This window comes from Sphingomonas sp. SP3 (assembly GCF_058514305.1).
The window spans coordinates 1659911-1769399 of record NZ_JBZSOE010000001.1; the positions used below are offsets into that span (position 1 = coordinate 1659911).

The window sequence follows — 109489 nt, forward strand, 5'->3', positions numbered from 1 at the left end:
GTTGTCACCAATGCCATCGTCAAGGATCCGCAAATCCTTACTGGGAGCACCACCTTGTGGCTGCCGGTGGCGAGCAAGATCGACGTCGCGGCCAAAGGCGACGGTGAAGCTGCGTCGGAGAAGCTGGTCAGCGAGTTCAATCAAAAGCACGCGCTTAGGCGCACGTTCAACAGCGACTTCCTCGAAGCGTCGGACGCCACCGATCCTTCAGCCGTCGGGGTTTGGGGCGCGCTCAAAGGCAGCTTCCTGACGATCATCGTCACCATTCTGTTGGCATTCCCGATCGGCGTGCTTGCCGCGGTCTACCTGGAGGAATTCGCGGCGAAGAACCGCTGGACCGACTTTCTCGAGGTGTCGATCAACAACCTAGCGGCAGTCCCGTCGATCATCTTCGGCCTGCTCGGCCTGGCGGTGTTCCTCGACTTCATGAATCTGCCGCGCTCGGCGCCCTTGGTTGGTGGCCTGACCCTTGCCCTGATGACCTTCCCGGTGATCGTCATTGCCGGCCGCAATGCGATCAAGACCGTGCCGCCGTCGATCCGTGACGCCGCGCTCGGGGTCGGTGCGTCGAAGATGCAGGTGACGTTCCATCACGTACTTCCGCTAGCCCTTCCGGGCATTCTCACCGGCACGATCATCGGCGTTGCCCGCGCGCTGGGTGAGACCGCGCCGCTACTGATGATCGGCATGCGCGCGTTCGTAGCGGCGCCTCCCGGTGGCATCACCGATCCCGCGACCGTGCTTCCGGTGCAGATCTTCCTCTGGTCCGACGAAGTTGACCGTGGCTTCGTTGAGAAGACGAGCGCGGCGATCATCGTGCTATTGCTGTTCATGCTCGTGATGAACGGCCTCGCAATTTATCTTCGCAACCGATTTGAGCGCCGCTGGTGATGGATATGAAAGAAAAGCAGCCGATCACTCCGACGACGCCCGTGCCGACGACCTCGTCGGCTATCGCAGCTGAGGCCAAGGCCAAGGGTCCGTCGACGGCGGAGCAAGGAGAATCACAAATGAGAGACGGAGTTGCCGCGCATTCCGCAGCGGAACAAGCGGCGCCGCTCGTCGATGTCTCGAAGCTCGAGAATGTCCAGGACGCGTCAGACGAGCAAATCAAGACGAACCGCGAGCCCAAGATGAGCGCCGATCGGGTCGGCGTCTTCTATGGCGACAAGCAAGCGTTGAAGGACGTCTCGATCAAGATCTACGACGACCTTGTCACTGCGTTCATCGGCCCGTCGGGCTGCGGCAAATCGACGTTCCTGCGCTGTCTCAACCGGATGAATGACACGATCCCGTCAGCGCGGGTGACGGGCCGGATCGAGCTCGACGGAGACGACATCACCAGCTCGAGCATGGACGTGGTCCAGCTTCGCGCTCGCGTCGGCATGGTATTCCAGAAGCCCAATCCGTTTCCGAAGTCGATCTACGAGAACGTCGCTTACGGCCCGCGCATCCATGGCCTGTCCAAGTCCAAGACCGAACTCGATGGGATCGTAGAAACGTCGCTGAAACGGGCGGGTTTGTGGGACGAGGTCAAGGATCGGCTGCAGGAGAGCGGGACAGCCCTTTCCGGCGGCCAGCAGCAGCGCTTGTGCATCGCTCGCGCTATTGCGGTGAATCCCGAAGTGATCCTGATGGATGAACCCTGCTCGGCGCTCGACCCGATCGCCACCGCTAAGATCGAGGAACTGATCCACGAGCTTCGCGGCCGCTATGCGATCGCCATCGTTACGCACAATATGCAGCAGGCGGCGCGCGTGTCGCAGCGCACGGCATTCTTCCACCTCGGCGAGCTGGTCGAATATGGAAAGACGTCGGAGATTTTCACCAATCCGCGCCAACAGCGCACCCAGGATTATATCACCGGCCGCTACGGCTGATCGGAGCATATTATGCAGCAGGCTAGCGGACATACGATCAAGGCGTTCGACGAGGATATCGAACGGCTCCGCGCGCTCATCAGCCAGATGGGCGGGCTCGCCGAACATTCGATCGGGGAAGCGATGCGCTGCCTGGTCGAGCGCGACGTCAAAGGCGCCGAGCAGGTTGTCGCCGACGACAAGAAGCTCGACGGGCTGGAGGTCGAGGCCGAGCGGCGTGCGGTCCAGCTGATCGCGCTTCGTGCGCCGATGGCCGGCGACCTGCGCGACGTGGTCGCGGCGCTGAAGATCTCGGGCGTCGTGGAGCGCATCGGCGATTATGCCAAGAATATAGCCAAGCGTGTGCCGCTCCTCGAAAACGCCGGCAAGATCGAGGCCTTGTCACTGCTTCCGGAAATGGCCCGCATCGCAACGGGGATGGTTCACGATGTCATTGACGCTTTCATCGCGCGCGACGCAGACGCGGCAATCCGGGTTTGCCAGCGCGACGACGCGGTCGACGATTTCTACGACTCGATCTTCCGCACCTTGCTGACCCACATGATGGAAAACCCGCAGAACATTGGGCAGGCGACGCAGTTGCTGTTCGTTGCCAAGAATCTCGAACGGGCAGGCGATCACGCGACCAACATCGCCGAGATGGTCTATTATGCGGCGACCGGCGAGCACATGGCCGACCGGCCCGGAAAATCGCCGAGGTAGTTATGTCGAATGCGCGCCTGCTCCTGGTCGAAGACGATCGAGCACTGGCCGATCTCGTCACCTTCCATTTCGAGCGCTCCGGTTACGAAGTCACTCGGACCGGGGATGGCGAGGAAGCGCTCATCCTCGTTGACGAGCTGAAACCCGACGTGATCGTCCTCGATTGGATGATCGAGGGGATCAGCGGGATCGAGGTCTGCCGGCGCCTTCGGCGGCGGGCGAGCACCGCCAATGTTCCGATCATGATGCTCACCGCCCGCGGTGAAGAAAGCGACCGCATCCGCGGGTTTGAGACCGGCGCCGACGACTATGTGACCAAGCCGTTCAGCCCGCGCGAGTTGGTCGCCAGGGTCGGCGCGGTGCTTCGCCGGGTCCGCCCCGCGCTTGCCGGTGAGCAGCTGGCTTACGCCGATGTCGAAATGGACGTTGCCGCCCATCGCGTGCGTCGCGGGGGCGAGCAGATCGCGCTCGGACCGACGGAATTCCGCCTGCTCAAGCATTTCCTGGAGCACCCCGGCCGGGTCTTTTCGCGGGAGCGGTTGCTCGACGCGGTCTGGAGCCACGACCCTGACATCGACGCGCGCACCGTCGACGTGCATGTGCGCCGGCTTCGCCAGGCCCTGAATTCGTCGGACCGCAGTGACTTGATCCGCACCGTTCGGTCGGCCGGTTATTCGCTCGACGCCGAAAATTGAGTCACCGGAAAACTACGTCACGGAACTGAAACAAAACCGTCAAACAGCCGTCTCGGCTCAGGCCTAGCACCCGACTCAGCGGACGAATTAACGGTCCGTCAATCGGGGTATCGAACATGGTTCTGAAATCACTGGGCCTCGCCGCAACCGCGGTGATGGCGCTCTTCATTTCCACGACGGCTGACGCCCGCACGCAGATGCGCGCGGTTGGTTCGTCGACCGTCTATCCGTTTGCCAAGATCGTCGCGGAGCGCATTTCTCGCGCCAACCCGCGCCTTGGCACGCCAATCATCGAATCGACCGGTACGGGCGCAGGCATGAAGCTGTTTTGCGCCGGTGTCGGCGAGCGCTTCCCGGATGTCGAAAATGCATCGCGCCGGATGAAGGGTTCCGAGGCCAAGCAGTGCGCCGCTAACGGCGTGACCGCGATCACCGAGATCCAGGTTGGGCTCGACGGGGTGACCTTCGCGACCGCGAAGAACAGCCCGCTTCGCAATGTCAGCCAGCGGGACATCTATTTGGCGCTCGCCAAAACGCCGTTCGGGAAACCGAACCGCGCCAAGACGTGGAAGGATGTCAACGGCAGCCTCCCGGCGATTCCGATCAGGGTCTACGGTCCGCCGCCGACGTCGGGCACACGCGACGCTCTGGCCGAACTGATCCTCACCCCGCCGTGCGAAGCCAATGCATCGATGGCGGCGCTCAAGAAGAGCGATGAGAACAAGTTCAAGGCGATCTGCACCGGCGTTCGCGAAGACGGCGCCTACATCCAGGCCGGCGAAAACGACAACCTGATCGTTCAGAAGATTGAGGCCAACGCCGGCACGATCGGCATCTTCGGCTTCTCTTACCTCGAAGAGAATATGGACAAGCTGAAGGGCATTCCGGTCAACGGTGTTACGCCGACGTACGACTCGATCAGCGCGTTCAAATATCCGGGTGCTCGCCCGCTCTACATCTACATCAAGAACGCCCACGCCGGCGCCATTCCGGCGGTCCGTGCTTATGCCGCGGAATTCACCAAGGAGAGCGCGTTCGGTCCGAACGGCTACCTGCGTCGCGATGGGGGAATGATCGCGGCGCCGAACAATGTTCGTGCGCGCAGCCAGCAGGCTGCTCGCTCGCTCTCGCCGCTCAACCTGGCGAGCCTCAAATAGTCAGCGTCGAAGATGCACTCCGGCTTCAGCGCCGGAGCGCGAGTGGCGGGCGTTGCGACGGGACCGAAAGCCCCTCGCAATTCCGCCGACCCACGGGGGGAAGGATTTAGGATCATGAAGTACAAGTTTGTTGCAGCGCTGCTCGCTGGTAGCGCGATGAGCTTCGCGGGCCCGGCTTTTGCCGCGCAGGACCCTACGCCAGTGACGGAACAGGCCGAACCGGACACGTCGGATGCGACGGCGGATGCCGCTATTGCCAACGCGCAGGCCGTTGACGACGCTCAGGCCAAGATTGAATTGCTACAGGCCCAGGTCGAAGCGCTTCAGGCGTCGATCGAGCAGGTCAAGGCAGGCATGGCGAAAGCCACGCCGTCCTGGAAGGGCGCGCCCGTTTGGGAAGACAAGGATGCGGGCTTCAGCTTCAAGCCGAAGGGACTCATCCAGTTCGACGCCGGCTACACCGGCTTTCCAAAGGGCAATGAGCTCCGCGGCACCGTCGGCGGTCTGAACTTCGGCAACCTTGGCTGGAACAGCCGCGCTCGCCGCCTGACCATCGGTGCCGACGGCACCCTCCCCGGCGGCTTCCGGTACAGCGCCGAGTTCAACCTCGCGCAGGGCAGCGTCGACTATGAAGACATCTGGCTGGCCTACGACGTCAAGAACTCGCCGGTGACCGTGCAGATGGGATATTTTTATCCCTTCTCGAGCCTCGAGACGATGACCAGCTCTAAGTTCACTTCGTTCATGGAGCGCGCTTCGCTTCACGACGCCTTCGCCTACAACCGGCGTCTCGGCGTCGGCATCCTGGCCAACGACAAGAAGGCCGACAGTTGGACGTTCCAGGCCGGCATCTTCAACGAGCCGATCAACAACGGTAACTTCACGCACACGGGTTGGCAGGCATCGGTCCGCGGCGTTTATTCGCCGATGCTCGGTTCGACGCGGCTCCACCTCGGCGCCAACTTCCAGCACCGGGAGAACACTCGCGAAGCGCTGGGCGCGACTTACCGCTCGCGGCCGCTGACTCAGCTTACGGGTGAAAGCTTCATCAACACCGCCGTCGCCGCCAAGAGCGATAACATCGCGGGTGTCGAAGTGGCGGCGATCATGAAGAGTTTCCACTTCGCGGGCGAGGCACAGAAGGTGTGGGTCAACGCCTACACGCCTGCAGAAATCGCCGCGATCAATGCCGAGACGGACAGCAACGATATTCCGACTGGCACCGGTTATAACGGCAACCCGAGCTTCTGGTCGGCCTATGGTGAAATCGGTTACTACTTCACCGGCGAAACCCGCGGCTACAAGGGCGGGAAGTTCGATCGCACCAAGGTTCTGCACCCGTTCAACGAGGGCGGCTGGGGCGCACTCCAGCTCAACGCACGTGTTGATTATGTTGAGCTACGCGATCGCGTGGACAGCAGCTCAAGCTCGGTCGCCGCTCCGTTCTATGTCAACGGCGGCAAGCAGATCGCCTATCAGGGCAGCTTGATCTGGAACCCGACCGACTATGTTCGCTTCATGGCGCAGTACGGCCGTCTCGATATCACGGGCGGGCCGCGTGCCAGCGTTGCGACCTTGGGTCCGCCGCCGACGCTCGGGATCTTCCCGGTCGGCACGACCACTCCGGCCGACAAGCGCAAATATGGCGTCGATACCTTCGCCGTTCGTGCCCAAGTCGATTTCTAGGGTGTGACCGAACGCACAGCCTTTCGGTCCTCCTCTCCCCTTCGGCTCGAAAGGCAGCCCCCTCGCCCCAGCGGCGAGGGGGTTTCTGCGTCTCCGGAAGTGGCTCGAGCCAATCAATCGGCTACAGTCGAGGCAATGGCTGCCGCGACCTTTGATGAACGCATGTTGGTGGACGCGCTCGACGAGCCCGCGCTAGTCGTCGAGGGTGGCGTGGTTCGCCTGGCCAACGAACCGGCCCGAAAGCTCCTGGGGGACTTCATCGAGGGACGCGATTTGCGTTTGGCTATTCGTCACCCGCAGGCACTCGAGCGCATCCTGTCGCTGTCGACCGGCGAACTGGACGTGACCGGCATCGCCGAGCCGGGACGCTCCTGGCGTTTGGTCATGCGCCATCTTGGCGGCAATGCGATGTTTCTCCGCATGATCGATCGGTCGGACTCGGTTTCGGCCGAGAAGATGCGCGTCGACTTTGTTGCGAACGCCAGCCATGAGCTCCGAACCCCCCTGTCGACGGTGATTGGCTATGCCGAAACGCTGGCGGAAGAAGACGATCTTCCGGCGGATACGCGCTCCTGTTTCGGCCGCACCATCCGCGACGAGGCGCGCCGCATGCTGCGCATCATTGAGGATTTGATGAGCCTGTCGCGGATCGAGGCCGACCGGTTCGTCGCGCCTGGGGAAACGGTCGCGCTAGCGGACATCGTCAACACCGCGATCGCCAATGCGCGCCATTTGCGCGGCGCCGACCAGTGCGAGTTCGATCTCCGCCTACCGGACGATCTTCCGCCGGTTCGCGGCGATCGGGCTCAGCTGCTCCAGGTGCTCGACAATCTCATCGGTAATGCGGTCCGATACGGTTGCGACAAGCCAAATTCGAGCATCGTCGTTGAAGCCTCGCGGGCGGGTCGGTCAGTTGCGCTCACCATATCCGACCACGGGCCGGGTATCCCCCGCGAGCATCTCCCACGCCTGACTGAGCGCTTCTATCGTGTCGACCCCGCGCGGAGCCGGGAATCGGGTGGAACCGGGCTCGGGCTCGCGATCGTAAAACACATCGTCGAACGCCATAAGGGCGTCCTCGATGTGAAAAGCACGGTTGGCGTTGGAACGACGGTGAGCGTCCGGCTTCCGGCGGCTTAGCTTATTCGTCGAACAAGCCCGACATCGCCTCTTCGACCTGCGCTACCGTGTAAGGCTTCTGAAGGCGGGGGCGGTCTTGCCATTTCTCCGGCATGGTCCAATCGGCGTAGCCGCTGGTGAGGACGAACGGGATCCTCTTTGCAGCCAGCAGCTCGCACAGCGGGAACACCACATCGCCGCGGATGTGAATATCCATTAGCGCCGCGTCGAAGCCCGCGGCTTCGACCATTTCCCGCGCGCTTGCCATGTTGGGCGCGGGTCCGATGACCTCGCAGCCGAGCTCCGCAAGAACGTCGACCGTAAACGGCGCAACGACCGGAGAATCCTCGATGACGAGGACCCGGCGACCTTCGAGGGATTCGCTCATCCCGGGGCCCCTGGCTGGATCAGTGGACGAACCGCGCGACGACATCGCGGTACGAGCGTGACACCTTCACCTGTGCTCCGGAATCGAGCACCAGGAAACATTCGCCGTTGGTGTGCGGCTTCACTTGCCGGACGAGGTCGAGATTGACGATGGTCGAGCGGTGGACGCGCTGGAAGCGCCGCGGGTCGAGCCGCTTTTCCAGGTCCTTCATCGTCTCGCGCAGGATCAATGTGTTGTCGCCGGTCTGGATGCACATGTAGTCCCCGGCAGCATCGATCCGCTCTATCGTGTCGACATCTACCCTGAAGATCTGGCCTTGGTCCTTGATGTTGATCATCTTCTCGTAGCGGTTGGCGGCATGCCCTTCCGGCGCTGCGTCGGCCATCTCCTCGGCAGCTTCGGGGGCGTGTTCGGTTAGCGCTTCCTTCAACCGCCCCGCCTCCTCGACGCTGCGCTTCTCTGCCAGCCGCTGGCGAACGCGGTCCATGGTCGACGACAGTCGATCCTCGTCGACCGGTTTCATCAGGTAATCGACCGCCTGGGCGTCGAACGCGCGAAGCGCATGCTCATCGAACGCGGTGACGAACACGAACAGCGGTGGCTCGACGTCCATCAGGCCCTGAATGACCGAGAATCCGTCGAAACCCGGCATCTGGATGTCGAGGAAGACGAGGTCGGGCTTGTGCGTCTTGATCTGGCGGATCGCCTCGCGTCCGTTGGCGGCGGTCGCCACCACCTCGACATCATCGAAGGCCTGCAATCTCAGCTGCAGGCCCTGCGTTGCGAGGGGTTCGTCGTCGACCAAAATGGTCCGGATGGTCATCAGGCCTTGTCTCCGGTTTCGTAAGGAATTTCGAGGATAACGCTAAAGCCCCCCTTGTCGTTCTGTTTGGTATCGAAACGATGTGCCGCGCCATAGGCCTGCGATAGGCGGTCGCGAATGTTCGCCAGTCCGACGCCCGTCGAGGGGCTTGCCGCCAATTCACCGCCCGAACCGTCGCCATTGTCGGCAACTTCGATCCGTACAGCCTGGCCCTCGCGCGTTGCGCTGATCCAGATGTCGGCGCCGTTCTCGGCCGGCGTCACGGCATATTTGATCGCATTTTCGATCAGCGGCTGGAGCAGCAGCGAGGGCAGTCGCGCGCCGATCGTGTCGGATTCGATCCGGAAATGGGGACGAAGCCGGTCCTCAAACCGCATCTTCTCGATCTCGAGGTAAAGTTTCAGGGTCTCGACCTCCTGCGCCAAGGTCACTTTGGCGGTGGGTTCGTTGGCGAGAGTGTAGCGAAGGAAGGACGAGAGCCGCGCAAGCATCGCGTTGGCGCGCTCGGTTTGCTTCAGCAGCACCAGGGTGGAGATCGAATTAAGCGTGTTGAACAGGAAATGCGGGTTGAGCTGGTAGCGAAGCATCGCCAACTGGGCGCTCGACGCTTGGTTTTCGAGCCGCTCGCGATGGTTGATCTGCTCTTCGAGGAGCAGGAAATAATTGATCCCGTAATAGAGCGCTGCCCAGGCGGCCAGCAGCGAGAAGTTGAGCAGGATCGCGCCGAGATATTCCACGCCCACGGGCCGGAAATTGGGCTTGAGGAAGGTTGAAACGCTCCATGTCTCGATGACGGAGAAGGCGGTCGAGGCGACCATCACGAACAACAGCGACAGCACGAGCGTCCACACTGGCTTGATCCGGATCAGGCGGCGAAACAACGACGCCATCAGCAGGGTCAGCGAATAGCCGGTCAGGGTGAGCAGGATCGTGTGGACTAGGTACATCCAGCCCATGCTGTTGGCGAAGCCGGACAGCGAGCGGAGGAAGAAGTAGCCGCTCCAGCCGATCGATTGGAGGATCCAGAAGGCGCGGTTTTTGTCATCGAAGAACGGCCGGTCGAGCCCGATGCCACGCGCAATGGGGTCAGCCGGGTTCTGGATCTTGGGAACGTCCGAGACGCGTCGAGGGGATGCTGCCCGCCGGTTGAGGGTCGCGCTTTCGGTGGCCATCGACCCCGATATAGATGGGGTTCCCGCGCTTTGCGAGCCGCGCCACCTTGCGAAGCGGCCACTACTGGCTTTAGCGGGGCCGAACGTCGCCATTAGGCGTTAACCGCCAAACCGTTCGAAAGTCCCCGTCGATGAAGTTGCTCACCAGCGCCCTGATGCTTGCCGCTCTCGCCCTCGGTGCTTGTCGCGCCACGCCGGATTCGGCCCCGTCGGGCCCCGCGGCGGAGGCAACGGTCGCTCCGATCCTCACCACTGAGGACGCGCTGGATAAGCATAGCTATGCGAAGCCGCTTGAAGCGCGGGTCACCCATGTCGCGCTCGATCTCACGATCGATTTCAACGCCAAGCGGATCGGCGGCGCAGCCAGCCTCGACATCGACCGCAAGCCCGACGCCAAGCAGATCATCCTCGACGACAAAGGCCTCGACATCAAATCGGTGACGGACGGGGCGGGTCAGAAGCTCGAGTGGACCGTCGGCGCAATGAACAAGGACATCGGCGCGCCCTTGTCGATCGCGCTTCGCCCCTCCACGCGCAAGGTTGTAATCAACTATCTGTCCGCGCCCAACGCGAGCGCGCTTCTGTGGCTCACGCCCGAACAGACCGCGGGCAAGAAATACCCGTTCGTCTTCAGCCAGGGCGAGGCGATCGAGAACCGCACCTGGATCCCGACGCAGGATTCACCGGCGATCCGCCAGACGTGGGAAGCGAAAGTCCGCGTCGACAAGCCGCTGACCGTCGTTATGTCGGCGCTCCGGTCCGATCCGCAGGACGCGGGCAATCAGCGCGTCTTCTCATTCAAGATGGACCATAGCGTCGCGCCTTACATGATCGCGATCGCGGCGGGAGACCTTGCCTTCAAATCGCTTGGCTCGCGCACCGGTGTCTGGGCCGAACCCGCGACCTTGCCGGCAGCAGCGAACGAGCTCTCCGACACCGAGAAAATGGTTGCAGCGGCCGAGAAACTTTATGGGCCTTATCGCTGGGGCCGTTATGACGTGCTCGTCCTGCCGCCGTCCTACCCGATCGGGGGCATGGAAAATCCGACCCTCACTTTCGCCACGCCGACGTTCATCGCCGGCGACAAGAGCCTGGTCAGTCTCATTGCACATGAGCTTTCGCACAGCTGGTCGGGCAATCTCGCGACCAACTCCACCTGGAACGATTTCTGGCTCAACGAGGGCATGACGACTTATGCCGAGCGGCGCATCGTCGAGGAGCTCTACGGCAAGAATGCCGCGGACGAGGAAATTGCTCTTGGCGTCGACGCCCTTCACAAGGCCGTCGCCGAGAACGGCGGCCCCAACGGCCCCGACACGCGCCTGCACCTCGACCTCACGGGGCGCTTCCCGGACGATGTGCTGAGTGACATCGCCTACGAAAAGGGTGCGGCATTCCTTCGCACAATCGAAGCGAATGTCGGCCGCGAGCGCTTCGACGCGTGGCTCAAAGGCTGGTTCGACCGCCATGCCTTCCGGCCGGTGACCTCAGCTCTGTTCCTCGCCGACATTCGCCAGAACCTCGTGAAGGGCGACAAGGCGCTCGAAGATAAGCTGATGCTCGACCAATGGGTCTATCAGCCGGGGATTCCGTCGAACATGACGCTCCCGCCGGCCGATACGTTCGCGGAACAGGACAAGGCGTCCGCCGCCTTTGCCGCCGGCTCGTCCGCCCCGGCAGCTTGGTCATTGTGGAGTACGTCCGAACGGCTTCGGTTCCTCAACCGCCTTCCGCGCAAGCTCGGCAAGGACCGGCTCGACGCGCTCCAGGCGGCCTACGACCTCAACGGCGCGACCAACATGGAATTGCGCTTCGCCTGGCTCGATCTCGCGGTCGGCAACCATTACGACCCTGCCGTCCCCTCGCTCGGGCAGTTCCTGCTCAGCAACGGCCGCGGCAAGTTCGTGAAGCCGCTGATCAAGGCGCTTGCGGCGGACCAGCAGTGGGGCCGTCCGATCGCAATCAGGATCTACGCGAAGGCGCGGCCGCTTTATCACCCGACAGTGACCCGCGATCTCGATCCGCTGCACCTGACATAGGTTAAGGATGTTTCGAGACGGGCTTAACCCGCCTTAAACGCTCTTTGGCTATCCCCCGTCGCTAACAACAAAGCGGCGGGCGGATGTACGAAGCTCCAGATCGTTATAAGCGCTTGATTTCAGCGCGACTTCCAGGCGGGGAGTCGGCCGGCCTGGCAGCGAGCCAGTCCGATGATGAAAGCTCGCCCCTAAGGGACGTTCAGCTCATTTCCCGGGCCCAGCTCGCTCCGTTCTTCGCGGCGGCCAATGTCGTCGCTGCGTTCATGATGGTTGCGAACCTGTGGGGCCCGGTTTCGCCGACCCTGCTGCTTCCTTGGGTAGGCGCGGTCGCAGTGGTGAATTTCGCGGCCATGCAGCTCGCTCGAACGCAGTCGATCAGCTGTGTCGGTCGGTCCGGCCGCCGAGTGCCCAAATCGCTGATGATCGGCGACGTTCTGGTTCGCGCCGCGGTCTGGCTCAGCATTCCACTTTACGCTTATCCAACGCTTGATCCCGGGACCCAGGTCATTGCCGCCTCGGTAATCGCCGGCCTTGGCATCGGCGCGCTCGGCTTGGTCGTCGTGCCACCCTGCGCAACCGCGTGGTTGGTCGCCTTCACCGGTGGCGTCGTTGCGGCGCTGCTCCTCGGCCGGCACACGGTGCCGTTCCATCACATGCTGTCGATCATCTTCACCATGGGTGTGGCGGTCTTCGGCGTCCTGACGGTGGCGCGCTGGGCCTTCCACCAGCTCAAGATGAACGCGGATGTCGGCAGCCAGAGCGAAAGCGCGAGCCTGCTGCTGCAGGAATATGAGCAGCGCGGCGTGGGCTGGCTCTGGTCAGTCGATAGCGAGAACCGCGTGACTTACATCAGCTCGCGCATGAGCGCCTTGCTTGGCCGCCCCGGAGCCCATTTGCTCGGCCACTCCTTGCCTGCCCTGCTTGGCGGCCATGCAGAGCTCGGCCGGGTGCTGCTCGACAAACAGCCGTTCAACTCGCTCGAAATGGAGCTGAAGACTCCGCGCGGACCGCGGTGGATCTCGATCGCGGGCGACCCCATTCTTGATACAGCGGGGCGCTTCGAAGGATTCCGCGGCGTGGGTTCGGACGTCACCGAAATCCGCCAGACTCAGGAGCGGCTGACTCATCTCGCGAACGTGGACGTGCTCTCTGGCCTTCCCAATCGCGGGCGCGTCCGCCAGCTGCTCGGCGATTCGCTGCGCACGGCGACGGCCGGCAATTGCCCATGCGCGATCATGTTTCTCGACCTCGACGGGTTCAAGCCAGTCAACGACACGTTCGGCCACCCGAAGGGCGACGCCGTGCTGCGCGCGGTTGCCAAGCGCCTCGTCGACGAAGTTGCGTCGGACGGTCACGTCGGCCGGATGGGCGGCGACGAGTTCGCCATCGTCATTTCCGATGGGCAAAGCCGCAAGAAGGTCGAGCAGCTCGCTGACCGGATCATCGCGGCGATCAAAGAGCCTTACCTTATTGATCAGACGGAGATTCGCATCGGCGTGTCGATCGGCTGCGCATTCGGACCGATCGACGGCGCTACTGTCGACGACCTGATTCTGAAGGCCGACCTCGCGCTCTATCAGGCGAAGGATGCCGGTCGCGGCTGCGCTCGCTATTTCTCGTCGGAGCTGCAGTCGGAGCAAGACGACCGTGTCCGGCTCGAATCGGACCTTCGCTCTGCTGTCGCGTCGGGCCAGTTCCACTTGGCTTATCAGCCGCTGATCAATGCCAAGACCCAGAAACTGGTCGGCTTTGAAGCCTTGATTCGCTGGAACCATCCGCAACGCGGACTGGTACCGCCGGCCGTATTCATCCCGGTCGCCGAGGAAAGCGGGCTGATGCCGACGATTGGCGAGTGGGTGATCTATGAGGCGTGTAAAGCAGCGGCGAGCTGGCCGGAGCCGATCACGGTGGCGCTTAACATAAGTCCCAAGCAGATTTCGTCGCCGGCCTTGCCAAACATCGTCAGTGATGCGCTGGCGCGCTTCAAGCTCCCGGGCAACCGGATCGAGCTCGAGGTCACCGAAGGCGTCTTCCTCGGCGACAATGGATCGACCCTCGACGTGCTGAAACGACTTCGCGCGCTGGGCGTCGGCATTGCGCTCGATGACTTCGGCACCGGCTATTCTTCGATCGGCTATCTGAACAAGGCCGTTTTCCACAAGCTCAAGATCGACGGCAGTTTCGTTCGCGAAGCCGGCTCGCGACCCGAAAATGTGGCGATCATTCAGTCGATCGTGCAACTCGCAAAAAGCTTCCGCATGAACGTGACGGCCGAAGGCGTGGAAACGGCCGAAGACTTCGAGCGCATGCGTGACCTCGGTTGCGATACGATCCAGGGATATCTGTTCGGGAAGCCGCTCGCCTACGAGCGCGCGAACGACATGGTCGTCGGCTTGGGAGCCAAGCGACTGGCGGGCTAATTTGGCGCTTCCTTCGCTTGCCACTACAGTCGCTGGCAAGACGAGGGGGCAGCTCACTGGATTTCGACGCCGCCAAGAACCTGTTCAAATATCAGAGCGGACGAGTCATCGCGCTTGGCAGGGTCATGCTCGCCGCGATGTTCCTGGTCGCGATCTGGCTCGACCGGAGCCAGCCGGCGCAATCGGCTCCGCAGACCTACGCCTTCCTGTTCCTGTACCTATGCTTTGCGCTCGCTGCGGCGGCCGCGACCTGGCGCAATTGGTGGCTCGACGCACGCCTCGCGGTGCCCTCGCACATCATCGACATGGCGGTATTCGCGGTCATCGTCTTCTCGACCAACGGGTACACCAGCCCATTCTTCCTCGTGTTCATCCTGCCGTTGCTCTCAGCGGCGATCCGCTGGGGATGGCGGGAAACGGCGCTCACCGCGCTCGCGCTAGTCGTCTTGTTCTTCAGCGGGGGAATCTTGGTCGCCGGCTCGGTCAGTTTCGAACTTCAGCGCTTCATTGTCCGCACCGCCCACCTCATCATCCTGTCGGCGATCCTGATCTGGTTCGGCATCCATCAGCGTTTCACCAGCCTGTTCGTCCGCCTCGATGACTTTGATTCGCTGATCGGCAAGACCGAGCCCACGGCGCTTGCGCTCCGTGTGGCGATGGAAGCGGCGGGCGCCAACCAGGGCACGCTGCTTGCTCGCTGGGAAGGCGACTCCTCCTTCTCCGGTTTGCGAATTGTCGATGGATCCGTGGAAACCATCGATCGCGCCGACGGCTTGGTGAATGACGCCGCGTTCGGCGGCGCATTCCTGTTCGATGTCGGCAAGAACCGGGCGCTGACCAAAACTGCCCGGTCCTGGTCGCGATTTGGCAAGCTCCTGACCATCATTGACCCGGCTGAATTAAACCGGCTGGGATTGAGCGAGGGGCTGGTCGCACAGTTGCGATCGGGCACGGCCGAGGGTTGGCTGATCCTCGAGGGCATCCCTGAGCTCTCGATCGATTACGTCGAGCTCGGGCGAGAGCTTGGGCGCGCCGCCGGATCGGTCATCGACCGTTCGGCGCTGGTATCGGCAATCGAGGAGAGCGTCGCAGCGCAGACTCGCTGGTCGCTGGCGCGCGACGTCCACGACAGCATCGTGCAATTCCTTGCTGGCGCGTCGTTTCGGGTCGAAGCGATCGCCCGGGCCGCGCGCTCGGGGAAGAAAGTCGACGCGGACTTGGCCGAGCTCAAGCGGCTGCTGGTTGAAGAGCAAACTGAAATCCGGAGCTTCGTCGACGCGCTTCGGCGCGATCGCGCGATTGAGATTGCGGTCGTGGTCGAAGATTTGCGCGCGCTCGCCATCCGCCTCAGCCAGCAATGGTCGATCCACTGCAAGGTATCGGTCGAGGCGAAGGATGCGGCGATTCCGATCCGCGTCCATCTCGATATCCAGCAATTGCTGCGGGAGGCCGTCGCGAACGCCGTTCGTCACGGGGAAGCCGATCAGGTCGTCGTCGAGCTCGCCGTCGAGGGCGATTCGCTAAGGCTCGATGTGACCGACAATGGCAAAGGCTTCGGCGAGTCCAACGGCTCGCTGGTCGAGCCGTGGTCACTGAAAGAGCGGGTTGACCGCGCTCACGGTTCACTCATGTTGGTATCAAAGCCGGGGCGGACCGACGTCTCGATCAGCCTTCCTCTGTCGGGAGCGACTTAATGACGCGTGTACTTCTTGCCGACGACCACCCGATGATTGCTTCGGCGCTCGAAATGCTGCTCCGCGGCACCGACTATCAACTGGTCGGGCGCGCGCGCAGCGGAAAGGAGGCGCTGGCACAGATCGATCAGGTAACGCCGGATCTCGTGCTCCTCGACGTAAACATGCCCGACGGCTCCGGGATTGATGTCCTGCGGAAGCTTCGTAAGGCCGGTGAGGAACGGCCGATCGTGCTGCTGACCGCCGGGCTCGACGACCCGCAATTGATCGCAGCCGACGATCTCGAACCCGATGGGGTGGTGCTGAAGACATCTGATCCGGCGTTGCTGCTCGAATGCATGGACCAGGTTTTGAAGGGCAAGAACTGGGTCGATCCGGAAATCGTCGATCGGACCAAGGCCGCTCGCCAGCGCCTGTCATCACTGCCTGCGCTGACTCCGCGCGAGCGCGAGTTGGTTGAGCTGGTCGGCCAAGGCCTCCGCAACCGCGATATCGCTGCCCGGCTCGGCGTCACTGAAGGGACGGTGAAGGTCTATTTGCACTCGATCTTCGACAAGGTCGGGGTCGGCACCCGCACCGAGCTCGCCCTCCGCGCGTCGGCGCTGATCGGGTCGTGAAACCGCTGCTTACTGCGGCGGGGTGAGGCTGTTCAGCAGCGGCTCGCGCGGTCCGTCGACTTGCGACAATTGCAGCTCGAACGTGAAATCGCCTTCGACATTGTTAATTGCGGCAACCAGTCCGTCGCCATCGGCAGCGGTGAAGAACAGGTCGCGGCCGCCGCCGCCCGTCACCACTGCAATCGGATAGGTCTCCGCATTGATTCGATCGATCTCGACGAGCAGCTTGCTTTCCCATTCGTCCATCGACGCACTCGAAATCGGCATCCCGTTCGGATCGACCTGGTCGCGCGGAAGTACGCAGCGCGCCCGCGCCATGAAATTCGTCTCGGCGAATTCGCGGACCGCGGGGTCGCCGATCCGCGACCGGATGACCACTGGCCGCCCGTCGACCATCTGGCTCGGAAACTCATTCCACTCGGCCGCATCGCCACCGTTCGAAATCATAATGGCCCTATTTCGTTGAATTGGTTTTTCGCTTTGCCGGGGCCTTCTTCTCGGTCCCGTATAATTGCAAGAACGCATCGGCAGCTGCGGTGGCAGCCGCTTTCACCTCTTTCGGGTCGGGACCCGAGATAACGCCCAGCAGCCGCCTCTCAAAGAAATCCCAATCCGACAGCCCCTTCCAGTGGAGCGTCACGAGCCTCGGGTCGGCCTGCTTGAGTTTACCTTCGTCCATCAGTTGCTTGAAGCACATGGCGAGCTTCGCGAAGGCCGGCACTATTGTGCTTTCGTAAAACTCGCGGCCCATCGTCGATCCGGGCGGCTGGTTAGTCACGATCCTGATGTTGTTGATGGGAAGGGCGGACATGCGCTCCGTCAGGTATCCGGTCGAAAGCTTGATAAGGCTCGATCGGAGGTCGTCGGGGTCGGCCGGGAACTCCCTGATCATCATCGCCGCGTGGCTGGTCACCTTATGGCTGATCACCGCACGGAGCAGATCGTCCTTCGAAGGGAAGTAACCGTAGAGCGTCGCTTTCGACCCGCCGACGCGCTCCGAAATCGTGGCCATCGATGTGCCTTCGAAGCCGAGCTCCTCGAACACCTGCGCGGCGATTCGCACAATTTCTTCACGCTTCTGCTCAGTCCGGACACGGGCCAACGTGGCTAACTCCCTGAAATTTATAACTGTACATGGCAGTTCAGCTGCGGCGAAGGCCCGCCTCGACCAGGCTCGCCTTGAATCTTGAGCGCACCGTTATTCGCGCGCCGATCGACGGAGTCGTCACCAACCGCCAGGTGCAGGTTGGGCAGCGCATTGCAGCAGGTTCGGCCGTGATGACCATCGTTCCGGTCGGAAGTGTCTATGTCGACGCCAACTTCAAGGAAGGGCAGCTTGCCAAGGTCCGCCCCGGCCAGCCGGTCGAGCTGAAGTCAGATCTCTACGGGAGCAAGGTCGTCTATCACGGCAAGGTTGCGGGATTCTCCGGCGGAACAGGCTCGGCGTTTGCGTTGATCCCCGCGCAGAATGCCACCGGCAACTGGATCAAGGTAGTCCAGCGCTTGCCCGTACGTGTCCAGCTGGATCCCCGCGAGCTCGCTGCTCACCCACTTCGCGTCGGGCTTTCGATGGAAGCCAAGATCGACGTGTCGGACGCCGACTAATGTCCGCCGCGGCCGCTCCTCAGCCGATGATGGGTAAGACGGCGCTGATCCTCAGCTGCCTCGTGCTCGCCTTCACCAACTTCATGGTCGTGCTCGACACGACCATCGCAAACGTGTCCGTTGCGCACATTGCCGGCGGGCTCGGCATCTCGTCGAGCGAAGGAACGTGGGTGATCACGTCCTACGCCGTCGCAGAAGCGATCTGCGTACCGCTGACGGGATGGCTCACCAAGCGCTTCGGCACGGTGCGCGTATTCACGGCCGGCATGGCCGGGTTCGGCATCTTCTCGATGCTCTGCGGCATGTCGTGGAGCCTCGGCTCGCTCGTTCTTTTCCGCATCGGCCAGGGCCTGTGCGGTGGTCCGTTGATGCCGATCAGCCAGACGTTGCTGCTCAGCATCTTCCCCAAAGAGAAGCATGCGCAGGCCACCGGCATTTGGGCGATGACGACCATCGTCGCCCCTATTCTCGGGCCCATCCTTGGCGGCACGATTAGCGACAATTGGGGCTGGCACTGGATCTTCTTCATCAACATCCCGATCGCCGCGATTTGTTCGGCGGCGGCATTCGTCCTGCTGCGCGGCGCCGAGACGAAGATCGAAAAGGCCCGAATCGATACGGTCGGCCTAATCCTGCTCGTGCTGTTCGTCGGTGCGTTACAGCTGATGCTCGACCTTGGGCGCGAACACGACTGGTTCGGGTCGTCGCTCATCGTGGCGCTCGCGCTGATTGCCGCGGCAGGCTTCAGCTTTTTCGTCGCCTGGGAGCTGCTTGAGGACAAGCCCGTCGTCGACCTGAAGGTGTTTCGTCACCGCGGCTTCACCGTCAGCGTGACTGCGCTCGTCTTCGCTTACGGCACCTTCTTCGCCAGCCTCGTGGTGATCCCGCAATGGCTGCAAAGCTCCTTGGGCTACACCGCGACCTGGGCCGGCTATGCGACGGCATTCAACGGCGTCGCCGCCGTGATGATGGCCCCGGTCGTCGCCAAGCTCTCGACCAGGGTCGATGAGCGCTTGCTGGTTTCGTTTGGAATCCTGTGGCTCGGCGTGACCTCGCTGATTCGCGTTTTCTGGTGGACCAGCGGCGCCGATTTCTGGACGCTTGCCATGCCGCAGCTGATCCAGGGCGCGGGCATGCCCTTCTTCTTCATCCCGCTGACCACGCTCGCATTGGGCGCGGTCAGGGAAGAGGAAGTCGCGTCCGCCGCCGGCGTCATGAACTTCCTGCGCACCATGTCCGGCGCAATCGGCACCGCCATCGTCACCACCATGTGGTACGACGGAGCGCAGTCGAAGCGGGCCGAACTATCGGGCCTGCTGAACGGCGCCCAATCATCGATGGCGACCCTCCAGGCGCATGGCTTCACACCAGACCAGTCGCGCCAGTTCGTCAGCAATTTGGTCGACGGCCAGTCGACCGCACTCGCCACCGGATCCGTCTTTGTAACGGCCGCGATCACCTTCGCGGCCGCAGCGTCCATCGTCTGGCTCGCACCACGGCCGAAGCACGCCGTTGCGGCGGGTCATGCCCATTAATGGAGAATGACATGACCGTGATGTTGATTGCGCTGATGTTCAGCGACGCCGCGCTTACTGCGAGCGAGGTGAGTGACTATCGAATCCTCGAAGACAGCCGCGCGAGGCCACAGGAACCGCGCGTTCAAGCGACCGCGCGCACCCGCAACTGGACTCCGGGCTTCGAAAGCTGGACCCTTGAAAAGAAGGACTGTCCCGCATTCTTCAGTCGGAATCTGGCTGGCTTCGGTGCGCTGCGCGTTGGGCCAAGCTGCACCGCCGAAGAAATTCCATACGCTCTCTGATCGCCAAGGAAACGGACATGAGAAGAGAACAGAAAATAGTCGCAGCCGGCGCTTCGTCGGGCATTGCCGCAATGGCCGCCGCGCTCGTCTTGTTACCGCGCGTCTTGCCCGCCTTGCCTGCGGGGGCCGACGCCGGCGAAGCGTTAGCCTTTGCTGCGAAGTGGATCGCGCTAGCGGCGATGCCGCTGTTCTTCGCGATCATCGCCGTCGGGAATGCGCGCTTCGCCAGCGACGCGATCGATCCGATGGCGCATAAGGAAAGCCCGGACATGGTCGTCGACGGCCGCGTGGTCGATAACACGCTGCAGCAGTTCGTGCTGTTTTCGGCGGCGTCGCTGGCAGTCGCGGCGGTATCGCGCGGCGACCAGCTCGGTCTGATCGCCGCCGCAGCGATCATCTTTGTTGTGTCGCGCTTCGCGTTCTGGATCGGCTATCGAATCCATCCGCTCTATCGTGCGTTCGGTTTCGCCTCGACGGCCTATCTCAACATCGCTCTGTTCGGCGTCGCAATATGGCGCGCCCGGTTCTGATCGGAGAGCGATGATGAAAGGCGTTGCGACCCTTTATCGCTGGTCGGTTTCAACGGACGAGCGATCCCACTTCGTTCGGGAGTGGCGCGAGGCAGCACGTCAGCTGCGGCGCTCCGGCGCGCTTGGCTGTCACCTGCTTCGCGCGGGCAAAGACGAATTCATCGGCCTTGTGCGTTGGCCGAGCGAATATGCGCGAAGCCGAGTCCGTATCGGCCCGGCGGCAAGCGGTCCCGGCATTCGAGCCCTCGCCACGACCGATCTCTGCGTTGAGGACGATACCCCCGGCCTTCTCTCTGGGATGGGACGATGAGCGGCACCGACCTTATCTTCCAGTTGTTCGCGCTGCTGCTTGGCCTGTCGGTCACTGAATTGCTTGCGGGCTTGGCACGCAGCTGGAGGATCCGCGTTGGCGCGACCCGCGCGGGTGAAGCGCAGATACGGATCGGCTCGCTGGTGCCCTTGCTCGCCCTGCTGGTGCTTTGCGACCAGACGCACTTTTGGCTGACCGCTTACGAGCTGCGGGGCAAGGTCGCGTTCGATTATGCGACCTTGCTGGGCGTCCTCGCGATGATCGGCGGATATTATGTCGTGTCGACGTTCGTGTTCCCCGACGATCCGGAGCATTGGCCGGACCTGGACCATTATTACGCTCGCACCAATCGCACCGTGATTGCCGGGATGGTCGCGATCAACCTTGCGACCATCGCTTACGCAGCTGCCGCGTCCTGGGGCCTGCCGCTCGCGACTTTGCCCGTCATGCAGAGCTGGATCAGCCTCACTGCGGCGCTCCTATTCCTGCCCGGGCTTGCCGCGCTTTGGTTCGTGACGTCCAAGCGTGCGAATGCCGTTCTCTTGATGCTGCTGAACGCGACCCTGCTGGTGGGCGCGATCGGGCCCAAGATACTCGCCTAGGCCGCGACCGGTTTCGGGAGCTTCACCCAGTTGGGCAGGAACTCGTACGGGTCCAGGATCCTGTCGTTCATCGGGATTCCCGCAGCCTTCAGGATCCGATGCAATTCACCCGTTTCCGCGGCGGCCAGCACGTCCATGCAGCCGCCGAGATGGGTCCCGCCCGCATAAACCTGCGGGATCGTGGGCGCGCCTGCGACCTCGTTCAGCGCCGCGCGGATCTTGGGCACGTCGTTGGCGGCGCGGAACTCCGACGTGTCGATATCGATCGACACGAACGGCACGCCGAGCGCGGTCAGCAGCTTGCGCACCGTCCAGCAGAATTCGCACCAGCTCATCGCGAACATCACGACCTTGCCGTGGTTGTTGGCGATCGCGTCGGCGACGAACTTTCGTGCCGTCTCGTCGGTGATCGGCGCGGCCGGCGGCTCCGCGGGCGCGGGTGCCGGCTGCACCGCGATCGCTGGCATCGCCGCATCGAGCAGCCCTTTCTCAGCCTCGTCCATCTCAACTGAAATGTCGCCGAACAACGGCGTCGTCAGGTAGCGCTCGCCCGTGTCGGCGAGCATCGCCAGGATGCGCGACCCAGGCGGCATGTCGCCCGCCGCTTTGATCGCTGCGGCAACGGTCGCGCCGCTGCTGATCCCACAGAAGATGCCTTCGCGCCGCGCCAGCTGGACCGCCGTGTCGATCGCTTCCGCACCGCTCACCCCGATGGTCGCGTCGACCATCTTCTCCGCGACCGCGTCACGGGTCAGCTTGGAAATAAAATCGGGCGTGACGCCCTGGATCGGGTGGGGATGGAAGGCGGGATGGCTTTTCGTTGGCTCGCCGCTTGCAGCGGCATCCTGCGTGATACCGCTTCCAACCAGCGCTGCATTCTCCGGTTCGACGACGATGACCCGGGTCGCCGGGCTCTGCTCGCGGAGGACGCGCGCGACGCCCTTCAACGTGCCGCCGCTACCGAATCCGGTAACCCAGGCGTTGAGGCCGTTGCGGCCGAAGTCGCGAATGATCTCGACTGCAGTCGTGCGGCTGTGAATGTCGGGACCGGCTTCATTCTCGAACTGGCGCGCCAAGAACCAGCCATTGTCCTCGGCCAGCTTCTTGGCGATCGCGATCATGCCGGTGCCCTTCGCCCAGGGAGGCGACAGCACGACCTTGGCGCCGAGGAAGCGTAGCATCTTCCTGCGCTCCAGGCTGAAGTTCTCGGCCATCACGATGACCAGCGGGTAGCCCTTGGCTGCGCACACCATGGCGAGGCCGAGGCCGGTGTTGCCGCTGGTCGCCTCGACCACCGTCTGCCCGGGCTTGAGCTCGCCGCTCTTTTCCGCGGCTTCGATGATGCCGAGCGCCAGCCGGTCCTTGACCGAGCCCAGCGGATTGCGCGCCTCGAGCTTCACGAACAGCTCGACGCCCTCGGGCGCGAGGTGCTGCAGGCGGACAACGGGCGTGTTGCCGATGACGCCGAGAATATCGTTGTGGATGGTCATTGTTGGCTTCCCTGATCTCAAAATCGGGATCGCCAATAATCACGGATCAGCGCGTTCAGAATGACCGTTTCGTCGGAATGCTTGACCCAAACGCCGGAGAAGCGGTGTCAGTAGCGGGCGAGAATGAATTCGCGTGCGGCGCGATACTCGGCCGTCGTGACCCTTCCGTCGCCGTCGGCATCGGCGATCTTTCGAAACTCGGTCGCGGCCGCTTCGGCTTCGGCGGGCTCAAGGAAAATGTCGCGATCCTTGTCGTAGAATTTGAGCGCCCAGTTCATCAACACCCAGTCGCGTTCGAAGATATTGAGTGCTGCGGGCGTCGGTTTCAGCGCCTGCGGCGCCGGTTGCGCCGCGACCGCGGTGCAACTCAGCGTCAGGCCGATCAAGGCAGCAAAACGAACCATCGCCCGCGTAAACGCGCGGACGGCGGTTGCGTTCACAGCCCCTGGATGCGCGTCAGGCGTTGCGGCCTGCGGTCACGCCGCCGTCGACGGGCAGGATGACGCCGGTGATCCACCCAGACTGCGCCTCGTCGGCGAGGAACAGAAAGGCCGCTGTGATATCGGCGGGCTGGCCATTGCGGCCAAGCGGATGGAAAGCGTTGAAGCCGGCCATCTCTTCGGCGGAAGCAACGCCGTCGAACAAGGGCGTTTCGACCACCGCCGGCGCGATCACGTTGACCCGGATATTTTCGGGCGCCAGCTCGATGGCGAGGGATCGGCTCAAGGCGTGGATGCCGCCCTTGGCCATCGCCGGCACGCTCGACGGTGTCGCCGCCACGCCCTGCATCGCCCAAATCGACCCGATATTGATGATCGATCCGCCGCCGCGCTTGCGCATCTCGTTCGCGGCGAGCTGGGTGACCGTGAAATAACCCGCCATCAGGTTGAAGTAATCGCCAAGGTCGCCGTGCGTGACATCGGCCAGCCGCTTGATCCCGAAGATTCCGGCATTGTTGTAGACGACGTCAACGCCGCCGAATTTGGCTGTCGCGGTCTGGATGAGCCGCTCGGCGGTGTCGGGATCCCCGACATCGCCCGCGACCAATGCGACATGCTCGCCGCCGGGATCGATCTCGTTCGCAACGGCAGCCAGCTTGTCCTTGCTGCGTCCGTTAAGGATGAGGTTGGCGCCCGCCGCGCGCGCTGCCCGCGCCGCATCGGCGCCCAGGCCGGACCCGCCACCCGTGATGACAATCGTCTTGTTCTTGAGGCTCATCGAAACAACTCCAATTCGATATCCAGCGGCGGCCAGATAGGTGCGGGCGTGGGCGGCGATCCGGTACGGAATCCGGACTGTCAGCGCAGCCTGAAGAGGCGTAAGCTTGGGCCGTGTCCGGTTACGGCCAATTCTGCTCGATCGCGCGCGCCCATGAGGTTCTTGGCGGCCGCTGGACCTTGCTGATCGTCCGCGAATTGTTGTGCGGAAGCACGCGCTTCAACGATATCCGCCGCGCCATTCCCCGCATTTCGCGTACGATGTTGTCCGAGCGTTTGCAGGAGCTGGTCTATGTTGGCGCAGTCCTTCGGACCGACGGCGCTCACGGCCCCGAATACCGACTGACGCGGTCGGGCAGGGAGCTTGCCTCGGTGGTCCAGGCTTTTGGTATCTGGGGACAGCGCTGGCTGTCGCGGCATGCGGTCGATGAGGACAATGATGTCGAGCCGGTGCTGATCGATATGAAGCGCCGCGTTCGCGTCGGGGCGTTGCCCGCCGAGCCGGTCGTCGTCCGGTTCGAGATCGAGCGCAGCCGCCTGTTCATGCTGCTGCGGCCAACCGAAATCTCGATTTGCGGAAAGAATCTCGGCTTTCCGGAGATCAGCGTGCGCGGTCCGCTCCCCGCTTTGGTGTCGTGGTGGCGCGGCGATTCGTCGCTGTTCCAGGCGCGCCGCATGGGTCTCCAGATAAGCGGCGACCCGCCGCTTGTGCGTGCCTTTCCCGACTGGTTCGAGCGCTACCAGCTGGCCGATATCGAGCCGATGGCGCGACGGGCCGCCCGCTGACTTGCGGTCCAGATTTTGTACCCACCGGCCAACTTTTCCGTCCCTACATGACCGCTCGTCGTTCAACACAATGACGAGAGGAAATGAACATGACTGCCCATTTGCTGGTAATGTATCCCCACCCCAAAGACCCGGCGGAATTCGATCGGGCGTACAAGGAAGAACATCTCCCGTTCGCGGGTCCGAAGCTCAAAGGCGCGACCAGCGTCGTGACCAAGCGCGTGGTCGGGCCATCCTTTGCGCCGCCGCCTTATTATCTCATCTCCGACGTTAGCTATCCGACGATCGAGAAGCTCAAGGAGTGCGCGGCATCGACCGGCATGGAAGCGCTCGACCACGCGGCTTCGATCAGCACCGGTGGTCCGCCCACCGTCGTTGTGGTCACCAACGACCAGTGACCTAAATGCGCCGGGGCCGAGGGTCCCGGCGCCCCCTCGAACAGCGCTCATTTTCGCCACTTCGCCACCCCGGCGAGCAAGCGGCCACCTTGGTCGAACTACGGTTCAGTCCTGCCCGAATTGCTGGCAGGGGCCGGCAATGATCGTGGTCAGGAAACTGTTCGCGTTTGCCGTTGCGGCGTCCGTTGCGATGCCGGCATGGGCGCAGCGCGCCGGCGAAAATGCGGTGACGTCCGCTGACGATGCTTTCGGGACCAGCGTCGGCAACGAAAGCATCGGCCTTTACAGCACGGATGAGGTGCGCGGGTTCAGCCCCGGCGCGGCGGGCAACTTTCGCCTCGACGGGCTCTTTCTTGGCGGCCTGTTCATCGGCAATCCAAGGCTGCTTGCAGGCACGTCGGTGAAAGTCGGGCTGACTGCCCAGGGTTATCCGTTCCCGGCGCCGACCGGCATCGTCGACATTTCGCTTCGGCCAGCCGGCTCGAAGCCGCTGCTCTCGGCGGTCGTGCACGGAGGCATCCAGACCGGCGTCGAGATCGATGGACAGCTGCCGCTGTCGGACACGTTCAGCGTCGCTGGCGGCGTCGGCTACAGCCACTTTCTCGACAATCCCGGCGGCGACTACGGCAATTACTGGTCGGTCGGCATCGCTCCCGCCTGGCGCCCGGACAAGGATACCGAAGTGCGTGCCTTCTACGCACTCGAGGTCGGGCCAAGAGACGTGAGTAGCCCCTATTTCTTCGTCGACGGGCCGCATCTGCCGCCGCGCGTTCCGCACCGCTTCCAGGGCCAGCATTGGGCCGCATGGAAGAACCGGACCGACACGATGGGCCTGTTCGGCCACACTGCGCTCGGCGGCGGCTGGCTCCTAAAGGCCGGGCTGTTCCACCAGAGGTTCGAAAGCAAGAAAAGCTTCAACACCCTGTTCCTCGATACAGCCGAGGACGGGGCGTCGGATTTCGTTGTCGCCATCCATCCGGTCCGGACCACGAATCAGACCGCCGGTGAGGCGAGGCTGACCAGGCAATTCGACGAGGGCCCGCGCCGCCACGAGCTCCACCTTTCCGTCAAAGGGCGTACGCGCACCGGCGATTTCGGCGGTGAGCAGGTGGTCGATTTCGGCCCGGTGACCGTCGGCGAGATCCCGCCGAAATTCCCCGAGCCTGATGTCACCTTCGGCCCGGAAACGAGCGACAAGACGCGCCAGCTGACCGCGGGCGTCGCCTACCACGGCATCTGGCCAGGGGTCGGAGAACTCGGGGTCGGCTTACAGCGGACCGACTATCGCAAGACGATCAGCCCGCCCGACGCGCCGGACATCGTCACGCGCGCCCACCCTTGGCTGTGGAACGCGACGCTCGCGGTGAACCTCGTGCACGGCCTCGTCGCTTACGGCGGCTACACCAAGGGGCTGGAGGACAGCGGCGTCGCGCCCGAGATCGCGATCAACCGGAGCGAAGCGCCGCCCGCCCTGCTGACGTCGCAGCGCGATTTCGGATTGCGCTATGCGATCGGGCCCCTGCGTCTGGTGGTCGGCGGGTTCGACGTTCGCAAACCCTATTTCAACGTCGACCCCAACCTCATCTTTCGCGACCTTGGCACCGTTCGTCATCGCGGGATCGAAATCTCGCTCGCCGGCGAACCGGTGGCGGGGCTGAACCTGGTCGCGGGGGCGGTGCTGATGAAGCCGCGCGTCACAGGCCCCGCGGTCGATCTCGGCCGGATCGGTCGAAAGCCGGTGAGCCAGGCGGAGACTATGATCACCAGCTACGCCGACTACCGGCTTCCGTTCGCGCCGGTCTTTTCGGTCAACCTCGGCGTCAATTATCTCGGCAAGCGCCCGGGCAGCGCCGACAATTTGCTCACCGTGCCCGCGCGCACGATCGTCGATCTTGGCGGCCGCTATCGCTTCCAGCTTGCCAAGTCGCCGGCAACGCTCCGGCTGCAGCTATCCAATCTGACTAATCAATATGCGTGGGACGTGACCGACTTTGGTGGCTTCCGCCGTAATCGCCCGCGCAGCATCCAAGCCGACTTATCGGTCGATTTCTAACGCCTTCTTCCTCTCGCCGAATTGTCACGCCCCTTGCCGGATGTCGCGCATTCGCTAGGCTTGCGATGCTCAGATGGAGGCTAAGTGGCCCCTCATGATTGGGACAGGCCGTAAGTGAAGGCCGAAGTTCTGCGGTTTGGTGACACGCAGACCCCCGTCGTTGTGATCGACGATTTCAGCAGCGCGCTCGAACATATTCTCGACATCGCGGATGAGCTTGCGCCCTACCCCCGCCACACAAATTACTACCCGGGGCTGAGGCGCATCTTCACGGCGGCCGACACGGCCGCCAACGCCTATGTCGAAGAGACTTGCGAGCGCGCCGCGCCGTTCATCGCCGACGCCTTCGACTTCGACGGCTTCGATCTCGTCGAAGCCAGCTTTTCGATGGTGACTTTGCAACCGACGGAGCTGACGCCGCCCCAGCGCGCGCCGCATTTTGACACGACCGACCAGAAGGATCTCGCCTTGCTGCATTTCCTCCGCGCGCCGGGCGATACGGGTACGGCTTTCTTCCGCCAGCGCGCGACAGGAATCGAGCGCGTGACCGAGTACAATGTCTCGGTCTACGTCCCGGTCGCGGAAGCGCAGATCCCGCAGCTGCCCGCGGGTTCGGGTTATTTCCACGGCTCGGACGAATTTTACGAGCAGATCGGCGCGGTCGACGCGGTCCCCGATCGGATGATCATCTTTCAGGGAAGCCTGCTCCATTCGGGAATTGTCCCGCCCGACATGCCGCTGACTGGCGACCCTCGCCAGGGCCGGCTCACTTCGAACATCTTCATTCGCGGCCGTTGAAGACATTCGGGTTACGGGTCACTGCGTGCCCTCAGGAAGCCAGCGCTCCTCGAACCGCTTTGTGCAGCGCGTCGGCACGGAACGGCTTGGTCAGCAGCATTGCCTCGGGCGCAGCCTGCTTGACCGCTTCGGTCTCGCTATAGCCTGACACGAAGAGTATCGACTGGTCGGGCGTATCGGCCAGGATCCGCCCTGCGACTTCTGCGCCGGACAGCCCGGGCATGATGAAATCGAGGATGACGAGATCGGGTCTGCTCCGTTCGAGCAGGGCAAGGCCCTCGCGCCCGTCGCTGGCCTCACGCACCTGGTAGCCCTGTTCCTCAAGTGTCTCGACGATGAAGCCGCGGACGTCGGGATCGTCGTCGATCACGACCACTGACCTGACCGTCGCTGAGGCTGGCACCGCCGTTTCCTCCGACGGCGCTTCGGCCTCGGGCGAGGCGGCGACATCGGCCTTGCGGAACAATAGCCTCACCGCTGTCCCTTCGCCTTCGTGGCTCTCGATCCGCGCCGCGCCGCCCGACTGGCGGGCCATGCCGTAAACCATCGAGAGGCCAAGGCCGGTGCCCTTCCCGACCTCCTTGGTGGTGAAGAAAGGCTCGAACGCGCGCTCGGCGACTTCGGGCGGCATGCCGGCGCCGGTGTCGGCGATGGTCAGCTCGATATAGTCGCCGTCGGCGAGGTCAGGGTCGCCGCGGACGCTGAGCTTGCGGCTCGAAAAACTCAGGATGCCTCCATCGGGCATGGCGTCGCGGGCATTGATCGCGAGGTTGAGGACCGCGACCTCGACCTGAGTCGGGTCCGCCATCACTGGCATCATCGCGTTATCGAGATCGAAGCGTTTTTCGATCCCGGGTCCGAGGACGTTGCGCAGCAACGGGCGCATATTCTCGATCAGCGGCGCGATATGAGTCGTCCGGACCTCGAGCCGCTGGACTCGGCTGAATGCGAGGAGCTGGCCGGTCAGCCTTGCGCCGCGCTCGGCCGCCGCGAGGGCATTGTCGGCGTAGCGCTTCAGTTTTGCGTCCTCCGCGCGCTTGGTGATAATGTCGAGCCCGCCGACGACCACGGTCAGCAAATTGTTAAAGTCGTGCGCGATACCGCCCGTCAGCTGGCCCAGAGCTTCCATCTTCTGGCTCTGCCGAAGCTGCTCCTGCGCGGCCTTCAGTTCCGTGATGTCGCGAGCTTCGAACAGCAGGTAGATGATCTTGTCTGTGCCATCGCGGACCGGCTGGACCGATACGTCCAGATAGGCGGTGGGCACGCCCGGGCGCTCCATCTTAACCTCGGTCGTGAACACCTTGCCCTTGGCCGCGGTCGCTATGCCCTTCTTCATCGTCGCGACATGCTGCGGATAGGCGGTGAGCGTTGGCGCGTCCCACAGCTTGGAACCGAGCGCTTCCTCGGGATTCGGGTGGCGCCAGACTTCGCGCCGGTTATTGACCGCCAGTACCGTGCCATCGGGCTTGAGCAGCACCATCACCTCGAGCGCGGCCTCGAACACCGCGCGGAACTGCGCCTCCGATGCCGCCAGCTGGCTGGTGCGCTCCTCGACCTCGCGGCGAAGCTCGAGCTCGGCCTCCTTGGCGACGGTGATGTCGCTCGCGACGCCGATGAACCCGATCAGCTCTCCATCGCCTGAAAAGCGCGGCTGCGACACGCTGCGAAGCCAACGCCACTCGCCGTCCCAGCGCTTGTAGCGGCCCTCGAGCGGGAAAGCCTTCAGCGTTGCTTCGCCCGCCACCGCGTCGGCGACGATCCGCTCAACGTCGTCGGGATGGATGCGCGTCCGCCAGTCGAGCTTTCGCGCTTCCTCGCGCGTTCCCTTCGGCCCGCACACGAAGTCGACATAATGGTCGTTGACGAAGTCGCGCACGCGGTCGAGCCGCGTCACCCACATCATCGCCGGCGCGGAGTTGGCGATCCGCTTGAACCGATCCTCGCTCTCGCGCAGCGCCTGCTCAGTCGCATATTGTTCGCTGATGTCGGTGATGACGATGACGACGCCGTCGATCGCGCCCGTCTCCGGGTTGACCCAGGGGACGTAGTCGCTCTGCGCCGCGACGCTCCCCCGCTCGGGATGCTGCCACGTGCCCGAGAAGAACTGCCGCTCGCCACCAAGCGCCGCCTCGAGCGCCCCGCGCCGCTCCTCGAACGCCGCCTCGCCGATGACCTCGCGCATATGCCTGCCGATCATCTCGCGCCGCGGCTTCCCCAGCCATTCGGCAATCGGCTTGTTCATGAAGCGGTAGACGAAGGAGCGGTCGACAAAGGCGGTCATCACCGGCAGCAGGTCGGCGAGCGTCATCAGCCCCGGGGGCGTGAACATTGCGCCGGGAAGGCCGGCGGGCTTACTCGTCTTACTCGGCTGGTCGGCCATGACGGCACCGATACGCGCTTTTTCTGCCGCCGCAATTAACCAGCGGCGATTTCGGCCGCCCGCGTAACGACCACCGCCCGCCGCCACTCAACTAGCGGCTCATCGTTCCACCCCAGCAATCTCAGGCACTTGAGGGAAGCCGGGCGGTTGGTGCGGGGAGGCGATTTTTCGCCCGCCCCGCCTTGCCCCGAGCGCGGGGCCTTAAGCACAAGGAGTGTACCCCATGCGTAACCTCATCATCACGACCGCGATCGCCGCCGCTGCCGCCGCGATCGCCGCCGCGCCTGCCACGGCCCAGACCGTCACCTCGCCCGACGGCACGATCCTGACCAACACGCCCGAAATGGCCGCCGGTTATTCGAACAAGGGCCAGTGCCAGTCGACCTTCCGCCAGCTGCGCAACGACCAGCGCAAGAGCACCGACCGCGGCGGCGAGCCGTACGACAGCATGACCAACAGCGAATATAACGCCGCCAGCAACATGACGACGCGCTGCGAAAAGCTCGACGACGGCCGCTGGTACGTCGTGTTCAACGCCGACGGCTTCTAAGCCCGGCGCTTATTGTTTGCGTGCAAGGAGGCGGGTCCGACAGGGCCCGCCTTCTTTGTGTGGGGAGGAAGGAGCCGTCACGAAGTAAATTCGTGACGTCGATCGGGCTCGCTCCGCGACCCGTCGGCCGGCTCTCGCGCTCTCTTCGACATAAGCTGCGCTCGCTTCACTCCGCTCCGCTTATGCTCGGGCGCTCACAAATAGCTGTCCTATTTGGATTTCGCCTGCTCCACGCTGGTCGATGAGCGAGTCATCAACGGCCGCCGCAGCCGAAAGCGGCAACCCCATCCCCACCTTCGAAAAGCTGTCCGCCGATCCTGAGATCGCGGCCCTGCTCGCGTTCGAGCCGGTCCCGCGCAAGACCGGCGCGACGGGCGCCTGGACGCCCCGCCTGCAGCGCGAATTCATCGCCCGGCTCGCGGTCACTGGCGCCAACAGCAAGGCGTGCGAACAGATGGGCAAGGACCGCACCGGGATCATGAAGCTCTATCGCTCGCCGTTCGGCAAAAGCTTCCGCGCGGCATGGGACAATGCGGTCGCGCTGGCGGAGAAAAGGCGGGCGGAGGCGGTCCGCGCCGCGCCGGTCGCGGCGGGCACAGTGCCACCGTCGATCGACCACCGCTTCAAGGCGCGCGGGCGCGACGCGCTTCCCGAACCGCTGCCCGAGCCGAGCGAGGAGCAGAAGTGGGAGCTGATGCGCACGCTGGGCGTCAAGTTCATGCGCAAGGTCGCGGCCGAGCGCGAGGCGCGCCTCGCCGGCGAAATCGTCGCCGCCGATTTCACCCTTCGCCAGATCACCTTCATGGAAGTGATGTTCGACCTGTTGTCGTGCGAATGGGGCTGGGAACCGCAGGCCGTGCTCCAGGACCTCCGGCGCGGCGACGCCGGCCTGCACGACATCGTTTCGACCTGGCTCAGCGACTGGATGGACCGCTCGCGCCGCATGTGGTGGCAGCAGGAGGGCGAGCCCGACCGGCCGGCCTGGCCCGACACCAGCTTCCTCGATCGCCGCTCGCACCGCGACGGCGATTATGCGGTCGCGGTCGACATGTACGCGTGCAGCGGCTCGCGCCCGCCGCCGGGCATCGAGCAGGATGCGTGGGACGCGATGAGCAAGTGGGACCAGAACCTCGCCATTCAGCGGGTCCACGACGAGATGGCAGAGGAGCAACGGGCTTGGGAAGCGCGAGCACACGCCGACTGGATCGCGCGGCAGGTGACCGAATGAGGTGGCGGGACGACCAGCCGGCGCGCCTGCCGTGGATCAACCGGCAGCCGCTCGGCGTGCCCGGCGTGCAGCGGCGCGAGCACGATGTCGAGAAAGAGGAGCGGGACGCTGCAGCAGAGTGGCTGCGGCATGTCGAGGCCGGGAGGATTGGTTAGGCGGTTGGGGTCTTACGCAACAGGTTCTTGAGGGAGGCGCGGATGCTCGGCCCGGACAGATGGGCATCGACGTTCGCGTGCCGCTCGCGGCGCAGCGCGGCGCGGACTTCGTCGATCGTGCTGCATTCGGGGGCGAGCTCATAGGCCCGCTCGATCACGCCTTTTTCCATGAGAGAGGGGGTAGCAGAGTCTTTGCGATAGCGAAATGATTGACATGCGGAGCCGTTCGGCCGACGGGTCGCGAAGCGAGCCCGATCGACGTCACGTCGGATTTAATCCGCGTGACGGATTCGGTTAGAGATTTTTCGTCACCCTCCGTTGCTTGTTGACGATGCTCTTCCCTCGTCTAGCCTCTCCGAATGAAAGCTTGGACGGCATTCAAGAAACTGAGCTTCAATCAGAAGCTTACTTCGTTTTTGACGGGTGTAGCGGGCATCACTGGATTCGCTACACTCATCATTTCCGGCCTCGCGTACTCTTTAGCGGCTTCGGACAAAGACACAGAAAACGCTGTTCAAGAGTTGTCGAAACTTGCCGCTCAAGGGCAGCAGCAGGCTGATAACCTAGCCCAACAAACGGGCCTCATGCGCGAGGAGGTTCGCGAGCAAGGAAAGCAGGCGGCATCGCTGAACCAACAAGCCAAGCTCGCCGAGCAGCAGGTCCGCAATCTCACGCAGGACCTACAGATCAGCCAGGCCGCGTTAGGTGTTCAGCTAAAAATTCAAGATTCCCAAAGAAAGCAACTGGAGTTGTACCGAAACTCTCAGATCCAGCTCTATCGAAACATCGCAACGGGCGTTGTTTATCTGGAAACACCGATGGTCCCGCACGTGGATTTGAGAGCTGTCGTAGCGATAGCTAACTTGGGAACGGCCCCAGCTCGCATCTTAAGCATAGATGTTGATTATGAAATGACCAACGAAGATCCTCAGGTATTTGCATCCAAGAATTTTCGTAACGTTGGAGAATACCGCGGGACATACGACGTCGATTTGGCTCCGGGAACAATGGTGCAACAGGAGGCGCCTATCCAGGTAAGCGATGTGACCGAACAAATGGTGAAAGACTTTCACGCTGGAATTGGCAAGACGGTTTTAATGGGCCGAATCGTTTATCTAGACCCCCTCGCAAACAAGCATTTTCATTACTTTTGTTACTTCGAGACCGTCCAGAGGGCGGCCCAAGTTTGCGCAAGCCCAGTGTCGCGCTAATCTATCGCACCCTCGCCCGGCGCTATCCCGCCGCCTTCGCTCGTGGTTCAGTGCGGAACATTTCCTCGGCCCTTGTCTGATTGTTGCAGGACGTCCCGGATGTGACAAACCGAGCCGGGCCCCGCGATTGCCCTCAGTGTTGCGGACGCCGCAGGTCATTGGAACTCGCTGCCAGCGATAATCTCCTGCTGGTCGGCGGCCATTTGGCCGCGCGGCCAATGTGCGCGAACGTACGCGAAGGGGGGCACTCTTTTCCTGCGAACCCAACAGCCGGGGCGCCTGGCGCACGGACGAGCACGTGAGCACCGGAGCACGCGAGTACCCGATCACGGGATCACCCGGGAGCACCGCTTTTGCAATATAAACTATTGAAATTTAAAATATATTGATTCTGATCGTTGCAAACTGAACTAACGAGTTTGCTCCGAGTAAGTCAAACTCCACGGATGGAGGTTGTCGCGCTCCGGCCTCTCATAGTGCTCGGATACGCGAACTTAACAGTCGACCTTGCATATTAGAATCGGCTACTGTTGCTTTATCGCGGTTGGGGTGGGTCGGCAGCTGGATTCCAAGCCAGTTTGCGGACCCACCCGCCCTCGCAGGGACAATCGTGCAGGGCTGAAGCTCCAAACTTCAGCCCGTGATCTCTCAATAGGTGACAAATGGTGATTCTAACAACCAGACAACAATCAGGCGCCAAAAAGCGCAAAGTCGAACTTCGAGAGAAGTTTTGGCCTGGGGTAACTGAAAAACATCTTTGGGATCGTCAGCATCGCGACGGATTCGCCACGGTTCCGAGGGCGATGCCGCAGATGCTGTCAATTATGAATGATCTTGCTGACAAGGGGCAGCCAATAGGACCCACTTATCTGGAACTTTGGTGTCGGCTGGGAGACGAAGGCTACCTAAACTTGAATCGCCCGCACGAAATGGCGGCTGCAGCTGGCTTTGGTGGGCAGAGAGCAATTTATACGTGGCGAGACAGGTTGTCGAAGCTACGCGAGCTTGGGTTCATCGATTTCAAGGACGGGCCGGCCGGCGAATTCTCATACGCGCTGTTCTGGAATCCATATCACGTAATTCGCCGTCACTATGAAAAGGGAAGCGTCAGCGATGCCAAGTGGCAAGCGCTCGTCTTTCGCGCGCATGAAATTGGCGCCAACGATCTGGATGAAGACCTGCCTGATGAGCCTCAGCCGAAACCAAAGCCGAAGTCGAAACCAAAGAAGTGACTGTTAGAATCTAGAGAGCCGAACAAATGCACTTTGTTTACATCGACGACTCAGGCGACGATGCAATTGCCTGTTTTTCGGCGCTGATCATTCCTGCTGACCAGTGGCGCGCCGCGCTCGATCACCTGCTTTCAGCACGCCAGCAAATGAACGAATCCGACGGCATCTACATGAAGGCCGAGATGCACGCGACGGATTGGAATGGGGCAAAGGGCGCATTGCTAGGCATCCGGTTCAAAAGATCCGACGTGCGGAGCTCTTTGATTTCTTCCTTTCCAGCGTTGCGTCCATGCCGAGCGCCCAATTGATCAATGCAGCTGTCCCGAGATCCGAAAAGGATCGTGCATTTGAGTGGCTGCTCATGCGCATTCAAAACAACATGCGGATCGCGGGAAGTCGCTGCGTGATTTTCTGTGACGAGGGGAAAAGTTATGACGCAATCCGTCGACGGATGGGCGTCTTTAACTACATCCCCAGCAAATACGGTGAATGGGGGGAAGGCGGGCCGGCAAAAAACATTCCGGCGGATCGGATCCTGGAAGACCTCGTCTACCGCAAATCCGAGCGCTCGATATTCGTTCAGGCCGCGGATGCATGCGCATATGCGTTGCTCAGAAGAGAACGGCCGCTGGCAAGCAAGAACGCACTTGGCCTCGACCAGTCGTTCTTTATTTTGGAACGCATAATGGTGAAGCAGGCATTCGGTAAGGACGAGTACGGAATCATAAGATAAAGGCTCCGGCAGCAGAGCTACCAGAGCCTTTGGGCTGCCGCGCCGGTGGTCGCCTTCGCAACTCCTAGCGCAGCAATAGTTATATAGTTGAAAGTGTTAGATTTTTCAAGTTCTTAAATCGACTCAAAATCAATCACTTAGCCTTCATCTCCCATCCTCAGCGCCGCGATAAACGCCTCCTGTGGAATGCTCACATTCCCATACTCCCGCATCCGCGCTTTCCCCTTCTTCTGCTTCTCCAAAAGCTTGCGTTTGCGCGTCGCGTCGCCGCCATAGCATTTGGCGGTGACGTCCTTGCGCATCGCGCTGATCGTCTCGCGCGCGATGACCTTGCCGCCGATCGCGGCCTGGATCGGGATCTTGAACAGGTGGCGCGGGATCAGCTCCTTCAAGCGCTCGCACATGCCGCGGCCGCGCGCCTCCGCAGTGCCGCGGTGAGTGATCATCGAGAGCGCGTCGACCGGCTCTTCGTTGACGAGGATGCTCATCTTGACGAGGTCGCCCTCGCGGTGGCCGAGCTGCTCATAATCGAACGAGGCATAGCCGCGGCTGATCGATTTCAGGCGGTCGTAAAAGTCGAACACGACTTCGTTCAAGGGCAGCTCGTAGGTCAGCTGGGCGCGCTGATGGGCGCCGGTGCCGACATAGGTCAGTCCTTTCTGGATGCCGCGCCGGTCCTGGCACAGTTTGAGGATCGCGCCGACATATTCGTCGGGCGTGTAGATGGTCGCGCGGATCCACGGCTCCTCGATGCTCTCGATGCGGTTGGGATCGGGCATGTCGGCCGGGTTGTGGAGCTCGATCACCTGCGCGGGCTCGGTCTTCGAATGCGTCAGGTGCATCTTGTAGACGACCGAGGGCGCGGTGGTGATGAGGTCGAGATCATATTCGCGGGTCAGCCGCTCCTGGATGATCTCGAGGTGCAAAAGGCCGAGGAAGCCGCAGCGGAAGCCGAAGCCAAGCGCCGCGCTGCTCTCCATCTCGAAGCTGAACGAGGCGTCGTTGAGGCGGAGCTTGTAGAGGCTCTCGCGGAGCTTCTCGAACTCCGCGGCGTCGACCGGGAACAGGCCGCAGAAGACGACCGGCTGGACTGTTTTAAAGCCAGGGAGCGGCGCGGCCGCGGGGCGCTTGGCATCGGTGATCGTGTCGCCGACGCGGGTCTCGGCGACTTCCTTGATCTGCGCGGTGATGAAGCCGATCTCGCCCGGGCCGAGCTCTGACAGTTGCTCGATCTTGGGGCGGAAGCAGCCGACGCGGTCGACCAGGTGGGTGGTGCCGGCCTGCATGAACTTGACCTGCTGGCCGCGCTTGAGGACGCCGTCGATGACGCGGACCAGGATGACCACGCCGAGGTAGGGGTCGTACCAGCTGTCGACGAGCATCGCCTGGAGCGGGGCGGCGGCGTCGCCCTTGGGCGGCGGGATGCGCTCGACGATCGCGTCCAGCACCTCGGTGATGCCGATGCCGGTCTTGGCCGAAGCGAGGACTGCTCCGCTTGCGTCGAGGCCGATGATCTCCTCGATCTCCTGCCGCACGCCCTCCGGGTCCGCGGCGGGCAGGTCGACCTTGTTGATGACGGGCACGATCTCATGGTCGTGCTCGATCGACTGGTAGACGTTGGCGAGGGTCTGCGCCTCGACCCCCTGCGCCGCGTCGACGACGAGCAGCGCGCCCTCGCACGCGGCGAGGCTGCGCGAGACTTCGTAGGCGAAGTCGACGTGGCCGGGCGTGTCCATGAGGTTCAGCTCATGACCCTTCCATTCGAGGCGCACGGTCTGCGCCTTGATGGTGATCCCGCGCTCGCGCTCGATATCCATATTGTCGAGCACCTGGGCGTTGCCGACCATCTCGCGGTCGGTCAGCCCGCCGGTCGCCTGGATCAGCCGGTCGGCGAGCGTCGACTTGCCGTGGTCGATGTGCGCGATGATCGAAAAGTTTCGGATTTTGCTGATGTCGGTCATTTAAGCGCGCGCTATAGTGGCTCGGCAAAAGGGGGCAATCGAGATGAAGCGAGTGAGCGTGCTGGCGGCTGTTGCCGCAGTGAGCATTGGAGCGGCACCGGCCAAGGATCCGCCGCCGATCGCGAATTACTGGATGGACGTCGCGACGCAGAGCGGGATGGGCGCGGGCATGACGCCCGGAGCGCGGCCGAACATGGGCCAGATCATGAGCATGATGAACGGCGGCGGCGGCAGCGTCGTCCACACGCTCGACCTTCGCCTGGCGTCCAAGGACAAAGCGCCGGCCGCGCCGCAGGCCGACCACCTGATCCCGCCGACCCTGCAGATGGGCGCGAGCCTGCCGCTCATCACGCCAGTGCGGGTGGTCGAGACGCCGAGCACGCTGCCGTTTAAGCAGCCCAAGGGCCGCATGCTGATCTACTGGGGCTGCGGCGAGCATGTCTCGGCCGGCCAGCCGACGGTCATCGACTTTTCCAAGATCCAGCCGGGCAAGGTGCCGCCGGGCATGGCGGCGATGGCCAGCATGGCGCATGTCGTCAGCGGACCGACCAGCGCGCCGGGCTTCGGCCGCTGGCCCAACGACAAGGACAGCCGCCAGGTGCCGGCGACCGGATCGCTCCTCGGCGCGCACAGCGTGCAGGCCAATTATTCGCCGACGATCGGCTTCAACCTCGCGGCGGGCCAGGACTTCATGCCGGGCCTCGCCCTGCGCGAAGCGGGCACGATGCCGTCGGGCGCGGACCGCCTGATGTGGACTCCGGCGGCCCAGGCAACGGGCTATGCGCTGGCGATGTTCGGCTCGAACCAGGCCGGCGACGTGATCATGTGGAGCTCGGCCAGGTCAGCGTCGATGGCGGCGCTCGATTATCTGAGCCCAAGCGAAGTGAAGCGGCTGATCACGACGGGCGCGGTGCTTCCCCCGACGACCAGCGAGTGCATGCTGCCGGCCGAAGTCGCGGCCGCCGTTCCGATGGGGATGGTGATGGCCATCGGCTACGGCCCCGAGGTGAATTTCGCCGAAAAGCCCAAGGCGCCCAAATGGACCACGAAAGTTCGCTACAAGACCACGGCGTCGCTGATGCGCGGCATGCGCGGAATGATGGGCGGCTACGACGGCGAAGGCGGCCAGCAGCAGGCGCAGCAACCCGAACAGCCGAAGAAAAAAAAGCGCGGGTTTGGCCTCGGCGACCTGATCGGCGCGGTGCCGCACTAAGTCCTTTGATCGAGTCACTAGATGGGTGACTACGAGGATTGATTTGACCGACTCGGATTGATCGGCGCAGGGCGGCCCTAAAGGGGCCGCCAGTAGGCGTTCTGCATTCTCCACGGCCGAGTGAGCGTTGAACTCAACACGAGCGGGAGAAAAAGCATGCACGGATTCCATCCGGTGATCGGTCGCCGTCACTTCCTTGCCAGCGCTGCAATCGGCTCGATTGGCGCCTTCCTTCCGCTTAGCGCAGCGCATGCTTCAACGACACCCGCACCGCCGGGCGCCGAAACGCTCGCACCGACACCGGCCACACCCGCTGCTCCGGCCGCGGTTGGCGACAGCTCGATCATCGGCGCCGCTGCAGCGAGCTTCGCGCCCGGCGACGATCCGTCGATCCGCCCGTTCCATTACCATGCAACCGACGCCGAGCTCACCGACCTCAAGCGACGGATAAAGGCGACGCGATGGCCGACCCGGGAGCTAGTTACCGACGACACCCAAGGCGTTCAGCTGGCGACGATGCAGAAACTCGCCGATTACTGGGCCAACCACTACGACTGGCGGAAGATCGAAGCGAAGATCAACGGCTATCCCAACTTCGTCACCAACATCGACGGGCTCGACATCCACTTCATCCACGTGAAGTCAAAGCATCCAAACGCACTTCCGATTATCGTTACGCACGGTTGGCCGGGCTCAATCGTCGAGCAGCTGAAGATCATTGATCCGCTGGTCGATCCGACGGCGCACGGCGGCAAGGCCGAGGACGCTTTCGACGTCGTGATCCCGTCCCTTCCGGGCTACGGCTTTTCCGGCAAGCCAACCGAGCTCGGATGGGAGCCAGTGCGGATCGCGAAAGCCTGGACGACGCTGATGGGTCGCCTTGGCTACAAGACGTTCGTCGCGTCTGGCGGCGACTGGGGCGATCCGGTCACCGAGCAGTTGGCAGTCAACCATTCCGACCATGTTCGCGGCATCCATCTCAACATGCCGTCGGCCGTGCCCTCGGAAATCTTCGCCGCAGTCAATGGCGGCCCGACGCCGCCGAACCTCTCTCCGGACGAAACGCAGGCGCTCGACCAGCTGAAGTTCTTCTTCGGCAAGGGGCTTGGTTATGCTCAGGAAATGACGCTTCGGCCGCAGACCCTCTATGCGCTCGAAGATTCACCGACCGGGCTGGCCGCGTGGATCCTCGATCACGACGCGCTGAGTTATCAGATGATCGCGCGCGTCTTCGACGGCGTGCCGGAAGGGCTTACCCGCGACGACGTGCTCGACAACATCACCCTTTATTGGCTGACCGCGACCGCGGTGTCGTCCGCTCGGCTATATTGGGAAAACAAGCTGGCCTTCTTCAAGCCGCAGGGAGTGACGATCCCGGTCGTCATCAGCTCCAACCCGACAGAGCTGTACCAAGTCCCGGAGAGCTGGGCGAAGGCGGCCTTCCCGAACATGATCTATTATCAGCGGCACCCGAAGGGGGGCCACTTCATGGCGTGGGAACAGCCCGGCTACTACGTCGACGACGTTCGTAACGGTTTCCGGTCGCTCCGATGATCAGCATTGCAATGGTGGCGGCGGCGGCCAGTGCCGCCGCTGTTCCGACCCCGTCGCCACTCGGCACCGCGCGAACCGACCTGCAGCGCCACGACCTGAGCGTGGCGGGGTGGGAAACCTTGCAAGCCAGAGTCGATTTCCCGCATGGCGTCACCGCGCCACGACACCGCCATCCCGGCGAGGAGATCATCTACGTCCTCAAAGGTACGCTCGAGTATCGGCTCGACGGCCAGGCGCCGGTGATCCTCAGGCCCGGCGGCGTGCTGTTCGTGCCCTACGGGGTGGTCCATTCGGCGAAGAACGTCGGCGACGGGGAGGCGTCCGAACTTGCGACCTACGTCGTCGAAAAGGGCAAACCGCTGCTCGAACTGGCAAAATGAGTGTCGATCGCCGCACTTTTTGCGGCGCGGCGTTCGCCGCTGCGGCGGCATCGCAGCTTGGACACTTGAGCGTGGCGGAAGCGGCGACGCCTAATCTGAAGAGAATCAAGGCCGGCGTCCTCGATGTGGCGTATGCGGAAGCGGGACCGGCAGGCGGGCCGCCCATGCTGCTGCTTCACGGCTGGCCTTACGACATTCATGCGTTCGACAAAGTGGCGCCGATTCTCGCCGCACATGGTCATCGCGTGATCGCCCCTTTCCTTCGTGGCTTTGGCGAAACTCGCTTCATCAGCGCCGACACCGTGCGCAACGGCCAGCCGGCAGCGCTGGCCCAAGATGCGATCGACCTGATGGACGCATTGAAGATCGATCGTGCAGTGATCGGCGGATTCGACTGGGGCGGACGGACAGCGGACATCTTGGCTGCATTATGGCCCGAGCGGGTGAAAGGACTGGTCGCGGTAAGCGGTTACCTGATCGGGAGCCAGGCGGCGGGCAAGCAGCCTCTCCCGCCCGAAGCCGAATACCAATGGTGGTACCAATTCTACTTCTCCACGCCGCGCGGGGCGCTCGGCTACGCGAAGAATACCCACGCCTTCGCCAAGCTGATCTGGAAGCTGGCGTCGCCGCAATGGAAGTTCGACGACGCGACGTTCGAGCGATCGGCCGCTGCGCTCGACAATCCCGACCATGTCGCGATCACCATCCACAATTATCGCTGGCGCCAGGGACTGGCCGAAGGGGAAGCGAAATACGATTCGATCGAGCAGAAACTCGCCTTGGGACCCATGATCGGCGTTCCAGCAATCACCATGGAAGGCGACGCTAATGGCGCGCCGCATCCCCCGCCCGAAAGCTATCGCGCCAAGTTCACCGCCAAATACGAGCATCGCAGCCTAACCGGCGGGATCGGCCACAATCTGCCGCAGGAAGCGCCGAAGGAATTCGCCCAGGCGATGCTTGATATCGCGGGGGGATAACTTTCCAGCGACCGCCATGCCGCACTAAGCCGCCTCAGGCAGCCTAAGGCGTGACGAGGCGGTAGCCGACCGCGGGCTCGTTGAGGATGATCTCTGGCTCGGCGGGGTTGCGCTCGAGCTTCTGGCGAAGCGCGCGGACCGCGACGCGCAGATATTCGGTCTGGCTTTCCTGCGCCGGCCCCCAGGCGGTGCGCAGCAGATGGGCATGGGTCAGCACGCGCCCGGGATACTTGGCGAGCTCAGCCAGCACGGCATATTCCTTGGGCGTCAGGTGCACCTCGCGCCCCTCCCTCGACACCGCGCGCTGGAACAGGTCGATGGTGATCGGGCCGGCCTCGACCGGCTTTTCGTCGGACACCGGGCCGAGCTCGACCAGGTTCGAGATGTAGCGGTCGAGCTTGTTCGTGTCCGTGCCAATGGTCGAGAGTAGCGCCTTGTCGCCCGCGCCCGCACGCTTCAGCGCGCGGACCGCAACGCCGATGGAATCGAGCAGCGGGCGGAGGTCCTGGCCGATCGACGACAGCAGGGTTGCGCGGACGCGGTCGCGCTCGCGCACCGCGACGAACTCCCGCGACTGGCGGTCGAGCCGGGCGCGCTCGAGGGCCAGCGCCAGCTGGTCGAGGAGGTTGGTGAGAAGCAGCAGGTCGTGCTCGTTGACCGGGGCGGCGCCGTCGTCGCGCGCGAGGCCTGCGGCGGCGAGGATCGAGTCGGCCGACCGAACTGCGTGGAACTGCCACTCGGCGGGCTGGCTGCGCGAGGTCGCGCGGCCCGCGGGCTCGCCGGTTTCGAGCGTAAGCGCGGCGGCCGCAATGTCGCTCGGCGTCAGCCGGTTGCCTTCCGGCGTGGCGGCCAGCACGTGCGGCGTCGGTTGGCCGACAACGATCATCGCGTTGCAGTCGAACAGCCGGTTGAGCTCGGCGCAGGCGGACCGCGCGATCTCCTCCTCGCTGCTGCAGGACAGGAGATGGTGGGCGAAACCGGCGATGGTCGCGTTGCGCGCGGCGTGGGCGGCGGCAAGCCGCGCCTGGTCGCGGATGGCGGCGGCGAGCTTGCTGGTGACCAGCGCGACGCTCAGCAGGACGATCACCGTCACGATGTCGTCGACCCGGTTCATTCGGAAGGTGTGGACTGGCTCGGTGAAGAAGAAATTGTAGGCAAGCGCCGCGCCGACGCCGGACAGCAAGGCGGGGCCCAGCCCCCACAAGGCGGCCGTCGCGAGGACCGCGGGGAGGTAGATCATGTCGACCGCGTCGTTGCCCCAGCGCGGCGCAATCCACAGGCCGGCGAGCGTCGACACGGCAACCAGCGCGATTGCGCCGGCATAAGCCTGGATACGCATCACGATCGGCGTCGCGGGCGGACGGACGAGAGCTTCAGCCATGGCCGCTAAGTGCGCGCGCCCACGCCAAGCGCCAAGACCTGACCTGCCGATTTAACACTGCTGTCATCTTGGCGCTGATCAGAAACCACATAGAATCTTTATGCAGTCGAGGCCCACATCGGGACCCATCATGAGCAACACGGCAATCGCAGCCGGCGCGACTCAGTATGAGCCCGCGGCCGAGCACGGTCACTCGCTCCCGGCATTGATGCTGGGGGCGATCGGCGTCGTTTACGGCGATATCGGTACCTCGCCCCTATACACGATGAAGGAAAGCTTCCTCGGGCCGCACCCGATGGCGGTCGACCGGCTTCACATCTTCGGCGTGATCAGCCTGATCTTCTGGTCGCTGATGCTGGTCGTCACCGTCAAATATGTGTTCGTCGCGATGCGCGCCGACAACAAGGGCGAGGGCGGGTCGTTCGCCCTGCTGTCGCTGATCTCGCGCAACCTCGGCCACAAGAAATGGGCGCCCGCGCTCGTCCTGCTCGGCGTGCTCGCGACGTGCCTGTTCTACGGCGACGCGATGATCACGCCCGCGATCTCGGTCCTGTCGGCGGTCGAGGGACTGACGATCGCGGAAGCCGGGCTGCAGCCGCTGGTCATCCCGATCTCGATCGGAATCCTGATCGCCTTGTTCCTGGTCCAGTCGCGCGGGACAGCGAAGGTTGGAGCGTTGTTCGGGCCGGTGATCGTCATCTACCTCGCGGTGCTTGCCGCGCTCGGCGTTGCCAACATTCTCGCCGAGCCCGGGATCATCGGCGCGCTCAGCCCGAGCTGGGCGCTCCGGTTCTTCGCCTACAATCCGAAGCTCGCCTTCCTCGCGCTCGGCTCAGTGTTCCTCGCGGTCACCGGCGCCGAGACGCTCTATGCCGACATGGGGCATTTCGGGCGCAAGGCGATCGGCTGGTCGTGGCTCACGCTCGTCTACCCATGCCTGATGCTCAATTACATGGGGCAGGGCGCGCTCATGCTTGGGCATCCGGCAGCAGCGGTAAATCCGTTCTTCCTGATGGCCCCGGACTGGGCGCGGCTGCCTTTGGTGTTCATCGCCACGGCGGCGACGATCATCGCCAGCCAGGCGGTGATCAGCGGAGCGTTTTCGGTAACGCACCAGGCGGTGCAGCTGGGCTTCCTGCCGCGCCTCAAGACCCTTCATACCAGTGAGAAGGCGCTCGGCCAGATCTACATTCCGGCGGTCAATTGGGGGCTGTTGGCGATGGTCATCGTCCTCGTCGTCGGCTTCCGCGAGTCCGGACGCCTCGCCTCGGCCTACGGAATCGCGGTGACGGGGACGATGCTGATCACGACGATGATGCTCGCCGTGCTGGTGTTCCAGGTGTGGAAGTGGAACCGGTTGCTGGCGAGCGCGACCATCGGCACGTTCCTGGTCGTCGACGGCACCTTCTTTGCGTCGAACATCACCAAGATCCCCGACGGCGGCTGGTTTCCGCTGCTGGTCGCAGGCATCAGCTTCACCGTGCTGACGACCTGGGCCAAGGGCCGCGCGCTGATGCGGGCGCGGCTGCAGGAATCGGCGCTTCCGCTGAAGGTGTTCATCAAGTCGACCAGTGCGACCGTCCACCGCGTGCGCGGGACATCGGTGTTCCTCTCGACATCCGCCGACAGCGTGCCGGCCGCGCTGCTGCACAATCTCAAGCACAACCAGGTGCTCCACGAGCGCGTGTTGATCCTGACCGTGAAGGTCGAGGAGGTGCCGCACGTCGCGCAAGCCAGGAGGGTCGAGATGGAGAGCGCCGGCGAGGGCTTCTACCGCGTCGTCCTGCATTACGGTTTCATGGAGGAGGTCGACATTCCCCGCGACCTCGCCGGCATCCGCACCTGCGGCGAGCCGTTCAACATGATGAGCACCAGCTTCTTCCTCGGCCGCCAGAAGCTGATCGCGTCCAAGACGAATGCGGGAATGGCCTTGTGGCGGGAAAAACTGTTCGCCTGGATGCTCAAGAGCAGCGAAAGCGCGATGGAGTTCTTCAAGCTCCCGACCAACCGCGTGGTCGAGCTTGGCAGCCAGCTCCAGATCTGATCGCCGCCCTTATGGAAGACGCTTCGATTTTTATCGAAATGTCTTTGACTTGCCCGGGCGAGGTGTCATTTCGAGTTCATTCGAAAGGACATCATCATGCGCCGATTGCTCCAACTGCTGATTGCGATCCTGACCGAGCAGCCGCAGGTTGCTTGCTGCAACGCGGACATCCACTGGGCTAACTTCCGCTGATGAAGCCGGAAGGGGCGGTGGAGGCGCTCGGCGCGCTTGCGCAGGAGCATCGCCTTGCCCTGTTCCGGCTGCTCGTCGGCGCGGGCGACAAGGGCATGGCCGCAGGCGCCATTGCCAAGCACCTCGGCGTGCCCAACAGCTCGCTCTCGTTCCATCTCGCGCAGCTGCGCAATGCCGGGCTGATCGTGCAGGAGCGGCAGCACCGCTCGCTGATCTACCGGGCCAACTATCCCGCGATGAACGAGCTTGTTGATTATTTGACCGAGAATTGCTGCGCTTCCGGCGAGTGCTAACGCAGCGGCGATGCAGATCCGCGCTGCCACGCCTGACGACGCCGAGGCGATTACCGCCATCTACGCGCACCATGTGCTGAACGGCGCCGCGAGCTTCGATGAGGTCCCGCCGAGCGTTGAATTCTGGCGGGAAAAGATCGGCGCGATTCTGGCGAAAGGCTGGCCGTTCCTGGTGGCGACCGAGGATGGGCAAGTCGTCGGCTATTGCTACGCGACGCAGTTCCGCGACCGCCCGGCCTATGCCTTCACCTGCGAGAACAGCATCTACGTCCACCCCGAGCGATTGGGGCGGGGAGTCGGCCGCGCCATGCTCGAGGCGCTGATCAAGGCCGCGAAGGCCGCGAACTTCCGCGAGATGATCGCGGTGATTGGCGGCGCGGAGCCGGCATCGGTCGCGCTCCATCGCGCGTGCGGGTTCGTTGAAACGGGGCGGATGAAATCGGTCGGGTATAAGTTCGGGCGGTGGCTGGACTCTCTCTACATGCAGCTCCGCCTGCGCGGCTGACCTTCCCATTTCCCGCGCGCCGCTAAAGCGGTAGGTCGTTTCGGAAACGAATCGAGGGGGGACATGATGGTTCGATTTGCGAAGCCTGCCCGCGCGATGGTGGCGATGAGCGCAATCGCATGGGCGATGCCGGCGCAGGCCCAGCTGGCCAAGCCATCGAATACGCAGCGCACGCAGCAGGCGATGATGAACGACGTGCCGCATTGCGTCCGCAAGCTCGGCACCGTGTCGGTGATGGATGGCGACGATCCGTCGGGCTGGACGCAGTTCCAGCTGGCCGGCCCGCAGAAGCTCTTGAAGGTGCTGATCCAGCGCTCGGGCTGCTTCAACCTGGTCGATCGCGGATCGGGCCTCAGCGCCGCGCAACGCGAGCGCGACGTCGCTGGCGGGCTCGGCATGCAGCGCGGGTCGAACGTCGGGCAGGGGCAGATCAGGGCCGCCGATTATGTCCTCGTCGCCGAAGTCCAGGCGGCCGACCGGGATTCGGGCGGGAGCGCGATTGGCGCCGGTATCGGCGGGATGGTCGGCGGCAGCTTCGGCGCGGCGCTCGGCGGGATCAGCACGCGCAAGATGGAAGCCAATACCGTCCTGTCGCTGACCAATGTCCGCACCACCGAGACGATCGCGGTGCAGGACGGCTATGCGGCAAAGAACAGCCTGAGCTTCGGCGGCGGCGGCTTTTTCGCGGTCGGCGGAATCGTCGGCGGCGGCTATGACAGCACCGACATCGGGCGGATCGTGACCCTGGCGTTCATCCAGGCCTATTCGAAGATGGTCACCGACCTCGGGTTATTGCAGCCGGGCAGCGCGGGCACCGCCGAAGCGACCCCGTCAAAGACGTTCATCGCCCAGGCTTTGGTGTCGCTGCGCACCGCGGCGGCGGCGAGCGCCAAGGTGATCCGCACGCTCCCCGCCGGATCGATCGTCTATCCGACCGGGCAGAAGAAGGGCCTGTGGTGGGAGGTCGCCGACGAGAATGACAATGTCGGCTGGGTGCTGAACACGAAGCTCACGCCGGCAAATTAGACGTCTGCGGCGAGGCCGCTCAGGAATTTCGCGATCGCAGTCTCGTCGCGCTTGTAGAAAGTCCACTTCTTGATCCGCTTGGGGATCAGGAAGCCGGCGTCGACCAGCGCTTTCAGATGCTGGGCGGTGGTCGGCTGGGCGAGACCGAGCTTCTCCTCGATGCGGCCGGCGCACACGCCGTCGATCTCCAGGTCGCCGTCGACCTGCGGGCGGAAGTTTTTGGTCGGCGCCTTCAACAGTTCCATGATCTGGAGCCGGTGACCGTTGGCCAGCGCTTTCAATTGTTTCTCGCGGATCTTTTTCATATCGTCCTATTGCAATATGACAATAGCCGATCTAGATCCGCGCCGTCAAAGGGGATCGCTGGGCTGGGGAGCTAAGCGAAGGAAACACCAATGCCGCTTTCCACCATCCGTTCGGAGCAACTGCCCCCGCCCGTCGGCCCATTTTCGCCCGCGGTACGCTCGGGCGGGTTCATCTTCTTCAGCGGCCAGGTCGGGGCCGATCCCAACAGCGGCAAGCTAGTCGAGGGCGGAGTCGAGGCCGAGGCGAAGCAGCTGTTCGCCAACCTGAACACTTTGCTCGAGGCGGCCGGCAAGTCGTTCGCCGATGTGGTGAAGGCGAACGTGTTCCTGACGAACATCGCGGACTTCGCCGCGGTCAACGCCATTTACGCGGAAGCGTTCGAGGCGCCCTTCCCGGCGCGGACGACGGTCGCCGTGGCGGCGCTGCCGCTCGGCGCGAGTATCGAAATCGAACTGCTGATCAAGGAATAGGCCGATGCGCTACGACTTCATGATTGTCGACGTGTTCACCGACACGGCGTTCGGCGGAAACCAGCTCGCGGTGCTGACCGATGCGCGCGGCCTGACAGCTGAGGGGATGCAGATCATCACCCGCGAGTTCAACTTCGCCGAGACGACCTTCGTCCTTCCGCCCGACGACCCGAACCATGCCGCCCACGTGCGCATCTTCACGCCGGGGCGCGAGCTTCCGTTCGCTGGGCATCCGACGGTCGGCACGGCCTGTGTGCTGGCAATGTCGGGTGCTCGGGAAGCCGGGGCGCTCGTGCTCGAAGAAGGCGTTGGCCCGGTGCCGGTCGTGGTCGAGCAAAAGGGCGATTCCTATTCCGCGCGGCTTCGCCTCGATCGTGGACCTGACATGTCGGACAGCGTTCCATCGAAAGAAGAAGCGGCGGAGCTGCTGTCGCTCCACCCCCGCGACATCGCGGACGTGTTCGCCGCGAGCCTTGGGGTCAATTTCACCTTCGTCCAGCTCAAGGACCAGGGAACCGTCGACCGGGCCAAGCTCGACATGGATGCCTGGACCCGACTGCTCGAAACAGCCTGGGGTCCCGCAATCTATCTGTTCGCGGGCGACCTCAGCGACGGTAGCGAAGTCTATGCGCGCATGTTCGCCCCCAGCTTCGGCATCGCCGAAGACCCCGCCACCGGTGCGGCGGCCGCGGCCCTGATCGGCGCGGCGGGCGTGCGCAGCGGGATCGCCGACGGTGAGATCCGAATCGATATCAACCAGGGCGTGCAAATGGGTCGGCCGAGCCTGATCCGCGCGTCCGTCACGCTGGAAGGCGGTGCGGTCGGCTCTATCTACGTCGGCGGCGGCACTGCCTTTGTCGCCCAGGGGCAGATCGAGGTGCCCGACCGGTTCGTCGAGCGCGGATAAGATCAGGTAAGCGCGGGGGCCTGGCCGAGGACCCGGCGGACGGTGGCGGCGAGCTCGCGCTCGTTCACCGGCTTCTGGATGACCGTCGCATTGGGAGCGCGCTCCTCCAGCTCTTCCTTGTAGCCGGTGATGAAGATGACCGGGATGTCGCGGCTGGCGCAAATTTCCTCGACCGCCTTGAGCCCGTCCCCCGGAAGCAGGCGGACGTCGGCCGTGATCAGGTCGATCTTTTGCGCGTGGGCGCCCATCACCGCGGTGTCTTCGGACCGCGCAAAGCTGAACGATGTAAAGCCGAGCGACTCCAGCACGTCCTGGAGCGACCGGCCGATGAGGTATTCGTCCTCGATTATGAAGGCGTGCATTTGTCTGTCCCGCTGGAGGAGGCGGTGCTCGACTCGCCCTTAATCACCCACAACGCCTGATTGGGGCGTTCGTTGCCTGCTAGCGCTTCAGGCCGGCGATCAGGATGTCGACCATGCGCCGAGCGGCAGCGTCCCAATTGGGACCAGGCGTCGTGGTCGCGACCCCGTAAAGCGCGCGAAGCAGGTCGAGCGGCTCGATCCCCGGATCGGCGATGTCGCCGCGTGCGATCGGCTGCGCGACCAGAATGTCGAGCGCGGTCATCAGCTGCGCGGTCGCATCGGCCTTGGCATCGCCGGCGGACGCCTTGACCGCTTCCCCGAGCGCGATTTTGTCCTGGAGGTGATCGACGAACAGGATCAACCATGCGCGCAAGGCCTCAAGCGGCGGTTTGGACCCGGCGAGCGCTTCGGCCTCCTGGCACAGGCGGGCGATCTCGCTTCGGTAGACTTCGAGCAGCAGCTCATCGCGGTTGGGAAAGTGACGATAGAGCGTGCCGATCCCGACCCCGGCCTGGCGCGCAACCTCCTCCATGCTGACCGAAGCGCCATGCGCCCCGAAAGCGGCGCGGGCAGCATCGAGCAGCTTCGCGCGGTTGCGCTCGGCGTCTGCCCGGGGCTTTCTGAGAGGGGTGGAATCGGGGCTCAAAAATATCTCTTGCAAAACGGAGGGTGCCTCCATATTTAAGCGGAGGCGTCCTCCAGTTCTAGTGATTCGCGCATCGTTCCGCAACCCCCAGCTGGAGCAGCGAACCCGAGGCCGCTGATAATTTCAGCCTTTGGAGACCCCCATGATCACCCCATTCGACCAGTTCGACACCGCCCAAGACAATTTCGGCCAGGACCATGACGTGACCTTCCCCGGAACGTCGTCCGACGACGTCATCGTGCTTAGCCAGGATTCGCCGGCGTTCGGCTATCACTCCACCACCGACCAGGTCCTTGCCGGCATCGATCTCAGCGGCAAGCGCGTGCTGGTGACCGGCGTTTCGGCCGGGCTTGGCGTGGAAACCGCGCGTGCCCTTTCGGCGCACGGCGCGAACGTCGTCGGCACTGCGCGCGACCTCGCCAAGGCGGAGCGGGCGCTCAAGGAAGCCGGCGCGAAGAATATCGAGTTGGTCCAGATCGATCTCGCGGACCTAAAAAGCGTTCGCGCGGGCGCCGACCAGCTGATCGCCGATGGGCGGCCATTCGACCTCATCATCGCGAATGCCGGGGTCATGGCGACGCCGTTCGGCCATACCGCCGACGGGTTTGAGACCCAGTTCGGCACCAACCACCTCGGGCACTTCGTGCTGATCAACCGGACAGAGCCCCTGATTCGCGACGGTGGCCGCGTCGTCAGCCTCGCCTCGTCTGGCCACCGCTTTTCCGACGTCGATCTCGACGACCCCAATTTCGAGCGCACCGCCTATGAACCCTATGTCGCCTACGGCCGCTCGAAGACCGCCAACATCCTGTTCGCCGTCGAGTTCGATCGCCGGCACAAGGATCGCGGCGTGACGGCGACCGCAGTCCACCCGGGCGGAATCGCAACCGAGCTCGGCCGTCATCAGACGGAAGAGCAGATCAACGAACTGCTGAGCGCCGCGGGCCTCGATATGTCGACCTTCGAGTGGAAGACGATTCCGGAAGGCGCAGCCACATCAGTCTGGGCGGGCGTGGTTGCCGATCCCGAAGAGATCGGCGGCCGCTATTGCGAAAATTGCCACGTCACAACCAACGTCACTGACGGTCAAATCAGTGCGGTTGCGGAAGGCGTCCGGCCCTACGCACTCGACCCGGAACGCGCCAAGGCGCTGTGGGCGAAGAGCGAAGAGATGGTCGGCGAGCGCTTCTAAGTCCGGCCTCAGTTGCGGCGCGCGTTCGGCTCTCCCCTGGCCGGGCGCGCGCCGTTTGCCATGGCGGCTGCGGCGAGTGACGCTTGCGCTCGGCGAAAAGCCTGTCATGGAACTGACACATCCGCGTCAGGGCGGGGTTGATGGGGACGCCTATGTTCGCCTGGTTTCAGCGCCTGCTTCCACGCACCGGCGATTTCTTCGGCATGTTTGAAGCCCATGCGGCGACGGTGGTGGGCGCGGCCAACGCGCTCAACAAGCTCGTCGACGGGGGCAAAGCGCAGACCGAGCATATCAGCGAGATCCACCGTTTCGAGCACCAGGCGGACGATGTCATTCGCGAGGTGCTTCGGACCGTTCGCAAGACCTTCCTAACCCCGTTCGACCGCGGCGCGATCACCTCGCTGATCGGCGCGATGGACGATGCGATCGACGAGATCCAGGACACCGCCCGGGCGATCGACCTTTACGAACTCAAGACCTTCACCCCCGAGATGAAGCAGATGGTAGCGCTGATCGACCAGTCGGCGGGGATCGTGGCCGAAGCCATCCCGCTGCTCCGCGACATCAGCCGCAACGGCCCCCGCATCCATGAGCTGACCGAAAAACTGGTCCGGATGGAAAGCGAGGCCGACGTGATCCACGCCGCGGGGCTCAAGAAAGCATTCCAGGACAACAAGCCCGAGCCGATGCAGTTCATGGTCGCGCGCGAGACCTACAAGCATCTCGAGCGAATCGCCGACGCGTTCGAGGATGTCGCCAACGAGATCGACGGGATCGTCATCGATCATGCCTGAACGGCGCGGGATCTGACGACCCATGCATGAGCTTGCGCTGCCGCTGCTCGTCGGGCTGATCGCCGTCGCGCTGGCGTTCGACTTCCTGAACGGCCTGCACGACGCAGCGAACTCGATCGCAACAGTGGTTGGCACGCGGTTGCTGAAGCCGGTCTGGGCGGTCGGCTTCGCCGCCTTCTTCAACTTCGCGGCTTACTTCCTCGCGCTGAAATGGCCCGAGCTGCACAAGGTCGCCGACACGATCGGCAAGGGACTGATCGACAAGGATCTGATCACGCCAGCGGTAGTGTTCGGCGCGCTCGTGGGCGCGATGTTCTGGAACGTCGTCACCTGGGTGAAGGGCATTCCGTCCTCGTCGAGCCACGCGCTAGTGGGCGGGATCGTCGGAGCCGGCGTTGCCCATGCAAGCATCGCCGGGATCCAGTGGGCGGGACTCAACAAGACGCTGATCGCGATCGTGCTGTCGCCGCTCCTCGGTCTGGTCCTCACCATGACCATCATGCTGGGAACGAGCTGGCTGGGCGTGCGCGCAAGCTCGCGCGGGGCCGAGAAGACGTTCCGCGGGCTGCACCTGGTTTCCGCCGGTGCTTATTCGCTGGGCCACGGCCTCAACGATGCCCAGAAGACGATGGGCATCATTACGGTGCTGCTCTACTCGACCGGTTATCTGCACGGCGAATTCCACGTTCCGCACTGGGTCGCGCTCAGCTGCTACGTCGCGATCGGTCTCGGCACCTTGAGCGGTGGCTGGAAGATCATCGAGACAATGGGCACGCGCATCACCAAGCTCGACCAGCATCAGGGCTTCTCGGCTTCGGCCGGAGGCTCGATCATGCTGTTCGCCGCCTCCTATCTCGGCATCCCGGTGTCGACGACACACACAATCACCGGGTGCGTGATCGGCGCGGGCGCAGCGCGCCGCGCATCGGCGGTGCGGTGGGGGATCGCGCGCAATGTGATGATCGCGTGGATCATCACCATCCCGGCATCGGCCACGGTCGCGGCCTTATTCTACTGGCTGATCAGCGGCTATGCGGCGCGGGCGTTGCTCGCGACCGCCGTCCTGGCGCTGGTCGGCTTCGCGATTTTCGCAATGCGTGAGTTCAAGGCCGCGACGACCGCTCGTGGAAGGTTGGCCGGCGCGCTTGCGGCGTTGGGCTTCATCGTCGCGGCGATACTCGTCGCCTACGGAGCGGTCAGCTAGCTTTTATTCGGCCGCGGCGCGCTGTGGCTCCGGCTCGACAACCTGGGCGACTACTGGCGCCGCCGCGAGATATTTGTGGATCGCGGCAACGACCTGCGCGCCATCGCCGACCGAGGCGGCGACGCGCTTGACCGAAGTCGAGCGGACATCGCCGACGGCGAAGATGCCGCGCCGGCTGGTTTCCAGCGGCAGCCGGTCCGACCCGGCCTCGTCGCCAGTGAGCACAAAGCCGCGTTCGTCGAGCTTGATGCCCGAGCTCTGCACCCAGTCGGTGTTGGGCTCCGCGCCGATGAACGAGAAGAGGAAGCGAGCCGGATAGCGAGTCTCGGTACCCGACGAGCGCTCGCGGATCGTGATCGCTTCGAGCGCGCCGGGCTCGCCTTCAAGCGCCCCGACCTCGCAGCCGATCACCACGTCGACGTTGGGCTGGCTGGTGATCCGCTCAATCAGATATTGCGACATGGTCTGCTCGAGCGGGCGCCGCGCGACGAGCGTGACGTGGCGCGCGCGGCTGGCGAGGAAGACTGTCGCCTGGCCTGCTGAATTGCCGCCGCCGACGAGCACGACGTCCTGCCCAGCGGCAAGGTCGGCTTCGAGCGGGGAGGCCCAATAATGGACCGAGGAGCCTTCAAATTCCTCGAGCCGGTCGACCTCCAGGCGGCGGTAGCGGGCGCCGGTGGCGAGCACGACCGAACGCGCCTGAACCTTCTCGCCGGTGGCGAGCACGAGGTGGCACGGGTCATTGCCGCATTCGAGCTTCACCGCTTCGTCGGGAATGGCGATGTCGACACCGAACTTCTGCGCCTGGCTGAACGCCCGGCCCATCAGGGCCATGCCGGTAATGCCGGTCGGGAAGCCGAGGTAATTTTCGATCCGCGCCGACGCGCCCGCCTGGCCGCCGAACGAGCGGCAGTCGATGGCCATCACCGACAGGCCTTCCGAGCCTGCATAGACCGCGGTGGCGAGCCCCGCCGGCCCGGCACCGATGATCACGACATCATAGAGGCGGTCGGCGTCGATCGGGCCGAGCAGGCCGGTGCAGCGCGCGAGCTGGTCCTCGCTTGGATTGCGGAGCAATTGCCCGGTCGGGCAAAGGACGATCGGCAGTTCCTCATCGGAGACCTGGAACCGCTCGACCAGGGTCCGCGCGCACGCGTCGTTGGCAGGATCCAAATTCTGGTACGGATGGCCATTGCGACGCAGGAAATTGACCAGCCGAAGGACGTCTGCGTTGCTGTCCGACCCCACGATGATCGGTCCGGCGCCGGTTTCGATGAGGCCCATGCGGCGGAGGATCAGCGCACGCATGATGCGCTCGCCCAACCCCGCTTCGGCGATCAGCAGAGCCCGAACCCGGTCGGCGGGAATGGCGACTGCTTCGACGTCGGTCAGCGCTTGTTCGTTGACCAGGAACGGGCGGCCGGAGAGCTGCGCGAGCTCGCCGATGAAATTGCCGCGCTCATGAGTAACGATATGGGTCGCCTGGCCATGCTCGGGCGAGGTGACCTCGATTTTGCCGGATAGGACGAGCATCATTCCCGGGCCGACTTCCCCAAGCCGCGCGACCATGTCACCGGCCTTGAAATCCCGGCGTTCGCCGAAGCGGGCGATCCGCTCGATTTCCTCGTCGGTGAAGCGCGGGAACATCTGGTCCCCGCGGGTGGCATAAGTCGGTCCCCGGTCGTCGGTCACTTGGCTGCCTCGCCCTTTCGGATGAAGGCCTCGATCGCGTCCATCACTTGCTTGGGCTGCTCTTCCATCAACCAGTGGCCGGAATCGGCGACGCTGAGCGCGGTGACGTTGTCCGCCGCGAACTGGATCTCGTTGGCAAAGCCAATGCCGAAGCTTTTCTCGCCGCCGATCGCGAGGACGGGCATCGCCAGCTTCCCGTCGGCCACGAACTTCTGGTTGTCGACCGCGTCCTGGCGGAACGCCTCGAATTGCGAGAAGGCGCCGTGCATTGCCTTGGGCCGCGAATAGAGCGCGGCATAATGGGCGCGGGTGTCTTCGTCGATATGCTTCGGGTCGGCGGACAGCTCATTATAGAAACGATCGAGATAGAGCCGCTCGCGCCCCGCGATGAGCTTTTCCTCGTCCGGTCCCCAAAAATCGAAATGCCAGGTGCGATGGTCGAGCAAGGTGTCCGTCCAGTGGCCGAGGCCGGGCAACGGCGCATCCATCACGACCCAGCGCTTCACCCGCCCACGGTTCTCCGCCGCGAAGGCGTAGCCGACCATGTTGCCGATATCGTGGGTGACCATGTCGACGGGGCCGTCGACCCTGAGCGCGGCGAGCAGGGTCGCCATGTCGACCCCCTGGTTCTTCTTGTCATAGCCCGATTCGGGGTGACCAGAGAGGCCCATGCCGCGAAGGTCCGGGACGATGACCCGATGATCCCTCGCGAGCCGCGCGGCGAGCGGCGCCCACATGTCGCCGGTATCGCCGAAGCCGTGGATGAGCAGCACCGCCGGGCCCTGGCCGCCGCTGCGGACATGGATCGTCGTGCCGTTGGTCTCGACGTCCTGCGCGTGGAAGCTGGCCGGAAATGGCGTGACCGCCGCGACCCCCGTACCCGGGATGGTCGCGGCGGCCAGCGCCAACGCAACGACAACAGATTTCATCATTTCGCCGGGATCGGCTCGGCGATCAGCGCAGGCGCGTCCTCGCGTTTGAGGCCGACCTGTTCGCCGCGGGCGAAGGCAAGGATGTCCGCGTTGATCAGGTCGGGGTGCGTCGCGTGGCAGCCGTGCGGCAGGTCCTTGTAGGTCTTGAGGCTGCCGTTCGGGAGCAATTGCGCAGAAAGCGGGCCCGCATCCGCATAAGGCACGATCTGATCGTCCTCGCTATGGATCACCAGCACCGGCACCTGGATCGACTTCAAATCTTCGGTGAAGTCGGTTTCCGAAAAGGCCTTGATGCACTCGTAGCCGGCCTTGGCGCTGCCCATCATGCCTTGCCGCCACCAATTGCGGATCAGGCCCTCGATCGGAGTCACGCCGACGCGGTTGAAGTTGTAGAAAGGCCCGCTCGCAATATCGAGATAGAATTGGGCGCGGTTGTCGGCGAGCGCCTTGCGGAAGCCGTCGAACACCTCGATCGGCGTGCCGCCTGGGTTCGACTCCTTCTTGACCATCACCGGTGGGACGGCGTCCAGCAGCACCGCTTTCGCAACCCGGCCCGGCTCGGCGCGCGCGACATAATGGGCAACTTCGCCGCCGCCGGTCGAATGGCCGACGTGGATCGCGTTGCGAAGGTCGAGCGCGTTGACGAGGTCTTCGACGTCGGACGCGTAGGTGTCCATCTCATTGCCGCTGTCGGTTTGCTCGGAGCGGCCGTGGCCGCGGCGGTCGTGAGCGACGACGCGATAGCCCTCGTTGAGGAAGAAGATCATCTGCGCGTCCCAGTCGTCGGCGCTCAGCGGCCAGCCGTGATGGAAGTGAATCGGCTGAGCGCTCTTCGGACCCCAATCTTTGTAGAAGATCTGCGCGCCGTCTTTGGCAGTGATGAATGGCATGGATAGTCCTCCGCTCCTTCATGCCCGGCCAGCGGGACCGGTGCCGGTCCAGACGCGGTTCGATCGGCGGAGAATACCGGCTCCGTCGAACGCTCGGACTCGGTCGAGACAGTGCCGGGGCCGTAACAGCATTTCTGTTGCAACGTGAAGACAGCGACTCGGTAACGTTCACAATCTCTCTTTGGTCGAAAAGCCGGAGCGCAAAAGATTACAGCCGTTGCGCTCGGCCCATCGGACGCTAAGTTCCGCGTCGGCCGCCACAAAATCACCGGAGATTTCAAGTTGATGCGCTTTTCGAGCCGCTTTGCCCTGCTCGCGTCCGCGACGATTCTCACGCAGCCGGCACTTGCGGCAACGCCCGTCGGGCCGACGTCGGTCCCGATCCCGTCGCTGGTCAAGCAGGTCTCGATCCCGCATTCGACGTTCAAGCTCGCCAATGGCCTGACGGTCATTGTTCACGAGGATCACAAGGCGCCGGTCGTCGCGGTCAGCATGTGGTACAATGTCGGCTCCAAGGACGAGCCCCGGGGCAAGACCGGCTTTGCCCACCTGTTCGAGCATTTGATGTTCAACGGGACCGAGAATCTTGCCGGCGACTATTTCAACTATCTCCAGGAAGTCGGCGCGACCGACTATAACGGGACGACCTCCTACGACCGGACCAACTATTACGAGACGGTGCCGACGGGGGCTCTCGACCGCGCCTTGTTCATGGAAAGCGACCGCATGGGGCACCTGCTCGGCGCGGTTACGCAGGGCGTTCTCGATAATCAGCGGAGCGTCGTCCAGAACGAGAAGAGGCAGAACGACAGCCGCCCCGGCGGCCTCATCCAATATGAGCTGTTCGGCCAGCTGTTCCCGCCCGGCCACCCCTATCATCACACCACGATCGGCTCGATGGCCGACCTCGACGCGGCCAGCCTTGCCGACGTCAAGCAATGGTTCCGCGACCGCTACGGCCCCAACAACGCGGTGCTGGTGATCGCCGGCGACGTGACCGCGGCCCAGGCCAAGCCGATGGTCGAGAAATATTTCGGCGCGATTCCTGCCGGGCCGGTCAATCATCCGGCGAATGCGCCGTTGCCGGTGCTGAAAGCGCCCAAGTCCATCACCATGAAGGATCAGGTCGCGACCACCATCATTCAGCGCTACTGGGCGGTGCCGGGCCTGCTCGACAAGCGCCTCGCCGCGCTCGATATCGGCGGATCGGTGCTCGGCGGCCTCGCCAGCTCCCGGCTCGACAAGATCCTGGTCCGCGACGAGAAGATCGCGGTCGCGGTCAGCGCCAGCATGACGCCGCTACAGCGCGCCGGCATCTTCAACGTCAGCGCCTATGTGAAGCCCGGGGTCGACCCCGCGCTCGTGTCCAAGCGGCTCGACCAGGTGCTCGCCGATTATATCGCGAAGGGACCGACCGCCGACGAGGTCGAGCGCGCGGTGATGACCGAAGTATCGGGGCGCATCCGGGGGCTTGAGGAAGTCGGCGGAAAAGCCGGCACGCTCGCCGAAGGCCAGACCTACGCGCACAGCAGCGACTTTTATAAAACGACCCTTGCTTCTTACGCGGCGATCACGCCCGCAGTGGTCACGAGCGCGATGCAGCAATGGCTCAAGAAGCCCGCGCTGACGATCGTCCTCGCGCCGGGCGATCGCGACGCTTACACCGAGTCCAAGCCGGTGAAGGCGGCCGGCCAGGCCAAGGACGCGGGCGCGGTCAAAGGCACTCGCCAGATCCCGCAGGTGGGCGAGCTCGCGGCGCTCGATTTCCCGGCGATCACGCACACCAAGCTCGCGAACGGAATCCCGCTCGATTACGTCCAGCGCACGTCGGTCCCGGTGACGCAGGTTGCGCTGTCGTTCGACGCCGGCACCGCGGCAGATGCGCCGCAGGAGCGCGGGCTCGCGGCGATGGCCATGGACCTGCTCGACGAAGGAACGTCGAAGCTGAGCTCGCAGGAATTCGCCGAGGCCGAGGAGCGGCTCGGCTCCGATGTCGGCACGAGCAATGCCGGCGACCGGTCCTACGTATCGCTGAATGCGCTGTCGCCGAACCTCGCCCCGTCGCTCGACCTGATGCGCGACGTGACCGAGGATGCCGCCTTCCGGCCGGGCGATATCGACCGCGTCCGCGCGCTGAAGCTCACGTCGATCGCGCAGTTGCAGAAGGACCCGACCCGGGTTGCGCATCGCGTGCTGCCCGACGTGCTCTACGGTCCGAACCACCCCTATGGCGGGCCGGGCGGCGGCGATCCCAAGGCGATCGCGAAGTTCACGCGCGACGATTTGATCCGCTTCCAGCAGCGCTGGCTCCGTCCCGATAACGCCAAGATTTTCGTCGTCTCCGATCGGCCGCTGAGCGAAGTGCAGCCGCTGCTCGAAGCGCGGTTCGGCAATTGGACCGCGCCGGCGATGCCCAAGGGCGTCAAGAATTTCGCCGCACCGGTGCCGCGCCCGACGAGCCCGCGCATCCTGCTGGTCAACCGCCCGGGCGCTCCGCAGTCGACCATCCTCGGCGCGGAATTGCTGCCGATCGACCCCAAGGGCGACATCGTTCCGTTCGACACCGCCAACGAAGTGCTGGGGGGGACCTTCCTGTCGCGGCTCAACATGGATCTGCGCGAGACCAAGGGCTGGTCGTACGGCGTCAACGGCGACGCGACGGTGCTCGAGCATGCGGTGCCTTATGCGGTGACTGCGCCGGTCCAGGCCGACAAGACGGGCGAGGCGCTGGCCGAGCTCAACAGTCAGATCAGCCAGTTCCTGACCACCAACGGCGTTACCGACGAGGAGCTGAAGCGCACGGTCGAGAATGACGTGAACCGCCTGCCAGGCCAGTTCGAAACGTCGGGCGCGGTGCTCGGCGCGCTCATGAACATGGACGTGCTCGACCGCCCTGACGATTATTACGAGACGCTTGCCGGCAAGTATCGCGCGCAGACCAGGGCCTCGCTCGACCGGGCCGCGCGCGGCGCGCTCGACCCCAAGGGCTTTGTGTGGATCGTCGTCGGCGACGCGGCGACGGTCAGGCCACAGCTGGAGAAGCTCGGCATGCCGATCGAGGTGGTAGAGGCGCCGTAGGTTCGCGCCGCTGCTCGTGCGCGATGCGGCGGCATTCATCGATACGCGGTTGACCCTGTCGCCGATCGGTTCGCCAGTGCGTCGCTGGAGGCCCGACCATGTTGCTTATTTCCGCTGCCCTTTTGCTCGCCGCCGCGCCGGCCGGCGGCCAGGCGCAAGCCGACCAGTTTCTCACGTATCTCGTTGGGACTTGGGGCGTGGTGTCGGTCGACCCAGCGGGCGGCGACCCGTTGCGGGTCTGCTATTCGGTCCAGCCGTTCGTCGGCGACAAATGGATTTCGGGCGTTGCGGTCTCGGCCACGCCGGGGTTCGGTTCGAAGGACGTATGGGGCGTTGACGGCAGCACGGGCGAACTGACCCGCACCATATTCGACGTCAGCGGCACATATGCTGTCGTGCGCTCGCCCGGCTGGGCGGACAACGCGCTGGTGCTCGAAGGCAATGCGCTGTCGAGCGGCGGGTCGATGCGCGTGCGCGAGACAATCCGCCGGGTCGGGCCGGACGAATTCACCGCGACCTGGGAAGCGTTCCGGAAGGACAAGTGGAGCGCTTATGCCGTCGAAACGGCGAAGCGCGTCGGCAAGGACGAGTGCGGCCTTCGGAGCTAGGCTACTTCACCCGCGTCACATGGCCCATCTTGCGGCCGGGGCGCGCTTCACCCTTGCCGTAAATGTGGACGTGGAGATCGGGCTCGGCGACGAGTTCGGCCCAGCGATCGACATCGCGGCCGATGAGGTTGTCCATCGTCGCGCCGCTGCCGGCCAGTGCGGTCGAGCCGGGCGGAAGGTCGCAGATCGCGCGGATATGCTGCTCGAACTGCGAGGTCACCGCGCCTTCGATCGTCCAGTGCCCGCTGTTGTGCACGCGCGGCGCGATCTCGTTGACGACCGGGCCCGTCTCGCTGGCAAAGAACTCCACGGTGAGGACGCCGATGTGATCGAGCGCCTCGGCTATCCTGAGCGTCGCTTCGCGCGCTTCCTCGACCTGCACCGCGACTGCGTCGCTGCACGGCACGGTCGAACGACGGAGGATGCCCTCGCCATGCTGGTTCTCGGCTGAATCCCAGAAGCAGTGGCGGCCATCGGCCCAGCGCGCGATGATCACCGAAAATTCGGCGGTGAAGTCCACGCCCGCCTCGGCAACGGCAGGCTCGCGCCCGATCGCTTCCCAGGCCGCGGCGGCCTCGGCCGGATCGCGGATCCACGCCTGACCCTTGCCGTCATAGCCGTAGCGTCGGGTTTTCAGCACGACCGGGGTGCCCAGCGCAGCGACCGCGGCTTCCATCTCTTCGAGGGTCGATACCGCGCGCCACGGAGCGACACGTGCATCGCAGCGTTCGATGAACTCCTTCTCCTTCGCGCGGTCCTGCGCGATGGCGAGCGAGCGCGCACTCGGCCTGAGCTTGTCGCCGAGGACCTCGAGCGGGCCGACCGGCAAATTCTCGAACTCGTAGGTTGCGATATCCACTTCGCTCGCAAACTTCCTCAGCGCCTCGACATCGTCGTAGGCGGCGCGGGTGAACCTGGCAGACACCTGCGCGGCGGGACCGTGCTCGTGCGGATCGAAGATGTGGCATTTGTAGCCGAGCTGCGCCGCCGCCATGCTGAGCATTCGGCCAAGTTGGCCGCCGCCGATTATACCGATCGTGGAACCGGGCGAGGCAGTCATTCCGGCGCTTCGGCCACCGACCCAGTCTGATTTTCGCGCCATGCCTCGAGCCGCGCCGCAAGCGCATCGTCGGTGGTGGCGAGCATCGCCGCAGCGAGGAGCGCGGCGTTGATCGCCCCGGCCTTGCCGATGGCGAGCGTGCCGACCGGGATGCCGGCCGGCATCTGGACGATCGACAACAGGCTATCCATGCCTTTGAGCGCCTGGCTTTCGACCGGAACGCCAAGCACCGGAAGCGAGGTCATCGACGCCGTCATGCCGGGGAGATGCGCCGCACCGCCGGCGCCCGCGATCACGACCTTGAGGCCGCGATCCCTGGCCGAATGGGCATAATCGTAGAGGCGCTTCGGTGTGCGGTGGGCGGAGACGACCTTGGTTTCGTGGGGGACCCCAAGCGTCTCCAGCGTCTCGGCGGCATGGCGCATCGTCTCCCAATCGGATTTGCTGCCCATGATGATGCCGACCAGCGGCCCATCGTCATGCATTGTCCCGCCTTGACGCAATTGCCTGGAAGAGGCTCGTTTAGGGTGAGGATTCTGGCTAGGCAATCACGGCTTGGCCGCGGTGATGCTCGCGAGGTGATTTCCGCGGTCAAGCACCAACATTTTCAAGGGGTTGGAATCGCGCTATGACTTGGCGGCAGACGAAAACCGGCTCGGGGGGCAATGTCTGACCAGCTGACCGACGGTCCGAACGTGGACCGCCTGATCGACGAGATCGACCAACTGCGCGGCAAGGTCGCGCAGCTGCAGGCGCGCGTCGAGCAACTCGACCAGCTCGCCCATCAGGACGCGCTGATCAATCTCCCCAACCGCCGCGGCTTCATGCGCGCGCTGGAGCGCTTCATCGACCGGGCAAGCCGCTACAGCGAGCCATCGGCGATGCTCTACGTCGACCTCGACGGGCTGAAGATGATCAACGACAGCTTCGGCCACCAGGCCGGCGACCAGGCCCTGATCCAGGCGGCCGACATGCTGATCGGCGGCGTTCGCAAGAGCGACGTCGTCGCGCGCATCGGCGGCGACGAATTCGGTATCCTGCTCGCCCATTCCGATAGCGAAAAGGCGCACGAGGCCGCCCAGCGGCTGGTCGACGTCATTGCCGGGCGCGGCTTCACCCACGACGGGGAACAGCTTCCCTTAAGCGTTGCGATCGGGGTGACGATGATCTCGCCGGGCGACAGCGCGGACGAAGTCATCGCGCGGGCCGACCAGGAAATGTACCGAAGAAAGGCTGAAGCCGCGTAAAAAAGGAGGGGGAAATGGCTTCCAGATTGAAGCACATTCTGCTGGCGGCGGCCGTGGCCGCTGCGGCGACCTTGCCATTACCACCGGCGCAGGCCGCGACAGCGCAGGATTATGTCGGACGCTGGACGGGGCAGACCGACTGGCGCGGGATCGACGGCTTTGACAGCGACGGATCGTGGTGGGATTTCGCATCCGACGGAACGTTCGTCGACAATGGCGATGAACGAGGCACGTGGAGTGTCGATTCCGACGGCTATATCAACTTCGCCTATGCCGGCGGCGGCCAGTCCCATTACTACGGCACGATCGTCGGCGGGCGGGACGATGACCAACGGATCGGCCAACGGAGTCTTTGCGCTGCGCCGCTAGCTATTCGTCGTCGAGGTAGTAACGGCGCTCGACCGAGAGGTCGTCGCGAAGGTCGTAGACGATCGGTTTCCCGGTCGGGATCTCGAGCCCGACAATCTCATCATCGCCGATCTCGGACAGATATTTGATGATCCCGCGCAGCGAATTGCCGTGGGCGGCGACGAGCACGCGCTTGCCCGACTTCAGCGCCGGCGCGATCTCACGCTCGTAATAAGGCACCGCGCGCGCGATCGTTTCCTTGAGGCTTTCGGTCTGCGGCACGTCGATCCCGGCGTAGCGGCGGTCGCGGCTGACGTTGTAGGGGCTGTCCGCCTCCAGTGGTGGCGGTGGGATGTCGAACGAGCGGCGCCAGATCTTGACCTGCTCGGCACCGACCTTGTCGATCATCTCCTGCTTGTTGAGGCCGGTCAGCCCGCCGTAGTGGCGCTCGTTCAAGCGCCAGTCCTTGGTCACCGGGAGCCAGAGCCGGTCCATTTCGTGAAGCACCAGGTGGAGGGTGCGAATGGCGCGCGTCAGGACGCTGGTGAAGCAGCAATCGAAGTCGAAGCCCTTGTCGCGGAGCAGTGCCCCGGCGGCGCGCGCTTCGGCGATCCCCTGATCGCTAAGGTCGACGTCCCACCAGCCGGTGAAGCGATTCTCGAGGTTCCACTGCGACTGTCCGTGCCGCAGGAGAACAAGAGCCGGCATTAAGCTTCGACCTTCTCGCGCTTGGCGGAATCGCGCTGGGCGGTCGCCGCCGAAAGCTGCGGAAGGATCGCGTGGAGCGCGTCGAGGCAGGCGTAAGCGAGGTATTTCGAGCGCTGCGGCGACCAGCCGTAAACCTCGTCCGGAAGGTCGAAGTTATCCTTGAATGGCATTTCGAGCGTCATCGAAACACAGCCGTAGCGTTCCGCCAGCTGCGTGGTCGACATGCTCATGTTCGCTTCGCCCGGCGCGGAGATTTCATAGCCCTTCTGCCGCTGGAAATCGGGCGACAGCCGCTCCAGCGTTTCGCCGAACAGCTCGAACAGTTTTTGTTGCCGGTCGGTGTGCGACGGGATGCCTTCGAAGCCAGCAAGGAAGTTTGCGGGGATCGCCTCGTCGCCGTGGACGTCCATCGCGAAATCGACCCCGGTCTCGTCCATTGCATTGCGCACGCACAGGACTTCCGGGCTCTTCTCCGCCGAAGGCGCATGCCATTCGCGGTTGAGGTTCACGCCGACCGCGTTGGTGCGCAGGTGGCCGCGCCGAGATCCATCGGGGTTCATGTTGGGAACGACGCGGAACGTACATTTCTTGCGCAGCACGCGGGCGATCGGGTCATCCTCATCGACGAGCTTCTCGAGCGCGCCTTCCATCCACCATTCGGCCATGCTCTCGCCCGGGTGCTGGCGGGCGTAGAGCCACACGTTCAAGGAGCCTTCGCCGATCGTCAGGCAGTCGATGTCCTGGCCGTCGAGAGTTTTGCCGAGCGAGCGATAGCCAACGCCGGGGATAAGCGCGGTTTGGGTGACGAGGTCGTGATGCCGCTCCATCGAGTAAGGCGCGAAATAAGCGATCCACACCACATCTTGCGGCGGGGTCAGCTTCATCGTCAGCACGCCGTTCGCGTAGCTTGTGTCGGTGATCCGGACCCATTCTTCGCGGTCGAGGCTCATCACGCCTTTGTAGTCGGGCCAGCCGTGCGGGTAGGCCGAAGCGGCGCAGTTGGTGATGCGCAGGGTCACTTCGCGGCCGGCTGCGCCAGCAAGACGAAAGTAGAACCACTGGTAGAAATCGGACATGTGGTCCGCCACGATTTCGAGGTCGAAGCGGTCGCCATCCTGGTTGGCGACGCGGATGTTGCCCGCGTCGAATGAGCTCGAAATCGTGATTGCCATGGCCGTACTCGTTTAACTGGCTGGGAAAGTCGCGGGGCCTGATAGCCGAATTTGGGTCACCCGCAACCTTGCGTGGCTCGCTAGCCGGCGTCGTTCGAGCACAGAACGTCGACGAGATAATAGACGGCGCCTACCTGCTGGACGCGGGCATGCACCGATTGGCGCCACCCGGCCGCCTGGCAGAACTGGTCGGCGGCCTTGCGCATATTCTCCGGCCGGTTGTCGGGCACGCCGACGCGTTGGCCGCCCTGGTTGGGCGCGACGAAGAACTCGCTCGCGAGCCCGCGCAGCGACTGGTTGGGAGGCTCGATCGTTCCGTCCGGGCCTTCCGTTATCCCCGGGCCGACGCGGGTCGCGATCACGGGCGCGATCGGGCGCGCCGAGCGCACCGAAAAGATCCCGCTTTCAACCGATTTGTCGATCCGCTTGCAGCCCGTGAACGTCTTTCCGCTACACACTTCCCAGGCCGAGCCCGGCGTGATCTGGATGCTCTTTGCGGTGAACACAGGGTCTATGTTGGTAAGGGGGCCGGCGAGGCCGAGGTTCGCCCCTTTGAAATGACCCTTGGAGTAGATCGTCATCTCGCCGGTCGTCTGGGCCTCAGCCGCACCTGCCAGGAGCGCCGCCGCGCCCGCGATGCCGATCGCCAATACTCGTCCCATCGACTGCCTCCCCGATAATCTTCGGTAAGAAGGGGTAGCGGAGGCAAATGCGCTTCGCTAGCCAGCGCTTCATGCAAAAGCCCAACGTTCTGGTCACCGGCGGCGCCGGGTACATCGGCAGCCATGCGGTGCTCGCGTTGAAGGATGCCGGCTGGACGGTCGCCGTGATCGACGACCTGTCGACTGGCCGACGCGAATTGGTGCCCGACGATATACCGTTCTTCGAAGGGTCGATCGCTGACGGGGCGCTGGTCAACCGGGCCCTCAAGGAACAGAAGATCGGCGCAATCATGCATTTCGCCGGATCGATCGTGGTTCCGGAATCGGTTGAAAAGCCGCTCGATTATTATCGCAACAACACCGTCGCGACGCATTCCCTGCTGACCGCCGCGGTCGACGCCGGCGTGAAGCACATCCTCTTTTCCTCAACCGCCGCGGTCTACGGCGAGCCGGAGAGCGTTCCCATCCGCGAGGGCGATCCGAAGCAGCCGATCAATCCCTATGGCGCTTCCAAGCTGATGACCGAGCGCATGCTCGAGGATGCCGCGGCGGCCTATCCGTTCAATTATGGCGCGCTGCGCTATTTCAACGTCGCGGGCGCCGATCCTCAGGGCCGGTCAGGGCAGGCGGGTCCCGGATCCACCCATTTGATCAAGGTTGCGGTCGAAGCCGCGGTGGGCAAACGCGCGCATGTCGCGGTCTACGGCAGCGATTACCCGACACCGGACGGCACCTGCATCCGCGACTATATCCACGTCAGCGATCTCGCCGCCGCCCACGTCCAGGCGCTGCAATGGCTGATCGACCACCCGGACGAGAATCTCGTCGTGAATTGCGGCTACGGCCGTGGGCTGTCGGTGCTCGACGTACTCGATGCGGTAGACCGGCTGACCAACATGCCGTTGAAGCGGGTCATGGAAGGTCGGCGCGCTGGTGACCCGCCCGAGCTCGTGTCCGCGAACGATCGCATTCGCGAAGCGCTCGACTGGAAGCCGCAATATCAGGACATCGACCGGATCGTCGCCGACGCGCTCGCCTGGGAGCGTAAGCTCAGCGCGGAAAAGTAAGGAAGCCCGGCACCGCCATGAGCGCCGGGCCTCCAGGTTGAAGAATTACGGGGTCCACCAGACCCATTCGTCGGAATCGATCCGGCCATTGTGGTTGCGATCGATCGTCGCCCAGCTCGACGTTCCCCAATATTCGTCGGCGCTGAGATAGCCGTCGCCATTGGCGTCGAATCCACGCCAATAATAATTCCAATAGTCGGGGTTGTAGTAGGTGGTGCGGTAGAAGCCGCCGCCCCGATAGCAGGACTCAAACTCGCTCTGGCTCACGCGGCCATCGTGATTGAGGTCCCAGTCGCCGTAGCTTCTGGTGCGGAACGTGTTCCACTCGTCGCCGGTGATGTAGCCGTCGTTGTTGACATCGATATAGCCATAACTGCCGCAAACGCCGCCGGCCGCGGCGATCGTCGCCGGGGGCGGGACCGTCGCGCAGCCCGCCAGGGCCGCGCCTCCCGCGAGCAGGGTTGCAATGATAAGTCTTCTCATGAGGGCCTCCTGTTACACGAGCCCTCCCGCTGCCTTGTTTGGCAGGAATTTAACCGCACCAAGGCCTTATGGTTCCGAAACGAGCGCCCTCGCGGCTTGACTTCGCCAAGGCCGCTCTCTAGGGGGACGGCCGGTTTTCGGACCTTTCCAATAACCTAAACACGAGATTACGAGGCAGGCGCCCGGCCATGAAGATTCGCAATAGCTTGAAGTCGCTGAAGGCGCGCCACCGGGATTGCCGCGTGATCCGCCGTCGCGGGCGCACCTACGTCATCAACAAGACGAACCGTCGCTTCAAGGCGCGGCAGGGCTAAGGCACGCACGCGCCCGGTCATTCCATGAACCGGGCCGAGCAGCGCGGCATTCGCGCGCTCCTCCACGATTATCGAACTTACGCTGGCGCGGGGCTGTGGCTCGCGCTTGGCGTGATTCTGCTCGCCGCCGTCGCCGAGGGCTCCGGCCTGCTAATGATCGTGCCGCTGGCGTCGGTCGCGATCGGCGAGGACAGTGCGCGGATCGGCCAATTCGCGCCCTGGCTCGTGAATATCGCGCCAGGCCAGCGCTTCATAATCGCGCTCGCGCTGTTCGTGGGCGCGATGGCCGCGCGATCGGCGCTCCTTTACGCCCGTGATGTCCTGACCAGCCGCTTGCAGACCGGTTACGAGCGGTCGCTGAAGCTGCGCGCCGCCGCCACGCTGGCCGCGCGCGGCTGGAGCTTCGCCAGTAAAGTGGGCCAGGCCGGGATGCAGTCCCTGCTGCTGAGCGACGTCCCGCGCTCGACCCTCGCGATGCAATATGCGCAGCAGTTCGTGGTCGCGCTGACGATGCTGCTGGTACAGCTCACGCTGACGTCCATTCTTTCTCCCGCGCTCACCCTGGTCGCGGTTGCCATCTTGGCGGTAGGTGGAATCGCCGCCACGCGCTGGTTTCGGCGCGGAGTCCTGAGCGGAATCGCCATCCAGGAGTCGGCGAGCGAAAGCGCAGAATCGGGATTTCGACTGCACGCGGGCCTGAAAGCGGCGCTTGCCCAAGGCACGGTTGGGCCGTTCCTCGCCGAATATGGACGCACCCTCGATGCCGCGGGATCGCAGGTGGTTCGCTTCACGCGCGATTATTCATCGGCGCAGCAGCTTGCCGCGCTCGGTGCCGCGCTGACCGCGGCCCTCCTTCTGTTTATCGGCGTGCGGGTACTACACCTCCCGTTTCCGGTGCTGATCGCGGCCCTCATTCTGTTCGCGCGGATGAGCAACCCGGCGCAGCAGCTACAGCAGGCGGCTCAAAATATCGCAGCGATGGCGCCGTCGTTCGCCGCCATCGAACGCCGCATCGGCGGCCTTGTGGCAGGGGAGCCGGCCCCCTCGTCCGATGTCCCACTCAAATGGGCAGAGCTGAGGCTCGAAGCTGCGGGTTTCGAGCACCAGCCAGGGCTTGGGCTCAAGCGGACGTCGCTGACGGTCAAGCCAGGGGAGTGGCTCGGGCTTGCTGGGCCGTCCGGTGCCGGCAAGACGACGCTTCTCGACCTGGTCGCCGGCCTGCTGGAGCCGACCGACGGCCAGGTCAGCGTGGATGACGCACGCCTGCAGGACCGCGAGCTCGAGCAATGGCGCGCAGGGCTCGGCTACGTTGGTCAGGAAGGAAGCGTGTTCAACGACAGCGTCCGTGCGAACCTGCTCGCGGAGGGGGCGACCGCATCGGACGAGGAATTATGGGCGGCGCTGGACGCGGTCGAGCTCAGCCAACGCATCCGCGCATTCGCGGGCGCACTCGACGAGAGTGTCGGCGATCGCGGAAGCCAGCTTTCCGGCGGAGAGCGCCAGCGGCTGGTCATTGCCCGCGCGCTGCTTCGGAAACCCAGCTTGCTCATCCTCGACGAGGCGACTGCCGCACTCGACGCCCAGAGCGAAGCAGCGCTGCTCCACAGGCTTCGTTCGTTGAAGCCGCGCCCAGCCGCGCTGATCGTCGCGCATCGCGAATCCACCCTCGGCCATTGCGACTCCGTCCTCCGCATCCGACATGGAAAGCTGGAGAAGCGGGGCGGTTAGAGATATTTAAGCTGACGAACCGTTTCACGTCCGGTTCACCCCCGAAACGGTAATCGGGACCATGAGGAGTCGTGTGATGAACAGAACCGCCAAAAGAGCGCTGGTATTGGGCGCGGTCGCGCTTGCCGCGACGGCTGGTTATGCCACCGCCGCCTCGGCCCAGAGCCAGCAGACCCCGAAGGGCTGGAGCTACGAGATCAAGGACGGCAAGCGCGTGCCCAAGGCGGGCAACCGCGTGACCAATCCGGACGGAAGTTGGCGCGAGGAAGTGCGTCAGGGCAATTGCGTGACGATCAAGGAACGGTCCGCCTCTGGCGAGTATAAGGAAACGCGCCAGTGCAACCCGAGCAATCCGGGCTAGGGCTTACTCGGCTCGTCGAACTTGCCCTTCGGGCGCTCCTTGATCACGCAATCGGGTAGCCCGCTTCCGGGCACATCCTTGCAGTCACGGACCTGCGCGCTGCCATCGGGACCGGCGAACACCGCCCAGTCGCGCGGCTGCCCGCCGTCGTAGACGCAGTGCGCCATCCACATGTCGAGGTTCTCGTAGGTGCCGACGAAGCCGGCATCGGTGACGCGCTTGCAGGTGTAGCCGGCATCGTAGATCGCGCGCTTGAGGCCGATGGCGAGGTTGACGGCGTCGAGCTGATGCAGTTGCTGTTGCTCGGCGCTGGTCACGCGAATCTTCGTCTGGTTCTGCGGCGGGCCCTGATCGTTGCATCCCGCGAGCGCGACGGCGCCCAACAGCGCCAGTGTGAGTGAGCGGATCATGCTTCCTCCTTCACCGGTCATAACGAATCTTGACGCGAGCGGCTGCAGCCTTGGCGCGTTCGACTGCATCTTCGATGGTTTCCGCGCGGGCCAAGGCGACGCCCATCCGCCGATTGGGCAGGGTCGTTGGCTTGGCGAACAGCCTGACATCGACGGGGTTGCGCGATGCGCCGAGAGCAAGCGCTTCGGCGACGCCCTCGAAGCTGAACTTGTCGCTTTCCCGATCGCCCAGGATCACCGCCGATGCTGACGGGCCGGCAAGCTCGATCGACGGGATCGGAAGTTCGAGAATCGCGCGCAGGTGAAGCTCGAACTCGTTCGGAAATTGCGAGATCAGGGTGACCATCCCGGTGTCGTGCGGGCGGGGGCTAAGCTCGGAAAAGATCGCCTGGTCGCCGGAAACGAAGAACTCGACCCCGAAGATGCCATAGCCGCCGAGCGCTTCGACCACCTTGCGCGCCTGGTGGCGGGACGATTGAAGCGCGCCTTGCGAGATGGCGGCCGGCTGCCAGCTTTCGCGATAGTCGCCCGCCTCCTGGCGGTGGCCGATCGGCGGACAGAATAGTACCCCGTCCTTGGTCGCGATGGTGAGAAGCGTGATCTCGCTGTCGAACTTGATGAATTCCTCGACGATCACCCGCGGCCGGTCGCCGCGCATCTTCTCGACTGCATAGTCCCAGGCCTTGCCGACTTCGTCCGCGTCCTTCGCCGTGCTTTGGCCCTTACCCGAGCTCGACATGACCGGCTTCACCACGCACGGCAGGCCGACTTCGGCCGCGGCGGCGATCGCCTCCTCGCGGCTTTCGGCGAAGCGGTATTTTGAGGTGATGAGCGCCAGCTCCATCGCGGCAAAATCGCGAATGCCGTCACGGTTCATCGTCAGCTGCACCGCCCTGGCTGACGGCGCGACGTGCCAGCCTTCAACCTCCAGCGCGGCCAGGGTCGCCGTGTCGATCGCTTCGATCTCGGGCACGATGAAGTCCGGCTTATGCTTCTTGACCGCGGCGCGGAGCGCCTTGCCGTCGAGCATCGGGAACACTTCGAAGGCGTCGGCAATCTGCATCGCCGGCGCATTGGCGTAGCGGTCGCAGGCGATGACCCGGCAACCGAGCCGCTTGGCGGCAATGGCGAATTCGCGGCCGAGCTCGCCGGAACCGAGCAGCATCAGGGTGGCAAGGTACATGCGCTGGCGATAGCCGCGCCGCGAATGCTCGGCTAGACCGGTGGCGATGGAGGGGGAGTATCCATGCGTTCGTTGCTACTGATCACCGTTGCCGCGCTGACCATTGCCGCTGTTCCGGCCAAGAAGCTTACGCCCAACGATGTCGTCGCTGCCTCGCCCGCTAGCGCGTGGAAGACGATCAGCCCTGACGATTTGATGGTCATCGACCTGAAGAGCGGCGGGCGCGTGGTGGTGCAGCTGGCGCCGGAATTTACCCCGGTCCACGTCGCCAACATCAAGATCCTGGCGCGCGCCAATTACTGGAACGGCGCGACGGTCTATCGCGTGCAGGACAATTATGTCGCGCAATGGGGCCGCAACGACAGCGACAAGCCGTTCCCCGCCGGTGTCGTAGCCAAGCCGCCTGCCGAATATACGCGGGCGCTCAAGGGGCTGAAGATCAAGCCGCTCGGCTATGCCGACCCTTACGCTCCGGGCGCGGGTTTCGCCGATGGCTGGCCGGTTGCCTACAGCCCCAAGGCAGGCTGGGCGAACCTCGCCCATTGCTACGCGAGCGTCGGCGTGGGCCGCGACCTCTCGCCCGACACCGGTACGGGCGGGGAGCTCTATGCGGTCATCGGCCAGGCGCCGCGCCAGCTCGATCGCGTGATCGCGGTCGTCGGCCGGGTGGTCGACGGGATCGACAAGCTAAGCTCATTGCCGCGCGGGACGGAGGCGCTCGGCTTCTACAAGGATGCAGCCATGTACGTGCCGATCGCGTCCGTGCGGCTGGCGAGCGAGATGCCCACCAAGGACCGTCCCACCTACGAATATATGGATACGGGGAGCGCGACCTTCGCCAACTATTTGAAGATCCGCGCCAACCGGCACGACGATTTCTACATCCGCCCGGCAGGCGGCGTCGACCTGTGCAACGTCCAGGTGCCCGTCAGGAAGAAGGGCTGAACTTAGTGACCTAAGCGGCCCAGGCGTGCAGGTCGCGGTTCTTGTGCTGGATAATCACCGGGCCGTTGTGCGAACGCATGCTCGCCTCGGCCAGTGGCAGCGCGGTCGCGCAGAAAGCGCATTCGGCCGACATGCGACCAATCAGCCACTGGATGCGCCCGCATCCCGGGCAGTGGTTGACCTCATGTTCGCGGTAAACTGCGTGATAGCCCCGCTCATTGGGCTTGCGGACCTCGCTCGTCGCAAGGTTGATCATGGCAGACCTTCCTTTCGGCCTCCCCAACGAGCAGCCGGCGACGAGGTTGCAGCCCGTCCGGGCTCGAAGAAGGGCAAGCACTTGGCGGGTTGAGGCGAATCGAGCCGGGCGCCCGATCAGCGGCCGGTATCGACAGTCAGTCCTTGACCTCGTCGAGCGAGATCGGCTCGGCGAATTCGGCGCCCAGCTTCTCTCCAGCGGTCCATTTGACGACCGCGTTGGCGCGCTCCCGGCCCGGAAGCATCAGCCACACGCGCGTCCCCACTTCGAAATGGCCTTCGGCAATGGCCATGAAGCCCCGTTCGGAGATGTTCAGCACCTTCGCCTCGACGCCATTGGCGCCGAGCTCACGCATCTTCGCGTCAAGCTCGACCGGCAGCCGCGAATATTGGCGCCGTTCGCTTTCATCCTCGGCTATCCGAGCCTTCATCACGAAACTCATCTCCATCCGCCGCTACTCCGGCGGGAATGCGAAGGACAGGCCGATGCGGCCTTCCTTCACCCATCGCACCTGTGCCGAGACTGCGCCCCGGTCAAGGAGCTGGAGCGGCAATCGTTCCCCGATATTCGGGATGTGTGGGAAAATGACCATGGCGCCCGATCCCGACACGTTGACCAAGCGAACCACATGCTTGCGGCCGCGGAACTCGAGCACGGCGGTGCCGGAGACAGCCGCATGCCGTGCCTCGCCGCGTTCGTCGATCGAACGCTGCTCGGTCCGCGGGATCATCCCGCCATCAAGAAAGAAACTAGACGCCACTTACCTGCCTCCCCACAAAAGGCGGCCCGCATCCTAGCCAGCTTGGCTTAAGGATTGGTTTGCAACAAACTGTTGCCTGGCGGTCACTGGCGACCGCTTCGGATCGCGTGTATGAATCGACTGGGAAGACGGGGTATTCGTTTTAAAATGAACGAGTTGAAGCCGATGGGCCGGCGTTCGAAGTCCCTCATGCTATTCACTGCACTTGCAGCTTTCTCAGGTGCGGCCGCGCTCGCCCAGACGGCGCCGCCGAAGCCGGCGACCGTGCCGACTCCGAAGCCCGACGCCGCCGTGCCGGGGGCGCCCGCCGTCGCCGCTCAACCGGTTTTGCCGACACCGCCTCCTCTTCCGCCGGTCATGTGGGACCCGGTCAGCGCGCAGGACCTCGTCTATTATATCCAGCAGATCGGCAGCGAGGGCCTAAACCCCGCCGATTATGACGCGGCCGGTCTCACTGCCGCGATCCAGGCCGGCGACCCCGTCGCTCTGTCCGCCGCGGCCACCGACCGCTTCAACCGTGTCTCGTCCGACCTCGCGCTCGGCCATGTGAAGAAGGGTGGGCGGATCCAGTGGTTCGTGGTCGACAACGACCTTGACGCGGCCAAGCAGGATGCCTTGCTGCGCAATGCGCTGGCGACGCACCAGCTTGCGGCAGCGCTCAACGGCCTGCTTCCGACGCACCCGCAATATGCCGCGCTCAAGGCCGCGCTGGAGATCACCCCGGAAAGCGACAAAGCGAAGCGCGACCGAATCAGGCTCAACATGGACCGCTGGCGCTGGCTGCCGCGCGACCTAGGCCAGAAATATATCATCGTGAACGTGCCCGGCTTCCACGCAACCCTGGTCGAAAATGGCGTCAACCGCTGGAAGCAGCGCGCGATCGCCGGCGCGACCAAGACGCCGACCCCACAATTGTCAGCCATGGCGGTGGGCGTGATGCTCAACCCTTCTTGGGAGGTGCCGCCGAGCATCACGCATGAAGTCTCGGGCAAAAAGGGCTTCGTGCCCATCATGAAGGACGGCAAGCTGCTCCGCTGGAGCCAGCCGCCTGGGCCGACCAACGCCCTCGGGCAGGTCAAATTCGTGATGTACAACCCGCACAACATCTACCTGCACGATACCAATGCGCGGAGCCGCTTCAGCAGCCGCATGCGCGCGCTGAGCCACGGCTGTATCCGGACCGAGCATATCATGGATCTCGCGACCGAATTGCTCGGCGACGACAACGGCCCGTGGACGTCTTCAAAGATCCAGGCGCAGCTCGCCACAGGCAAGACCAAGCAGGCCAACTTCGTGAAGCCGCTCCCGGTCTACATCGTCTATTTCAGCGCGGCCGCGCTCAACGACGGCAGCATCGTCGATTACCAGGACCTCTACGGCCGCGACGGCAAGGCCATGACTGCGCTCAACATGAAGGACGGCGGGGCGAGCATGACCGCGCCCAAGCCGAAGCCGGACCAGGTCGCGTCCCGGTAAGAAAAAAGCCCCGCCGAAGCGGGGCTTTTGAATTCCTTTGAAAGCCGAGGCTTAAGCCAGCTTCTCCGCGTAGATCATCCGGCCGCCGGCGAGCTTGCGCATCACGTCCCACTGGCTCTTGCGGCTCATTGCGAAGCAACCTTCCGAGCGGCCCAGCTTGCCGTGGATCGGGATCATGTCGTCCTCGGCGTACCAGGCATTGTGGATGACGATGGCGCGCGGCTCAGCGTTGTAGTTCGACCAGTCGAGGCCGCGGACCTTCATCGAAAGCCCGTACTTGCCCTGATAATAATCGCCGGTCGTGTAAGCGCCGTTCGAGCTCGCATAGGAGCCGAAGTCGTTGGAAAACTTCTCGACGAAGCCCGAGTGATCGGGGTCCGAGCCACGGCCGTGGGCGACGCGGTGCGCCTCGACATTGCCGCTCATCAGGTCGACGAGGAAGAAGCGCTCCTGGTCCGACGGCTTGGAGAAATCGACGACGCCGATCGTGTCGCGCGGCCCGACCTTATGAATGTCGAGCGCGGCCTTGGCCTTGGCGAACAGAGTCGGGTCGATCCCGGCCGGCGCCGAAGCTACCAGCGGCTGGGCGGGCGGCAGCGGCGTGGTCGGCTGCGGCACCAGAATCGACGGCAGCACCTGCGATGCGGCCGAGGACGAAATGATCGCTCCCGCCGCGCCCATGGCGCCCAAACGCAACATTTCCCGACGATTCAGTGACAAGTCGCAACCCTCCCGGTGAAGCGATGTTTCTAACATTCAAAGGGTTAATGGCCGATAACCTAATCGTTCAGGTTTCGCCTTCCGCCGTTCGGTTGGCTCGGTTCGTCGCACCGGTCACGATATTGCAACGGGTTGAACCCATGGACATGCACTGCTACAGGCCGCGCGCCGCCGAGGTTCTCCTCTGGAGGCCAATTCCTATTGCCTTAGAAGGGTTGTGACGAGTTTTTATGCAGATCATCGTTCGCGACAATAATGTTGAGCAGGCGCTGCGCGCGCTCAAGAAGAAGCTGCAGCGCGAGGGCGTCTACCGCGAGATGAAGCTGCGCCGTCATTACGAGAAGCCGAGCGAGAAGCGCGCTCGCGAGCGCGCCGCGGCGATTCGCCGGGCCCGCAAGCTCGAGCGCAAGCGCGCCGAGCGCGAAGGCTCCCGCTAAGCCTAGCCGCAAACAGTCGATGTCAGTCGCTGAAGCCGCGCACCGACCCGCCCACACCGGCCGGGCGGTCAAGCTGTGGCTCGCGTTCATCCTCGTTATCGCCGCCGGCGTCGGGCTTGCCTGGATCGGCGCTCACTCCGTTCGAGGCCGGACCGTCCAGGTCGAAACCGTTACGCCGGGCACCGGCCCGCTGATCACCGCGCAAGACGGCGTGCTGATCGAATATGAAGGCCGCCTGGCCGACGGGAAGGTATTCGATTCTACCGCAGGCAAGGGGCCTGCCCCCGTCCTTCCCAGCGCGACGATCCCCGGATTCGCCGAAGCGCTGATGAAGATGCAGGAAGGCGGCCACTACAAGACCCATATCCCGGCGAAGCTCGGCTACGGCGAGCAGTCACCGCCGGGCATCCCGCCCAACTCGGACCTCGACTTCGACATCCATGTCGTGAAGGTCGTTCCGAACGCCGCGCTGATGCAGCAGGGCGCTCCACAGCAATAAGGCTCAGCCGGAGGCAACGACCTTCGGCTTATCGCCAACCTTCGCGGCCTGCTGCTTGGACAGGTCGACCAGGACCACCTTCATCGTCGCCAGGATCGGGTCGGCGAACAGCACGCCCAGGATCCCGAACAGCGCGCCCATCAGCAGCTGCATGCCCAGTACAAGCGCCGGCGGCAGGTCGACCGTGCGCCGCGCGATATAGGGCACGACCAGATAGCCATCGATGTTCTGGACGAAGAAATAGACGAAGATCGCATAGACGCCCGTGTCGGGGCCCGCGCTGAAGCCGACCGCGACCATCAGCACGCCCGACGTGATCGCGCCGATATTGGGGATGAAGGCGAGGACGCCGGTAACCAGGCCCAGAAGCGCCGCCATCGGCACCGGCCCGACCCCGAAGATTCGGCTGACATATTCCAGCATGAACCAGGTAAAGACGCCTTCGAACGCCATGCCGACGAGGCGGCCGAACAGCAGCCGGCGAAGCGTGAAGCCGACATGCTCGGCGATTCGGTAGAAGCCGGCGCGGTGCCGCACCGGCAGCATCCAGGCGATGCCCCGGTCATAGATCTTCGGCTCGGCGGCAAGAAAGATTCCGATCACGATCATCAGGATGAGGCTGGTGACCGCGCCGACCACGCTGCCGACGGCGCTGGTCAGGCGGCCGACCGATCCCAATAGTTGGCTGCCGATATTCTGCGGCGGCCCCTTGGGCATCAGGCCGAGCGAGGCAACGAAAGCGAGGAGCTTGTCGAACTGGGCGGTGACGACCTGGCGCAACGCCTCGAACTGCGCGGCGATGGTCGTTCCGGCGAACCAGAAGACCCAACCCAGGAAGCCGAAGCCAAGCACGATCGTCAGCATCAGCCGCCACCCGCGGCGGATCGGCAGGTAGCGGCCGAGCAGGCGCGTGCCGCCGTCGAGGAAGACGGCGAAGATTGCGCCGCCAATGATCAGCAGCAGCGGCTGGGCGAGGACGACGACGCCGACGATGAGCAAGGCAAGGCCGAGCCAGATCGCAGCCTTGGCCAGCTCGCGGCGGACGAAGGGGTCGCGGAACTCCGCCGGACCGGGCCGCTCGACGTGCGGCTCAGTGGTCGGCGGGGACTTCCGCGCGGCCATCAGCTATTCCGCAGCGACCTGCCGGCGCGGCCATGGCGGAGCGCCTCGAACCAAGTCAGCGGGTTCCACCACACGCTCGATCCGTCGAGCGAGAAGGTGATGAACTCCGCGCGGCCGCCGATATTCTCCCACGGCACCGGTCCGCCCAGGCCGCCCTGCCATTCGGGCACGCGGCTGTCGGCCGAATCGTCGCGGTTGTCGCCCATCAGCCAGAGGTGGCCGGCAGGCACGGTGATCGGGCCGAAATTGTCTTCAGTCGACCGGCCGAGCTCGACCGTTTCATAAGTGCGGCCGCCGGGCATCGTCTCGCGGACAACAGGCACGCGGCAGTACAATTTGCCGTCGGCACCTTGCACCTTAAAGTCATAAAGCGCGGGGTCGTGCGGCGACCCGCACGGCGAGTTGGCGTCGACCGGCACCATGTCGGGCGCTTCGGCGACGCGCTTCACCGACTGGCCATTGATCGTCAGCTGGCCGTCACGCATCTGCACGGTGTCGCCGGGCAGGCCGATGACGCGCTTGATGTAATCGGTCCGAGTGCCGGGCGGCGTGACGATGACGATGTCGCCGCGCTTGGGCAGCTGCCCGAACAGGCGCCCCTTCATCGGCGGCAGCACGTGGAAGCTTGGGCTGACCCAGGAAAAGCCATAGGGATATTTGCTGACCACCAGCCGGTCGCCGGTGAGCAGCCCGGGCATCATCGATTCCGACGGGATGTAGAAAGGCTTGGCGACGAAGCTGTGGAACGCGAGCACCGCCACCAGCACCCACAGCAGGCCGCGGATTTCGCGCCATAGCGCGGAGCCTTCTTCCTTGTTCTCCGCGTGCGGCGCTTCCGGTTCTGCGCTCGCTTCGGGCATAGTATCGCTCAACACTCAAGGCTCCAGCTTGCGGGCAGCCAGGATGATGAATGCCTGCGCCCAGGGGTGATCGTCGGTCATCGTCAAATGTATGTCGATGGCGTGGCCTTCCGGCGCAAGAGCGTCAAGCCGCGCCTTTGCTCCGCCGGTCAGCTGTAATGTCGGAGCACCTGACGGCAGATTAACGACGCCGATGTCCTTCATATAGACGCCGCGCTTGAACCCGGTGCCGACGGCTTTCGAGAAAGCTTCCTTGGCGGCGAAGCGCTTGGCGAGCGTGCCGGCGATGGTGTGCGGGCGCGACGCCGCCTTCTTGCGCTCGAGGTCGGTGAAGACGCGGTTGAGGAACTTGTCGCCCCAGCGGTCGAGCGAATTCTGGATCCGCTCGATATTACACAGGTCTGATCCGATGCCGACGATGGTCATCGCGCTTCGTCCATCAGCGCGCGCATCCGTCGGACACTTGCTTCGAGCCCGGTGAAGATCGCCTCGCCGATCAGGAAATGCCCGATATTGAGTTCGGCAATCTGCGGGATGGCGGCGACGGGAATGACGTTGTCGAAGGTCAGGCCGTGGCCGGCGTGCGGCTCGATTCCATTCTTGACCGCGAGTGCGGCCGCATCGGCGATGCGCTTGAGCTCCGTCGCGCGCTCGTCGCCATCGACATGGGCGTAGCGGCCGGTGTGGAACTCGACGACCGGCGCGCCAAGCCGGACTGCGGCGGCCACCTGTGCTTCGGTCGGTTCGATGAACAGGCTGACCCGGATGTTAGCCGCGCCAAGCTTGTCGACGAAATAAGCGAGATGGTTGTGCTGGCCCGCCGCATCGAGCCCGCCCTCGGTGGTCCGTTCCTCGCGCCGTTCGGGCACCATGCAGGCGGCGTGCGGCTTATGGCGGAGCGCGATGTCCAGCATCTCCTCGGTCGCCGCCATTTCGAGGTTCAGCGGCAGGTCGATCTCGGCCATCAGCCGGTCGATGTCCCGGTCGGTGATGTGGCGCCGGTCTTCCCGCAGGTGCGCGGTGATGCCGTCGGCGCCGGCTTCGGCGGCCATGATCGCTGCCCGGACCGGGTCGGGATGATCGCCGCCGCGCGCGTTCCGGATGGTCGCGACGTGGTCGATATTAACTCCAAGGCGGAGCTTGCCGGTCACGCCGCGGCGCGACTCCCGGGCTTGATCGCGGGGATCGCCGCGAGCTCGGGCGGCACCGCATCCGCGTCGTAGGTCGGGACGTCGATCCGGATCAGCGGCACGAACGGCACGCCGAGGTCGGCCTTGCCCGACGAGCGGTCGACCAGCGCCGCTTCCGCGATCACATCGCCGCCGGCCTTGCGCACGGCCTCGATCGCTTCGCGCGACGACAGGCCGGTAGTCACCACATCCTCGACCATCAGCACTTTGGTGCCGCGATCGATCGAAAAGCCGCGGCGAAGCTCGAACACGCCCTGGGGCCGCTCGACGAACATCGCCGGCTTGCCGAGCGCCCGGCCCATCTCGTGGCCGATGATCAGGCCGCCCATCGCCGGCGAGATCACGACCTCGATCCGGCTCCGGAGATCGGCCGGGATCTTTGCGGCCAGCGCCGTCGCGAGCCGCTCGGCCCGCGCCGGATCCATCAGCACTCGCGCGCATTGCAGATATTTGGGGCTGCGCAGCCCGGACGAGAGAATGAAATGGCCTTCGAGCAGGGCGTCGGCGGCGCGGAATTCGGCGAGGATTTCGCTATCGGTCATTGGGTCGGTCATGGTCGGGAACGGCCATTAGGCCGCGCGGCCAGCCGCTTCAACATGACATGTTGAGGCAAGCGCTTGAGGCTCCCGAAACCCGCGCTTATAGAGACCGCCAAAACCGGGGGCGCAACCGCGTTTCCCGTCCAAGCACGTCAGGGGAAACGATGAGATTGATGGGACTGGCGATCGCCTTGGCCGCGGCCGGGCTAACACCGGCGGTGGCGGCCCAAGCGCCTACAACGCCGCCGGCAACCGCGCCGACCGCCAATGCCGCCGCGCCCGCCGCGGAGACGCCGCCCGCCGGCACCGCCCAGGACGCGACGAAGCCCGACGCGGCCCAGCCCCCGGTCGTTTACGGATCGGTCGGCCACATGATCCCGACCCCCGGCGTCGGTGAGCCCGACGGCCGCAAGGGCATCCAGCTGCAGGTCACGCCGATTGGCGAGGAAGCACTCGGCTTCCACAACAACTGGCTGTTGCCGCTGTGCGCCGCGATTAGCATCTTGGTTCTCGGCTTGCTGCTTTTCGCCATGGTCCGCTTCCGCCGCGGCGCGAACCCGACCCCATCGCGCAATTCGCACAACACCACGATCGAGGTGATCTGGACGCTCGTGCCGGTGCTGGTCCTGGTCGCGATCGCGATCCCGTCGATCCGCCTGCTCCGCCACCAATATACGCCGCCGCCAGCCGACGTGACGATCAAGGTCACCGGGCACCAATGGTATTGGAGCTACGAATATCCGGACAGCGGGGTGACCTTCGACAGCTACATGCTGAAGGAAGCCAGCGACCCGACGCGCCAGAAGAACCAGCGCGCCCGCACCGACAACGATGGCCCGCCGCTGCTCGCGGTCGACGAGCGGGTGGTGATCCCGGTCGGGAAGGTGGTGAAGTTCATCATCACTGCCGACGACGTGATCCACAGCTTTGCGGTACCAGCCTTCTGGATCAAGCAGGACGCGAACCCCGGCCAGCTCCACGAGACCTGGGTCAAGGTCGACCGTCCGGGCGTCTATTTCGGCCAATGTTCCGAGCTCTGCGGCGCGCGCCACGGCTTCATGCCGATCGCGGTCGAGGCGGTTCCGGCTGCGCAATATGCCGAATGGATCGCACAAAAGGGCGGCCACATGCCCGGCGCTACGCCGCCGGCGACCCCGGCCGCCGCTCCAGCCGCCGCGCCCGCTGCAGCGGCGCCAGCCGCGACCGAGCCTGCGACCCAACAACCCGCGACCAACCAGGCCGCGACGGCACAGAATTAAGAAGCGAGTTCGACACCCATGAGCACCACCGCCGACGCCCTGCACCTGAAGTCGCACGAGGCGCATGACGCGCACGATGACGCGGACCACAAGCCGGGCTTCTTCACCCGCTGGTTCATGTCGACCAACCACAAGGACATCGGCACGCTCTATTTGATCTTCGCGATCGTCGCGGGCGTCATCGGCGGCGGCATCTCGGGCATCATGCGCTGGGAGCTGATGGAGCCCGGCATCCAGGTATTGAACCGCGCCTGGCCGATCGGCGCCGGCACCGCGAACTTCGACGAATGGACCCACCACTGGAACGTGCTGATCACCGCGCACGGCCTGATCATGGTGTTCTTCATGGTCATGCCGGCCATGATCGGCGGCTTCGGCAACTGGTTCGTACCGCTGATGATCGGCGCGCCGGACATGGCGTTCCCGCGCATGAACAACATCAGCTTCTGGCTGCTCGTTCCCGCCTTCCTGCTGCTCCTCGGTTCGACCTTCGTCAGCGGCGGCACGGGGCTTGGCGCCGGCACCGGCTGGACCGTCTATGCGCCGCTATCCACCAGCGGATCGGCCGGGCCCGCGGTCGACATGGCGATCTTCTCGCTCCACCTTGCGGGCGCGAGCTCGATCCTCGGCGCGATCAATTTCATCACCACCATCTTCAACATGCGCGCGCCGGGGATGACCCTGCACAAAATGCCGCTGTTCGTGTGGTCGGTGCTGGTCACCGCCTTCCTGCTGCTGCTCGCGCTTCCGGTCCTCGCCGGCGCGATCACCATGCTGCTGACCGACCGCAATTTTGGCACGACCTTCTTCGACGCGTCGGGCGGCGGCAACGTCGTTCTCTACCAGCATCTGTTCTGGTTCTTCGGCCACCCCGAGGTCTACATCATGATCCTGCCGGGCTTCGGCATGGTCAGCCAGATCGTCGCGACCTTCAGCCGCAAGCCGGTGTTCGGCTACCTCGGCATGGCCTACGCGATGGTCGCCATCGGCGTGATCGGCTTCGTCGTCTGGGCGCACCACATGTTCACCACGGGCATGAGCGTCGACGAGAAGATGTACTTCACCGCCGCGACGATGATCATCGCGGTCCCCACCGGCGTGAAGATCTTCAGCTGGATCGCGACCATGTGGGGCGGGTCGATCAGCTTCGAAACGCCGATGCTGTGGGCGATCGGCTTCATCTTCCTGTTCACGGTCGGCGGCGTCACCGGCGTCGTGCTCGCGAACGGCGGCGTCGATAACTACATGCACGACACTTACTACGTCGTCGCGCACTTCCACTATGTGCTGAGCCTCGGCGCGGTCTTCGCGATCTTCGGCGGCTTCTATTACTGGTTCCCGAAGATGAGCGGTAAAATGTACAACGAGCTGCTCGGCAAGCTGCACTTCTTCATCATGTTCATCGGCGTGAACATGGTGTTCTTCCCGCAGCACTTCCTCGGGCTGGATGGCATGCCGCGTCGTATCCCCGACTACACGCCGGCCTTCGCTTATTGGAACAAGATCTCGACCATCGGCTACATGGTGACCATCGCCGGCGTCGCGATCTTCTTCGTCAATATCATCTGGTCGCTGGCGGCCGGAAAGAAGGCGCCGGACAATCCGTGGGGCGAGGGCGCGACGACGCTCGAGTGGACCCTGTCCAGCCCGCCGCCGTTCCACCAATATTCGACCCTGCCGCGGATCGACTAGTTGCGCGGGGGCGCTTGTTGCTTGGGAAAGGCCGCGGGAAACCGCGGCCTTTTCTTTAGCGCGGCTCTCGGGCCAGCCCGCGGACTTGGGTAGCTGCTCGACGGCTTTCCGACCACAAGCCTGAGTTGCCGCAATTGTCCGCCGTCAGAGAGCCCGCGCGGATGTAAGCGTCCCCCGAGGGAGCGCGATCGAGAAAGACGAGGTAATCCTTCCCGACCTGGAATGGGAAGCGACCAGTCGTGTTCTCGCTGAAAATATCGAATTGAGGAGGTAGCCGGCCTTTGAATTGGCTAGTCGGGCGCACGCGATAGTTCGCACCGGCGTATGGATCCAAACCGCTCGGAAGAGACCCGAACTGCAGCGGCTGCTTTAGGCGCGTCGGCCGCCACTTCATGTCGAGCCAAGTTTCACGCTGAACCTGAACCCGCGCGACATAGTCTGAACGATGAAACTCGCTTTGAACGGAGTAATCGGAAAGCAGGCAAACAGCCGAAGCACCCGAAGAGCTCAAAGCCGCGAGGAGACCGAATGCCGCCAAGCGCGTCATTTCACCCGCTCGGCCTTGATGATCTTGATCGGCGGCTCGAGCATCTGGCCCTTCATCACCCCTTCGCCCTTGGTTTCCGACACTGGCGAGGCGAAGATCTTCTTCACCACGTCCATGCCCTCGGTCACGTGGCCGAACACCGCGAAGCCGTTGGCGTCGCCGCCATAGCCACCCGCGTCGAAGCCCGGCGTATCACTCAAGAGGATGAAGAAGTCGGAGCGCGCGGTGCCGGGGCCGGCATTGGCCATCACGACCGATCCCGCGACATTCTTAAGGCCGGTCTGGCTGGTCGGCTCATGCGCGATCGGCGGGTACATCTTGCGCGAATCGCTGCGCACGCCGCCCTGGATCAGGCCACCGTCGCTGCCATCGGTCGTGGGCATGTGCATCGCGCGGTAAAAGGTCTCGCCATCAAAGCGGTGCGTGTCGACATAATGCAAGAAGTTCGCGGTCGTCACCGGCGCGTGGGTCTTGTCGAGGGCGATGACGATGCGGCCAAGGCTGGTGTCGATCGCGACCGGCACAAGCTCGGCCTGCGGCGCGGGACCATCCACCAGGGCGGCCGGGGCGGACTGAGCGAACGCTGGACAGGCGAGAGCCGCGAACAGCGCCACGATAAGGAATCGGTGCTTCATGTGGGGTCGCATAGCAAAGCCTTGATGAACACTGCCACACAGCCTTTTCTCATTCGGCCCAACCCCTTATAGCGCCGGCCATGCCCACCCTGGAGATGGCCCACCCAGCCGCGCTGCCGGCCGACTGGCGCGACATTTTCGCGCTCACCAAGCCGCGCGTCATGTACCTGGTGGTGTTCACCGGGCTTGCCGGGATGCTGGCCGCGCCCGCGATGCCGCCGCTCGCCCTCGCCTTCACCGCGATTCTGTGCATCGCGCTCGGCGCCGGAGCCTGCGGCGCGCTCAACCAATGGTATGAAGCCGACCTCGACGCGAAGATGCGCCGCACCGCCAAGCGACCGCTGCCGGCGGGCCGTATGGACCGCCAGTCGGCGCTTCACTTCGGCGTGGGCCTCAGCGTCTTTTCGGTGCTGCTGATGGGCCTCGCCACCAACTGGCTGGCGGCCGTGCTCCTCGCGGCGTCGATCATGTTCTACGTCTTCATCTACACGATGTGGCTGAAGCCGCGGACTGCGCAGAACATCGTCATTGGCGGCGCTGCCGGAGCGTTTCCACCGCTGATCGGCTGGGTCGCGGCGACGGGACATATTTCGGCCCTACCGCTCCTCCTGTTCGCGATAATCTTCCTGTGGACGCCGCCGCATTTCTGGGCGCTGTCGCTGTTCGTCCGGTCGGATTATGCAGCAGCCGGGATTCCGATGCTGCCGGTTGTCGCTGGCGTAACCAACACCCGCCGCCAAATCTTCCTCTACACCTGGCCGATGGGCGCGGCGGCGATTGTCCCCTGGCCGCTCGGGCTGACGGGGCCAATCTACGGCGCCAGCGCCGGGATCCTCAGCTTCGTGTTCCTCGTCCTCGCCGGCCGCGTTCTGACCAACAAGGCGACCGACCCGCAGCAGATGGACGCGGAAAAGCATTTGTTCGGCTTCTCGGTTTTCTACCTGTTTGCTTTGTTCACCGTCCTGGTCGCTGATCGCTTCCTGCCATGGTGAACCCCGACGACGAGATCATCCGCCAGCGGCAACGCGAGCGGGCGCGCATCATGGCGCTGTTGCTCGGCGCGTTCGTCATCCTGCTGTTCTTCATCACGATGGCGAAGACCGGGCTGAACTGGTGAGCAAGAACGGCCGCACGGCGTTGATCATGTTCGGGATCGTGGCCCTGATGATCGGGGTCGCCGCGGCTTCGCCCGTGCTCTATCGGACCTTCTGCTCGTTGACCGGTTTCGGCGGCACGCCGCTCCGCGCCGAGCGCGCGCCTGGCGCCGTGGCGGGGCAGGTCAATGTCCGCTTCGATGCAAACACGCACCCCGGCCTGCCGTGGAAGTTCGAGCCGGAACAGACCACGGTCGAGGTCAAGCCGGGCGCGCAGACGCAGATCTTCTACCGCGCCGAAAACCTCAGCAATCGCGACTGGACCGGGCAGGCAGCCTACAACGTAAGCCCTGACCAGGTCGGCAAATATTTCAAGAAAATCCAGTGCTTCTGCTTCACCGAGCAGACCTTGAAGGCGGGGCAGAAGGTCGACATGCCGGTACTGTTTTTCGTCGATCCGGCGATCAAGCAGGACCCCGACACCAAAGATATCGACGAGATCACCCTGAGCTATACATTTTACCCGGTGGAATCTGCCGCCCGGGGCCGCTAGAGCCGTCGCCAACAACGAGGGAAAGCATCACGAATGTCCGCCGCAAAGAACCATGATTATCACTTGGTCGACCCGGATCCGTGGCCGCTGATCGGCGCGCTTGCGGGCGGGACCCTGTTCAGCGGTGCAGTGATGTGGTTCCACGACAACCGCTTCGGCGTGCCTGTCATGCTTATCGGCTTCGTTGCCGTGATCATCACCATGTTCAACTGGTGGGGTAACACGATCAAGGAAGCTCACCGGGGCGACCACACGCCGGTCGTGCAGCTTCACCTGCGATACGGCATGATCATGTTCATCGCCTCGGAGGTGATGTTCTTCCTCGCCTGGTTCTGGGCCTTCTTCGACAGCTCATTGTTTCCATCCGCGGTCGACGCGGTCGGCGGCCACTGGCCGCCAAAGGGCATCGAGGTGCTGAACCCGTGGGGCTTCCCGCTGCTCAACACCCTGATCCTGCTCTGTTCGGGCACGACGGTCACCTGGGCGCACCATTCGCTAATCCACGGCGACCGCAAGGGGCTGAAGCTCGGGCTGCTGCTGACGATCCTGCTCGGCGTCACCTTCACCTGCGTCCAGGCGTGGGAATATGCACACGCGCCGTTCGCCTTCAAAGGCAACATCTACGGCGCGACCTTCTTCATGGCGACTGGCTTCCACGGCTTCCACGTGCTGGTCGGGACGATCTTCCTGATCGTATGCCTGGTCCGCGCCAACCGCGGCGACTTCACGCCCAAGCAGCATTTCGGGTTCGAAGCGGCCGCCTGGTACTGGCACTTCGTCGACGTCGTATGGCTGTTCCTGTTCACGTCGATCTACGTGTGGGGCGGCTGGGGCGCGCCGGTCCACGGCTGATCTCCGAATGACCGAGCCGTCGCCTGTCGCGTCGGCGCTCCGCGGAAACTGCCCGCGCTGCGACGGCCACGGCCTCTTCGTCGGCTGGGTCAGGTTCGCGCCAAAGTGCCGCGCGTGCGGGCTCGATTTCTCGACCTTCAATGTCGGCGACGGTCCCGCGGCTTTCCTGATCCTGGTCGTCGGCGCCATCGTGGTTGTCGGCGCGTTGGTGCTCGATGCTGCGGCCGAGCCGCCCTGGTGGGTGCACCTCATCTGGATTCCGGTCGCGGCGGCTCTGACCTTGGGCGGGCTGAGGCTGGCGAAGGCCTGGCTGCTCGCCCAAGAGTATAAGCATCGCGCGCGCGAAGGACGGATCGCCCAATGATACGTCGACTGCCCTTGATCCCGACGCTGATCGTGGCCGTTGCGGTTGCGATCATGATTGGGCTCGGCATCTGGCAGCTGCAGCGCGCCAGGTGGAAAGAGGGGCTGCTGACGCAATATGCCGAGGCCGAGAAGCTGCCGCCGATCGCCTTTCCAACCGGGCCGCTGCGCGACGACCAGCTGCCTCTGTTCCGCCATGCGACAGGCGTCTGTCTGCGCATTGCGGCGAAGCGCGCGATGGCCGGCGAAAACCGCGCTGGCGAGCCTGGTTATGTGCAGATTGTCGATTGTGTGACCGGCGCTGAAGGGCCGGGGATGAGCGTCGAGCTTGGCTGGTCGAAAAACCCCAATGCGAAATTCAACTGGCCCGGCGGGCCGGTCAGCGGGGTGATCGCACCCGACCGCCGCAACCGGATGCGGCTGGTGGCGGCGAGCGCCCCCGCGGGGCTTGAGCCGAGCGCCGAGCCATCGATCGCGAGCATCCCCAACAACCACCGCTCTTATGCGCTGCAGTGGTTCGCGTTCGCGGCGATCGCGCTCATCATTTATGGGCTCGCGCTGCGCAATAAGCTCAAGGACGCGAAGCCCGCGAAATGATGAAGCTTACTACTCTTGCCAGCGGCCTGCACGTGGTCAGCCGCGAGATGCCTGGCGTTGAGACGGCGGCGGTAGGGCTGTTCGCGGGCTGCGGGTCGCGCGACGAGCCGGCGCACTTGAACGGTCTCGCGCACATCTTCGAGCATATGGTGTTCAAGGGCGCGGGCAGCCGTTCGGCGCGCGAGCTCAACGAAGCGATCGAGGATGTCGGCGGGGAGCTAAACGCCTGCACCGAGCGCGACGGTACGTCCTACACGGCGGCGGTGTTGGCCGAGCATGTTCCGCTCGCGATCGAGCTGATTTCGGACCTGATCCTCCGCCCGCATTTCGACGCGAACGACCTCGCGCGCGAGAAGGAAGTCGTGCTGCAGGAGCTGGCCGAGGTCACGGACACGCCTTCGGACCTGATCTTCGACGAGCTGTGGGCTGCGTCTTTTGCCGACCAGCCGCTCGGCCGCTCGATCCTTGGCGATGAAACCAGCATTCGCCGCGTCACGGCCGCCGACCTGCACGACTGGCGCGACCGGCAATATCGGGCGAGCGACCTGATCGTTGCCGCTGCCGGCAAGCTTTCGCACGACCAACTGGTCGAGCTGGCGGAACGGCATTTCGGCGACCTGCCGCACGGTGCATCCGAGAAAGCGCCCGCGGCCCGCTTCACCGGCGGGGTGCGTGTAGGCCGCCTCAAGAGCGAGCAGGCGCAGATCACCTTCGGGTTCGAAGCGCCCGCCGATCGCGCGGATGATTATTTCGCGGCGCGGCTGTTTGCCGACATCCTCGGCGGGGGCGCTTCGTCGCGGCTGTTCCATGAAGTGCGCGAGGAGCGCGGTCTCGCCTACAGCATCAGCGCCAACGTTCACCCGTTCACGGACACCGGGCTGTTCTACATCCACGCGGCGACCTCACCGCGCGAAGCCGCGGCGGCGTCCCAGCTGATCGATGAAATCGTCCGCAACAGCATTGACAGCTTAACCGAGCGCGAGCTCGAGCGGGTGCGCCGACGTGCTGCCGCCGGCCTGCTGATGCACCTAGAAACGCCGTGGGGGCAGGCGAGCTATGCCGCGCGCCAACTCGCGGTCTACGGGCGGCTGGTCGAGCCGGCGGAAGTGGTCGAGCAGCTTGCCGCGGTCACGCTCGAAGAAGTGCGCGCTGTTGGCGACAAGATGATCTCCGGCGCGCGGGCGAGCGCGACGATCGGCGTTCCTGCCGTCCGCGCGGCATGAGCGATCTTTCGACGATCATTGCCGAGCCGTGGGCCGACTGGGGCCTGATCGACTGCGGGAACGGCCAGAAGCTGGAGCGCTACGGCAAGTATAAAGTCGTCCGCCCGGAACCGCAGGCGATGTGGGCGCCGGCCAGCGACGATTGGGACCCCGATGCGACATTCGTCCCCGGCTCCGACGAGGAGGGTGGCGGACGCTGGGTCCAGCATCGGCCTGTCCCGAAGACCTGGGACCTTGCGCGCGGCGACGTGCGCTTCCACGCCTCGCTGACCCCGTTCCGCCACTTGGGCTTTTTCCCCGACATGGCGCCGCAATGGGACTGGATGCGGGAGCGCTCGGCCGATGCCGACGTGCTCAACCTGTTCGGTTACACCGGCGTCGGGTCGCTGCTGCTGAGCGACGCCGGCGCTCGGCTCGTCCATGTCGACGCATCGAAGAAATCCGTCGATGGGGGAAAGGAGAATGCGCGCCTGTCCGAGATGGAAGACAATCCCATCCGCTGGATCGTCGACGACGCTTCCAAATTCACCGCGCGCGAAGTCCGGCGCGAGCGGCGCTACGACGGTATCCTGCTCGACCCGCCCAAATTCGGCCGCGGGCCGGAGGGCGAGGTATGGCGGCTCGAGGAGAATCTCGCGCCTTTGCTGGCCGATTGCCGCAAGCTGCTCGACGAAGACAGCCGCTTCCTGGTGCTGACGGTGTACGCGGTACGGATGTCCGCGTTGGCGATCGGGGAGCTGGTCAAGCAGACCTTCGCGGATCTCGGCGGAAGCGTAGAAATGGGCGAGATGGCGGTGCGCGAGGAAGAGCGCGGCCTTCTCCTGCCAACCGCGATCTTCGCCCGCTGGGCTAAGTCCTAGACGCCCGGATCGCGGCGCCGGCGACGAACGGCGCTCCGGCGGTCAGCAGCAAGGACACCGCGGCTTCGAGCAGCAGTGCATTGGCCGCGCCGAAGATCAGGAGCGGCACTGCCAGCGGCAGCAACAGCAATGCGGCGAGCGCCCCCGCCCGTGGGAGACCCGCCGTGACGGCCGCGATCGACACCGCCAGTGCGGCCAGCCCCGGCGTCCCAACCGCGAGCGCAATCTCGGTCGCGGCGAGCGACCGCCCATCCATCGCCAGCAGCGCCGATCCCGGAATCGCGGCAATCAGCAGCAAAGGCGCGAAGGTTAGCCAGTGCGCGAGGATCTTGGCCGCGGCGATGCTCTCGTCGGCGAGGCCGTGAAGCACGAGCTGGTCGAGCACGCCATCGGCGCGGTCAGGCTCCACGAGCCGCTCCACTGGAAGCAAAGCGGCGGTCAGGGTCGCGATCCACAACAGGCCAGGCCCGACGCGTGCGAGCAATTGCGCGTCCGGCCCGACCGCGAACGGCATCAGTGCGACGACCAGCAGGAAGAAGGCCAGCGGAATCCACCCTGCGCCGGTCAGGCTTCGGCGCACATCGCGCGCAATGAGCGCGCCGATCATTGGCCAAGTTCCAGCATTCGCCACTCGCCCGGCAATTGCTGGTGCGAGGCGACCAGCACCGCGCCGCCGGTCGCCCGGTGCTGGGCGATCAGGCGCGACAATTGCTCCGCGCCGTCCGCGTCGAGCGCATTCAGCGGCTCGTCGAGCAACCACAGCGGCTTCGCCGACGCTGCAACCCGAGCAAGCGTAGCGCGCTTGGCCTGGCCTGAGGACAGCAGCCGGACGGGCACATCGGCAAGCGGAGCCAGCCCGACCATGGCGAGCGCACCCTCGAGGTCGTGCGCGGCCCAGAACCCGAGCGCGCGCTTCAGCGGCAGCTCGCGGTCGAGCGCGAGATGGTCGTCGGCAAGGCTTGCGGGCGCGGACTCGACGATCCCACGGCTCGCCCGGAGCAGCGTGGCCGCAAGCCGGAGCAAGCTCGACTTGCCGGTCCCGTTAGGGCCCACGACATGCATCGCCTCGCCAGGCTCAACGGTGAAGCTCAGCCCTTCGAACAGCAGCCGCCCGCCGCGATGAAGCGTGACGTCGTCGAACCGCAGCAAGGGGCTCAAGCGACCTGGTCCTCGAGCGCGTGCATGTCCTCGTCGCTCAAGCCGAAATGGTGCCCGACCTCGTGGATCAGGATGTGAGCGACCAGCCGTTCGAGCGTGTCGGTGCCGCCCGCCCATTCGTCCAGGATCGGGCGGCGGAAGAGGCGGATGCGGTCGGGCAGCGTGCCCGACTGGCTGACGCTGCGCTCGGGCAAGGGCACGCCTTCATAGATGCCCGACAGGTCGAACGGATCCTCGATCCCCATCGCCTGGAGGGTCTCGTCGTCGGCGAAGTCTTCGACCAGCAGCACGACATCGCCGAGGCTCTCGGCGAACGGCTCGGGCAGGGCGCCAAGCGCGCCGCGGGCGATCTCCTCGATCTCCTCCGCCGATGGTGGGCTGTCGAACTGCCGCATGGCAGCCGCATAGGGGTTTGCGGCCTTGCGCGGCAAGGTTGCCCCTTTTGCGCCTCACCCTTAAAGCGCGGCCTTCCAGCGAAGATGCGGAGCGGTGGCCGAGTGGTCGAAGGCGCTCGCCTGGAAAGTGAGTATACGGCAAAACCGTATCGAGGGTTCGAATCCCTCCCGCTCCGCCAAATTATGTTCCATCGACGTCCATCACTTGATTTTAAATCAAAGAATATCAGAGAGAAGGGGGTGCCACGCTCCACCGTCGTCCATTGACAGCTACCGACATCCACGCAAAAGTGTGGGGACAAATGTTGGGAGTGATAACATGGGCAAGCTAAATCCAGCTCAAGTGAAGATGCTCAACGCGCCTGGCCGATACATGGACGGCGACGGATTGATGCTGGATGTGAAGCCCAGCGGCACCAAAAGTTGGGTCGTCCGGCTGCAGTCAGGAGGAAAGCGGCGGGACTACGGTTTGGGGTCCTTCAAAGACGTTGGCCTATCCGAGGCGCGCGACTTGGCTCGGGATTATCGTCGCCAATTGCGGCAGGGCGTCGATCCGCTTGCAGCGCGCCAGAAGGCCAAGGGCATTCCAACCTTCGAACAAGCTGCTGAGGCCGTGCACGATGAGCACAAGCATGGCTGGCGTAACGACAAGCATGCGGCGCAATGGCTTGCGACGCTGAAGACTTATGCGTTTCCGTCGATCGGACAGATGTCTGTCGAATCTGTCACCACTGGCCACGTGCGGGACCTGTTGGCTGAAATATGGCTCTTGAAGCCGGAAACGGCGCGCCGGGTTCGCCAGCGCATTGGAACCGTACTCGACTTCGCGCATGGCAAGGGCTGGCGCGAGCCCTTCGTGATGGCCGCAGTAAGCAAGTCGTTGCCACGACAGCCGCGCAAAACCGGCCGCTTCGCCGCAATGCCATATGCAAACGTTCCAGCGTTCCTGGCTCAGCTTAAGGAGCGGGTCAGCGTTGGGCGGCTGGCTTTGGAGGCATTAATACTGACTGCGGCTCGTTCCGGAGAAGTACGTGGCGCGAAATGGAGCGAAATCAACTTCGAGGATCGGACATGGACCGTGCCGGCCGAGCGAATGAAGGCGGGCAAGGTTCATGTCGTCCCCCTTTCAGCGGCCGCAATGGACGTGCTGAACCGCGCCGCGCAGTTGAAGACTGGCGATTCTGACCTCGTGTTCCCTGGTGCGGTGGGGGCGAAGCAGCTCAGCGATATGACGCTCTTGAAGGTGCTTCGCGACATGCAGGTGAGCGCAACAGTGCACGGGTTCCGTTCGGCATTCAGAGATTGGTGCGCCGAGCAAACGTCGGTTCCGAGCGAAGTTGCGGAAGCAGCCTTGGCTCATGCCATTTCCAATAAGGTTGAGGCGGCTTATCGGCGCACCGACTTTCTCGAGAAGCGTCGTAACCTGATGGACGGCTGGGCCGCGTATTGTGCCGGTTCGGGCGCAAACGTCCTCCGACTCATATCCGCCTGATCAAATTCGACAAGAACGTTGGTGATTCTGCTCCGTCGTGCAGGGGCGGAACTCACAACCGCTGCACCGGCGCAAAACCGCCAAAAAAGCGTTTAGCTGGGGATAAACACCCAATGAATACTTTAATCGGGCCGACCCGCTTCGTACTCTCTTGGTTCCGCTCAATCTCGGGCGGACAATCACGGGAGAAGGCGATTGGGTATTAGTAACGTTGAACCGCTGCTTTGCAGCATCCCGCAGGCCGCAGCTGCTTTGAGCGTGTCGCGCTCGAAGGCTTACGAGCTCATTAGCGAGGGCCGTTTGTTGACGGTGAGTATCGGGCGGCGACGGCTGGTCCGCACGGAGAGCATCCGTGCCATCGCGAATGGGGAGGCCGCCTGAATGAACGCGAATATGAAAATGGCCTCCGAAACGGCTGCCACCGCTTCGAAGGCCGATGATGTCACCTCTGGAAAGCTGACCCCTTCTCTTAACCGGAAAGCAGCGGCGGGCGCTAGACCATCATTGCGCGCGGCGGTCGATTTGATGTGCAAGAGCTGCATCTACGATGCTGGGAGTGGGAACGGCGGCTGGCGGGTCCAGGTGCAGGCTTGCTCATCAAGCAACTGCGCTCTTCATTCCGTCCGCCCGCTGCCCGTAAAGGCCATAAATTCGGGCAACGAAATGCGAGGGGGCGTGTTCGAGAGTCCGATAGGGCAGGCGGCGGATTTGGCGTTCGCAGCCGAGAAAGTTGGCTCTAACGACCTCATCTCAGAAGAATGGCGGGCGGCATGAGGGGCCCGGCGTTCGAGATCGTTTACCGCGATAAGCTCTGGCGCGTGTCGGTCGCCACGTTTCGAGGGGAGTCGCGCCTCGCCATCTGGGCGCACTACCAAGTGCGTGCGACCGGAGAATGGAAGCCGTGCGGCGGCAATCGGGAAGCTCCTGGCTGTATCGTTCCGCTCGATCGAGTGGACGAGCTGGCCGAAGCTGTGAACGCCATTGCGACCGAGCTGAAGTTCCAGCGGAGCGGAGCGGTCTAAAGCATTAGGCGGCCGGATTGCTCTGGCTCGGCAGTTACGCGCCCGCGCACGCGTATCTGCGGCGTGGCCTGATTTTACAGGCACGAAACAGGCAGTCCGGCCGCCCTTTTAAGGCTCGAAGTGCGGGCGATCTGTGACGAATCGAAAACTTGCGAATCCCAATGCCCCTGCGAGTCAGGAAATTGGGATCAACCGCCCGTTTAATAACGGCAAAAACTGGCTAACTGGTCGTGCGCGGGCGGTGCCGACGTTTCGCGGTGATGAAAACAGGCAAAACAGCCATCCGCCCCGTGCTGGCATGGACCATGCAATTAAAGAGAAGGTTCTGAGTCCTGCGCTTCCGGCAGTGGTCGACCCCAGTACGTCGCCTAAAATAGGGCCAAATAGAAAGGGAAGGCGCTCGACGGGCCTGCGGTTGAGTGAGGTCCGGAACATCGCCGCTGCCGCTGTTTTTACAGCGCAAGAGCACCGGCCGTTGAACCGACACACTACTATCCACTTCGGTGCCGCTGGAATCGTCGATCCCGTACGGGCGTTGAGGTCGTACATGAAACTGGCCCGAGACTGGCTACGAACTCAAGGCGCTGCCTTTGCGTACGTCTGGGTTCGGGAGTCGGGCGAAGCAAAGGGCGAGCACGCTCATATTCTCATGCACGTCCCCCCGAACCTAATCAGGCAGTTCGCCCGGCGGGAGCGCGGCTGGCGTAAGCGGATCGGCGCTACACCCAGCCCGGGCGCATTCCGTTCAACCCCAGTCGGTCGATCGTACCAACATGCCATCATTGGGACCCAATACGGTCAATCGTATTCAGAGGCCTTGGATGGGATGATCGGCTATCTCGTGAAGGGCGCAGACCCGCGTGCCGTTCAAACTCTTGAACTCACCCGGGTCGAGCCGGGCGGAGAACTTTGGGGAAAGCGCAGCGGAACCAGCGAAAACATAGGCCGGAGCGCGCGAAGCCGTCGAATAAAATAAGCCAAAATATTCATCGGCTGGTGCAGTTTTCAGCCGAGGACCGGGTTTTTTGCGACCATTACGCGCGGGCGGGCGCACGAGGCCCTAGTGTCTGCTTTCGACCCATTGCAGACATTAGCCGTAGCCAGCATCTTCACCGCATGACCCAAGCAGACCCGTTCTCGCCCGAGGCGTTCGACCCGTTCTTCGTTCCTGATCGGACGTCAGAGCCTGTTTCATTCATCGGCGCTGCGATCTTGGCTGCGCCGATCCCAGTCGCACCATTCTTCGTGCCCCTCACCACCGAGAACATTGGCCTTATGTTCGGTGTCGCGCTTTTTGCGGCCCTAGTTTTCTATCGTGGTTTGCGGGCACGAAGGCATCGGTTGTCTCGGATGCAACATGTGGCGAACCTCCAAGCGCGCTTGGTTCGTCAGGGGGAAGACTCCGTGTCGGGCTAATGTCCGCTTTCCACCCATTGCGGACGTTAGCTGATCGCTAGCCAAGCAGCCAACCGCTCGCGCTGGACGCGGGCATACTCGCGATCTTTCTGCCGAACATCGGGGTCGTCTAGGAAATGATAGACCACGTCGTGCGGGAATTCCGGGGCGACTTCTGTGTTCAGTCGAGCGATGGTTGCGAGGCAAAGCTCCTCCACCGTCGCCCACTCAATTTCCGGCTGCTGTTCAGCTGCGAGGATTGCCCGCAAATTCGCTTTCAGTTCGGAACCGGTCATCGCTGCTGCCTATCTGGACGAATGTCTGGTTTCCACCCATTGCGGACGCTAGACCTCGGGTGGCCTAGGCCAAGCGCCCTCCTCGACAGCCGCCACCACATCTCCAACCGTGACAGGGACCATCTTGTCGGCCGGTCCCCATCGCCGCATCGCCCAAACCCAAGCGACGGGTAGGACGGCCGTCAGGGCAACTCCCCAGAGTGTCGATAGTCCTGCAAGGCCCGCCACGGTTCCGCCGATGAGCGCGGCCGGAAGGATGACCAATCCATTCCAGCATGAGAACCCCTCCGGCCCAAAGTATTCGATCCAGTGTTCGTGTAGGTGCGCTAGGTCTGTTCCGAACCGCTCGTGCAAACTGCTGAAGAAATCCACCGCATCGTCGCCATCCATGCCGAGGTCTTGGAGGAGCCGGTCCGAAAGGTGGACCTTCTCGCGGGCGAGGCCACGTTCCTCCGCTACGAGGTCGATGACCTGGCTCTGGAGGTCGTGGCTGGTCATGGGCCTATGCTCGCGCAATCAACCGGCCGTTGGCAATGTCCGCTTTCCACCCAAACTTGCCCTCAGGCTTCGATCCAAGGCAGATCCCGTCGGGCCGATTGTCAGTGGTCGAGGGTGAAATGGACGGTGACGCTTTGAACTGAGCGGACTGCCTTCCCACTAGCGTCAGTCGGTGGAGCAAGGGACAAGTTCGCCATCACCTGCCCACAGGCGATAGGTAGCAACTCCGAAAAGTGACGTTTGGCTGCGCTCTTGTCGAGAGGTGGGTAGTCGACGCAGCTTACTGGATGTCCACGCTCATCGGCGGCGACCTGGAGTTCGAGACCGGCTATCTTGCGGGCACCTTTCGGCAGCCGATTCACCGCCACGTCAATATCGGGAACAGAAGCTTTCAATCCGTCCTCAGGGCTCGGAATAGAGTCCGTAATCGTCCAAAATACTGGCAACCTGAGCACCCCGAAGACGGGGGTGCCGTCGACCCATCTCGCGGGGGCAAGCTTAGCTCGCTTCAATATGATCGCGCACGTGTGGGCGTCGAGCTTAGCGTCGCCGCTGCTGACTTCCGCCTTACAGTTCTGAACGGTTCCGTCAGGGCGTACGGTGGTTCTCGTATACACGACTCTCCGGAGGCTCCCCCCAGCTAGTAGATAGTCGGGAAAATCGTCAGGCGAGAAAAGTTCTCGAACGTCGTGAACGTGTGCGGTCGCGGGAGTAGGAAGGCTCAGCTGAGCCGCAAGAGCTAGCCAGATCATTCCGGAATTGTCGCAGCGGTCAAATCCGATGTCGAGCCGGTGAACGCTAACGACAGCTTTCCACCCATTGCAGACGTGCGTCCAACTGATAGCCTCGGGTGCATGACTGACCAGCCAGACCAAGCCACACGGGATCAGTGGCAAACGCGCCTCTACGAGGCCAGCCACCAGTTTAGTGTCGCGCTGCGAGAGCTGAATGACACGAACCCTTGGCCTCAACAATCAGTGCTCGGACAGGCGATCAATACGCTTGCGACCGAGCTATGGGACCGCTCCTTCTCCTTGACTGAGATTAGGGAAGCATTTGAAGCAGCAGCGGCAGATTTACCTCGCTACGCGGCAGGCCAAGAGGTTCGACCCTAGCGGCAGCTTTCCACCCATTGCAGACGTTAGGCGGTTGATTGCAGCTCCTAACGAGGAGCGAACCATGTACCGACCTTCGCAAGTGATAGTGGGTGCCAAGCTTCCACTCCGGCCAATGCACGTTTGGGCGATCCGCGTACGGCTCCAGATCGAGCGCCGCCTTCGCGACCTGGCGCTGTTCGATATTGCATTGGACAGCAAGCTGAGGGGCTGTGACGTGGTCTCCCTTCGGCTGCCTGACGTTCTCGCTGGCGGGTCTTTCCGCCGGCGCGCCATTGTGATTCAACAGAAGACCGGCCGCCCCGTTCAATTCGAGATCACAGAGCAGGCGCGCCGCTCCCTGGCGGATTGGCTCAAAGTAAGACGAGGCGAGGCCGAGGGATGGCTGTTCCCAAGCCGTATGGTGCCCGGCGCCCATCTCTCAACTCGCCAATACATCCGACTGGTGAAGCAATGGATCGCCAGGATCGGTCTGGAGCCAGCGGACTACGGCACCCACAGTTTGAGGCGCACCAAAGTCTCGATGCTTTACCGCAAGACCGGTAATCTGCGAGCCTGCCAACTGCTGCTCGGCCATACCAAGCTTGAGAGCACAGTTCGTTATCTGGGCGTTGAACTGGACGATGCTCTTCAGCTCTCAGAGGCGCTCGAAATTTGAGCTTCGTCAATCAAACACCCTAGCCAGCCGTTCCCTACTTGTTCCAAGTAGTGCGGTGCGACTCGATGATCTTTCCGACAATGGCGGCCGAGGTTGGCGGCGGCTGGAATCTGAAGAGGTTGCCGCGCTCGCATATCTAGCCATCAGGCTGATCCGAAAAGGCATCCGAACTGACTTGGCTAGTCGGAACGCGGCGAAGGCCGACGAAGCTGCCAGGAGACTCGCTGAGGCTGTTTCGGAGCGGTTGGCAGCATATCCGGTCTTCGGGCCAGCTCGAACTGCCAAGGGGCATTCAGCGGGAGGACGAAACGACAATTCCTGATGGCAAGAATGGGTGGAAAGCAGACGTTGCGGAATGCTAAATCGGCCGAATGCGGGGCTGTCTGCTAATCATCGGCGTGATGGCGCTCATCGCAGCGACGCTGTTCCACTTGCTATACTTTAGCGCTCTTACGTTCGTGAACGGCACCGATACCCCCATTTACGCGCTAACTGTTTCAGATCAGCAGCACACATGGAGCTTGGGCGATTTAGAACCGGGGGACCACGTGAGTTTTCGTGGTCATCTCCAAGGGGAAGGCGGCGCAACCATCGGTTGGGAGTGGAAGTCGCGGAAGTTCGCGGGCGTGGGTTGCTATTACACGGGGATGAGCCCCTCCCGAGGAGCAATCACAATCACCGGACCCAAGCTAGCTTACAGGTGCAGCTGAGGGCGCGTCCGCAATGGGTGGAAAACTGCCATTAGCCCTTGCGGTTGTTTAGAGGCTGCTAACCTTCCTCGATCCTGTTCCAAGAAGCTTCTTCAACTCTCGGCGAAGCGAATCTTTCAAGTGGGCGTCGACGCTGGTGTGACCTTCCTTCGCAAGCTTGGAGCGGAGCTCCTCTAGGGTCTTGCACTGTGGCGCGAGCTGGAAAGCGCGCTCGACTGTACCGACGGTCATCTAAGCGTCTAGCTCCCTCGCTTCCTCGGCGTCGATCTTACGCGTTTCCGCACCAATAGTGGAGGAAATCCACTGCGACAGGAGCTCAGCGACCTTTCCAGCCGGACCTAGGTTCCGGGCCCATGGGTCGTTGGAACTGGCACCATGCATCCAAACACAGCCGCGCTCGTCAGGACCTTCGATGTAGAAGAGCGCCTCTTGCTCAGGTTCGTGATGATCGCTCACAGGGCACCTCGCAGCGAACCCACTAAGGATGCACGACCGAGACTTTCGTGCCCGGTTGGCTGTTGCTCGTCGTGACGGTTGCGCCGAGTTGTTTGGCAAGAGCATCCACGATGCCCGTTCCGAGGCCCGGCGTCCCCTGGCCTTCGCCTGCCGCGATGCCAACGCCGTCGTCCTCAACGTTGAGGGTCCATCCTTCGCCAACCGCGGCATAGTCTACCGTGACCGAGCCGGACTGGTCGGGGTTCGGGAAGGCGTGCTTAAGCGCGTTGATGACCAACTCCGTGACAATCAGTCCGAGGCTGACTGATACGTTGGCGGTCGCCTTACTATCGTCGGCCACCGACGAGAGGGTAATTCGCTCAGCATCCTCGATCATCGAAGCGCCGATGCTGGCGCACAAATCTTTGAGGTACGGTCGAAGCTCAACCTCGTTTTCCGAGGTAACGGCAAGCTGCTTTTGCAGCGTAGCAATCGACATGACCCGATTGTGGGCGCTGTAAAGGTGAGTGCGGGTTTCTTCGGACTGAACTCGGCGGGCGCTCTGCATGAGCACGCTGGCGATGATCTGAAGGCTGTTGGCAACGCGATGCTGCAGTTCCTGAAGCAGCACCTGCTTCTCCTGAACTAGCTCATCCTTCAACTTCGCCGCTAGGCGAGCCGACGTGATATCTGTAACACTCATGGCAAGCAGAGGGTGTTGCTCGCCGCCGATGTCCAAGCGTTGCGCATTTATCGATACGCAGGCTGTTTCGTGCCCGTCACGGACGAGGTTCATTTCATAGGCGTCGACTGCGGCTTTGCTGGCAAGCGTGGCCCGCAGGAGCGAATGGAGCTGGGGAACATCCCACTCACCATTTCCGATGTTGGCGAGCGCAACGCCCTCAATAGAATCCGCATCAATCGCGAACACGCTGCAGAATGACGCGCTGGCACTGATGACCACGAACTTGTCGTCAAGCACGAGCAGCGGTGTTTGGGATGAGGCTATCAACGCCAGCGCGAGGTTCGCGGCGGATTCGGGGAGTAGGGGCGTAATAAGTTCCATGGCCAAGGCCTTCGGAGACCGGGATCGTCGCGGGACTGCGAGTTGCTCGGCAGAAACGCCGAGCATCGGACTAGTCAAAAACGACCAAGTCAAAAACGCGGAGAGGCCACCATACGCTTCTTTCCCAGGAATCTTGCATCAATTCGCCCTTACGTGCGGGCTGCGTTCGCGGAGAAGGTGCGGCTAGTGCGCACTTTTAGTGTCGGCCTCGGTTATTAGAGCTGAGATTGCGGTGAGTAGCTGTGCGCCAGCGAAGGGTTTCTGAACGATGACACTATTCGGCACCCCTTGAGCCGGCCAATCGGCGGCGCTGTCGCCCGTCATATAGACAATTGGCAAGTCGGCTCTCAGCTCGCGCGCACGCCTAGCGATGTCCCAACCACCTTTCTCCCCCGGCAGACGAATGTCTGTGACTAGGCCGGCCAGATCGGCGCCGCGGCTTTCTAGTATCTTAAGTGCCTCCGAGCTTTGTTGTGCAAGCAGGACAACGAAGCCGCCCGCCTCCAAAGCGTCTTGAGCGAGCAACATTACAAGCGGCTCGTCTTCGACGAGCAAAATGGTGGGTTCTGGCATTTGCCAATTTCAGGTAGCCGCAGCGGCATCGTCGCGCGGAACAAAGGACTAGCAGTCCCCGAGTGAATACTCCAGCGGAACGTCGGCTTCGCGACAAAAAGTCATTACCGTCCGCCATGGGTTCGTCCACAGGGGCCTTTAGCAGGCGCGGCGACATCTGTTCCAATCGCCGTCCGCCTGCAGTGTCGGCTGGCAAACTATCAATTAGGCCTTCGGAAGCGTAACAAAGCTCATCGCCGACGAGAACTACAGCGAGTCGGTGCACGAGAGACAAATGAGAGCTCCCCGCTGCGCAGGAGAGTTTTCATGTCACCAAACGAACGAGAATATTACCGCAATCGCGCGAAGATCGAGCGTCGGTTAGCGAACGCTGCAACCAACCCTCACGCAGCCGAAATCCACACGAAACTTGCCTCGCTTTACGAAGGCCTAGTCCAGCTTGAGGAAGCGCACCCGCCCGCGAGCCTGAGCGTGGTGCGATAGGATCCCTTAAGCTCCTTCAGGCTTAGCTGTATCGGCCTCTAGCCGCTGAATATCGGCCTCACCCTCCTGGGCCATTTTAAGCAAGGCCTCGGTTGTTCTGGGATCATTGATATATTGTGCGAGCCGTCTGCACTGAGCGACGCGGGCGCGCATGTTCGCGATTACAGAGGCCTTATCCATCCGCCGATAATTCACTCGAGGGCAGCCCAGTTCCTAAAGGGCATTCTGCGCTCGGTGGTGATGTCTGCAATGGGTCGAACCTGGACGGCAAGTTTGGGGCTCCTGGCCCACCTAAGTCATGAACCACGCGATCACCGCGATGGCTGCCGCCAAGCCGCTGAGGCCTAATGCAAGGACAATAAGCCTCGAGGCCCACGTAGCTCGTTGACTTACAGGCTTGCCGCCCTCGTTCTCCACCAGATCGTTTTTTGGTCTCCGCGCAATTCGAAGCCAGGCACCGACGGCGACCATCAGAACTAGCCCCGCAATAATGGCAATGACAAAGCTTAGCTCACGCACTCTCAAGCCTATGAGGCATCGGAGCCCACCTATCAAACTCTCTGGTTAGCCGTTCAGGCCTCCGACGTGACCGCTAATGGCAGCTTTGGGTCGAACTCGGTCACGACAAGTTTCGGTGGAAAGCGGACAGTCGCTCAAGATTGGCCTGAAGAACGGACCTATTCTGCGTGTTCGCCTCTGTCTCTAAGTACTTGCCGTGCAACGCTCGGATTGCTGAGCGTTTTCTCGGCAAGTTTTTGACGAAGTTCGTTGGATGAGAGGCGGTCATGCCTCTTGTAGACCATCTCGTATTCGTGGGGCAGCAACTTACCAACCATGCTGCCATCTTAGACCTGTCGCGAACGTCTACAATGGGTGGAAAGCTGCCATTTGCAACTATAGGCTGAAGGCATGGCCAGCGTCGGGGAAAAGTCTGAGAGGCGGCGAAAGTGGCAGCTGTGGCTGCACAGGGTCGGTTACTTCACAACTGCGCTAGTTGCCGCCGAGCTCCTTTTGATCGGGTACGCGCTCACAGCCAGTTGGCTGCAGACACGGCAATTTCGCGCGGGCAGGATGGAGTATAGCCGAACGCAGGAGCGGTCGCTCCAGGCTGGCGACATTGTCCAGACAAGCGCCGTCTACCTCTTGAGACAACTCCCTTCATCGGACGCTCTTAATGGTGACGGCGTGCGATTTGCTGTGATGCCGTCATTCAATCGATCGCATTTCGCCGTCGCCATCTTCATGCCCAAACCCAATGCGGCGGAGGCGGAAGGCGTTTTGAGGCGCTTTGACTGGCAGAACGATTACGCTCCATTGGGTGAGCGCCAGTTTCACATTCCTGCATCAGCATATCGCTCATTGGTGACGAAGCTGGATAAGCTGACCGCTGGGTACTCGGGCGATCCGGGAACGATGCTTGATGGCACTCCCACCGCATTCGAAAGAGTGCGTGGGCGACGGGTCACGTCTGGCATTGGAAACGGCGATCACTACGATCGGGTCGCGGGGCTGCTTTGGGACTATATGCGACAGTTCGCTCCTGGCGATGATTTGCCGAAACGGGCCGACTGGGAGCCATCTACCAAATAGGACCTCGTGTCTGCTTTGGGTCGAAAGCTGCCGTTACGAGCAACCCGTAAATTCGCGCACGCAAGCTCGCATTGTGGGGATGGGTGTGGGGACGCCTGTAAGTTAATCCGAAAAATATGAATTAAATCAAGTATATCATGCCGCACAGCAGGCGGACTCCCGCTCCGCCATCACCCGAAGGTGAACGAAAACGCCTCCACGCCAGGATCGAGGAACTCGATCGTAAAGGTGCGGTCCTGGATCGGGCCCGCCTGCCGCACCAGTTGGTAGAGCCGTTGCTCGGTCACGACACCGCTTCCATCGGCCTTGGTGTCGACGCCGGCGTTGGCGCCCGGCGCCTTGCCGTCGATTGTCACGCGGTAACGCACCGGCCTGTTGAGCCCGGACCCTAGCACGAGGTGCAGGTCGCGGGCGTGGAAGCGGAAGCTGATCTTCGTATTCGGCGCGAGTGAGAGCGCGCTTTGCCGCGCAACCTGCCAGCGGCCCTCGAGCGTCCACTCGTTGAGCTTGAGCGGCGCGCCTGCATAGGTCTTGATGCTGTCGCGCACTTGCCCGCCCGGCGACAGGAAGCGATCCGCGCGGCCGTAGCCGATATAGGTCTCTGGTGACTGGATTTCGCCGCGCGCGGCGGCGGCCTGCGCGCCGCTGGCCTCGACATTGCTCATGCTCCCGGCAGGCGCGTGACCGGCTTCGGCCAGCAGTTGCCGGATCACCCGCTCCGACATCGCATATTCGCCCTCGCCGAAATGGTGGTAGCGGATGCGTCCCTGGGCATCGACGAAGTAGTGCGCCGGCCAGTAATTGTTCTTGAGCGCGTTCCACAGGACATAGCGATTATCGAGGGCGACCGGATAGGTGACACCGAGATCCTTGATCGCCTTGGCGACGTTGGCGGGCTCGCGCTCGAACGCGAATTCCGGCGCGTGGACGCCGATCACGACCAGCCCGTCTTTGCGATACTTTTCGGCCCACGCCTTCACATAGGGCAGGGAGCGCAGGCAGTTGATGCAGCTGTAGGTCCAGAAGTCGATGATCACGACCTTGCCCTTCAATTGCTCGGTCGTGAGCGGGGGCGAGTTGAACCAAGGGCCGAGCCCGTCGAGCGACGGCAGCGTCCCTTCGACCGGCAGGATGAGTTCGCCCATCTTGCCCGTGCGGGCGCTGGTCTGATCCATCGCGTTGCTGACGCCGAGCTTGCGGGCCAGCCCGGATTCAAGGCTCGATGTTTGCGCGCTCGACAGCTTGGACAGAAAGCGCGTGTCCACACCGAATGCGATCGCGCCGACGCCAATCAGGACGAGTACGCCGAGGGCCTGGCGAATGCGCTCGCTCGCGCCCATCGACTTTTTCATCCGCGCGAAGACCTTGCCGCCGACCAGCAACGCGAGGGCGAGCGAAGTCGCCGCGCCGAGCGCGTAAGCGAGCAGCAGGAAGGTCGTGCCGGCGCTCGCGCCCTGGATCGCAGCAGCGGTGAAGATGATCCCGAGGATCGGGCCGGCGCAGGGCGCCCACAACAGCCCGGTGGCGACGCCGAGAACGGCGGACGACCACACGCTTTCCTTCTCGCCGGGCTGGCGTTCGGTTAGTCGCGAGCCGAGCGCGACCAGGGGCCGCGTCATGCGGTCTGAGATACTCGGGAAGACGAGCGCGATCCCGAACAAGGCGAGCAGGATGAGCGCGGCCCAACGCCCGATCGCATTGGCGCGGATCGCCCAGCCGCCGCCAACTGCCGCGAGCGTCGCGACGATCGCGAACGTCGCGGCCATGCCGGCGAGCAAGGGCAGGGTGCTTCGCGCGAAGCTGCGGTCCGCCCGCGCGAACACGAACGGCAGCACCGGCAGGATGCACGGGCTCAAGATGGTGAGGATGCCGCCGAGATAGGCGAGCAGGATGATCAGCATCAGGCGGTCCGCCCGGGCGCGAAGGTCATCGCCAGGCCGTTCATGCAATAGCGAAGGCCGGTCGGCTTGGGCCCGTCGTCGAAGACATGGCCGAGATGCCCGCCGCAGCGGCTGCACAACACCTCGGTCCGCTCCGTGAACAGGCTGCGGTCGGCCTTGGTCACCACTGCTCCGGGCAGCGGCCGGTAGAAGCTCGGCCAGCCGGTGTGGCTGTCGAACTTGGTCGTGGAGCTGAACAGCTTTTGCGCGCAGCCCGCGCAGGCGAAGACGCCGGCGCGATGCTCGGAATTGAGCGGGCTCGAATAGGCATATTCGGTGCCGGCCTCGCGCAGGATGTGGAAACGCTGCGGGCCGAGCTGGCGCCGCCAGTCGGCCGGCGATTTGCTCACCCGGAATTGGCCCGAAGCGGAGGCGTCGGTGCCTCCGAATGCGATTGCCGCGACAGCACTGCATCCGAGCAGCGCGAGCAGCTCACGGCGCGAGGGGTGGCTAGCAGCCTTGCTCATCACGAATGTCCTTTGGGGGATGGATACCCCAAGTTCGAAGGACAGCGCTAATCGGTTACAGCCGCCCCACGTTCGTCAGGCGACGATGCGCAGCTTCCCACGCTTGCCCGGCGCGGCGTAGCAGACGACGCCCAGCTCGGCCTGGAGCCGCGCCAGCTCCTGCTCCTTCGCCTCGCGCGATTGCTCGGCGTAGCGCTTCTCGATCTCTGCCTCTTCCTCGGTCTGTGCGCGGAAGTAAGTGACGGTGATTCGGTGGCCGAACACTTCGTCACCGCGAAGCCTGAGCTCGGCATCGGCCGCCTCAGGCAGGCTGTCGCGCAGCTCGGCCAGCTTTTCGATCAGCTCGTCGAGGGACAGATGGTCCGCGATGTCGACGAATTCCTTGACGCGTCTACTCATGTTGACCCTCCCCGGTCCCCGGGGCGTTGAAATAACGTTGGCGCGATTCTCCGCGCAACTTGGTTGTGAAATTTATCCCCAGAGAAATTGCGCTCAACTGAATCGCTTTGACATCCGAGGGACAGGAAATGGCATCGGAAACCGTCTCGTTGACTGCCGGCAAGTTGCGGCTGGAGCTGAGCCCTGCGGTCGGCGGGGCTATCTCGGCGTTCGAGTGGAGCGACGGTCGGGCCTCGCGGCCCATCCTGCGCCAATGTGCGGGACCGCTCGAACAGGTGCTCGACGCGTGCAGCTTCCCGCTCGTGCCCTACGTCAACCGCATCCGCGGCGGCTCCTTCGCCTTTGGCGGACGCGAGGTTCGCGTGCGGCCGAACATGGCCGGCGACCCGAGCCCGCTGCACGGCCAGGGCTGGCTCAATCCGTGGACCGTGGACCGCGACGATGAGCGTGAGGCGAGCCTGACCTTTCGGCACGAGGCCGGTGAATGGCCTTGGGCCTATGAGGCGCGGCAGCATTTCACCCTCGACGAGACCGGGCTGCGAATCCGGATCGAATGCCGCAACACGAGTGACGAACCGATGCCGTGCGGGCTCGGCCAGCACCCTTATTTCCCGTGCAGCGCCCAGACCCGGATCGACACCGACGTGACCGACGTGTGGACGATCGACGAGCATGTCTTGCCGGTCGAGAAAGTACCGGCGACCGGCCGCTATGACCTCAGCGACCGGCTGGTTTGCGGCCAAGGCCTTGATCATGGCTTCGGCGGCTGGGGCGGGGAGGCGCGGTTGAGCGATCCCGAATGGCCCTATTCGTTGCGGCTATCCTCGCCGGATGCCCGGTTCTTCCAGCTCTATTCGCCGAGCGAAGGCGGCATCTTCGTCGCCGAGCCGGTCAGCCACGCCAATGCCGCGCTCAACGCGCCGGAGGGGCAATGGCCGGAACTGGGGATGCGGGTGCTGGAGCCGGGCGAGGAGATGGCGCTCGACATGCGGCTGGAAGTGATTCCGCGCCAAGGTTGAAGATGCGGGAAGCGGCTTATATAGCCCCCCGCTCCTGAGCCGTTCCCGGAGACGTGGGTGAGTGGCTGAAACCAGCGGTTTGCTAAACCGCCGTACGGGGATTTCCCGTACCGAGGGTTCGAATCCCTCCGTCTCCGCCACATTGCCTGCCGCGAAAAGCGCCGCCACCTTACGCGCGTGAACAGGCGAAGCTTCACTATCGACGACGTGGCCAAGGAGGCCGGAGTAGCGCGGGTCACCGTGTCGCGCGTGCTCAACAACGTGCAGAATGTCCGTCCCGAAACGCGCGAGCGCGTGCGCCGCGCAGTCGAGGCTCTGGGCTATTCCGTGAACCGCCAGGCACGCGCGCTGGCGAGTGGGTCGGGCACGCAGATCATGCTGATCCACGCCCACAACCCGGAGCGAGAGCCGAACAGCTTCTATAATGCCGGGCTCGAGCTCGGCGCGCTGCGCGCCTGCTCCTCGCTTGGATTTGACCTCGTCACACGCGCGATCGACCCGGCCGGCGAAAATCCGTCACGCCTGCTGGCCTCGATCCTCGAGCATGAGCGCCCCGCCGGGATCGTGGTCTCGCCGCCGATGTCGGACGATCTTGAGCTTGCCGCCTGCGCCCAGCGGGCGGGGGTCCGGATCGTGGCCATCTCGGCGGGCGAGGATGCCCGTTCGATCGTCTCGGGCGTGGGCATCGATGACCGGGCCGCTGGGCGAACCATCGGCCGTCATTTGATCTCGCTTGGGCACCGCCGGCTCGGCTTCGTCAAAGGCCCGCCCGATCACCAGTCGGCCGGGCTACGCTACGACGGATTTCTCGATGCGTTGGGTGAGGCTGGGCTCGACGACGAACCATGGACCGCGACGGGCGACTTCACCTTCCATTCGGGGGTCAAGGCAGCGGAACGCCTCCTTCGCGAGCAGGGGTCGGTGACGGCGCTGGCCTGCGCCAACGACGACATGGCGGCCGGCGCAATGCTGGCGCTTCACCGCGCGGGTCTGGAGATTCCATCGGCGATGTCAGTCACCGGCTTCGACGATACCCCGATGTCTGAAGTCGTGTGGCCGCCGCTGACCACCGTCCGGCAGCCGATCAAGTTGCTTGCCGAGCGTGCCGTGCACTTGCTGTTCGAGATGGACTCCGCGCCGCATTACGAATGCGCGGCGCATGAACTTGTTGTTCGAGAATCCACAGCCGGGCCGAATAAGTTTCGCGCCGCTTGACAGAGGCTTGGCTTTGAAGCACCAAAATGGAAGCGCTTCCATTTAGGGTGTGGAGGCGGGCCATGAATGCTCGGTGCTGAAGTGGCGAACAGGGGAGAGAATCGTTGATCCATTCGCTGCGCTCGCGCCGTGCGTTATTGCTCGCCGGAGGTTGCTGCTCGTCCTTGCTGGCCGCGGCGGCGCTGCCGTCGGAAGCATTGGCGCAGACGACGGATCCGAATCAGCTTCCGCCGCCGGTAACCACCGCCACGACTCCCGCACCGGGCGATCCTAACGCCCCGCAGCCCTCGACTGCGCCTGGCCCGGATACGTCAACGAACAACGATACCGGCCAGGGAGCGATCGTCGTCACCGGCATTCGCGGCGGCATTCGCAGCTCGATCAACATCAAGCGCAAGGAAGAGAGTATCGTCGAAGCGATCAGCGCTGAGGACATCGGCAAGCTTCCCGATGTCTCCGTTGCTGAATCGATTGCCCGTCTGCCGGGCCTCGCCGCCCAGCGCGTCGCGGGCCGCGCGCAGATCGTCTCGGTGCGCGGTTTTTCGCCCGACTTCACGACGGTTCTTTTGAACGGTCGCCAGCAAGCGAGCTCCGGCGTCAACCGCGGCGTGGAATTCGACCAGTATCCGTCAGAGCTATTGGGCTCGGTGGTGGTCTACAAATCGCCCGACGCGAGCATCGCGGGCATGGGCCTTGCGGGCACGGTCGACCTGCGCACGGTTCGTCCGATCTCCTTTGGCAAGCAGGCCATCGCCCTCAACCTTCGCGGGGAGTACGACCAGGGCGGCGGGCGCAATCACGAGCTGTCCAAATATGGCTGGCGCGGCAGCGCGAGCTACATCGATCAGAACGAAGACGGCACGCTTGGCTGGGCAATCGGCTACGCGCACCTCGACGCGCCGAGCCACACCAACCGGACGCAGAACTGGTTCTACGACAATTACGCCGGCCTGCTGCCCGACGGCACGCCGTACATCCTTTCAGGCGCGGAAATCTTCGCCAAGAACCGGCGCGAGATTCGCGATGGCGTGATGGGCACGGTGGAATGGCAGCCGAGCGACCGCGTCCACTCCCTGGTCGACCTCTATTACTCACGCTTCAAGCAGCACGAAGTGAGCCGCGGCGCACAATGGTTCGCCGACGCGTGGGTCGACGGTGTCACCTACGATAATCTGCAAACTCAAAATATCGACGGCCACGATTATGCGGTCAGCGGCACGGCCCACAACATCATCCCGATCCTGCGCAACGACGACAACCGGCGGACCGACAAACTGTTCTCTGCCGGCTGGAACACAGACTGGCAGATGTTCGAGCGCACGCACCTGATCGGCGACCTCTCCTATTCGTCGAACAAGCGTGACGAAACCTATATCGAAACCTACGGCGGTTACGGCGTCGGTCCGTCGGAGTCGCATACGGCCTTCGACAGCTATAATTTCGAAATTCCGCGCAACGACTTCCCACAATTCACGGGCTTCGGGCTCGATTATGCGGACGCCAACAATGTCTCACTGGGCGATCGGGCGCCGTGGGGCGGCTGGGGCCATGACGGTCTTTCGAAGTCGCCGCACGTCAAGGAAACGGTGACCGCGGCCGACGGGACGATCAAGCAAGAGCTTGGCGGCTTCTTTACCAGCCTCGAGGCGGGCCTGAACTACACCCACCGCCACAAAGACAAGACGGTCGATGAGTTCGACCTGATGCTCAAGAACAACCGCGACCAAACGTTGGTCAGCTCCGAATTCCTGGGCGATCCCACGTCGCTCGGATTCGCTGGGTTCGGCGACGTTCTTGGGGTCGATATCGCCGACGCGCTGGACACCTATTACGATCAGGTGGTCCTCCTTAACTCGGACCATTACGACAAGTCGTGGGACATCAAGGAAGACATCCTTACCTTCAAGGCGAAGGCCAATATCGAATCCGGCGACCTCCACGGCAACGTCGGTGTCCAGGTGGTCCAGCAGAAGCAGAAATCGTCGGGCCTACGGATCAATGGCTTGGACGGCCCGCTTCAGCTCAGCGACGTGTCGGTCACCAAGAAATATACCGACTTCTTGCCTAGCCTGAACCTTTCCTACGACCTCGATCAGCATAACAAGTTGCGCTTCGCGGCAGCCAAAGTCATGGCCCGGCCGCGCATGGACGACATGCGCGCCAACCTGGTGCCGGGCTTCAACGGATCGATCTGCGCCGGCACTCCGCCATGTACTCCAGGACAGGTCGTCCATCCTTGGTC

Annotated in this window: 118 protein-coding genes, 2 tRNA genes and 2 pseudogenes (2 of these 122 cut by a window edge); 75 read left to right on the plus strand and 47 right to left on the minus strand. The window is 63.7% G+C overall.

Annotated elements, in window-relative coordinates; translation table 11 throughout:
• The 7 genes from pstA to AC4K8G_RS08685 all read left to right on the plus strand — a co-directional run.
• Positions 1–891, plus strand: the 3' portion of a protein-coding gene (gene pstA / locus AC4K8G_RS08655; RefSeq protein WP_491733749.1) for a phosphate ABC transporter permease PstA. It extends 384 nt beyond the left edge of the window; the window shows 891 of its 1275 coding nt (coding positions 385–1275); its start codon lies off the left edge, out of view; its stop codon occupies positions 889–891.
• 242 nt (positions 892–1133) lie between these two features.
• A complete protein-coding gene (pstB, locus tag AC4K8G_RS08660; protein ID WP_491734441.1) occupies positions 1134–1880 on the plus strand; it encodes a phosphate ABC transporter ATP-binding protein PstB in 747 nt (248 codons plus the stop codon).
• Positions 1881–1892: 12 nt separating this feature from the next.
• On the plus strand, positions 1893–2582 hold the full coding sequence (phoU, locus tag AC4K8G_RS08665; protein ID WP_491733750.1) for a phosphate signaling complex protein PhoU: 690 nt from the start codon (positions 1893–1895) through the stop codon (positions 2580–2582).
• 2 nt (positions 2583–2584) lie between these two features.
• Positions 2585–3277 carry a phosphate regulon transcriptional regulator PhoB gene (gene phoB / locus AC4K8G_RS08670; protein ID WP_491733751.1) on the plus strand — a complete coding sequence of 231 codons (693 nt, stop codon included), beginning with the start codon at positions 2585–2587 and terminating at the stop codon, positions 3275–3277.
• A 116-nt stretch (positions 3278–3393) separates the two neighbouring features.
• The gene (locus tag AC4K8G_RS08675) at positions 3394–4434 is read left to right on the plus strand and encodes a substrate-binding domain-containing protein (protein WP_491733752.1); all 1041 of its coding nucleotides are present in this window, start codon (positions 3394–3396) and stop codon (positions 4432–4434) included.
• A 114-nt stretch (positions 4435–4548) separates the two neighbouring features.
• Positions 4549–6120: an OprO/OprP family phosphate-selective porin gene (locus AC4K8G_RS08680; RefSeq protein WP_491733753.1), complete on the plus strand. Its 1572-nt coding sequence runs from the start codon at positions 4549–4551 to the stop codon at positions 6118–6120.
• 135 nt (positions 6121–6255) lie between these two features.
• On the plus strand, positions 6256–7260 hold the full coding sequence (locus AC4K8G_RS08685; RefSeq protein ID WP_491733754.1) for a sensor histidine kinase: 1005 nt from the start codon (positions 6256–6258) through the stop codon (positions 7258–7260).
• Between the two features lies 1 nt (position 7261).
• On the opposite strand, the gene AC4K8G_RS08690 is transcribed toward AC4K8G_RS08685, so the two are convergent.
• The 3 genes from AC4K8G_RS08690 to AC4K8G_RS08700 are packed head-to-tail and all read right to left on the minus strand — an operon-like array spanning position 7262 to position 9622.
• Positions 7262–7627: a response regulator gene (locus AC4K8G_RS08690; protein ID WP_491733755.1), complete on the minus strand. Its 366-nt coding sequence runs from the start codon at positions 7625–7627 to the stop codon at positions 7262–7264.
• A 19-nt stretch (positions 7628–7646) separates the two neighbouring features.
• Positions 7647–8450 (minus strand): LytR/AlgR family response regulator transcription factor, encoded by an 804-nt coding sequence (locus tag AC4K8G_RS08695; RefSeq protein WP_491733756.1) that lies wholly within the window; start codon positions 8448–8450, stop codon positions 7647–7649.
• Positions 8450–9622: a sensor histidine kinase gene (locus AC4K8G_RS08700; RefSeq protein WP_491733757.1), complete on the minus strand. Its 1173-nt coding sequence runs from the start codon at positions 9620–9622 to the stop codon at positions 8450–8452. The genes AC4K8G_RS08695 and AC4K8G_RS08700 overlap by 1 nt, the downstream gene beginning before the upstream one ends.
• A 131-nt stretch (positions 9623–9753) precedes the next feature.
• On the opposite strand from AC4K8G_RS08700, the gene AC4K8G_RS08705 reads away from it, so the two are divergent.
• The 4 genes from AC4K8G_RS08705 to AC4K8G_RS08720 all read left to right on the plus strand — a co-directional run bounded on the left by AC4K8G_RS08705 (position 9754) and on the right by AC4K8G_RS08720 (position 16392).
• Entirely contained in the window at positions 9754–11661 is a 1908-nt protein-coding gene (locus tag AC4K8G_RS08705) for a M1 family metallopeptidase (protein WP_491733758.1), read from the plus strand.
• Positions 11662–11744: 83 nt separating this feature from the next.
• A complete protein-coding gene (locus AC4K8G_RS08710) occupies positions 11745–14081 on the plus strand; it encodes a putative bifunctional diguanylate cyclase/phosphodiesterase (RefSeq protein WP_491733759.1) in 2337 nt (778 codons plus the stop codon).
• A gap of 17 nt (positions 14082–14098) precedes the next feature.
• Positions 14099–15775 (plus strand): sensor histidine kinase, encoded by a 1677-nt coding sequence (locus AC4K8G_RS08715; protein ID WP_491733760.1) that lies wholly within the window; start codon positions 14099–14101, stop codon positions 15773–15775.
• Positions 15775–16392: a response regulator gene (locus tag AC4K8G_RS08720; protein WP_491733761.1), complete on the plus strand. Its 618-nt coding sequence runs from the start codon at positions 15775–15777 to the stop codon at positions 16390–16392. The genes AC4K8G_RS08715 and AC4K8G_RS08720 overlap by 1 nt, the downstream gene beginning before the upstream one ends.
• A 9-nt stretch (positions 16393–16401) precedes the next feature.
• Here the strand turns inward: AC4K8G_RS08720 and AC4K8G_RS08725 are convergent, their stop codons facing one another.
• Positions 16402–16839, minus strand: coding sequence for a hypothetical protein (locus AC4K8G_RS08725; RefSeq protein ID WP_491733762.1), 438 nt, complete (start codon positions 16837–16839; stop codon positions 16402–16404).
• A 7-nt stretch (positions 16840–16846) separates the two neighbouring features.
• Complete coding sequence (locus AC4K8G_RS08730; RefSeq protein WP_491733763.1) at positions 16847–17494, minus strand: TetR/AcrR family transcriptional regulator; 648 nt, start codon at positions 17492–17494, stop codon at positions 16847–16849.
• Between the two features lie 46 nt (positions 17495–17540).
• Between AC4K8G_RS08730 and AC4K8G_RS08735 the strand changes: the two are divergent.
• The 6 genes and pseudogenes from AC4K8G_RS08735 to AC4K8G_RS08760 all read left to right on the plus strand — a co-directional run.
• Positions 17541–17997: pseudogene (locus AC4K8G_RS08735) on the plus strand (HlyD family secretion protein); the annotation flags it as partial.
• Positions 17997–19532, plus strand: coding sequence for a DHA2 family efflux MFS transporter permease subunit (locus AC4K8G_RS08740; RefSeq protein WP_491733764.1), 1536 nt, complete (start codon positions 17997–17999; stop codon positions 19530–19532). The pseudogene AC4K8G_RS08735 and the gene AC4K8G_RS08740, both read left to right, overlap by 1 nt.
• An 11-nt stretch (positions 19533–19543) precedes the next feature.
• A complete protein-coding gene (locus tag AC4K8G_RS08745; protein WP_491733765.1) occupies positions 19544–19816 on the plus strand; it encodes a hypothetical protein in 273 nt (90 codons plus the stop codon).
• Between the two features lie 17 nt (positions 19817–19833).
• Positions 19834–20346: an MAPEG family protein gene (locus tag AC4K8G_RS08750; RefSeq protein WP_491733766.1), complete on the plus strand. Its 513-nt coding sequence runs from the start codon at positions 19834–19836 to the stop codon at positions 20344–20346.
• 10 nt (positions 20347–20356) lie between these two features.
• Positions 20357–20656, plus strand: coding sequence for a hypothetical protein (locus tag AC4K8G_RS08755; protein ID WP_491733767.1), 300 nt, complete (start codon positions 20357–20359; stop codon positions 20654–20656).
• Positions 20653–21258: a hypothetical protein gene (locus AC4K8G_RS08760; protein ID WP_491733768.1), complete on the plus strand. Its 606-nt coding sequence runs from the start codon at positions 20653–20655 to the stop codon at positions 21256–21258. Before AC4K8G_RS08755 ends, AC4K8G_RS08760 begins: the two co-directional genes overlap by 4 nt.
• Here the strand turns inward: AC4K8G_RS08760 and AC4K8G_RS08765 are convergent.
• The 3 genes from AC4K8G_RS08765 to AC4K8G_RS08775 all read right to left on the minus strand — a co-directional run bounded on the left by AC4K8G_RS08765 (position 21255) and on the right by AC4K8G_RS08775 (position 23966).
• Entirely contained in the window at positions 21255–22748 is a 1494-nt protein-coding gene (locus AC4K8G_RS08765; protein WP_491733769.1) for a pyridoxal-phosphate dependent enzyme, read from the minus strand. The genes AC4K8G_RS08760 and AC4K8G_RS08765 overlap by 4 nt on opposite strands.
• A 107-nt stretch (positions 22749–22855) precedes the next feature.
• Positions 22856–23152, minus strand: coding sequence for a hypothetical protein (locus AC4K8G_RS08770; RefSeq protein ID WP_491733770.1), 297 nt, complete (start codon positions 23150–23152; stop codon positions 22856–22858).
• Between the two features lie 52 nt (positions 23153–23204).
• Positions 23205–23966, minus strand: a complete 762-nt coding sequence (locus AC4K8G_RS08775) for an SDR family NAD(P)-dependent oxidoreductase (protein ID WP_491733771.1) — start codon at positions 23964–23966, stop codon at positions 23205–23207.
• Between the two features lie 113 nt (positions 23967–24079).
• Between AC4K8G_RS08775 and AC4K8G_RS08780 the strand changes: the two genes are divergently transcribed.
• The 4 genes from AC4K8G_RS08780 to AC4K8G_RS08795 all read left to right on the plus strand — a co-directional run bounded on the left by AC4K8G_RS08780 (position 24080) and on the right by AC4K8G_RS08795 (position 28000).
• The gene (locus AC4K8G_RS08780; RefSeq protein WP_491733772.1) at positions 24080–24751 is read left to right on the plus strand and encodes a winged helix-turn-helix transcriptional regulator; all 672 of its coding nucleotides are present in this window, start codon (positions 24080–24082) and stop codon (positions 24749–24751) included.
• Positions 24752–24840: 89 nt separating this feature from the next.
• Positions 24841–25149 carry an EthD family reductase gene (locus tag AC4K8G_RS08785; protein ID WP_491733773.1) on the plus strand — a complete coding sequence of 103 codons (309 nt, stop codon included), beginning with the start codon at positions 24841–24843 and terminating at the stop codon, positions 25147–25149.
• A 139-nt stretch (positions 25150–25288) separates the two neighbouring features.
• On the plus strand, positions 25289–27202 hold the full coding sequence (locus AC4K8G_RS08790; RefSeq protein WP_491733774.1) for a TonB-dependent siderophore receptor: 1914 nt from the start codon (positions 25289–25291) through the stop codon (positions 27200–27202).
• Positions 27203–27316: 114 nt separating this feature from the next.
• Complete coding sequence (locus tag AC4K8G_RS08795; protein WP_491733775.1) at positions 27317–28000, plus strand: DUF6445 family protein; 684 nt, start codon at positions 27317–27319, stop codon at positions 27998–28000.
• Between the two features lie 31 nt (positions 28001–28031).
• On the opposite strand, the gene AC4K8G_RS08800 is transcribed toward AC4K8G_RS08795, so the two are convergent.
• The gene (locus tag AC4K8G_RS08800) at positions 28032–30329 is read right to left on the minus strand and encodes a PAS domain S-box protein (protein ID WP_491733776.1); all 2298 of its coding nucleotides are present in this window, start codon (positions 30327–30329) and stop codon (positions 28032–28034) included.
• Between the two features lie 274 nt (positions 30330–30603).
• Between AC4K8G_RS08800 and AC4K8G_RS08805 the strand changes: the two genes are divergently transcribed.
• The 3 genes from AC4K8G_RS08805 to AC4K8G_RS08815 all read left to right on the plus strand — a co-directional run bounded on the left by AC4K8G_RS08805 (position 30604) and on the right by AC4K8G_RS08815 (position 32313).
• A complete protein-coding gene (locus tag AC4K8G_RS08805) occupies positions 30604–30930 on the plus strand; it encodes a hypothetical protein (protein WP_491733777.1) in 327 nt (108 codons plus the stop codon).
• A gap of 241 nt (positions 30931–31171) precedes the next feature.
• Positions 31172–32158, plus strand: a complete 987-nt coding sequence (locus tag AC4K8G_RS08810; protein ID WP_491733778.1) for a hypothetical protein — start codon at positions 31172–31174, stop codon at positions 32156–32158.
• Positions 32155–32313: a hypothetical protein gene (locus AC4K8G_RS08815; protein ID WP_491733779.1), complete on the plus strand. Its 159-nt coding sequence runs from the start codon at positions 32155–32157 to the stop codon at positions 32311–32313. Before AC4K8G_RS08810 ends, AC4K8G_RS08815 begins: the two co-directional genes overlap by 4 nt.
• Here the strand turns inward: AC4K8G_RS08815 and AC4K8G_RS08820 are convergent.
• Entirely contained in the window at positions 32310–32483 is a 174-nt protein-coding gene (locus AC4K8G_RS08820) for a hypothetical protein (protein ID WP_491733780.1), read from the minus strand. The two genes, AC4K8G_RS08815 and AC4K8G_RS08820, sit on opposite strands and share 4 nt — an antisense overlap.
• Positions 32484–32672: 189 nt before the next feature.
• On the opposite strand from AC4K8G_RS08820, the gene AC4K8G_RS08825 reads away from it, so the two are divergent.
• The 4 genes from AC4K8G_RS08825 to AC4K8G_RS08840 all read left to right on the plus strand — a co-directional run bounded on the left by AC4K8G_RS08825 (position 32673) and on the right by AC4K8G_RS08840 (position 35489).
• The gene (locus AC4K8G_RS08825) at positions 32673–33524 is read left to right on the plus strand and encodes a hypothetical protein (RefSeq protein ID WP_491733781.1); all 852 of its coding nucleotides are present in this window, start codon (positions 32673–32675) and stop codon (positions 33522–33524) included.
• Between the two features lie 662 nt (positions 33525–34186).
• Positions 34187–34756: a hypothetical protein gene (locus AC4K8G_RS08830; protein ID WP_491733782.1), complete on the plus strand. Its 570-nt coding sequence runs from the start codon at positions 34187–34189 to the stop codon at positions 34754–34756.
• 26 nt (positions 34757–34782) lie between these two features.
• A complete protein-coding gene (locus tag AC4K8G_RS08835) occupies positions 34783–35064 on the plus strand; it encodes a hypothetical protein (RefSeq protein WP_491733783.1) in 282 nt (93 codons plus the stop codon).
• Entirely contained in the window at positions 35061–35489 is a 429-nt protein-coding gene (locus tag AC4K8G_RS08840; protein WP_491733784.1) for a DUF3800 domain-containing protein, read from the plus strand. The genes AC4K8G_RS08835 and AC4K8G_RS08840 overlap by 4 nt, the downstream gene beginning before the upstream one ends.
• A gap of 137 nt (positions 35490–35626) precedes the next feature.
• Here AC4K8G_RS08840 and lepA read toward each other — a convergent pair whose 3' ends face one another.
• On the minus strand, positions 35627–37450 hold the full coding sequence (gene lepA / locus AC4K8G_RS08845) for a translation elongation factor 4 (protein WP_491733785.1): 1824 nt from the start codon (positions 37448–37450) through the stop codon (positions 35627–35629).
• Between the two features lie 43 nt (positions 37451–37493).
• On the opposite strand from lepA, the gene AC4K8G_RS08850 reads away from it, so the two are divergent.
• From AC4K8G_RS08850 to AC4K8G_RS08865, 4 genes are all read left to right on the plus strand, one after another.
• Positions 37494–38663 (plus strand): hypothetical protein, encoded by a 1170-nt coding sequence (locus tag AC4K8G_RS08850; protein ID WP_491733786.1) that lies wholly within the window; start codon positions 37494–37496, stop codon positions 38661–38663.
• A gap of 156 nt (positions 38664–38819) precedes the next feature.
• Entirely contained in the window at positions 38820–40217 is a 1398-nt protein-coding gene (locus tag AC4K8G_RS08855) for an epoxide hydrolase family protein (RefSeq protein WP_491733787.1), read from the plus strand.
• Positions 40214–40597, plus strand: coding sequence for a cupin domain-containing protein (locus AC4K8G_RS08860; RefSeq protein WP_491733788.1), 384 nt, complete (start codon positions 40214–40216; stop codon positions 40595–40597). The genes AC4K8G_RS08855 and AC4K8G_RS08860 overlap by 4 nt, the downstream gene beginning before the upstream one ends.
• The gene (locus AC4K8G_RS08865; protein ID WP_491733789.1) at positions 40594–41577 is read left to right on the plus strand and encodes an alpha/beta fold hydrolase; all 984 of its coding nucleotides are present in this window, start codon (positions 40594–40596) and stop codon (positions 41575–41577) included. The genes AC4K8G_RS08860 and AC4K8G_RS08865 overlap by 4 nt, the downstream gene beginning before the upstream one ends.
• Before the next feature lie 43 nt (positions 41578–41620).
• Here AC4K8G_RS08865 and AC4K8G_RS08870 read toward each other — a convergent pair whose 3' ends face one another.
• Complete coding sequence (locus AC4K8G_RS08870) at positions 41621–42958, minus strand: DUF4118 domain-containing protein (RefSeq protein ID WP_491733790.1); 1338 nt, start codon at positions 42956–42958, stop codon at positions 41621–41623.
• Between the two features lie 130 nt (positions 42959–43088).
• Here AC4K8G_RS08870 and AC4K8G_RS08875 point away from each other — a divergent pair, with 130 nt between their 5' ends.
• The 4 genes from AC4K8G_RS08875 (at position 43089) to AC4K8G_RS08890 (ending at position 47018) form a co-directional block, all read left to right on the plus strand.
• Complete coding sequence (locus tag AC4K8G_RS08875) at positions 43089–45002, plus strand: potassium transporter Kup (protein ID WP_491733791.1); 1914 nt, start codon at positions 43089–43091, stop codon at positions 45000–45002.
• Positions 45003–45193: 191 nt separating this feature from the next.
• Complete coding sequence (locus AC4K8G_RS08880) at positions 45194–45487, plus strand: ArsR/SmtB family transcription factor (RefSeq protein ID WP_491733792.1); 294 nt, start codon at positions 45194–45196, stop codon at positions 45485–45487.
• Positions 45488–45497: 10 nt separating this feature from the next.
• Positions 45498–45992 carry a GNAT family N-acetyltransferase gene (locus AC4K8G_RS08885; protein ID WP_491733793.1) on the plus strand — a complete coding sequence of 165 codons (495 nt, stop codon included), beginning with the start codon at positions 45498–45500 and terminating at the stop codon, positions 45990–45992.
• 63 nt (positions 45993–46055) lie between these two features.
• On the plus strand, positions 46056–47018 hold the full coding sequence (locus tag AC4K8G_RS08890) for an SH3 domain-containing protein (protein ID WP_491733794.1): 963 nt from the start codon (positions 46056–46058) through the stop codon (positions 47016–47018).
• Here AC4K8G_RS08890 and AC4K8G_RS08895 read toward each other — a convergent pair.
• Positions 47015–47323 carry an ArsR/SmtB family transcription factor gene (locus AC4K8G_RS08895; protein WP_491733795.1) on the minus strand — a complete coding sequence of 103 codons (309 nt, stop codon included), beginning with the start codon at positions 47321–47323 and terminating at the stop codon, positions 47015–47017. The two genes, AC4K8G_RS08890 and AC4K8G_RS08895, sit on opposite strands and share 4 nt — an antisense overlap.
• A gap of 90 nt (positions 47324–47413) precedes the next feature.
• Between AC4K8G_RS08895 and AC4K8G_RS08900 the strand changes: the two genes are divergently transcribed.
• Together AC4K8G_RS08900 and AC4K8G_RS08905 are read left to right on the plus strand one after the other, a co-directional pair.
• Positions 47414–47794 (plus strand): Rid family detoxifying hydrolase, encoded by a 381-nt coding sequence (locus AC4K8G_RS08900; RefSeq protein WP_491733796.1) that lies wholly within the window; start codon positions 47414–47416, stop codon positions 47792–47794.
• Positions 47795–47798: 4 nt separating this feature from the next.
• The gene (locus AC4K8G_RS08905) at positions 47799–48701 is read left to right on the plus strand and encodes a PhzF family phenazine biosynthesis protein (RefSeq protein WP_491733797.1); all 903 of its coding nucleotides are present in this window, start codon (positions 47799–47801) and stop codon (positions 48699–48701) included.
• 2 nt (positions 48702–48703) lie between these two features.
• On the opposite strand, the gene AC4K8G_RS08910 is transcribed toward AC4K8G_RS08905, so the two are convergent.
• Both AC4K8G_RS08910 and AC4K8G_RS08915 read right to left on the minus strand, forming a co-directional pair.
• Positions 48704–49063, minus strand: a complete 360-nt coding sequence (locus tag AC4K8G_RS08910; RefSeq protein WP_491733798.1) for a response regulator — start codon at positions 49061–49063, stop codon at positions 48704–48706.
• Positions 49064–49142: 79 nt separating this feature from the next.
• A complete protein-coding gene (locus AC4K8G_RS08915) occupies positions 49143–49709 on the minus strand; it encodes a TetR/AcrR family transcriptional regulator (protein WP_491733799.1) in 567 nt (188 codons plus the stop codon).
• A gap of 142 nt (positions 49710–49851) precedes the next feature.
• On the opposite strand from AC4K8G_RS08915, the gene AC4K8G_RS08920 reads away from it, so the two are divergent.
• From AC4K8G_RS08920 to AC4K8G_RS08930, 3 genes and pseudogenes are all read left to right on the plus strand, one after another.
• Entirely contained in the window at positions 49852–50901 is a 1050-nt protein-coding gene (locus tag AC4K8G_RS08920) for an SDR family NAD(P)-dependent oxidoreductase (protein ID WP_491733800.1), read from the plus strand.
• Between the two features lie 152 nt (positions 50902–51053).
• Positions 51054–51695, plus strand: coding sequence for a DUF47 domain-containing protein (locus AC4K8G_RS08925; protein ID WP_491733801.1), 642 nt, complete (start codon positions 51054–51056; stop codon positions 51693–51695).
• A gap of 22 nt (positions 51696–51717) precedes the next feature.
• A pseudogene (locus AC4K8G_RS08930) lies at positions 51718–52716 on the plus strand (inorganic phosphate transporter); the annotation flags it as partial.
• Positions 52717–52902: 186 nt separating this feature from the next.
• Here AC4K8G_RS08930 and AC4K8G_RS08935 read toward each other — a convergent pair.
• From AC4K8G_RS08935 to AC4K8G_RS08945, 3 genes are read right to left on the minus strand one after another with little or no spacing between them, the layout of a single operon-like run.
• A complete protein-coding gene (locus AC4K8G_RS08935) occupies positions 52903–54591 on the minus strand; it encodes an FAD-dependent oxidoreductase (RefSeq protein ID WP_491733802.1) in 1689 nt (562 codons plus the stop codon).
• Complete coding sequence (locus AC4K8G_RS08940) at positions 54588–55523, minus strand: alpha/beta fold hydrolase (protein ID WP_491733803.1); 936 nt, start codon at positions 55521–55523, stop codon at positions 54588–54590. Before AC4K8G_RS08940 ends, AC4K8G_RS08935 begins: the two co-directional genes overlap by 4 nt.
• Positions 55520–56413, minus strand: a complete 894-nt coding sequence (locus AC4K8G_RS08945; RefSeq protein ID WP_491733804.1) for an alpha/beta fold hydrolase — start codon at positions 56411–56413, stop codon at positions 55520–55522. The genes AC4K8G_RS08940 and AC4K8G_RS08945 overlap by 4 nt, the downstream gene beginning before the upstream one ends.
• Before the next feature lie 285 nt (positions 56414–56698).
• On the opposite strand from AC4K8G_RS08945, the gene AC4K8G_RS08950 reads away from it, so the two are divergent.
• Together AC4K8G_RS08950 and AC4K8G_RS08955 are read left to right on the plus strand one after the other, a co-directional pair.
• Positions 56699–59491 carry a M16 family metallopeptidase gene (locus AC4K8G_RS08950; RefSeq protein ID WP_491734442.1) on the plus strand — a complete coding sequence of 931 codons (2793 nt, stop codon included), beginning with the start codon at positions 56699–56701 and terminating at the stop codon, positions 59489–59491.
• Positions 59492–59589: 98 nt separating this feature from the next.
• Positions 59590–60099: a hypothetical protein gene (locus AC4K8G_RS08955; RefSeq protein WP_491733805.1), complete on the plus strand. Its 510-nt coding sequence runs from the start codon at positions 59590–59592 to the stop codon at positions 60097–60099.
• Between the two features lies 1 nt (position 60100).
• On the opposite strand, the gene AC4K8G_RS08960 is transcribed toward AC4K8G_RS08955, so the two are convergent.
• Positions 60101–61159: a 5-(carboxyamino)imidazole ribonucleotide synthase gene (locus tag AC4K8G_RS08960; protein ID WP_491733806.1), complete on the minus strand. Its 1059-nt coding sequence runs from the start codon at positions 61157–61159 to the stop codon at positions 60101–60103.
• Positions 61156–61644 (minus strand): 5-(carboxyamino)imidazole ribonucleotide mutase, encoded by a 489-nt coding sequence (gene purE, locus AC4K8G_RS08965; RefSeq protein WP_491733807.1) that lies wholly within the window; start codon positions 61642–61644, stop codon positions 61156–61158. The genes AC4K8G_RS08960 and purE overlap by 4 nt, the downstream gene beginning before the upstream one ends.
• Positions 61645–61824: 180 nt before the next feature.
• On the opposite strand from purE, the gene AC4K8G_RS08970 reads away from it, so the two are divergent.
• Entirely contained in the window at positions 61825–62406 is a 582-nt protein-coding gene (locus tag AC4K8G_RS08970; RefSeq protein WP_491733808.1) for a GGDEF domain-containing protein, read from the plus strand.
• A gap of 369 nt (positions 62407–62775) precedes the next feature.
• Here the strand turns inward: AC4K8G_RS08970 and gpmA are convergent, their stop codons facing one another.
• The 3 genes from gpmA to AC4K8G_RS08985 all read right to left on the minus strand — a co-directional run bounded on the left by gpmA (position 62776) and on the right by AC4K8G_RS08985 (position 65296).
• On the minus strand, positions 62776–63462 hold the full coding sequence (gene gpmA, locus AC4K8G_RS08975; RefSeq protein WP_491733809.1) for a 2,3-diphosphoglycerate-dependent phosphoglycerate mutase: 687 nt from the start codon (positions 63460–63462) through the stop codon (positions 62776–62778).
• On the minus strand, positions 63462–64634 hold the full coding sequence (locus AC4K8G_RS08980; protein ID WP_491733810.1) for a M14 family metallopeptidase: 1173 nt from the start codon (positions 64632–64634) through the stop codon (positions 63462–63464). Before AC4K8G_RS08980 ends, gpmA begins: the two co-directional genes overlap by 1 nt.
• A gap of 80 nt (positions 64635–64714) precedes the next feature.
• Positions 64715–65296: a hypothetical protein gene (locus AC4K8G_RS08985; RefSeq protein ID WP_491733811.1), complete on the minus strand. Its 582-nt coding sequence runs from the start codon at positions 65294–65296 to the stop codon at positions 64715–64717.
• Between the two features lie 71 nt (positions 65297–65367).
• Between AC4K8G_RS08985 and galE the strand changes: the two genes are divergently transcribed.
• A complete protein-coding gene (gene galE, locus AC4K8G_RS08990) occupies positions 65368–66363 on the plus strand; it encodes a UDP-glucose 4-epimerase GalE (protein WP_491733812.1) in 996 nt (331 codons plus the stop codon).
• A 45-nt stretch (positions 66364–66408) separates the two neighbouring features.
• On the opposite strand, the gene AC4K8G_RS08995 is transcribed toward galE, so the two are convergent.
• Entirely contained in the window at positions 66409–66846 is a 438-nt protein-coding gene (locus AC4K8G_RS08995; protein WP_491733813.1) for an EF-hand domain-containing protein, read from the minus strand.
• Between the two features lie 188 nt (positions 66847–67034).
• On the opposite strand from AC4K8G_RS08995, the gene ykgO reads away from it, so the two are divergent.
• From ykgO to AC4K8G_RS09010, 3 genes are all read left to right on the plus strand, one after another.
• Positions 67035–67160: a type B 50S ribosomal protein L36 gene (gene ykgO / locus AC4K8G_RS09000; protein WP_118857849.1), complete on the plus strand. Its 126-nt coding sequence runs from the start codon at positions 67035–67037 to the stop codon at positions 67158–67160.
• A 24-nt stretch (positions 67161–67184) separates the two neighbouring features.
• Entirely contained in the window at positions 67185–68888 is a 1704-nt protein-coding gene (locus tag AC4K8G_RS09005; protein ID WP_491733814.1) for an ATP-binding cassette domain-containing protein, read from the plus strand.
• A gap of 76 nt (positions 68889–68964) precedes the next feature.
• On the plus strand, positions 68965–69249 hold the full coding sequence (locus tag AC4K8G_RS09010) for a hypothetical protein (RefSeq protein ID WP_491733815.1): 285 nt from the start codon (positions 68965–68967) through the stop codon (positions 69247–69249).
• Here AC4K8G_RS09010 and AC4K8G_RS09015 read toward each other — a convergent pair.
• Complete coding sequence (locus AC4K8G_RS09015) at positions 69246–69659, minus strand: hypothetical protein (protein WP_491733816.1); 414 nt, start codon at positions 69657–69659, stop codon at positions 69246–69248. The genes AC4K8G_RS09010 and AC4K8G_RS09015 overlap by 4 nt on opposite strands.
• A 10-nt stretch (positions 69660–69669) precedes the next feature.
• On the minus strand, positions 69670–70842 hold the full coding sequence (gene purT / locus AC4K8G_RS09020) for a formate-dependent phosphoribosylglycinamide formyltransferase (RefSeq protein WP_491733817.1): 1173 nt from the start codon (positions 70840–70842) through the stop codon (positions 69670–69672).
• 63 nt (positions 70843–70905) lie between these two features.
• On the opposite strand from purT, the gene AC4K8G_RS09025 reads away from it, so the two are divergent.
• Positions 70906–71787, plus strand: a complete 882-nt coding sequence (locus tag AC4K8G_RS09025; RefSeq protein WP_491733818.1) for a peptidylprolyl isomerase — start codon at positions 70906–70908, stop codon at positions 71785–71787.
• A 10-nt stretch (positions 71788–71797) separates the two neighbouring features.
• Here the strand turns inward: AC4K8G_RS09025 and AC4K8G_RS09030 are convergent, their stop codons facing one another.
• The 3 genes from AC4K8G_RS09030 to AC4K8G_RS09040 all read right to left on the minus strand — a co-directional run bounded on the left by AC4K8G_RS09030 (position 71798) and on the right by AC4K8G_RS09040 (position 72803).
• Entirely contained in the window at positions 71798–72043 is a 246-nt protein-coding gene (locus tag AC4K8G_RS09030) for a hypothetical protein (RefSeq protein ID WP_491733819.1), read from the minus strand.
• Positions 72044–72179: 136 nt separating this feature from the next.
• Complete coding sequence (locus AC4K8G_RS09035; RefSeq protein WP_491733820.1) at positions 72180–72485, minus strand: PilZ domain-containing protein; 306 nt, start codon at positions 72483–72485, stop codon at positions 72180–72182.
• A 12-nt stretch (positions 72486–72497) separates the two neighbouring features.
• On the minus strand, positions 72498–72803 hold the full coding sequence (locus AC4K8G_RS09040; protein WP_491733821.1) for a PilZ domain-containing protein: 306 nt from the start codon (positions 72801–72803) through the stop codon (positions 72498–72500).
• 147 nt (positions 72804–72950) lie between these two features.
• Between AC4K8G_RS09040 and AC4K8G_RS09045 the strand changes: the two genes are divergently transcribed.
• Complete coding sequence (locus AC4K8G_RS09045; RefSeq protein WP_491733822.1) at positions 72951–74279, plus strand: L,D-transpeptidase family protein; 1329 nt, start codon at positions 72951–72953, stop codon at positions 74277–74279.
• A 51-nt stretch (positions 74280–74330) separates the two neighbouring features.
• Here AC4K8G_RS09045 and AC4K8G_RS09050 read toward each other — a convergent pair whose 3' ends face one another.
• Positions 74331–74978 carry a murein L,D-transpeptidase catalytic domain family protein gene (locus tag AC4K8G_RS09050; RefSeq protein WP_491733823.1) on the minus strand — a complete coding sequence of 216 codons (648 nt, stop codon included), beginning with the start codon at positions 74976–74978 and terminating at the stop codon, positions 74331–74333.
• Positions 74979–75229: 251 nt separating this feature from the next.
• On the opposite strand from AC4K8G_RS09050, the gene rpsU reads away from it, so the two are divergent.
• Together rpsU and AC4K8G_RS09060 are read left to right on the plus strand one after the other, a co-directional pair.
• Positions 75230–75436, plus strand: a complete 207-nt coding sequence (gene rpsU, locus AC4K8G_RS09055) for a 30S ribosomal protein S21 (protein ID WP_192588663.1) — start codon at positions 75230–75232, stop codon at positions 75434–75436.
• A 19-nt stretch (positions 75437–75455) separates the two neighbouring features.
• The gene (locus tag AC4K8G_RS09060; protein WP_491733824.1) at positions 75456–75935 is read left to right on the plus strand and encodes an FKBP-type peptidyl-prolyl cis-trans isomerase; all 480 of its coding nucleotides are present in this window, start codon (positions 75456–75458) and stop codon (positions 75933–75935) included.
• A 3-nt stretch (positions 75936–75938) separates the two neighbouring features.
• Here AC4K8G_RS09060 and AC4K8G_RS09065 read toward each other — a convergent pair whose 3' ends face one another.
• Genes AC4K8G_RS09065 through pyrE form a run of 5 tightly spaced genes read right to left on the minus strand, consistent with a single transcriptional unit; the run spans position 75939 to position 79649 of the window.
• The gene (locus AC4K8G_RS09065; RefSeq protein WP_491733825.1) at positions 75939–77057 is read right to left on the minus strand and encodes an AI-2E family transporter; all 1119 of its coding nucleotides are present in this window, start codon (positions 77055–77057) and stop codon (positions 75939–75941) included.
• Positions 77057–77917 (minus strand): signal peptidase I, encoded by an 861-nt coding sequence (gene lepB, locus AC4K8G_RS09070; RefSeq protein ID WP_491734443.1) that lies wholly within the window; start codon positions 77915–77917, stop codon positions 77057–77059. Before lepB ends, AC4K8G_RS09065 begins: the two co-directional genes overlap by 1 nt.
• A 15-nt stretch (positions 77918–77932) precedes the next feature.
• Positions 77933–78343 carry a holo-ACP synthase gene (gene acpS, locus AC4K8G_RS09075; protein ID WP_491733826.1) on the minus strand — a complete coding sequence of 137 codons (411 nt, stop codon included), beginning with the start codon at positions 78341–78343 and terminating at the stop codon, positions 77933–77935.
• The gene (locus AC4K8G_RS09080; RefSeq protein WP_491733827.1) at positions 78340–79068 is read right to left on the minus strand and encodes a pyridoxine 5'-phosphate synthase; all 729 of its coding nucleotides are present in this window, start codon (positions 79066–79068) and stop codon (positions 78340–78342) included. The genes acpS and AC4K8G_RS09080 overlap by 4 nt, the downstream gene beginning before the upstream one ends.
• Positions 79065–79649 (minus strand): orotate phosphoribosyltransferase, encoded by a 585-nt coding sequence (gene pyrE / locus AC4K8G_RS09085; protein WP_491733828.1) that lies wholly within the window; start codon positions 79647–79649, stop codon positions 79065–79067. Before pyrE ends, AC4K8G_RS09080 begins: the two co-directional genes overlap by 4 nt.
• Positions 79650–79810: 161 nt before the next feature.
• Between pyrE and coxB the strand changes: the two genes are divergently transcribed.
• Positions 79811–80905, plus strand: a complete 1095-nt coding sequence (gene coxB / locus AC4K8G_RS09090) for a cytochrome c oxidase subunit II (RefSeq protein WP_491733829.1) — start codon at positions 79811–79813, stop codon at positions 80903–80905.
• Between the two features lie 18 nt (positions 80906–80923).
• Entirely contained in the window at positions 80924–82597 is a 1674-nt protein-coding gene (gene ctaD / locus AC4K8G_RS09095; protein WP_491733830.1) for a cytochrome c oxidase subunit I, read from the plus strand.
• Positions 82598–83140: 543 nt separating this feature from the next.
• On the opposite strand, the gene AC4K8G_RS09100 is transcribed toward ctaD, so the two are convergent.
• Positions 83141–83779: a peptidylprolyl isomerase gene (locus tag AC4K8G_RS09100; protein ID WP_491733831.1), complete on the minus strand. Its 639-nt coding sequence runs from the start codon at positions 83777–83779 to the stop codon at positions 83141–83143.
• An 80-nt stretch (positions 83780–83859) separates the two neighbouring features.
• On the opposite strand from AC4K8G_RS09100, the gene AC4K8G_RS09105 reads away from it, so the two are divergent.
• The 8 genes from AC4K8G_RS09105 to AC4K8G_RS09140 are packed head-to-tail and all read left to right on the plus strand — an operon-like array spanning position 83860 to position 89321.
• A complete protein-coding gene (locus tag AC4K8G_RS09105; RefSeq protein WP_491733832.1) occupies positions 83860–84771 on the plus strand; it encodes a heme o synthase in 912 nt (303 codons plus the stop codon).
• Positions 84765–84896, plus strand: a complete 132-nt coding sequence (locus AC4K8G_RS09110; RefSeq protein ID WP_491733833.1) for a cytochrome c oxidase system small membrane protein — start codon at positions 84765–84767, stop codon at positions 84894–84896. Before AC4K8G_RS09105 ends, AC4K8G_RS09110 begins: the two co-directional genes overlap by 7 nt.
• The gene (locus tag AC4K8G_RS09115; RefSeq protein WP_491733834.1) at positions 84893–85426 is read left to right on the plus strand and encodes a cytochrome c oxidase assembly protein; all 534 of its coding nucleotides are present in this window, start codon (positions 84893–84895) and stop codon (positions 85424–85426) included. The genes AC4K8G_RS09110 and AC4K8G_RS09115 overlap by 4 nt, the downstream gene beginning before the upstream one ends.
• Before the next feature lie 33 nt (positions 85427–85459).
• Positions 85460–86278 carry a cytochrome c oxidase subunit 3 gene (locus AC4K8G_RS09120; protein WP_491733835.1) on the plus strand — a complete coding sequence of 273 codons (819 nt, stop codon included), beginning with the start codon at positions 85460–85462 and terminating at the stop codon, positions 86276–86278.
• 7 nt (positions 86279–86285) lie between these two features.
• Positions 86286–86642 carry a DUF983 domain-containing protein gene (locus AC4K8G_RS09125; RefSeq protein WP_491733836.1) on the plus strand — a complete coding sequence of 119 codons (357 nt, stop codon included), beginning with the start codon at positions 86286–86288 and terminating at the stop codon, positions 86640–86642.
• Positions 86639–87238 (plus strand): SURF1 family protein, encoded by a 600-nt coding sequence (locus tag AC4K8G_RS09130; protein ID WP_491733837.1) that lies wholly within the window; start codon positions 86639–86641, stop codon positions 87236–87238. Before AC4K8G_RS09125 ends, AC4K8G_RS09130 begins: the two co-directional genes overlap by 4 nt.
• Positions 87235–88461: a M16 family metallopeptidase gene (locus AC4K8G_RS09135; protein ID WP_491733838.1), complete on the plus strand. Its 1227-nt coding sequence runs from the start codon at positions 87235–87237 to the stop codon at positions 88459–88461. The genes AC4K8G_RS09130 and AC4K8G_RS09135 overlap by 4 nt, the downstream gene beginning before the upstream one ends.
• Positions 88458–89321 (plus strand): class I SAM-dependent methyltransferase, encoded by an 864-nt coding sequence (locus tag AC4K8G_RS09140; protein ID WP_491733839.1) that lies wholly within the window; start codon positions 88458–88460, stop codon positions 89319–89321. Before AC4K8G_RS09135 ends, AC4K8G_RS09140 begins: the two co-directional genes overlap by 4 nt.
• Here the strand turns inward: AC4K8G_RS09140 and AC4K8G_RS09145 are convergent.
• Genes AC4K8G_RS09145 through AC4K8G_RS09155 form a run of 3 tightly spaced genes read right to left on the minus strand, consistent with a single transcriptional unit; the run spans position 89311 to position 90874 of the window.
• A complete protein-coding gene (locus AC4K8G_RS09145) occupies positions 89311–89928 on the minus strand; it encodes a heme exporter protein CcmB (protein ID WP_491733840.1) in 618 nt (205 codons plus the stop codon). The genes AC4K8G_RS09140 and AC4K8G_RS09145 overlap by 11 nt on opposite strands.
• A complete protein-coding gene (ccmA, locus tag AC4K8G_RS09150; RefSeq protein WP_491733841.1) occupies positions 89925–90479 on the minus strand; it encodes a heme ABC exporter ATP-binding protein CcmA in 555 nt (184 codons plus the stop codon). Before ccmA ends, AC4K8G_RS09145 begins: the two co-directional genes overlap by 4 nt.
• Positions 90476–90874 carry a metallopeptidase family protein gene (locus tag AC4K8G_RS09155; RefSeq protein WP_491734444.1) on the minus strand — a complete coding sequence of 133 codons (399 nt, stop codon included), beginning with the start codon at positions 90872–90874 and terminating at the stop codon, positions 90476–90478. The genes ccmA and AC4K8G_RS09155 overlap by 4 nt, the downstream gene beginning before the upstream one ends.
• A gap of 88 nt (positions 90875–90962) precedes the next feature.
• Here AC4K8G_RS09155 and AC4K8G_RS09160 point away from each other — a divergent pair.
• The 6 genes from AC4K8G_RS09160 (at position 90963) to AC4K8G_RS09185 (ending at position 94364) form a co-directional block, all read left to right on the plus strand.
• Positions 90963–91053: transfer RNA gene (locus AC4K8G_RS09160), tRNA-Ser, on the plus strand.
• Between the two features lie 140 nt (positions 91054–91193).
• Positions 91194–92366, plus strand: coding sequence for a tyrosine-type recombinase/integrase (locus AC4K8G_RS09165; RefSeq protein WP_491733842.1), 1173 nt, complete (start codon positions 91194–91196; stop codon positions 92364–92366).
• 195 nt (positions 92367–92561) lie between these two features.
• On the plus strand, positions 92562–92747 hold the full coding sequence (locus tag AC4K8G_RS09170; RefSeq protein ID WP_491733843.1) for a helix-turn-helix domain-containing protein: 186 nt from the start codon (positions 92562–92564) through the stop codon (positions 92745–92747).
• Positions 92748–93140 carry a hypothetical protein gene (locus AC4K8G_RS09175; protein WP_491733844.1) on the plus strand — a complete coding sequence of 131 codons (393 nt, stop codon included), beginning with the start codon at positions 92748–92750 and terminating at the stop codon, positions 93138–93140.
• Complete coding sequence (locus AC4K8G_RS09180) at positions 93137–93388, plus strand: hypothetical protein (protein WP_491733845.1); 252 nt, start codon at positions 93137–93139, stop codon at positions 93386–93388. Before AC4K8G_RS09175 ends, AC4K8G_RS09180 begins: the two co-directional genes overlap by 4 nt.
• A gap of 298 nt (positions 93389–93686) precedes the next feature.
• The gene (locus tag AC4K8G_RS09185) at positions 93687–94364 is read left to right on the plus strand and encodes a rolling circle replication-associated protein (RefSeq protein ID WP_491734445.1); all 678 of its coding nucleotides are present in this window, start codon (positions 93687–93689) and stop codon (positions 94362–94364) included.
• 466 nt (positions 94365–94830) lie between these two features.
• Here the strand turns inward: AC4K8G_RS09185 and AC4K8G_RS09190 are convergent, their stop codons facing one another.
• Both AC4K8G_RS09190 and AC4K8G_RS09195 read right to left on the minus strand, forming a co-directional pair.
• Positions 94831–95079 (minus strand): hypothetical protein, encoded by a 249-nt coding sequence (locus AC4K8G_RS09190; RefSeq protein WP_491733846.1) that lies wholly within the window; start codon positions 95077–95079, stop codon positions 94831–94833.
• Between the two features lie 48 nt (positions 95080–95127).
• Positions 95128–95577 carry an acyl carrier protein gene (locus AC4K8G_RS09195; RefSeq protein ID WP_491733847.1) on the minus strand — a complete coding sequence of 150 codons (450 nt, stop codon included), beginning with the start codon at positions 95575–95577 and terminating at the stop codon, positions 95128–95130.
• 1179 nt (positions 95578–96756) lie between these two features.
• Here AC4K8G_RS09195 and AC4K8G_RS09200 point away from each other — a divergent pair.
• Positions 96757–97350, plus strand: a complete 594-nt coding sequence (locus tag AC4K8G_RS09200; RefSeq protein WP_491733848.1) for a tyrosine-type recombinase/integrase — start codon at positions 96757–96759, stop codon at positions 97348–97350.
• Positions 97351–98108: 758 nt separating this feature from the next.
• Here the strand turns inward: AC4K8G_RS09200 and AC4K8G_RS09205 are convergent.
• From AC4K8G_RS09205 to AC4K8G_RS09215, 3 genes are all read right to left on the minus strand, one after another.
• Positions 98109–98291, minus strand: coding sequence for a hypothetical protein (locus AC4K8G_RS09205; protein WP_491733849.1), 183 nt, complete (start codon positions 98289–98291; stop codon positions 98109–98111).
• 247 nt (positions 98292–98538) lie between these two features.
• On the minus strand, positions 98539–99561 hold the full coding sequence (locus AC4K8G_RS09210; RefSeq protein ID WP_491733850.1) for a sensor histidine kinase: 1023 nt from the start codon (positions 99559–99561) through the stop codon (positions 98539–98541).
• A gap of 183 nt (positions 99562–99744) precedes the next feature.
• Entirely contained in the window at positions 99745–100134 is a 390-nt protein-coding gene (locus AC4K8G_RS09215; RefSeq protein WP_491733851.1) for a response regulator, read from the minus strand.
• A gap of 306 nt (positions 100135–100440) precedes the next feature.
• Between AC4K8G_RS09215 and AC4K8G_RS09220 the strand changes: the two genes are divergently transcribed.
• Both AC4K8G_RS09220 and AC4K8G_RS09225 read left to right on the plus strand, forming a co-directional pair.
• Positions 100441–100617, plus strand: a complete 177-nt coding sequence (locus tag AC4K8G_RS09220) for a hypothetical protein (RefSeq protein ID WP_491733852.1) — start codon at positions 100441–100443, stop codon at positions 100615–100617.
• Between the two features lie 909 nt (positions 100618–101526).
• Complete coding sequence (locus AC4K8G_RS09225) at positions 101527–102207, plus strand: hypothetical protein (RefSeq protein WP_491733853.1); 681 nt, start codon at positions 101527–101529, stop codon at positions 102205–102207.
• A 170-nt stretch (positions 102208–102377) separates the two neighbouring features.
• Here the strand turns inward: AC4K8G_RS09225 and AC4K8G_RS09230 are convergent, their stop codons facing one another.
• The 3 genes from AC4K8G_RS09230 to AC4K8G_RS09240 all read right to left on the minus strand — a co-directional run bounded on the left by AC4K8G_RS09230 (position 102378) and on the right by AC4K8G_RS09240 (position 105013).
• On the minus strand, positions 102378–104108 hold the full coding sequence (locus AC4K8G_RS09230) for a cytochrome c biogenesis protein DipZ (protein ID WP_491733854.1): 1731 nt from the start codon (positions 104106–104108) through the stop codon (positions 102378–102380).
• Positions 104108–104614 (minus strand): peptide-methionine (R)-S-oxide reductase MsrB, encoded by a 507-nt coding sequence (msrB, locus tag AC4K8G_RS09235; RefSeq protein ID WP_491733855.1) that lies wholly within the window; start codon positions 104612–104614, stop codon positions 104108–104110. Before msrB ends, AC4K8G_RS09230 begins: the two co-directional genes overlap by 1 nt.
• A 75-nt stretch (positions 104615–104689) precedes the next feature.
• On the minus strand, positions 104690–105013 hold the full coding sequence (locus AC4K8G_RS09240; protein ID WP_491733856.1) for a hypothetical protein: 324 nt from the start codon (positions 105011–105013) through the stop codon (positions 104690–104692).
• Between the two features lie 128 nt (positions 105014–105141).
• Between AC4K8G_RS09240 and AC4K8G_RS09245 the strand changes: the two genes are divergently transcribed.
• The 4 genes from AC4K8G_RS09245 to AC4K8G_RS09260 form a co-directional block, all read left to right on the plus strand.
• Positions 105142–106032 (plus strand): aldose 1-epimerase, encoded by an 891-nt coding sequence (locus AC4K8G_RS09245; protein ID WP_491733857.1) that lies wholly within the window; start codon positions 105142–105144, stop codon positions 106030–106032.
• Positions 106033–106079: 47 nt separating this feature from the next.
• A tRNA-Ser gene (locus AC4K8G_RS09250) sits at positions 106080–106172 on the plus strand.
• A gap of 37 nt (positions 106173–106209) precedes the next feature.
• Positions 106210–107247: a LacI family DNA-binding transcriptional regulator gene (locus tag AC4K8G_RS09255; RefSeq protein WP_491733858.1), complete on the plus strand. Its 1038-nt coding sequence runs from the start codon at positions 106210–106212 to the stop codon at positions 107245–107247.
• A 104-nt stretch (positions 107248–107351) separates the two neighbouring features.
• A protein-coding gene (locus AC4K8G_RS09260; RefSeq protein WP_491733859.1) for a TonB-dependent receptor crosses the window boundary here: on the plus strand, positions 107352–109489 show its 5' portion. The gene runs 742 nt beyond the window's last position; 2138 of the gene's 2880 nt are visible here — the first part of the coding sequence; its start codon is at positions 107352–107354; its stop codon lies off the right edge, out of view.

Bases quoted from the DNA above. Each gene is read 5' to 3' on its own strand.
- ctaD (WP_491733830.1), top strand. From the start codon at position 80,924: ATGAGCACCACCGCCGACGCCCTGCACCTGAAGTCGCACGAGGCGCAT.
- AC4K8G_RS08970 (WP_491733808.1), top strand. From the start codon at position 61,825: ATGTCTGACCAGCTGACCGACGGTCCGAACGTGGACCGCCTGATCGAC.
- AC4K8G_RS08770 (WP_491733770.1), bottom strand. From the start codon at position 23,152: ATGGTTCGTTTTGCTGCCTTGATCGGCCTGACGCTGAGTTGCACCGCG.
- lepB (WP_491734443.1), bottom strand. From the start codon at position 77,917: ATGCCCGAAGCGAGCGCAGAACCGGAAGCGCCGCACGCGGAGAACAAG.
- AC4K8G_RS08810 (WP_491733778.1), top strand. From the start codon at position 31,172: ATGAGCGAGTCATCAACGGCCGCCGCAGCCGAAAGCGGCAACCCCATC.
- AC4K8G_RS08860 (WP_491733788.1), top strand. From the start codon at position 40,214: ATGATCAGCATTGCAATGGTGGCGGCGGCGGCCAGTGCCGCCGCTGTT.
- AC4K8G_RS08700 (WP_491733757.1), bottom strand. From the start codon at position 9,622: ATGGCCACCGAAAGCGCGACCCTCAACCGGCGGGCAGCATCCCCTCGA.
- AC4K8G_RS08905 (WP_491733797.1), top strand. From the start codon at position 47,799: ATGCGCTACGACTTCATGATTGTCGACGTGTTCACCGACACGGCGTTC.
- AC4K8G_RS08835 (WP_491733783.1), top strand. From the start codon at position 34,783: ATGCACTTTGTTTACATCGACGACTCAGGCGACGATGCAATTGCCTGT.
- AC4K8G_RS09180 (WP_491733845.1), top strand. From the start codon at position 93,137: ATGAGGGGCCCGGCGTTCGAGATCGTTTACCGCGATAAGCTCTGGCGC.
- phoB (WP_491733751.1), top strand. From the start codon at position 2,585: ATGTCGAATGCGCGCCTGCTCCTGGTCGAAGACGATCGAGCACTGGCC.
- AC4K8G_RS08830 (WP_491733782.1), top strand. From the start codon at position 34,187: ATGGTGATTCTAACAACCAGACAACAATCAGGCGCCAAAAAGCGCAAA.
- AC4K8G_RS08710 (WP_491733759.1), top strand. From the start codon at position 11,745: ATGTACGAAGCTCCAGATCGTTATAAGCGCTTGATTTCAGCGCGACTT.
- AC4K8G_RS08685 (WP_491733754.1), top strand. From the start codon at position 6,256: ATGGCTGCCGCGACCTTTGATGAACGCATGTTGGTGGACGCGCTCGAC.
- AC4K8G_RS09165 (WP_491733842.1), top strand. From the start codon at position 91,194: ATGGGCAAGCTAAATCCAGCTCAAGTGAAGATGCTCAACGCGCCTGGC.
- AC4K8G_RS08855 (WP_491733787.1), top strand. From the start codon at position 38,820: ATGCACGGATTCCATCCGGTGATCGGTCGCCGTCACTTCCTTGCCAGC.
- AC4K8G_RS08725 (WP_491733762.1), bottom strand. From the start codon at position 16,839: ATGATTTCGAACGGTGGCGATGCGGCCGAGTGGAATGAGTTTCCGAGC.
- AC4K8G_RS08985 (WP_491733811.1), bottom strand. From the start codon at position 65,296: ATGGGACGAGTATTGGCGATCGGCATCGCGGGCGCGGCGGCGCTCCTG.
- AC4K8G_RS09025 (WP_491733818.1), top strand. From the start codon at position 70,906: ATGCGTTCGTTGCTACTGATCACCGTTGCCGCGCTGACCATTGCCGCT.
- msrB (WP_491733855.1), bottom strand. From the start codon at position 104,614: ATGAGCAAGGCTGCTAGCCACCCCTCGCGCCGTGAGCTGCTCGCGCTG.
- AC4K8G_RS08870 (WP_491733790.1), bottom strand. From the start codon at position 42,958: ATGGCTGAAGCTCTCGTCCGTCCGCCCGCGACGCCGATCGTGATGCGT.
- AC4K8G_RS08865 (WP_491733789.1), top strand. From the start codon at position 40,594: ATGAGTGTCGATCGCCGCACTTTTTGCGGCGCGGCGTTCGCCGCTGCG.
- acpS (WP_491733826.1), bottom strand. From the start codon at position 78,343: ATGACCATCGTCGGCATCGGATCAGACCTGTGTAATATCGAGCGGATC.
- AC4K8G_RS08755 (WP_491733767.1), top strand. From the start codon at position 20,357: ATGATGAAAGGCGTTGCGACCCTTTATCGCTGGTCGGTTTCAACGGAC.
- AC4K8G_RS09205 (WP_491733849.1), bottom strand. From the start codon at position 98,291: ATGACCGTCGGTACAGTCGAGCGCGCTTTCCAGCTCGCGCCACAGTGC.
- AC4K8G_RS09110 (WP_491733833.1), top strand. From the start codon at position 84,765: ATGGTGAACCCCGACGACGAGATCATCCGCCAGCGGCAACGCGAGCGG.
- AC4K8G_RS09185 (WP_491734445.1), top strand. From the start codon at position 93,687: ATGGACCATGCAATTAAAGAGAAGGTTCTGAGTCCTGCGCTTCCGGCA.
- purT (WP_491733817.1), bottom strand. From the start codon at position 70,842: ATGTACCTTGCCACCCTGATGCTGCTCGGTTCCGGCGAGCTCGGCCGC.
- AC4K8G_RS08750 (WP_491733766.1), top strand. From the start codon at position 19,834: ATGAGAAGAGAACAGAAAATAGTCGCAGCCGGCGCTTCGTCGGGCATT.
- AC4K8G_RS08820 (WP_491733780.1), bottom strand. From the start codon at position 32,483: ATGGAAAAAGGCGTGATCGAGCGGGCCTATGAGCTCGCCCCCGAATGC.
- AC4K8G_RS09060 (WP_491733824.1), top strand. From the start codon at position 75,456: ATGTCAGTCGCTGAAGCCGCGCACCGACCCGCCCACACCGGCCGGGCG.
- AC4K8G_RS08955 (WP_491733805.1), top strand. From the start codon at position 59,590: ATGTTGCTTATTTCCGCTGCCCTTTTGCTCGCCGCCGCGCCGGCCGGC.
- AC4K8G_RS09220 (WP_491733852.1), top strand. From the start codon at position 100,441: ATGTCACCAAACGAACGAGAATATTACCGCAATCGCGCGAAGATCGAG.
- AC4K8G_RS08695 (WP_491733756.1), bottom strand. From the start codon at position 8,450: ATGACCATCCGGACCATTTTGGTCGACGACGAACCCCTCGCAACGCAG.
- AC4K8G_RS08890 (WP_491733794.1), top strand. From the start codon at position 46,056: ATGATGGTTCGATTTGCGAAGCCTGCCCGCGCGATGGTGGCGATGAGC.
- AC4K8G_RS08680 (WP_491733753.1), top strand. From the start codon at position 4,549: ATGAAGTACAAGTTTGTTGCAGCGCTGCTCGCTGGTAGCGCGATGAGC.
- AC4K8G_RS08705 (WP_491733758.1), top strand. From the start codon at position 9,754: ATGAAGTTGCTCACCAGCGCCCTGATGCTTGCCGCTCTCGCCCTCGGT.
- AC4K8G_RS09125 (WP_491733836.1), top strand. From the start codon at position 86,286: ATGACCGAGCCGTCGCCTGTCGCGTCGGCGCTCCGCGGAAACTGCCCG.
- AC4K8G_RS09065 (WP_491733825.1), bottom strand. From the start codon at position 77,057: ATGGCCGCGCGGAAGTCCCCGCCGACCACTGAGCCGCACGTCGAGCGG.
- AC4K8G_RS09245 (WP_491733857.1), top strand. From the start codon at position 105,142: ATGGCATCGGAAACCGTCTCGTTGACTGCCGGCAAGTTGCGGCTGGAG.
- AC4K8G_RS08950 (WP_491734442.1), top strand. From the start codon at position 56,699: ATGCGCTTTTCGAGCCGCTTTGCCCTGCTCGCGTCCGCGACGATTCTC.
- ykgO (WP_118857849.1), top strand. From the start codon at position 67,035: ATGAAGATTCGCAATAGCTTGAAGTCGCTGAAGGCGCGCCACCGGGAT.
- AC4K8G_RS08785 (WP_491733773.1), top strand. From the start codon at position 24,841: ATGACTGCCCATTTGCTGGTAATGTATCCCCACCCCAAAGACCCGGCG.
- AC4K8G_RS09225 (WP_491733853.1), top strand. From the start codon at position 101,527: ATGGCCAGCGTCGGGGAAAAGTCTGAGAGGCGGCGAAAGTGGCAGCTG.
- AC4K8G_RS08960 (WP_491733806.1), bottom strand. From the start codon at position 61,159: ATGACTGCCTCGCCCGGTTCCACGATCGGTATAATCGGCGGCGGCCAA.
- AC4K8G_RS09005 (WP_491733814.1), top strand. From the start codon at position 67,185: ATGAACCGGGCCGAGCAGCGCGGCATTCGCGCGCTCCTCCACGATTAT.
- rpsU (WP_192588663.1), top strand. From the start codon at position 75,230: ATGCAGATCATCGTTCGCGACAATAATGTTGAGCAGGCGCTGCGCGCG.
- AC4K8G_RS08925 (WP_491733801.1), top strand. From the start codon at position 51,054: ATGTTCGCCTGGTTTCAGCGCCTGCTTCCACGCACCGGCGATTTCTTC.
- AC4K8G_RS09195 (WP_491733847.1), bottom strand. From the start codon at position 95,577: ATGACCAGCCACGACCTCCAGAGCCAGGTCATCGACCTCGTAGCGGAG.
- AC4K8G_RS09140 (WP_491733839.1), top strand. From the start codon at position 88,458: ATGAGCGATCTTTCGACGATCATTGCCGAGCCGTGGGCCGACTGGGGC.
- AC4K8G_RS09035 (WP_491733820.1), bottom strand. From the start codon at position 72,485: ATGAGTTTCGTGATGAAGGCTCGGATAGCCGAGGATGAAAGCGAACGG.
- AC4K8G_RS09105 (WP_491733832.1), top strand. From the start codon at position 83,860: ATGCCCACCCTGGAGATGGCCCACCCAGCCGCGCTGCCGGCCGACTGG.
- AC4K8G_RS09130 (WP_491733837.1), top strand. From the start codon at position 86,639: ATGATACGTCGACTGCCCTTGATCCCGACGCTGATCGTGGCCGTTGCG.
- AC4K8G_RS08940 (WP_491733803.1), bottom strand. From the start codon at position 55,523: ATGATGAAATCTGTTGTCGTTGCGTTGGCGCTGGCCGCCGCGACCATC.
- AC4K8G_RS08885 (WP_491733793.1), top strand. From the start codon at position 45,498: ATGCAGATCCGCGCTGCCACGCCTGACGACGCCGAGGCGATTACCGCC.
- AC4K8G_RS08745 (WP_491733765.1), top strand. From the start codon at position 19,544: ATGACCGTGATGTTGATTGCGCTGATGTTCAGCGACGCCGCGCTTACT.
- AC4K8G_RS08980 (WP_491733810.1), bottom strand. From the start codon at position 64,634: ATGGCAATCACGATTTCGAGCTCATTCGACGCGGGCAACATCCGCGTC.
- AC4K8G_RS09200 (WP_491733848.1), top strand. From the start codon at position 96,757: ATGTACCGACCTTCGCAAGTGATAGTGGGTGCCAAGCTTCCACTCCGG.
- AC4K8G_RS09240 (WP_491733856.1), bottom strand. From the start codon at position 105,013: ATGAGTAGACGCGTCAAGGAATTCGTCGACATCGCGGACCATCTGTCC.
- AC4K8G_RS08880 (WP_491733792.1), top strand. From the start codon at position 45,194: ATGAAGCCGGAAGGGGCGGTGGAGGCGCTCGGCGCGCTTGCGCAGGAG.
- AC4K8G_RS09155 (WP_491734444.1), bottom strand. From the start codon at position 90,874: ATGCGGCAGTTCGACAGCCCACCATCGGCGGAGGAGATCGAGGAGATC.
- AC4K8G_RS09010 (WP_491733815.1), top strand. From the start codon at position 68,965: ATGAACAGAACCGCCAAAAGAGCGCTGGTATTGGGCGCGGTCGCGCTT.
- AC4K8G_RS08895 (WP_491733795.1), bottom strand. From the start codon at position 47,323: ATGAAAAAGATCCGCGAGAAACAATTGAAAGCGCTGGCCAACGGTCAC.
- AC4K8G_RS09015 (WP_491733816.1), bottom strand. From the start codon at position 69,659: ATGATCCGCTCACTCACACTGGCGCTGTTGGGCGCCGTCGCGCTCGCG.
- AC4K8G_RS09045 (WP_491733822.1), top strand. From the start codon at position 72,951: ATGAACGAGTTGAAGCCGATGGGCCGGCGTTCGAAGTCCCTCATGCTA.
- AC4K8G_RS08740 (WP_491733764.1), top strand. From the start codon at position 17,997: ATGTCCGCCGCGGCCGCTCCTCAGCCGATGATGGGTAAGACGGCGCTG.
- AC4K8G_RS09215 (WP_491733851.1), bottom strand. From the start codon at position 100,134: ATGCCAGAACCCACCATTTTGCTCGTCGAAGACGAGCCGCTTGTAATG.
- AC4K8G_RS08675 (WP_491733752.1), top strand. From the start codon at position 3,394: ATGGTTCTGAAATCACTGGGCCTCGCCGCAACCGCGGTGATGGCGCTC.
- AC4K8G_RS08800 (WP_491733776.1), bottom strand. From the start codon at position 30,329: ATGTTCACGCCCCCGGGGCTGATGACGCTCGCCGACCTGCTGCCGGTG.
- AC4K8G_RS09175 (WP_491733844.1), top strand. From the start codon at position 92,748: ATGAACGCGAATATGAAAATGGCCTCCGAAACGGCTGCCACCGCTTCG.
- AC4K8G_RS08720 (WP_491733761.1), top strand. From the start codon at position 15,775: ATGACGCGTGTACTTCTTGCCGACGACCACCCGATGATTGCTTCGGCG.
- lepA (WP_491733785.1), bottom strand. From the start codon at position 37,450: ATGACCGACATCAGCAAAATCCGAAACTTTTCGATCATCGCGCACATC.
- AC4K8G_RS09120 (WP_491733835.1), top strand. From the start codon at position 85,460: ATGTCCGCCGCAAAGAACCATGATTATCACTTGGTCGACCCGGATCCG.
- coxB (WP_491733829.1), top strand. From the start codon at position 79,811: ATGAGATTGATGGGACTGGCGATCGCCTTGGCCGCGGCCGGGCTAACA.
- AC4K8G_RS08775 (WP_491733771.1), bottom strand. From the start codon at position 23,966: ATGAGCCTCAAGAACAAGACGATTGTCATCACGGGTGGCGGGTCCGGC.
- galE (WP_491733812.1), top strand. From the start codon at position 65,368: ATGCAAAAGCCCAACGTTCTGGTCACCGGCGGCGCCGGGTACATCGGC.
- AC4K8G_RS08900 (WP_491733796.1), top strand. From the start codon at position 47,414: ATGCCGCTTTCCACCATCCGTTCGGAGCAACTGCCCCCGCCCGTCGGC.
- pyrE (WP_491733828.1), bottom strand. From the start codon at position 79,649: ATGACCGATAGCGAAATCCTCGCCGAATTCCGCGCCGCCGACGCCCTG.
- AC4K8G_RS08815 (WP_491733779.1), top strand. From the start codon at position 32,155: ATGAGGTGGCGGGACGACCAGCCGGCGCGCCTGCCGTGGATCAACCGG.
- AC4K8G_RS08945 (WP_491733804.1), bottom strand. From the start codon at position 56,413: ATGCCATTCATCACTGCCAAAGACGGCGCGCAGATCTTCTACAAAGAT.
- AC4K8G_RS08760 (WP_491733768.1), top strand. From the start codon at position 20,653: ATGAGCGGCACCGACCTTATCTTCCAGTTGTTCGCGCTGCTGCTTGGC.
- AC4K8G_RS08850 (WP_491733786.1), top strand. From the start codon at position 37,494: ATGAAGCGAGTGAGCGTGCTGGCGGCTGTTGCCGCAGTGAGCATTGGA.
- AC4K8G_RS09190 (WP_491733846.1), bottom strand. From the start codon at position 95,079: ATGACCGGTTCCGAACTGAAAGCGAATTTGCGGGCAATCCTCGCAGCT.
- AC4K8G_RS08765 (WP_491733769.1), bottom strand. From the start codon at position 22,748: ATGACCATCCACAACGATATTCTCGGCGTCATCGGCAACACGCCCGTT.
- AC4K8G_RS09230 (WP_491733854.1), bottom strand. From the start codon at position 104,108: ATGCTGATCATCCTGCTCGCCTATCTCGGCGGCATCCTCACCATCTTG.
- AC4K8G_RS08690 (WP_491733755.1), bottom strand. From the start codon at position 7,627: ATGAGCGAATCCCTCGAAGGTCGCCGGGTCCTCGTCATCGAGGATTCT.
- gpmA (WP_491733809.1), bottom strand. From the start codon at position 63,462: ATGCCGGCTCTTGTTCTCCTGCGGCACGGACAGTCGCAGTGGAACCTC.
- AC4K8G_RS09050 (WP_491733823.1), bottom strand. From the start codon at position 74,978: ATGTTGCGTTTGGGCGCCATGGGCGCGGCGGGAGCGATCATTTCGTCC.
- AC4K8G_RS09135 (WP_491733838.1), top strand. From the start codon at position 87,235: ATGATGAAGCTTACTACTCTTGCCAGCGGCCTGCACGTGGTCAGCCGC.
- AC4K8G_RS08790 (WP_491733774.1), top strand. From the start codon at position 25,289: ATGATCGTGGTCAGGAAACTGTTCGCGTTTGCCGTTGCGGCGTCCGTT.
- AC4K8G_RS08995 (WP_491733813.1), bottom strand. From the start codon at position 66,846: ATGAGAAGACTTATCATTGCAACCCTGCTCGCGGGAGGCGCGGCCCTG.
- AC4K8G_RS08910 (WP_491733798.1), bottom strand. From the start codon at position 49,063: ATGCACGCCTTCATAATCGAGGACGAATACCTCATCGGCCGGTCGCTC.
- AC4K8G_RS08920 (WP_491733800.1), top strand. From the start codon at position 49,852: ATGATCACCCCATTCGACCAGTTCGACACCGCCCAAGACAATTTCGGC.
- AC4K8G_RS08875 (WP_491733791.1), top strand. From the start codon at position 43,089: ATGAGCAACACGGCAATCGCAGCCGGCGCGACTCAGTATGAGCCCGCG.
- phoU (WP_491733750.1), top strand. From the start codon at position 1,893: ATGCAGCAGGCTAGCGGACATACGATCAAGGCGTTCGACGAGGATATC.
- AC4K8G_RS08825 (WP_491733781.1), top strand. From the start codon at position 32,673: ATGAAAGCTTGGACGGCATTCAAGAAACTGAGCTTCAATCAGAAGCTT.
- AC4K8G_RS09100 (WP_491733831.1), bottom strand. From the start codon at position 83,779: ATGAAGCACCGATTCCTTATCGTGGCGCTGTTCGCGGCTCTCGCCTGT.
- purE (WP_491733807.1), bottom strand. From the start codon at position 61,644: ATGCATGACGATGGGCCGCTGGTCGGCATCATCATGGGCAGCAAATCC.
- AC4K8G_RS09030 (WP_491733819.1), bottom strand. From the start codon at position 72,043: ATGATCAACCTTGCGACGAGCGAGGTCCGCAAGCCCAATGAGCGGGGC.
- AC4K8G_RS09145 (WP_491733840.1), bottom strand. From the start codon at position 89,928: ATGATCGGCGCGCTCATTGCGCGCGATGTGCGCCGAAGCCTGACCGGC.
- AC4K8G_RS08805 (WP_491733777.1), top strand. From the start codon at position 30,604: ATGCGTAACCTCATCATCACGACCGCGATCGCCGCCGCTGCCGCCGCG.
- pstB (WP_491734441.1), top strand. From the start codon at position 1,134: ATGAGCGCCGATCGGGTCGGCGTCTTCTATGGCGACAAGCAAGCGTTG.
- AC4K8G_RS09210 (WP_491733850.1), bottom strand. From the start codon at position 99,561: ATGGAACTTATTACGCCCCTACTCCCCGAATCCGCCGCGAACCTCGCG.